This window comes from Dawidia cretensis, from assembly GCF_018598175.1.
Taxonomy (GTDB): Bacteria; Bacteroidota; Bacteroidia; order Cytophagales; family Cyclobacteriaceae; genus Ohtaekwangia; species Ohtaekwangia cretensis.
Genome location: NZ_JAHESE010000015.1, coordinates 57,672 through 139,004 on the forward strand (window position 1 = coordinate 57,672; position 81,333 = coordinate 139,004).

The window sequence follows — 81,333 nt, forward strand, 5'->3', positions numbered from 1 at the left end:
TATGTCCGTGCTCAAAGCACAAGACATCGCGGTATCAAAAGCCGTGAGCTTCTTTGAATGGAAGAACAGCATTAAACCAGTCACCAGCAATGCACCGTTGTCGTTTGAGGATTTAAATCAAGGTAGTGGCTACGTGCTGTATAGCAAGAAGTTCAATCAACCCATCCAGGGCACGTTGCGTGTGGAAGGCCTTCGTGACTATGCGCTGGTGTATGTCAACGGACGCAAGGTGGGAGAATTGAACCGCCAGGCCAATGTTTATACACTCGACATCGACATTCCATTCAACGGTCGGCTTGACCTGCTTGTTGAGAATATGGGCCGCGTGAACTATGGCGCCAGGATCACCGAAAGCACCAAAGGCATTGTGGCGCCCGTGCGCATCAACGACTACGAAATTACCGGCGACTGGAAAATGTATTCATTCCCCTTTCAGCATGTGCCGGTAACCAACAGCGTACCGGCGAAGCCCACGGCGGGGCTGCCGGCCATCTACCGCGGCACATTGGAGACGAACCAGCCGGGTGATGTTTTCCTCGACATGCAGGGTTGGGGCAAAGGCATTGTCTTTGTCAACGGCCATCATGCCGGTCGCTATTGGAAAGTCGGACCACAACAAACGCTATACATCCCGGGATGCTGGCTTCAGAAAGGCAAAAACGAATTTGTCATCTTTGAACAACAGCACGACACGGAACACAACGTACTAAAGACGGTCGAAGCACCGATCCTGGAATCAATCCCCGCGGAGTAACATCATCCACCCTGTCTTAACGTGAACATGAGAATACAATTGTTTTTAATAGCCTGTGTCGTTTTGTTGGCGCAGTGCACCCCACGCGAAAAGGCAGCCTTACCAGGCCCCGTCGCGATTATACCCGAACCGGCCCAACTGCAGACCGGCAATGGCTATTTTGAGATCAATGCACAAACGGTCATTCAACTGGCGGCCGACACCGGCAACGTTGCGGGTGTAGCACATTACCTGAGCGAGCTGTTGCATGGCGCTTCGTCGTTTGAGATTCCCATAAAGAAGGTCGACACCTTTACCACGGGCCACGCCATTCACTTGCGGCTGATACAAGGACAGCCGGCCGAAAGCTATAGTGTTACGGTAAGTCCGGATGTTATCAACCTGGAAGCGTCGGATGCCGCAGGGCTCTTTTATGCCGTACAAAGCTTACGGCAACTACTGCCTGCGGCCATTGAAACCAAAGACCACCAGACCAGCGCGTGGACCGTGCCGGCTGTTACACTGCATGACGCACCGCGCTATGCGTGGCGTGGCATGCACCTGGATGTGTCTCGTCACTTCTTCTCACCCGACTTTATCCGGACGTTCATCGACCGCATGGCGCTGTATAAGTTCAATACCCTGCACTGGCACCTGACCGATGACCAGGGCTGGCGCCTTGAGATTAAGCGCTACCCGCGGCTCACACAAGCCGGTGCGTGGCGTGCGTTGAACAATCAGGACTCTGTCTGCCTGGAGAAGGCCAAAGCCGATCCTACCTATGCGTTGCCCGAGGAGTTCTTCCGCACGTCGGAAGGCCAGCGGCAGTACGGCGGATTTTATACCCAGGAGGAAGTACGCGACATCATTGCCTACGCACAACAACGTATGATTACGATCGTTCCCGAGATTGATATGCCGGGGCACATGCTGGCTGCGATCCAGGCGGTACCTACCCTGACGTGCACAGACGAAAGCAGCTGGGGCAAACTATTTACAACACCTTTGTGCCCATGCGAAGAGACTACTTATAAGTTTATCGAAGAGGTGTTGAGCGAAGTAGCCGGTCTTTTCCCGGGGCCTTACCTGCACATTGGCGCCGACGAAGTAGACGAAGCCACATGGATCACCTCGGGCACCTGCGCCGGTATGATGAAACGCGAAGGCATGAAGACTGCCCGCGACCTGCACGGTTATTTTGTCAACCGCGCCCGCCAGATTGTGGAGAAGCTTGGTAAAAAAGCGATTGGATGGGACGAAGTGTTAGACAGCAACGCCGACACGGCATTGACCGTGATGTACTGGCGTGGCTGGGTAAAGGATGCGCCGGTGAAGGCTGTTACCAGAGGCCATGAGCTCATCATGAGTCCCACCTCGCACTGTTACTTCGATTACCAGCCCGACCAAACTTCGTTGAAACATACCTACTTCTTCAACCCCGTACCCGAAGGCCTGACACCCGGATCTGAGAAAAGGCTCAAGGGTGTTCAAGCCAACATCTGGACGGAATATATCCCGACGGAGGATCGCCTCGACTTCATGACTATGCCACGCATGGTAGCCCTGGCGGAAGTAGCCTGGAGCCAGCAAAAGGATTGGGACAGCTTCCAGGAGCGCATGGGCATACACTACGGACGCCTGGATGCCCTCGGCGTGCACTACCGCCTGCCCGACATTCCGGACCTGCCGCAGCACGTTGTCTTTACCGACACGGCACACATTGCGTTGACCATCCCGAATGGCATCACCGCATTGCGGTATACAACCAATGGAACACTGCCCGACAGCACCGCTACCCTATACCACAAAGCCTTTACACTCGACACCACAGCCACCTTGAAGATGGTTAGCTATGGCGCACACGGACGTGCCGGCAACGCGTATACCATCCGGTATGAAAAGCAAACTTACCTGGTAGGCGTTACGCCGGCGAATACAAAGCCCGGCCTGGCCTGTGCGTATTACCCCAGTCATCGCTCCTATCGCTCGGTGGAGAAGTTTGTGCCCACCGATCTGAAGGCAACCGTGCCAGTACCTTCTGTCCTCATACCCGACATAGCGACGGCGACAGATGGGTTTGGATTGGCCTTTACAGGATATCTCAACGTAGCCGAAAAAGGCATCTATACTTTCTATCTTTCTTCTGACGATGGCAGTGTATTGAAGATAGGCGATCGCCTGGTGGTGAACAACGATGGCGAACATGGCGACCGGGAGATCGGCGGCCAGGTAGCGCTTGATAAAGGCTGGCATCCCATTAACCTACGGTACTTCGACGGCGGCGGCGGTAAGAGCCTGACGCTGTTATACGAAGGTCCAGGCATCACAAAACAAGCCATACCGGCAACGGCATTAGCATCCGAAAAACCGTAACATCGGTCTTCATGAGCAACGTGTGAGAGCGAAGAAAAAGAAATACCCGTATCCGCTCTCACACTCGCTCTGTTCCCATCGGGCATAGTTTTTACCCTGCTGCTCATAAAACCACTTTATGAACAGCATCAACCAACAACAAGCCGAAGATAACTATCAAGACCTACGCGGCACAGAGGCAGTCGATAAGCTCAAAGAGTTAAGCGACAAGGCCAAGAATTGTTTCTTCTGTACGAATATTAAGTCCGGGGCGCCGTTCGCAACGCGGCCGATGGCGATTCAACAGATTGATGACGATGGCACATGTTGGTTCCTAAGTGCTACCGATAGCCACACAAACACCCACATTGCGAAAGACCCGGCCGTGCAGCTCTTGCTGAAAGGATCCGAGTTCTCGGACTTTCTAACACTCTACGGCCATGCCACCATCAGCCGGGATAAGAAAAAAATACACGAGCTTTGGAACCCCATATTTAAGACCTGGTTTACAGAAGGGGAAGACGATCCACGTATTTCTGTAATCCAGGTGAAGCCTGTGGATGCATACTATTGGGATACAAAACACGGCCAAATCGTAGGCTTTGCAAAACAGATTATCGGCGCGGTGACCGGCAAGACATTAGATGATTCAATCGAGGGTAAATTACGATTGTAGTCTATTAAGCCTGAACAATTCAGGACCATAAGTGTCCATTACTGAAGACTCGTGCCTACCCTGGCGCCAGTCTTCAGACGTATCCATGTACCGACAATATTCACCCATTTAAAATCTTGCTCTTCTCAGCATCAAACTCCGCCTGAGTAAGTACCCCCGCATCCAACAAATCCTTCAAATCCAGTAAAGCCTGCTTTTTATTTATAGCCGGAGCACCATTCGTAACGGTTGGTGTGGCCGCAGCCGGCGCTGATTGTTTAGGCGCACCGTATTGCAGCAACAACGCTGTAATCTCGTTATATCCCTTGATATTCGAATAGTCAATCGCCTTCTGCTCCTTCACATTTACCACCGTAGGATCCGCACCTTGTTCGAGCAGGTATTTAACAGCATCCTTCTTACCATTCGCCGTTGCGTAGTGTAATGCTGTATTACCAGATTCGTCTTGTATATTGATCGTAGCCCCGCGTTCCAGCAACAGCTTAATCATGCTCATGTGGCCGCTTTTCACGGCCAGGTGGAGCAGGCTTTCGCCGCCATATTCGTACGTCGTGTTGAGCGTGAAGCTGCTTTGTACCGACAGGTTGCTGGCGGTCTCAACCCAATCGAGATAGGTGTTCATCGACGCAGTCGCGCCGGTCATAGGACGGCTGTGATTTACATCCAGGCCGTGGTCCAGGAAGAGCGCTACAATTTCTTTTTGATTATTCGCGCATGCATACCAGATCGGTGATACACCATTCTTAGACGACACAAACAGATTGGCTCCTTTCGAGACCAACAAGTTTACCAGCATGCGGTTCGTTTCGTAACACGCCATCAGCAACGCGTTTTCGCCTGTGTGGTTGATGTGATCGACATTGGCGCCGTTGGTCAGCAACAGCTCCACCATCGGCATGTGTTTCGACCGGACGGCAAACAACAGCGGCGAGTCGCCTTGTTTATTGGTGGTATTGACGTTCGCGCCATGCTGGAGCAGTAACGTGACGATCTCCGTGTTGCGCCAGGAGGCGGCGATGAGCAAGGGTGTCTCGGCCTGATTGTTCTCAGCGTCGACGGCCACTCCCCTTTCCAGCAATTGTTTGACAACTTCGGTTTGACCAGTCTGTGCTGTCAGGTGTAGCAGGCTGTTGCCATTCAGGTCGTTGATGTCGGTGCGCGCGCCTTGTTCCAGTAAGTATACCGCTGTTTGTTTCTGTTTTTGCAGAGTGGCAAAGAACAGCGGTGTCTCACCCTGGTGATCTTCGTAGTCGAGGTCTGCGCCGGCGGCAATCAGCAGCTTGACGATATCCAGGTATCCGCGGTGAGCAGCGTAGTGTAACGCCGTACGGCCCTTTTCGTCAGTATATTTTATATCCACTTCGTTGTTGGCCAGTAAAAGCTCGGCAATCTTACGTTTGCCTTCTTCACAGGCAATGATAAAGGATTGAGACATGTATGAATGGGGTTTTTATTATTTCTTTTCAGCTGCTAAAAGTATTTCTACTGTCTTAGCTTTCAGATTGTCGTTAGCCGCCAGATCGATAGGTTTCTTGTCTTGCGTGTTGGTAATCGTCGGATCGGCACCGGCGTCAAGCAACATCTTGGCTTTTTTGTAAATCTCACGTGCCTTGCTCTGCTCATAGTTTGGATTGATGGCACATACCTTGTGTAGCAGTGTATTGCCTTCATTATCCTGGTGATTGACGTCCTTCCCCGTTTTCAGAAGTGCCATCTGCATTACTTCGGCGGACTTTTCAATGATCCAGTCCCACCCTGACTTGGGCGTGCTGTAGTACGGTGTAGCATGATCGAGGTCTGCACCGTCTGCCAGCAGTTGCTCCAGCAATGCCGTGTCATTTGCACCACCTTGCATCATGCGCAGGAATTCCGAAAGTGGCGTCTGGCCGTTCTTGTTAAGCAGGGAAAAGTCCGCGGGCGTGTTGGCCGACAGTTTTTCGTATACCACACGATCGAACTTATGCGCCAGCGCATAAAAGTACGCCGAATTGCCGTCTTTGTCCTGGTCATTCGGCTGCGCTCCGTGCTGCAGCAGGATGTCCACCAGGTGCCTTTTATCGCGCTCTACCGCGATGTGTAACGCTGTCTGCTTCACAACATTGGTTTCGTTTACATCCACGCCTTCCTGGATCAGCATTTCAACATAGGCGAGCTGTTTCGGCTCGGGCATGAGGTTTATACGTACAACCTGGCTAATCAGGTTGTCTTCGGCATTATTCTTAAAGTCCGTGCGACAACCGGCGTCGATCAGGGCCTTGACGACGGCCGGTTCCGCCTGTGATTCGAATGCATAGGCCAATAGTGTCTTGCCGTCCACTTCGTCGTTGATGTTTTGTGCGCTGGCCACAAATTCGCGCAGGAAAGTGAGTGATTCTTCGTCCTGTGGCAGGCGCTTGATCAGCGGCTGGAAGACACTATGGTCGAACCTCTCGAGCTCATATACATCCATAGCAATCTGGCCGTTCGCTGCCAGGGCTTTCAGTATGGCAAAGCCTTTCTTGGCAATCAGGGTTTCGTATAGTTGCGTGAGGTTGTGCGATTGCAGTCCGTCGGGAATGCGCTCGCCGTTACGGATGAGCTCTTCGGCAGTAGAAAAGTTTACGCTGCTGATTGCCTCCAGCAAAGGTGTCTTTGTGAGCATGAGATGGGGGTTTTATGTATTCCGGCAATATTGGCGCTAACAACGACAATGTCAAGCCTATTTACGGCCGATGGAGCATAATATCGACAACTAACGCCTGGTGTATGCGTTTTGGAATGCCGGCGGGAAACAGAATGTCTGTTTGCAACCGATTTGTGACAATCCTGCTCCTATTATTAACTATCAAAAAAGCCCGGGCACGTGCCTCGGGCTTTTCGGTATTAGGATTCAGGTAATACAATTAATGGTAGCCTACATACCAGTCGTAGTCTGCGCGCAGTGATTCCAGCTGGTCGATGACTGCTTGTGATAAGTGATTATCTTCGTCATAGCCATAAAGGAAGCTGCCATTGCGAATATTCTTGTTTACAGCATTGGTATAAATTGTGTTCACCAGGCTGACATAGTCCGTGTCGTAGCTAGATATGTTGATCGTCTTCAGGTTATGATCCTCCGGCAGCAAAATGGTGCCACTACCTACGGCGATCCAAAGGCCTTCCAGCTTCGTTTGTGATAGATCAATCTGATTCACGCCTGGGTTATACGTAGCGAACCGTTTCAAATTTATCAGCGCGCTAATGTCGAGGGATGTTACGGCATACGACGTCTGGAATCCGATGACCTTGTCCAGGTCACCCCGCACGGTAATCGGCTGCTCATTGCCACCCTCATACCAATGGCGTTGTAAAAACGTACCCGGCGCGCCGACAAATTTCTCCGTTATGCCATCACCCCATTCAACATAGAAGGTTGCCGCTTCCTCCAGGTCAAACATGATCTGATATCCACCGCCATTGAGGTAACTCGATCCACCAAAGAAAATGGAGTCGCTATTCTCCAACGCTACGGGATGTAACACGATTGTGAGAGGTTCATTCGCATGCTCCGCTATCGTCTGGGCGGAAATGTCTTGTATAAATGAGAGATACCCGGGTTTGTTGACGAACAGACGGAACCCGGATTCAAAGCCGGTGCCTGTCAGGTTAATGGCATTGACGCCTGGTGTTAATGTGTAATGATTAAACAGGGTATCCCATTCCCGTGTCACGATGGCTGCCGCGCTGGTCAGTTCCAATCCGCCACCTCCGTTTTCCATGAAGACGGTGAGTCGGAAGCTGGCAGTATCGCCCGGTACATCGATTGGGGTGATCTGGAACGACGCATACCCAAAATCTTCCGGTATGTGATTGCCAGCACCCACTACCTCGATTGGCACGTTCGTCGCAGCGTCGTAGGCGACAGAAAAGTCAAGCGGCAGTGGATGTGACACATACTCAGCCATCGGTGAGCCGGCCTTCGGCGTCAGAAATAACACCGCCGAAGAATCTTGTACAATCCAGAAGTCGGTCAGAGTATAGTCACCCGGTTCGAGACTTAGCGGGGCTGTGACATAGCCATTGCCCAGGGTCAGAATGCTGACCGGTTCACGCGTCAGCACCGGCGTGCCATCGGGTTTGGTCAGCGTAATCAGGACGGAGGAACCGTCGGGTATCACGCCCGCTATGCGTCCCGAGGCATCGCCGCCGCGCGCCAACCCCAGGGAAAAACTGACAGCCCGAGGGCCCTTGACGTGATCCGGCTCGTCATTACACGATTGATTGAGACATAGCAATGCCAGGAGCATTGCCAAAAGCAAACATTGTTTTTTCATAGACAGTAATATTTAAGAGTAAAAAAAAGATTAAAGCATAGCCATCAGGATTAGTTAAAACGTCCCGTTAAACACACTCACTAAATGATAGTATCAATCTCGCCCCGGTGTATATCGCCTTTAACGTAGCGCTGGTAGAAAATAAAAAGACTTTATACAACTCACACTAACTCGTCAACATTTATACTGAACGAAAGTTAAGCTATAATTGTATTCGATCGCACGAACCTCGTCAACAAAATTTTTATAGCACCCTCAAAAAGATGGTGTGGGGTTTTACCCACACAACTACCGTATAAAAAAAGGAAGCGGCACACGCTCAGGCTTCCGAAATTTACAATTCCAACCCTACCCTGTCACCCGCGGACGACCATGCTCACACTCAGAATCAAATGTCGTCAGCAATCACAAGGCATGCCATATTTCTTTTTACATTGTGCAAAAAAGTAAAAATATCGTCATGATGGAATCCGGCACGGACAACCACTTTAATGCTATACTGCAACATATTGAACGCCGGATCAGTCTTAATGAAGAAGAACAGCGCTGTATTCATTCCGCATTTAGTATTCGGAGCCTGCTTCCTCGTCAATATCTATTGGTTCAGGGTGAGGTATGCCGACACGAAAGTTATGTATGCCATGGCTTCTTGCGTTCCTTTCATGTCGATAGCCGTGGTGATGAGCATACGTTACATTTCGCCCAGGAAGACTGGTGGATATCAGACCTGAATAGTTTCATACGCCAGGTGCCCGCCAGCCGCAACATTATCGCGCTTGAAAAAACGGTGGTCCTCCAGATCGACATGGAAAAGCGGGAGGAGCTGTTGCTCCGTGTTCCTAAAATGGAACGCTTCTGGCGCATCCTCAACGAGCATGCGAGCATGGCGCAAGACCAACGGATATTGAACAATATCAGCCTGTCGGGAGTACAACGTTACCAGGCTTTATTAAAAAAGTATCCTGACATTGAACAACGCCTGCCGCAAAAACACATCGCTTCATTCTTAGGAATGACACCTGTCTTTCTCAGCCAAATAAGAAAAGAGCTCGCGAAAAAGTAACGGGAGGCAAGCACGACCTCCCACTATTGATTCACTACTTTTTCCAGTCCGCCGCATGGTCCGCGACGGCGATGGCCTCGATTTCGATAAGCGCATTCGGGGAGAACAAAGAAGACACTTCGAGAATGGTATCAGCAGGATATGGAGCTGTAAAGTATTTCTCTCTAAGCGTCACGATTTTTCCAAAGTTTGCCATGTCCCGCAATAGTATTGTTACTTTAACGACATTCTTCAAACTGGATCCACCGGCTATCAGCACCTTCTGCAAATTTTCAAAAGTTTTCTGTGCCTGTATATCGAAATCGCCAATACCAACCAATTGACCATTGTCATCGAGAGCCGTTTGTCCCGAAATAAACAGGAGATGCCCTACACGGTAGCCCTGGGCCAGGCGAAAAGGGGCATACGTATCCGGTGTTACTTTTATCTGTGAAATCTCCATTTTTCCAGCATGTTCTAATTCCATGGTTAGGTTATATGATTTTAATAGAACAAAGGTAGCGCGCGCCCTCCCGTTCAATAGTTCAATTATTTTAAGAAAGACGATTAAACTATTTTAATCCTTCGCCCCATGGCGTAGTATATTCACCAGAGAACGTGCTGGATTATCGAGTAGGTGTGCCATACTGTATTGCTTACGACAGGGTAAACCAGTAATTATTTAATTTAGCCTGAAAGTTAAGGCACGATGAGCAATACACAATTTTTCCAGCAGGTCCGCACGTACCACCCAATCACGGCAGCATCAGAGCAAGCCTGGGCCGGTTTGCTAAGGGAAAAACTGTACCGTAAGGGCGAGCTGCTGGTGACAGAAGGCCAGGTGCCACGTAAGTTTGCCTTTATCTGCCGCGGGCTGGCTTATCAGTCCTATTTCCCACCGGAAGGCGAAATGATCATTAAATACTTTTTTTCCGAAAACCGCTTCGCGGCATCTGTCACGGCGACGATGACCGGAAACCCGAGCAAATTCGCCATCACGGCCATAGAGGATACGTTGGTGCTGGAATATGATTTCAGCGCGTTTAGGCAACTCGTGGATACACACCAGGATATTGCCTTGTTTTACATCAACTACCTGGAAAAGCATTGGGTTGTTGAAAAAGAACCGCTGGAAATTGCGTTTCGCTCCGATACGGCCGCCACACGTTATCAGCAGTTTCTGCTGTCACACCGTCACATTCTTCCCCGCCTGAAAAAATACCATATTGCCTCCTACCTTGGAATTACGCCCACCCAACTGAGCCGCATCACCAGCGATAGATAATTTTCCCCTTTCTCAACATTTGTAATTTTTCCTTAAGGCTGGGGGTACGAATTTAGCGTCATCAAAGTCGGTATGATGCCGTGCGACCAATAGGTTGCTCTCCGGTTTATGTCTGCAATGACCGGCCATTGCGAATACTAAAAAGAAAAAAATGAGTTCAAAAAAAGTAGATGAGTTCCTGGCAAAATTAGATCATCCGTTAAAAAAAGAACTGGCAGTACTGCGGGACTCGATTATGAAAGTACACCCTGAAATTACCGAAGATGTGAAATGGGGTGGCCCGAGTTTTTATTACAAGGGCGACATTGCCACTTTCAGCCCCCGTGTCAAAGACACCGTAACGCTGGTCTTCCACCAGGCGGACGACCTGGCACCCGGCGCGGTGCTGGAACCGGCCCCAAAAGGTAAAGCCTATGCCAAGTTCAAAAGCATGGCCGAAGTAAAGGCAAAAAGCAAAGGCCTCCAGGACGTCATTAAGCAATGGATTAAACTGAAGGACAAATCATAGCGGCATCGGTACCATCTTTAACTAAGCCGTAGACTGGCGAGCCACCAGTACCGAGGGAATAATGATCTTCTCGCTGCGCACGTCCATCTTTTTTTCGAGGCTGCGAAAGAGCAGCGTAGCGGCCGCCTTGCCCATGTCGAACGCCGGCTGAGTAATGGTGGTCAACGACGGATTGAGCAAGCCTGCGATTTGCAGGTGTGAGAATCCCACCACGCGTACTTGTGTCGGTATAGAAAGATTCAATTCGTGGCATACGGTGTACGTTTGTGTAGCAACCTTTTCAACAGATCCCACAACGCCGTCGGGGCGGTGCTGCCCCTGCAGCAGCTTCCGGATCAGCGACAGGTTGTCAACCTCGGCATGCGTGCAGTACACCACGGGGTTGCGTCGCTCGTCCAGTCCGTTGTCGCGCAACGCCTGCAGGTAGCCTTCCTGCCGCAGACGGATGATGGCCAGATCGCCGGCCAGTGATAAAAATGCCAGGCGCTTACTGCCGCGGTCTATGAGGTGCTGTGTGGCTTTGCGCCCGGACTCAAAATCGTCGGTAACCACCTGGGCGGAATGGATCCCTTCACACACCCGGTCGAAGAATACCAGGGGCATATCGCGGCCACCGAGCTCGACCAGGTGATCGTACGTGGCCTCGTTGGCTACTACGGACATCAGCACACCGTCAACCCTGCCATTGCGAAACTCGTGAACAATGGATTGCTCACGGTCCACGTCTTCATGCGTGAGGTATACCATGACGTGATAACCCCGGGCCTGCGCTACTTCTTCGATACCATCTATCGCGCTGGAGAAAAAGCTATCGGCCACCTCGGGAAGCACCACCGCTATATTGCCGCTGCGGTGCCGCTTAAGGCTGCTCGCATACAAGTTGGGCACGTAGTTGAGCCGCGACGCATATTCAAAAACACGCGCCTTGGTTTCCGGGCTGATCTCATAGCTGTCGCGCAGTGCCTTCGACACCGTAGACACGGCCAGGTTGAGATCGGCGGCTATTTTTTTAATGGTTACGCCCATAGTACCCACAATATGGCGTTTTTCAGCTTTACCACGAAAACGGTTTCGTAAATAAGCCTGTTCAAATGGTTGATCCCGGCGGTATTATTTACCAAGTTGAATATGGTTACGCAATTCCATTAAACTTTGCAACACATGAAACCTCAAGCCGAAATCAATCCCCTCGCAAACCTGGATGAATGGGAAGATGACCTGCTTCGCCGATACCCGGATCCCGAAACCATCGCCAACGAAAAATCCGTAGAGGAGTACCGCAATTACGACAACCCCCAACGCGACACGGTGAAGGAATTCTACCGGCTCAACCATACGTATCAGACCTACGACTTCGTCAAGCAAAAGCAAGGGGACTACCTGGCGTTCAACAGAAAGGAAATGCCCATCTGGGACGCCTTTACCTTTCTCAACCAGTTGGTCGATGATTCAGACCCCGATACCGACCTGGACCAGCTCCAGCACCTGCTACAAACCTCGGAAGCCATCCGTCGCGACGGGCATCCCGATTGGTTTGTGCTTGTGGGCCTGGTGCACGACATGGGCAAAGTGCTTTGCCTCTTTGGCGAGCCCCAGTGGGCCGTCGTAGGCGATACCTTTCCGGTAGGCTGCGCACATTCCGACAAGATCGTGTTCCCCGAGTTCTTCTCGGCCAACCCCGATCACACCAACCCACAATACAACACCAAACACGGCATCTATAAGCCCAACTGCGGCCTGCGCAACGTGGACATGTCATGGGGCCACGATGAATATGTCTACCAGATGATGAAAGACTACATTCCCGAACCCGGCCTCTATATGCTGCGTTACCATTCTTTCTATGCACAGCATCGTGAACACGCCTATGAGCACCTGCTCGACGACCACGACCGGGAAATGTTCAAATGGGTGGACCTCTTTAACCCTTACGACCTGTATTCCAAAAACCCCAACCCGCCCGACTGGAAGGAGCTCAAACCGTACTATGAAGATCTCGTTGCCAAATATCTGCCGGCTACGTTGAAATTTTGAGTCCAACGTTTAAAGTTTGGCTCAAAGGTTAAAGCTAGGAATGGTAAATTTCAGCTCCAGGTGCTGATGACCTCTTGCTGGAATTTACCATCTTTATTTCTTTTATTTCAAGTTTTAAACTTTGAGCTTTTAGCGTTGAGCCTTGCGCCCCCTTACCCAACCCTATGAACCGGCTACACCCAGCGGACTATATTGTCTTTTTAATCTATTTTGTTCTCGTATCGGCCTACGGCTACTACGTATACAAACGTAAAACCCGCAACACTACAGGCGATTCCAAGGATTTTTTCCTGGCAGAAGGGTCGCTCACCTGGTGGGCCATCGGCGCATCGCTGATCGCTTCCAACATTTCGGCAGAGCATTTTATCGGCATGTCTGGCTCCGGATTTGCGCTCGGCCTCGCCATCTCCACGTACGAATGGATGGCTGCCGCCACGCTGATTATCGTGGCCGTGTTCTTCATTCCGATCTATCTTAAGAATAAGATCTATACCATGCCGCAGTTCCTGGCGCGGCGGTATAACGACACGGTCAGCACCATTATGGCAGTGTTCTGGATACTCGTGTACGTATTTGTGAACCTCACGTCCATTCTCTACCTGGGTGCCATTGCTATTACGTCCATCTCCACGATCGGTTTCAACTGGTGTATCGCCGGTCTTATCGTCTTCTCGGTTGTCGTTACACTCGGCGGCATGAAGGTGATCGGTTATACCGATGTCGTACAGGTAGCCGTGCTGCTCATCGGCGGCCTCGTGACCACCTACCTTGCACTGACGCTCCTGGCGGAAAAATCAGGCTATGCCGCCAACGTATTCACCGGACTCTCCCTGCTACGCGAAAAGGCAGCGACGCATTTTCACATGATCTTCGCCGAGGATCACCCCTATCACAAGGAGCTGCCCGGCTTGTCTGTGCTCATCGGCGGCATGTGGATCAACAACCTCGCCTATTGGGGATGCAATCAATATATCACCCAACGCGCACTCGGCGCCGACCTCAAAACAGCGCGCAACGGCATTCTCTTTGCCGCCTTCATCAAGCTCCTCATTCCGGTCATCGCCGTATTACCCGGCATCGCTATGTATGTGCTGCACCAGCAAGGATTGTTCCATGAGGACATGACCGACAAGCTTGGCGTCCTCAAACCCGACCATGCCTACCCAACGCTCATGAACCTGCTGCCACCAGGCCTCAAAGGTGTGGCGTTCGCCGCGCTTACGGCCGCAATAGTAGCGTCTCTCGCCGGCAAAGCCAACAGCATCGCTACCATCTTCTCGCTGGATATCTATAAAAAGTTTTTCAACAGGAACGCCAGCGAAAAGACGGTGGTCAGTACCGGCAGGTGGGCTGTGGTCCTGTCGCTGGTCATTGCCGGCATCGTCGCGCCGTCACTGCGCTCGCTCGACCAGGCGTATCAATTTATACAGGAATATGTAGGGTTCATCTCCCCCGGCGTGCTCGCCATCTTCCTGATGGGCTTGTTCTGGAGAAGAACCACGGTAGCCGCGGCGCTGACCGGCACGCTACTCACCATACCCGTATCTACAGTATTAAAATTCCTGCCACAGTGGACCAACGGCGCGTTCCCCGATTACCCCTTCCTCGATCGCATGACGATCACCTTCTGCTTCATCGTAGCGGTAATGATCGTCATCAGCCTTCTGAAACCGCAGCACGAAAACAAAAGCATACCGGTAGAGATCGATCGCCAAATGTTCAAAGTATCACCCGCGTTTATCGTGGGAGCTATTATTATTGTTGGGATTTTAACAGGGCTTTATTCTACATTCTGGTAACAGCGCCTCAACAATGCTGATCTTCCACCAGGCAGAAGCGTCGACAGCCCACTCGTTATTATTATTGATGTCGAGAATATAATTGTCAAAGGGACGTATTTTCCTTCCAGCAAGGTTGCGAAACTTTTTTCATCGATCTTTCAAAAGGCGACGCTCGGAATACCATATTAAAACATTATATTAGCTAGGAAGCCCAAGGTACTGTCGTGAATAGTGCATTAGGCTTTTCGTGTTTTTTGACCTTTTCGAACAATACAACCTGTAAGCTAGGCGACGGATGGTATTCAGAAATTTCCCTATCAAAAAAAAAATCCGTTGGGTCATTATGCTCACCAGCGCCGCGGTGCTCCTGTTCACATTTTTATCCTACCTCGTTTATGAAGTCGTTACTTTCCGCCAAACCTATGTGCGACAATTATATACCCTGGGCAGGATCATCTCAACCAATTGTACCGCCGCGCTGGCCTTTGACAATCCGGACGATGCCGGCGAGGTGCTAATGGCTTTGAAGGCAGAAAAGCACATCGTGGTTGCTGTGCTTTACGACAAGCAGGGCAATCTGTTCTCAAAATATCCCCAGGACTACCCGCTGCAGACCATCCCCAGGGACCAGGTCCAATTCCAGGAAGATCACCGGTTCGAAGAATCCCATTTGATCATATTCGAGCCTGTCGTTCAAAACAACAAAACCCTGGGCGTGCTCTATCTGAAATCAGATATGGACGCCATGTATGACCGGATCGGTCTGTATGCCTCTATTGCCGCAGCGGTGATCGCCATATCGTTTGTCGTGGCTTATTTTTTATCCAACAAGCTCCAGCAAAGCATCTCCGAGCCGGTACACGCCCTGACGCGCACGGCGAAGACCGTTTCGGAGAAAAAAGACTATTCAGTAAGGGCCACCAAAACAGGTAATGACGAGATTGGGTATCTGACCGACGCCTTCAATCAAATGCTGTCCGAGATTCAGACGCAAAACGCCCAGATCCAGCTATTCAATCAAAAGCTCGAGCTCACCATCGAGCGGAGAACACACGACCTGGAGATCGCCAACAAAGAGTTGGAGGCATTCTCTTACTCGGTCTCACACGATCTGCGCGCGCCACTTAGGTCCATCAACGGTTTCTCCGGTATCCTGATGGAAGACTACGGTCATCTCCTCGGTGAAGAAGGGATCAAGACGCTGAAATCCATTATGCGAAATGGCACCCGCATGGGTCAGCTGATCGACGACCTGCTTGCTTTCTCCAGGCTGGGCAAACAGCACGTGGCCAAGCTCAACCTCAATATGACGGCCCTGGCAAGGACCGTATATGACGACCTCAAAGAACAATATGGAAATAAAAGCGAGATCGTGATCAACCCCCTGCCTGAGATCAAAGGAGACCGCAGCATGCTGCGACAGGTCATGCAAAACCTTATCTCCAACGCGCTGAAGTACTCCATGAAAAGAGACAAACCCCTTGTCGAGATAGGAGCCTACAGAGAAAATGGCGAGAACGTCTATTATGTAAAAGACAACGGCGCCGGGTTCAATATGCAGTACTACGACAAGCTCTTCGGGGTCTTTCAGCGACTGCACAGCGCCACCGATTTTGAAGGTACAGGCGTGGGGCTGGCCCTTGTGCACCGCATCATTGCCAAACACGACGGAAGGATCTGGGCAGAGGGAAAGGAAAACGAAGGCGCAACCTTCTACTTCTCCCTGCCGGTAACTTAAAAACATACCCAATAACATATGCATGACTCCATTCATGATGTAGACATTCTCCTGGTCGAAGACAATCCCGACGATGCCGCGCTGGTGATTCGCGCATTAAAAAAATGCAACCTCGGCAACAAGCTTATCCATTTGTCCGACGGCGAGCAAGCCCTGAATTTCCTGTTCGGCAAAGGTGAGTTCTCGGAACGCGAGGTCGAAGAAGATAAACCGCGCGTAATCCTGCTTGATCTGAAGATGCCGAAAGTAGACGGACTTCAGGTGTTGAAGGCAGTCCGCGAAGACCCCAGGACCAGGGTCATACCCGTGGTCATCATGACCTCTTCCGCGGAGGAAAAAGATATTGTGAATACGTACAACTCCGGGGTAAACGCCTATGTCGTCAAACCAGTCGGCTTCGACAATTTTTCGAAAGCCGTGGCCGAGCTGGGTATGTTTTGGCTATTGGTCAACCAGTCCTCGAGATAAGACATGAAACGACAACCCCATACGCGCAGTGTCAAATGGGTCAGGACCGCCACGCCGATCCTGATGTGCATTTTCTGCATCAATGTCCATCCCGTTAAAAGCCAGGATCTGGAGGTGAAAAAGCTCAAGGCATTGAGCATGGAAGAGTTGATGGAAATAGAGGTGATCTCTGTTTCAAAACGCAAAGAAAAGATCCTCGAGGCCGCCTCTGCCGTTCAGGTGATCACCTACGAGGATATTCGCAATTCCGGCGTAACGAGTTTGCCCGAAGCGCTGACGTTAGCCACAAACCTGCAGGTAGCCCAGGTCAATGCCAGCCAGTGGGCCATCAGCGCGCGTGGTTTTAACAATGTGTTGGCCAACAAGCTACTGGTACTGATCGATGGCCGGGTGGTGTATACACCGATGTATGCCGGCGTGTTCTGGGATGTGCAAAACCTCGTGCTCGAGGACATCGAACGGATTGAAGTGATCAGCGGGCCCGGGGGTACGATGTGGGGTGCCAATGCCGTCAATGGTGTGATCAACATCATCACCAAAAACACCCGCGAAACCCAGGGCCTCTATGCAGAAGCAGCCGCAGGAACGGAGCTTCGCGGCCTGGGCAGCCTGCGCTATGGTGGAAAGTTTTCAGATAAACTGTCGTACCGTATATATGGCACAACATTCAGACGCGACAACACCATGTTCCGCGATAGCATAGAAGCCACCGACGACTGGCAGGTAGCGCAGACCGGGCTGCGGCTGGATTGGGAACCTACGGCCAATGACGCGGTAACTTTTCAGTCCAATTTCTATGACGATCGCCCCGATCCGGACGGCGATCATCCCGTGGTGGCCAGTGGATCCAATGCTCTCGCACGATGGAACCACTCCGTTTCAGAACGCTCGGATGTCCAATTGCAAATGTTCTATGACAAAACGTGGCGCGACTTCCGGAATGGTTTTGCCGAGAAACTCCATACATATGATATCGAAGGTGTATCACGGCTTGCCCTCGGAAAAAGACACATCCTGCTGTACGGACTTGGCTTCCGGATGATGGATTACAATGTGAGAAACCTGGAGCTATTCGCTTTTAAACCGGCACAAAAATCACTGTATCTTTATAACGCTTTTGTTCAGGACGAAATCTCCCTGGCCAAAGAAAAGCTCCGTCTTACCCTGGGATTGAAAGTAGAGCGAAATACCTATACCGGCTTCCAGTATCAGCCCAATGTGCGGCTCACCTGGATGGCATCACCAAGCCAAACCGTCTGGTTCGCGGTGTCCAGGGCCGTGAGAAATCCCGCACGCATAGACCGCGAGTTTTTTCTCTACCTCACTCCTGAGCTTCCCTTCATTGCCGGCAGCAATTTTCAATCCGAGAAGCTGATCGCCTATGAGCTGGGGTGGAAAGCAAAAACTCATTACAATCTTACCGTGTCCGTGTCGGCTTTTTACAACCGGTATGACGACATTCGCAGTGTCGAACCCGGGCCGCCACCGTTTGGCATTCCTGTTACGTTCGGCAATGGGGTGAAAGGCGATACGCATGGTGTCGAGTTATTTCTGACGTATCCTGTTACGTCGTCATGGAAACTTCGGTTCGGCTATACGTACCTGAACAAAGATCTCACGCTCAAACCCGGCAGCGCCGATATGAATAACGGTACGGCCGAAAGCAATGATCCCAACGACCAGGCATTGCTTCAATCCACCGTTCAATTGTTTAAAGGACTGCGGTTAGGCACCGTGCTGCGCTATGTCGGCAGGTTACCCGAGCCCTATGTATCCGAGTATGCCGACCTCGATGTGAGCATCGCCTTGAAAGTAACCCGCAGGATCGAACTAAACGTAACCGGGCAGAACCTCCTGCAAGATCATCATACGGAGTTCATCCCGGACAACCCCGCGCCGAAAGACATCGAGCGGGGTGTATATGGAAAATTGATATGCAGATTCTGAAAAAACTTTTTATCAGCCGGCCTACAAGCCCCGGCTCCGCAGCAATACTGTGCATGGCCATTGTGACCCTTATGGTCCTGCCCGGTATGCGTACCCCTTTTCAGGAGACATCAGAAAGCAAGGCCAACCAGGTAAAAGCAGTCTTTCTCTATAACTTCACACAATTCGTGGTATGGCCGCAGCGCATATTCAACAACGAAACCTCGCCTTTCGTCATCGGCGTGCTCGGAGAAAACACTTTTGGACCCTACCTGAATGAGGTCATTGAAAGCGAAGGAGTTGACGGGCATCCCATTGTTGTCAGGCACTACAAGAGCATCACGCCCGATATCGACGAATGCCAGATCCTGTTTATTGACAAATCCTTCCCAGCCGTCAAGCAAGCCATCGAAAGCCTCAAAGGCAAACCCGTGCTGACCGTGAGTGATAGCGAAAACTTCATGCGTCACGCCGGCATGCTACGATTCTACATCGAAGGCGGCAAGCTCAGGATCGAGATCAACCAGGAAGCCTCCCATAAATCCGGTCTCGAGGTCAGCTCCAAGCTACTGCGGATAGCCACGTTGTACAAAGAGTAATGTTCGTGTAACACGTCACTTCGCAGCCAGCCTGTCTTTATACTTTGCATAGAGTGCTTTTGCCACAGCAGCGGAATTGCCCACCGGCACGGCCGGATATTTTTGGGAAGTAGCATTGGCCTATTGTCGGTTGAGTATTCATGAAGCTTGCTTTCCTTGTCACCCCAGAGCGTTATCAGGTCCCTGGCGTTGAATTCATAGAGGTCCTGCTCGTGGTCGACGAAGATCGCCCAGGCCCTGAAGAGCTCGCGCGGATCGTAATCCAGCTTGGTCAGCACCGTGCCCCTCGCTCCGACAAAGTGGGGCGGACCACGATGATTGACTCCGGTGTGCCTTCGCTAAGCCCACCGTTATACACCGTCCGCTCCAGGATCTGCCCTGTGCACTGTTGTTGCCGAATTCTGTGTATTCCTATTTACCGAAATTTGTGCATTGCTAATTGCCAATTACACCACGGGATGTTGACATAATCTCTCAGCTAAATCCACCTTACAGTCTACCGAAAACAATTTCATTGGTTAGGCTACGTAATCCACTATTTAGGCTACTTTTTAAAAACGGCTGTTAATGATATTTGCTCCACCTAACAGGAATTACCAAATAAAATAGATGTCTACTGACGAAACACCTCCACACAAAAGGCGGACGTTCTTGAAAAATGTTGCCACGATCGCGGGGATCAGCATGATCGCACCACTTGCCAACTCAGCATCAACGTTTAATCATGAAAACGCCATTGAACAAAACCCAGAAAACAACAAACAAAAAAACGAATCAAACCCTATGAAGCATGTTAAAAAAGATGTTCCGTTCATTACCTACACACCGGTAGTCATTCCCGTTCCAGGCCGTCAGGTAGATCTCGAAATGAAAATATCTGCGCCTGCTACAGGCAACAATCTGCCGATCTTGGTTTTCTCACACGGTCATGGTCCCTCAACCTTCCTATCTTCACTGAAGGGCTATAATCCACTGATTGAGTTTTATGCCGCCCAAGGATTTGTTGTCATTCAGCCTACACACCAAAACTCAAAAACGTTGAATCTTAATCTGAATGGACCTGAAGGGCCATTGTTCTGGAAATCACGCGCACAGGATATGCACTTCATTGTCGATCATCTTGATCACATCGCCGCTGCGGTTCCCGGATTGAGCAGTCGCATCGACAAGACACGAATCGCAGCCATGGGACATTCAATGGGAGGTCATACATTGTGTATGCTCTCTGGCATGACAGTAACAGATCCATTAAGTGGTGAGAAAGTGCATCTACCTGAACCAAGATTCAAGGCTAGAGTAATATTAGCCGCTCCAGGTAAGGGGTCAGACCTGGCTGCATTCGCATCAGAACACTATCCTGTGCTTAAGAATAATGACCTTGCAACGATGACATTGCCAGCGTTGGTGGTTGCCGGTGATAAGGACAAGAATCCAAATTTCTCAGATCGTGATGATTGGCGCGCTGATCCATACACGTTCAGCAAAGGTCCTAAATGTATGTTTACCATCTTTGGCGCAGAGCACATGCTTGGTGGAATTTCGGGCTACGACGTAGCGGAAACTTCCGATGAAAATCCAGAACGTGTTGCCTTCGTTAGAGAATCCATTCTTGCGTATCTTCGTAGTACGCTCTATTCAAACGATTCGAGCTGGGAAGATCTGAAGAAAGAAGTAAACGGCGGAACGAAAGGGCGGATTGACTGCAAGTAATATAGTTTAATTGGGATGCAATGAGTAAAATGGAGATCATGACACACAAATTTGGTTCACTGTCCGACCTGCATGAGGTGTTAGGCCTGCCTGCACCATTGCATCCCTTGATAACCTTGATAAATAATGTTGATGCTCACGTTCCGCTTGAGAACTTGCCCAATCCGCATGTGCTTAATTTTTATAAAATCTCTTATAAAGTGAATTTTCGTGGGAGCTTTAAATACGGTCAACATTTCTATGATTTCAATGATGGAGGCATGTTCTTTGTTTCTCCAAACCAATTCGTAGGCGATCATGACAGGACAAAAGATCATTCTTGCTTCTCCTTGCTCATTCACTCCGATTTCCTGCTGCCTTATCCATTATCAAAAAAAATCAAGCTTTATGGGTTCTTCTCATATTCCGCTAATGAAGCGTTATACCTCTCGGCAAGCGAAAGGAATGTTATTATGTCAGTATATAAAATTATTGAGCATGAACTCAACAATAACAAAGACGACTTCAGTCAGGATGTAATTATTTCCCAAATCGAGTTGTTGCTCAATTATTCAAACCGGTTTTATAAACGCCAATTTACAACCCGGCAAGAGGTAGGTAATGACCTATTGCGAAAACTCGAAGAAATTCTTAATTCTTACTTTAATACCGAGCAGACAATTAAGTCAGGCGGCATTCCGACTGTAGCCTTCCTTGCCGAGCAACTCAAGCTTACGCCAAGCTATCTGAGTGATATGTTGCGTTCTTTAACAGGACTGAACGCACAACAACATATCCATCAAAAACTCATAGAAAGAGCCAAATATAAATTGTCAACTAGTCAGTTGACCGTAGCCGAAATTGCCTACCAGCTAGGCTTTGAACACCCGCAATCGTTCAGCAAGTTTTTCAAGCTTAAGACAAAACTTTCTCCCCTGAAATTCCGGCGAACTTCAAACTGAGATAATTTCGTCGCCGAGTTTTTCAACGTTGCCTATCGAGTGAACTGTGACCTCCAATCCCTGAAACTTGCCTGCCGTGCCCACTTGAAAGTCGGGTAGCCTTTCCAAACAACTCACCGATTTCACTCAAACAGGGTTGAGTTTAGATGAATTACCTGAACGTAGTAAAACAAAAAGCCTGCAATTCATTACGATTTGCAGGCCATTGAATAATTTGATAATGAAGATGCGGACCGGACGGGACTCGAACCCGCGACCTCCGCCGTGACAGGGCGGCATTCTAACCAGCTGAACTACCGGTCCGTTTCACCCTTTTCGAACGATATTCCGTCGAAAGGGAGTGCAAATATAGCGCGGACGTTATGTTCTCCAAATATTCAGAAAACATTTTTTTGCGATGCCCGACGCCGCTGCGGCTAGTTGAATTTGAAATAGAACTCGCCAACGATGTTCGAGCTGTCCCAGGTGTTCTGTTTGTTGGCCGAAAGTTTCAGTACGTTGGCCCGTACCTCTTTGAATACCTGCTCGATGGTCAGCCCCGGCTTGCGCATGGCTTTGAGTAACTCCTGCGTGTAGAGACCGTTACGACCTCCGCCGTCGGCTGCTACGGAGCCGGGGGCAGTGGCATAGGCAATGAAAGAGCCGCGCGCCCGGCGCATCTCCCCTAGCCCGCCCGATAGGGATCGGTTCACGGCCGGGAACGGGTTGTTCCGACAGGCGTCGAGTATGACGATGTTCATGCGAGCGTTCGAGCGCTCCATGTTGCCCAGGACCATGCGCTGTGTCGGAAAGCAATACCGGGCAATGTCATCTTCAAACTCCACACTGGCATCGACGGGCACCAGATAATTTTCCTCTTCGTGGCGCACGCCGTGGCCGGCGAAGTAAAACAAGGCAACGGTATTGTCTTTGTCCCCCGCATCAATCTTGTCTTTGAATCGAAGCAACGCCGCCCGAATCTGGCCATAGGTGGCGTTGGTTAGCAAGGTTACATCGAAGTTGGATGCCTGGAGCTCCTTCGCCATGTCACTGGCGTCGTTCACTGGATTCTTTAACACCCCCACAGTCTTGGGATATGCACTGTTGCCAATGACAAGCGCATACCGCCTCTCGTTCCTGTACTCATCCGCCAGGCTGGGCTGTGCAGGTACAACGGGTTGCGTGGTGGCTGCCACGGGCGTTGTCTCCGGTTCCTTTTTCGCGGGGGCAGTGTCCTTGCGTATAGCCGGTGTGTTTGCCTCCGTGCGATGCTGCGGCTGTTTGCTTGTGGGCTTGGTATTCTTGGTTATGGCTGTTGTAGCATTGTTGGTCGTGGTAGCCGTATTGGCTTCTGGTGTATTGCTGCTGCCACGCGAGGCCACTCCTTGCTTCTCCAGCTTGTCGAGCTCGCGCCGAATGTCGGTATTGCCCGGTGCCACCAGGCTGCCTTCTTTCAGGTCTACATACGCCTTGGGCAACTGCCCGGCGCGCACATACAGCTGGCTGCGCTCATAGAGCAGCTTAGCTTTGGCATCCGGCTGCTCGCCGAGCAAACGCAACGCGGCGCTATACGCGTCTATAGCGTCTGATGTGGCGCCCAGCTTGTCATGGGCCTTGGCTTTAAACCAATAGATGTTGCCTTTGTTGGCGTGGTCGCGCAGGATGGTCTCTTCAAAGTCGGGGATGGCGTGCGCGAAGTCGTTCGTTTTGTAATAAGCCAATGCGCGAAGGTAAAACACCTCCGGGTCGAGGGCTTTGTCGCGGGTGTTCTTGGTGAGGTACAACGAAAAGCTTTCGATGGCTGCGGAGTACTTGCCCGCCGCGTATTGGTCGTAGCCTTTCTCATAGTACTTAAACTGTGCGCTGACGCCGAGAGGCAACAGGCATATGAACCATACAACACGAAAAAAGTATTTAGACATGCTCATGACACTGTACGTTCTTCGAAGTCAGGCGTGGGTGCTAGAAATTAAACGAAACGCCGAACTGAAGGTTTACCGACGGGAAGCCTTCTTTCGTGATCGGGTACTTTTGCATTTTTTCCATAAAGCCGTTAAAGTCGTTGCCGAAGTATTGATCATCACTATACGATTCGGTGCTGACAAACGAGACGGGGAACGTGTAGCCGATCGACACTTGTACAAACCCGGTAAACTTGCGTGCAGGAAAGAACTCCAGCCCGGGTCCTATAAAGATCCCGCCGGTGACCTGGTCCTGTTCCTTCAGCTCATCCGAGACCGTGTAATCGTCGAAGGGCTCGTCGAGGGGCTCGCCGGCCACTCGGTCGAAGGTTCCATCATCCTGCCATTGCGTTTCATCTTCCAGGTCTCCGTAGTTGAACAGAAGGTTCATCGTGCCGGTAACTTCGGTTCGTGTGACGTACGAAATAAACGGTTTGGCAAAGACATACGCCGACACCACCGAATTATCGCGCACGGGTATTAGGTTGAGCTTTATGTTCATAGACAGTGATACCAGGCTCAAATCTCCACCTTCCAGCTCGTAATAGATCCCTTCATAGAATGGACCATTGCCATTATTGAATGGCCCGCCGATAAAGGCATTGTTTATACCGGTCTCGCCCGGATCATAGTCAAACTGCAGAAACGACAACGACGGCCCGATAGATAACACACGATTCAACCGTTTCTGATAGCCGATTTCAAAGTTCGCCCCGGCTTTATAGTCGCCGATGTTCTTGCCGAGCGTCCACGATGGACCGATATCAATAAAGATGCCCTTACTGCGTCCGATGCGTTCTTTCTTGGTAATGACGCCTTCGTCCTGCGCCGCTGCCTGAAATACGACACCTGCAATAAAAATAAGGGAGACTGCCAGACGTATAGATGTTTTCATATAGAGGGGAATACAGCACTGGAAATATAATATATCCCGGGTGACGACCGAGCCGTCCCCCATGTTCATGGAGCCGGGTAATGTTATTGCGGGATCTTGAAGTAGAACTCTCCGATGATGTTCGAGCTATCCCAGGTGAATTGCCGGTCGCCCGACAGGCGCAGCACGTTCATCCGCACTTCCTTGAATACCTGCTCGATGGTGAGGCCCTGTTTGCGTATTGCTTTCAGTAGCTCCTGCGTGTAGAGCCCGTTGCGGCCACCACCGTCGGCGGCGACGGAGCCGGGGGCTGTGGCGTAGGCAATGAATGACCCGCGGGCACGTTTCATCTCGCCCAGACCACCGCCGATGGACCGGGTCGTGGCCGGGAAGGGGTTGTTGCGGCAAGCATCGAGAATCACAATGTTCATGCGTGAATTGGTCTGCTCCATGTTGGCCAGCACCATTTTTTGCACCGGAAAACACATGCGCACGATGTCGTCATCAAACTCCACGTTGGCGTCGATCGGCACCAGGTAATTTTCGTCCTGGAACTGCACGCCGTGGCCCGCGTAATAAAATAGCCCCACCGTTTGGTCTTTTGGACCGTTCGCCAGGTTCTGCTGAAACTTGCGCATCGCCTCCCGCATCTGCACATAGGTGGCATTGGTCAGCAGCTGCACTTCGAAATTGGATTTGCGAAGCTCGGTTGTTACATCCGTCGCATCGTTCACCGGGTTTTTCAACGTACCTATGGTTTTGGGATATGTGCCGTTGCCGATCACCAGGGCATAACGTTTTTCATCCTTGTACGCCGCCGCCAGCGAAGCCACCAGGCTGGCGCTGGACGATGTTTCCTCAGCCGGCTGCGATGCAGGCTCTACCGGGGGCGTTGTAACAACTTGGGTATTTGCCACTTGAGTGGTGGCCGGTTGCTTCCTGGCAGGTGTCTGGGTAGACGCGTTTGTATTCTTTTTGACGATTACCTGAGTCGTCTTTTTCTCGGTCATGTTGCCGGCAGGCTCGTTGCGAACCACGGCGGTTTGCGATGGGTCGAGCTCTTTGGCGGTGGCCAGGTCTTTGTTCGCAGCCTCGCGGTTGCCGTGACGGCTGTAGTACTGTGCGCGGTCGGCCAGAATCTGGGCGGTAAGCTTTCTGTTGCGCTCGGCGCTGGTGAGGGCCTCCTGATATTCGGCTTCGGCAGGTTTGCCCTGCTTGTCGTAACAACGGGCTTTAAACCAATGGACCTGCCCTTTGTTGTAGTGATTCAGTTCCAGACACTTATCCAGGTCGGCCAGGGCCTTGTCGGGTTCGTTGGTGAAATAATAGGATTGACCACGGTAGAAATACAAGTCTTCGTCGTAGCGCTTGTTCCGTTCGGGGTTCGCAATAGCGCCGGAGAAGAGGTCGATTACGCCGGCATAGTTGGCGGACCTGAATTTTGCGATACCTTCGTCGTATGTGGCAGCATCTTGCGCAAACGCCAGGGGCCACAGCAATAGCCAGGCGGCGAGAACCGATAGGGACTTTTTCATAGGGAGGGCGAAATATCCTTAAAGGTACGTATACGGGAAAAATTATGGAACCGTTTTACCCTAGAACAATCTTGAAAACAAAAAATGTTAATTTTAGGGCCTCTGCCGCATGAGAAGACCACTGTTTTATTTGATTCTGATTGCCTTGCTCCTTCCCGCCTGCAGCAAAAAAGGCACAACCATCACCACTGTGAAACCGAAATACCACCACCGCTGGTACGATCGTAAGAAAGACCGCCATACACCGCGCATAAAGAAATTGCGGGTGCGAAACTGACGTCATCGCCCGCTTATCCCAATCCCTTGACGACAAGGTCGATGTTCTTCCGGAAATAGTTCTTCGGAGGATTCAGTTGATTTACATGCGCCGTCACCACGCCGCCGACAAATACGGCGTTGATCAGGTTGGTAATATCACGGGTCGAGATCGTCTTGGTAATCTCCTTACGGAAGATCGCTTCCAGTATGCACTTCTCGAGCATCTGATCGATCGACATGATCTCGATATTGATTATACCATCAATCGATGGATGAAACATGCGCTTCTCTTCCGGCTTGATAGGAAATGGTTTGGGCGAACGATTTAAGTCGGCCAGATAACCGGCCAGGCTTAACAACAACCCGGGGTGCTCTTCGAACTCGTCGCTGAGACGATCGAATAAATAGTATATTCCTTGCAGGCCTTCGCGGGGCTTGAGTGCAAATTCGACTGAACGTGCCAGGCACCACGCGCGAAAATAGTATAGCAGGATATCTTCCTTCTGTGGGAAGTACTTGAACAATGTGACCTTGGAGATCTTTACTTTGTCACAGATGTCGTCGACATATAAATCTTCGAACGACTTTCTCCCAATTAACTTGAGGGTAGTTTCCAGCACTTGCACTTTCAGGCGCGCGGCCTTTTCTTTTCTCAGGCTCATGGTTTTGGTCTTGTCACTTTCTAAACAGCGTGGGAAGTAATACTTTTAACCTGACTTAACCAATGTCCGCATGCCGAAACGCCTTTATCTGCTTTTACTTGCCATAAGTACAGTTGCCTGTCAGCAACACAGCGTACGAGAGCGCGTTACCGGCGTCCTGGCGGACTCGGCCATGGTCGTGTCGGCGCACCCGTTAGCGTCGCAGATCGGTGTCGCCATCCTGCGGCGTGGGGGCAACGCGGTCGATGCTGCGGTAGCAACACAACTGGCCCTGGCCGTAGTATATCCCAACGCAGGCAATATTGGCGGCGGTGGCTTTATGGTATTACGCCAGGCAAACGGCAACCTCGCCACCCTGGACTACCGCGAAAAAGCGCCCCTCGCCGCGACACGCGATATGTACCTGGACAGCGTCGGCAATGCGGTCGACACCCTGAGTTCCGAAGGCCATTTATCGAGCGGTGTACCGGGATCGGTTGCCGGCCTCGTAGAAGCACATGCTAAATACGGACGTCTGCCGTGGAAGGACCTCGTACAGCCCGCCATCGACCTGGCGCTAAACGGCTTTGTCATGACGAAGCGCGAGGCCCGGGGGCTGAACGCCTTGCAAGAGCAGCTCATCCTGCTGAATTCAGTGCCTCCCTCCTTCCTGATACGCGAGGCTTGGCAAGCCGGCGATACTATCCGCTGGGAAGACCTGGGCCACACCCTGGAGCGCATACGCGATCACGGGCAGGCTGGCTTCTACGAAGGCAAAACAGCCGATGACATCGTCGCCGAAATGAAACGCGGTCACGGACTCATTACCCACGACGACCTGAAGGCTTACAAAGCCATCTGGCGCGACCCGATCATCGGCCAGTATAAAGGCTACAAGGTCATCTCGATGGCGCCGCCTTCCAGTGGCGGCATTGCGTTGCTTCAACTACTGCGCTCGGTAGAGTCTTACCCCATCGGCGACTGGGGCTGGAACTCGGCCAAAGCCATTCACCTCATGACAGAAGCGGAGCGCCGCGTATATGCCGACCGCGCAGCCTACCTGGGCGACCCCGATTTCTACCGCGTGCCCGTACGCGCATTGACGAGCGCACTCTATACCGACGAGCGCATGAAGACCTTTGACCCGCGCAAAGCCACCCCGAGTAACACGATCAAAGAAGGTGCTCTGGCAATGCACGAGTCATCGCAGACGACGCACCTGTCGATCGTAGATCCCGAAGGCAACGCCGTAGCGGTTACGACAACGCTCAACGACTCCTACGGATCGAAAGTGATCGTAGCCGGCTCGGGCTTTTTCCTGAACGACGAGATGGACGACTTCAGCGCCAAGCCCGGTTCACCCAACATGTATGGCGTGGTTGGCGGCGAAGCCAACAAGATCGAACCCGGCAAACGCATGTTGAGCTCGATGACACCCACCATCATTGAAAAGAACGGCCGGCTGGTGATGGTCGTCGGCACGCCCGGAGGCTCAATGATCATCACCGCCGTGTTCCAAACGATCGTGAATGTATTGGATCATCACATGACCATGCAGGAAGCCGTCGCCGCCAAACGTGTGCATCACCAGTGGCTGCCCGACACTATCGCGTTTGAATGCGGGGCCTTCTCGCGCGACGACAGCCTGACACTGACGGAAATGGGCCATGCTTTTGAAGGCTACCGCGCGTTCTGCCGCGTCGACGCCATTTTGGTGCGGCCAGACAGCACACTGGAAGGCGGCGCCGACCCGCGCGGCGACGATGCCGCGGTGGGCTTCTAACACACCGTTATTTCAGGGGGCGGTATGGGTTTTCGGATGGGTGCAGCAAGCCTGCCACCGACGGCCCGTGCATTTCATCGGCGCCCGTGTTACCTTTACTGGATTAACTTCTGAAGAACGTTGAAAAACCGCGTACCAGGTATCTTTAAAAACAGGGCCTTCCAGCATGTCGTATTCTGGCTCGTACATCTTGTCTTTTATGGCACACTGTACGGCAGCTTCGAAGACAAGTATCGCCAGACGTTCTCGGAAGAGCTCATGTATCTGCCCGGCAAGCTCGTCTTCACATACTTTACGCTCTACTTCCTCCTGCCCCGCTTCCTGCTGACCGGCCGCTACGGCATGTTCATCCTGTGGTTCGTGACATCCTCCTTACTGGTCGGGCTATGGCAGCGCTATATCGCGTACGAACTACATTATCCCATGTACTACCCCCAGGGGCTGAACGATCCCTTTGTCCATTTCGGGAAGATCATTAAGATGGTCGTCGGCATCTACCCGATTACATTCACTGCGGTCACCATCAAGCTGCTGAAGCATTGGTACACCAACCAAAAGGCACAGCAGATATTGAAAGAGGAAAAGCTGCAAGCCGAGTTGAAGTTCCTGAAGACACAGATCCATCCGCACTTCCTGTTCAATACGCTCAACAATCTCTATGCGCTCACGCTGAAGAAATCGGAACGCGCCCCCGACATGGTACTCAAGCTTTCCGAGCTAATCGACTATATGCTTTACGAATGCTCGGGCGATGCCGTCTCATTGGAGAAAGAGATTAAGTTTATTCAAAACTATATCGACATCGAAAAGATGCGCTACGGCGACAAGCTCGACGTGGACTTGCAGGTGACGGGCGACATCCAGGAGCGTGCCATTGCACCGCTGATCATACTACCGTTTGTAGAGAACTGCTTCAAGCACGGCGCAAGCGAATCGCTGGTACAGTCGTGGGTAAAGATCCGCATTGACGTGCAGCCCGCAACGATCATTGTAAAGGTCGAGAACAGCAAGGCCGAAAACGGTCATGGCCGTAAGGAAGGCATCGGCATACAAAACGTAACCCGACGCCTGGACTTGTTGTTCCCCGACCGCTATACCTTGAAGATTGCCAACGAGGCGGCTACATTCCTGGTGGTGCTAACGGTACACGACACGGCGTCTCTTCGGGAGAAAATAAATTTTGCGGCTTAGCTATACCTGTTATGAAATGCATCATCGTTGACGACGAACCCCTGGCGATCGAGATCCTTGAATCGTACGCCGCCAAGCTCGACAACTTAGAGATTGCCGGCACCTTTCGCAACGCCCTGGCTGCGTTCACCTTTTTACAGGAGAACACGGTCGATGTCATCTTCCTGGACATCCAAATGCCCCGCCTGTCGGGCATTGACTTCCTGAAGACCTTAAAGAATCCACCGAAGGTCATCTTCACAACCGCATTTCGCGAATATGCCCTGGAAGGATTTGACCTGGAAGTAACCGACTATTTATTGAAGCCGATCTCGTTTGAGCGTTTTCTAAAGGCCGTAGGCAAGGTGCAGTCACCGCAGGTGACATCGCCACCTCCCCCCGCCGAACCACGCGACAGCTATGTCTATTTTAAAGTGGACAAGAAGATGATCAAGACGCGCATTGCCGATATACTCTATATCGAGAGTATCAAAGACTATGTAAAGGTGCGCACACCCGACAAGGAGATCATTACCCAGCAAAAGATCAGTTACCTGGAAGAAAGCCTGCCCCGCGAAACATTCCTGCGTATACACCGGTCGTTTATCATCAACGTCGATCGCGTCGACGCGTACTCGGCTACCGAGATCGAGATAGGCAAACACAGTCTTCCGATCGGGCGGAACTACAAACAGGACGTTTTAGACGCCCTGTCGAAGAATGTATTCTAACGATCAGGACGCTTGTTGCTGCGTCGTAATCAACGGCACGATCTCTTGCTTATTGGGAAGCCTGATCTCGAAGGTTGTTCCCTCACCAAAATTCGATCGTACCTGGATCGCGCCGCCGAGCTTGTCGATAGCCTCCTTTACGATGTAAAGCCCGAGCCCCGCCCCTTCACTTTTGGCGGTGGCGCGGAAGAACATGTCGAATATTTTGGTAATCAGCTCGGGAGAAATACCGATGCCGTTGTCTTCAAAATGAATAAAGGCATCGGTGCGCGTAACCCGCACGTTTATGCGGATAAACTGCCGCTCTTTGGTTGCCGCGCGGTATTTAATGGAGTTTGATATCAGGTTGTTAAAAATCACAATCAGCCGGTGCGCGTCCGAAAACAGTGGCACGTCTTCTTCTACCTGGATCTCTTTGTCCATGCCTTCTGAGCCCGACAGGTAACGCATACGGTCGAAGGTCTCTTCAATCAGGCCGCGCAGGTTGACACGTTCGATGCATACCTCGCTGCGGGCATTGCGCGAATAATCCAGGATCTCTTTGAGCGTCTCGTCCAGCTTGTAAATGCTGTGCTCGATACGGTTGAAGTATTCGTGAAAGAGCTTTTGATGGTTGTCGTCGTCCATCTTGGCCAACTGTACGAGGCCCAATACCGACATCAATGGCGCGCGCAGGTTGTGCGACACGCTGTAGACAAAGCTATCGAGCTCCTTGTTAATCTTGGTCAGCTCTTCATTCTGCTTACGCAGGGCTGTTTCGGCCTGGCGACGACGGGTCTCCACCTGCCGTTGGCGCATGGAGTTGGCGATAGCCGACGACAGGCGCGCGAGATTTGACTTGAGCACATAGTCGTCAGCCCCCTGCTTCAAACAGCTCACGGCAAACTCTTCCGACACGGTGCCGGTCACGAGTATAAACGGTACGTTGTAGCCGTGCTCCTTACAGATCTTGAGCGCTTCGATGGAGTTGAACTGAGGCAATGAATGATCGGACAGGATCACATCAGGCAAAAATGCCTGCAAGGCCTGTACAAACTCGTCGCGCGAATCGACTTGTATGGACGTAAAGTGCACACCGTCGCGCGAAAGCGCGTGCTCGATCAATCCCACGTCGTCCTGGAGGTCTTCTAGCATTAAAATCTTCAGTTCCCTTTTAAAAGCGGATTTCATACAGCGGTTTTTTAAATCTCTATATTTGGTGCCTGGTTGAGAATCATCCAGAAAAAACCAATCTCGGAAACAGCGTGTACGAATTTGTCGAATTCGACAGGCTTCACGATGTAGGCGTTGATTCCCAATTTATAGGTTTCCAGTATATCACGTTCTTCTTTGGAAGATGTCAGCATGACCACGGGTATGATCCGTTTGGCTTGGTCTGCTTTGATCTTTCGCAATACCTCGAGGCCGTCTACCTTGGGCATCTTGAGGTCGAGCAGAATAAGCTTCGGCATGTTGCTTTGCTTTTCTGAGAACAGAAAATTCAAAGCCTCTTGGCCATCCTGCAAATGGAGCAGGTTGTTGGCCAGGTGGTGTTTACGCAGCGCACGAATGGTGAGCTCCGCGTCGTCGGCGTTGTCTTCTACAAGCAGTATTTCTACAGCGGTTGATTCCATATACGTTATCGGTCATTTGGGTTTACCGTACGCGGCAGAGCGAAAAAGAAAGTAGCCCCTTGATCCGGTACCGCTTCGGCCCAGGCCCTCCCGCCATGACGGGCTACAATGCGATATACCAATGCCAACCCCACGCCTGTCCCCTCAAATTCATCATCCCTGTGCAGCCGTTGGAATACACCGAATAGCTTGTGTACATACTGCATATCAAATCCTACGCCATTATCACGGACTGAATATACGATCTCTGTGCCTGTCTCAAAAGCATTAATCCATACTTGGGGAAATTCTTTCTTACTGCTGTATTTAACAGCATTAGAAATCAGGTTCGTCCACACCTGCCGGATGAGGCCTATATCCGCCACCACCGGCGGCAGTGTGTGTACGTGAACTCGCAGCGTTTCGTGCGTTTTTCGATCGATGTTGTCGGCCAGTAAAGCATTGACAAGATCAGCCATATTTACCTTTCCAGGGTGCAGTGTGCTTCGGCCCACATGCGAAAAGTCGAGCAGATCGTCAATGAGTCGCCCCATTTTCTGCGCATTTTTCATGACCGTATTGGCTATACGCCGGCCGTTGGCGTCAAGCTTTTCGCCATATTCGTCCTGTAAAATCTGTGAATAACCGTGAATCGACCGCAATGGTGCACGTAGATCGTGTGACACCGAATACGTGAATGCTTCCAGCTCGCGGTGCAGGTGCCCGGCATTTTCTTCGGCACGGGTTCGTCCGGCCAGGTGCACCTGGAGTGTCCCGAACACTGCCGCCAATATGAGGACCGTGGTACCCAGGAGGGAAATAAATGCCACATCGGTGTGCCATATGCGCCGGCTCATTTCAGCTTCGTGCTGATGGAGCTGTTGTGTCTGTTGATATTGCATAGAAGCTACTACTTGCCGGATGCTATCCATAGTGACCTTATCCCCGGTCTCCCTATCCGCCGCCCGTACCAGGGTGCGCTCGAGGTGATACAGCACATCATCCAGGTGTGACACCTTCCGGCTCGCCGAAAGCAGCGCGCGGTTGTTGATGTGGGCATAAACACCAAGGCTTATCAGAATCGATACCGTAATGATAAATCCGCCAATCACTTTTTTTTCGACATAAAGCTTCATCCTGGTCGCTAAACAATCCAAGTCCAAATACCACACTGTCAGTCGTTCTCAGTGCACAGGACGAACACGTCTGTGCTTCCGAAACCTCTTGGCCGCCGTCTGCGAATGTACGCGTATTGAAACAGGATAGACCACCCGGATGGGCTCCTGAGATCCCGGAACGGACCTCTTCACTATATTACTGGCATAATATGCGCGATGATATACCTGTCCTACGAATCGTTATAACGCTGTGCGTCATTCGATACAATAGCTGCAACACAGTAAGTTATACTTCTTTAACAACGGAGGTATCTATGGTTTTATTCGCCTAACGGTATACCTAATCAAGTTAAATTTTGAGAAAAAAGCAAACGGAGCGTTTACATTTTTTTAATAGTGAATTCCACACGTCTGTTCAACTGCCGTGTTTCCTCCGAATCATTGCTCGCAATGGGCATGGCGCCGCCATATCCTTTTCCGGTAATGCGGTTTTTACTAATACCATGCTCTATTAAATAATCACGCACTTTGTCGACACGGGCCTGCGAAAGCTTCACGTTTTGTGCGGGTATCCCGCGATTATCGGTGTGTCCGGCCAATTCGATCTTAACGCTTGGGTTAGCGTTCAGAAAGCCTACTATAATGTCAAGTTCCGACGACGAGCCCGACAACAGATTGGTTCGGCCTTGCTCAAACAACACACTACGCAACGCTACGGTCGCTCCTACTTCCAGCGGCTGCAGTTTAAAGTTCATCTCCAACGCCGACATTTCGTACGTGCGAATGTTCAGCTTTTCCAGTGTGCTGATGTATCCGACGGCTTCAATGCGCACTTGATATTCCTGCGCGGCGTCTACCTGCACCGTATAACCTGCAGCTTCAGATGCTTTTGCTTCTTTTGTAGCCGTACTGACCGTAAAGGTAATGTTTGCCGGGATCGACTCGCCTGTTTTGGAATTCGTTACACGGCCGTAAACGCGCACATGGTTGTCATCGATCCCCCCGACCAGTGTCGGGACCGTCGCAGTGTCGATCTTCACGATGACAGGCTGCTGCAGTGGTTCGTTGCGTCCCTGGAATTTAATGTCACCATAACCATCGCTGTTTTTGGTGCTGGTGAACAGCGCCAGATCCTGTACGGCATATGGACGATAGAAAAGGTCGCGGCCTTCGGTGTTGATGTCGCCGAGATTTTCGGGCTCGGTCCAGTTCGTCCAGGTGTCGTCCAGGCGTGTGGCCTTGTAGATATCGAAGCTGCCGCGGCCTTTACGACCGTTGGCTGAGAAGTACAAGGTGCGGCCGTCGCTGCTCAACGCGGGGCATAGCTCTTGAAACTGCGTGTTAATAACGGAACCGAGGTTGCGCGGCTCCGTCCAGTTACCGGACATGTCTTTGCGGGTCACGTACAGGTCTTCCACGCCACGGGTGCCATAGGTCTCCGCGGAAAAGACAAACACGTCGCCGGCAGGCATCATCGTGCCGTACAGGGCACCGGCTTTATTCTGAAAATACGGAATCGTAATGTTGACAGGCTCCCCCCAGCCGGCCCCTGTGCGCTGCGCCCGGGCAATGCCCTGGGTGCGCGGTGAGGCACCGCCAGCAGCATAATGGCTCAACAGGTACACGCTGTTGCCGTCTTCCGCGAATCCGGCTACACCGTTAAAGGCGCGGTTGTTCAGCAGCGGACCCGCGTGTATAGGTTCTGACCAGGCGTGGTCTTTCAAAACAGCGTACCAGATATCACCGGGGTCTTTCAGGCCGCCGGTGTTGTTGGGGTGGTTGGCAATGGTAAAATAGAGGGTCTTCCCATCCGGACCGAGTACCGGATTCAATTCGTCGTAGGGCGAATTGAGAAATTCAAGTGTTCCGCTTTCCAACGGCTGCGCTGTGGAAAGAACTGCGATGCTAAGGAGGGTAAAAAATACAAAGACTCTCATGCCGAACAAACTAACTAATTTCAAAGATATAAATTTCGCGGCTCACTTGCTCACCCAGCGATTGCCTTTGATAGTAAATCGCCAGGGGAGCCTGGCATCTTCGCCGGCATAGTCGATCCCGATACGGGGACTGACCTCGATCCGGGCCGGCGTGATCCTTTCGCCACTATCCTCCAACCAAACTTCGTGCTCAAGCAACGATTTTCCATTTAACTTTCTATCAATGCCCATGGCTCTGGTTAATTTGCCGGGGCCGGAGGTCAGGTGAAAAAGATTCTTCAGCGCCCCCCGGCGAATTTGCATCTCGGGCAAGCCGACGGTAGGCTCTAAAGCCCGCACCAAAACCGCCTCGGCTGTGCCTGCTTGGTTGGTGGTCACATTAAAGAGATGGTGCATGCCATAGCACAAATAGACATACGCACTTCCACCGGTTTCAAACATAATGGCATTGCGGGCAGTCTTTCTCCCCTCATATGCATGGCAACCTCGCTCTTTCCACGAATAGGCCTCGGTCTCGACAATCATCCCGGCGGTGGGAATACCGTTCTGTTGGGTGTACAATACTTTCCCCAGCAGCTCGCGCGCAATCTTGACGACGTTGTCGCGCTCATAAAACTCTTGTGTCAATCGCATACGGCTGTCGGCCCTTTGCAGGGCACGTTCAACATTTAACAGGTTATTTAACAAATATTGAAAGATAACCATTCAAAACCTTGTTTAACTTGCGCGCTTTAAAACCACCAAAATATTTAACCACCATGAAAAGAACGATTTGGATCGCACTGCTTTTTGCCGCCGGCCTGTCGGCCAGCGCGCAAGTAAAGACGCCGGCCCCCAGCACGGCAGGATCCGTATCCACCACCGTCGGCCTGACGGATGTTAAAGTAAGCTACTCCCGTCCCAGCATCAAAGGCCGCAAGATTTTCAGCACCGACGCTGCGGCCCTTGTTCCCTATGGAAAGATTTGGCGCACAGGCGCTAACCAGGGTACCGTCATATCGTTCTCCGACGATGTGAAGGTAGAAGGTGTATCCGTACCGAAAGGCGACTACCTGCTGCTGACCTGGCCCGGCGAAACCGAGTGGACCGTATCCCTGTATAAAGACGTAGCCATGGGCGGCAACACCGGTGCCTATGATAAGTCAAAAGATGCCGCGAACTTCAAAGTGAAAGCTTCAACGCTCGCCGAAAAAATCGAAACACTGACCATCAACATCGGCGACATCGCCGCCGACAACAAGAGCGCCAAGGTTCAGGTAGCCTGGGAAAACACCTCGGTGAAATTCACCGTTGCCGTGGACTACGACGCACAAGTGATGAAGTCGATCGAGCAGAACACCAAGGTGAGCCCGAATAACTACTTCCAGGCCGCCGTATATTATCTGGAAACTGGTCGCGACCTGAACCAAGCCCTGACCTGGATCAACGAAGCCTCCAAATCAAACCCTGACGCCTTCTGGATCCTGCACCAAAAAGCAAAAATCCAAAAAGCATTAGGTGACAAGAAAGGTGCTACAGAAACTGCAAATGCTTCCATGGCCAAAGCGAAGACCGCTGGCAACCGTGACTATCAAATGATGAACGAAGACTTGATCAAGTCGATGAAATAATCGCTTCGCGCGAACTGGCAACAGCTTTTTTTCAAATGAGCACCCCGTCCTCTATTACCAGTAGACGGGGTGTTTTTTTATCCTCGCTCTCACTCCCACGCTCACTCCGTTTTTCGACCTCTTATCCGGATTTCTGCCACCTGCCTCAAACATTTTCCTAACTTGTTTTCATAACCCCTTACATCCAGATGAAAACCTTTATCGCTTTCCTGCTGCTTCTCCCATTTGGGCTGTGGGCGCAAACACCGGTAGATTCACGTCAACAGCCCCTGGTCATTACACACGTCAATGTAATTCCCATGGATGCGGAACGGGTACTGGCCGACCAGACCGTCGTCATCGAACAAGGCAAAATCAAAGCGATGGGTACGAAGGTGAGCTATGGCAAGAACGCCCTGGTGATTGACGGAAAGGGAAAGTATTTGATTCCCGGCCTCGCGGAGATGCATGCGCACGTGCCGCCGGTCGACGACCTTGAACCCGCCAAAGAAGTGATCACACTCTTCGCCGCGAACGGCATTACCACCATCCGTGGCATGCTGGGCCACCCGCGCCACCTCGCGCTACGCGGCATGCTGCAGCGCCACGAGATCATCGGCCCCGACCTTTACACCTCCGGCCCTTCGTTCAACGGCATGAGCATTACCTCTCCTGCGGCGGGCGCCGACCTCGTGCGCAAGCAAAAATCGGCGGGCTATGATTTTCTAAAGCTCCATCCCGGCCTGACACGCGAAAAGTTTGATACCATCGCCTTCACCGCAAAGCAGGTAGGCATCCCGTTTATCGGCCACGTATCGTCGGGAGTCGGCATCTGGCATGCCATCAAGTCGGGCTACTCTTCTATCGATCACCTCGATGGTTTTGTCGAAGGATTGGTGCCCGGTATCGAGCGTATGAGCGACCAGCAGATCGGTCTCTTTGGTGTTTTCGTAGCCGACCAGGCCGATACCAACAAGATTCCTGCCTTGATCCAGGGATTGAAAACCGGCAACACCTGGGTCGTTCCGACACAAGCACTGGCCGAGCGTTGGATCGCCCCCGGCATGACACCCGAAGCCTTCCGCGCCGAAGCGCCCTCCCGCTACATGAAAAAAGAAACGGTCACCCAGTGGTGCGAAGCCAAAACAAACCTGGCCTCAAACCCGCTCTATAATCCCGAGGCGGTGTTACGCTACGTCAAGCTGCGCCGCCGGCTCATCCTGGCGTGTCAGCAGCAAGGTGTTGGGTTGTTGTTGGGATCCGACGCGCCCCAGGTGTTTAATGTGCCAGGCTTCTCCGCCCACCAGGAGCTGGAGTATCTCGTGCGTTCAGGTCTTACCCCGTACCAGGCCCTGCGGACGGGTACCGTTAACGTTGCTACCTACCTGCATCACGCCGATGCCGGCGTAGTAAAGACCGGTAATGTAGCAGACCTGGTACTATTAAATGGCAACCCGCTAACCGACATCACACAGACGCGGAAGATCGATGGTGTGATGATGCACGGCTACTGGCTGTCGCGTGCCTACCTGGATCAAGAGCTCAAGAAATTGGAGAAGTAAGAACCACTATGAACTATCGCCCGCTCTCTAAAACATCGCTTCGCATCAGCGAGATCAGCTTCGGCTGCATGTCGCTCGGCGACGATCACGCTGCTAACAAAGCGTTGCTACACCAGGCCTTCGATCGCGGCATCAACTATTTTGATACCGCCGATCTGTACCAGGGGGGCTTTAATGAAGAAACAGTCGGTCGTGCATTCGCCGGCATGCGCGACAAGGTCATTATAGCGACAAAGGTGGGTAATCAACTACGGGCCGATGGCAGTGGCTGGGATTGGAATCCGCGCAAAGAATATATTTTGCAAGCCGTCGAGGCGAGCTTACGGCGACTACAAACCGATCATATCGATCTATACCAGTTGCACGGTGGTACAATCGATGATCCCATCGACGAAACAATCGAAGCATTTGAATTGTTACAAAAACAAGGAAAGATCCGGCATTATGGCATCTCGTCCATTCGGCCGAACGTGATTCGTGAATATTGCCGCCGATCGCATATAGTGAGTGTAATGATGCAATACAGTGTACTGGATCGCCGTCCCGAGGAATCGTGTTTGGAGTTACTGCAGAGGCATCAGATCGGTGTGCTGGTGCGGGGCGGTCTGGCGAGTGGATTATTGATCAACAAACCGGCGAAGACTTACCTGGCGCACAGCGCGGAGGCAGTGGAAAAAGCATCGGCCGCAGTACAACGAGCGGTAACCGGCGATGCATCGAAAACTTCTGTGGCGTTGGGCTATGTGCTTCACCACCCTGCGGTAACCAGTGCGGTCGTAGGCATTCGCACGGATGCACAGTTAACCGATATCGTCGAAGCCGCACGTCATACTACCGTAAGCGAGTCGTCGTGGCAAGAATTACAGCAGTCCGTTCCGCAGTTGGTCTACGACCAGCACCGATAGTATAAATGTTCTATGATCCCGTTTTTTCTATCTGTATATTCCTGCTATGGCACGCACCCGAAACCTACTCCTGATCCTGACCGGTATACTTGTTACCACCGGCGTTTATAGTCAAACTTTTAACGCCCGTATTCAAGGCACACAAAAACCACCCTTGCATGGCCGCCACTGGATGGCCGTTACCGGTAAGCCGCTCGCCGCAACAGCCGGTGCCATGGTCTTTCAGCGTGGCGGCAATGCCGTGGATGCTGCGTGCGCCATGCTGGCGGCAACCTGCACCATGTGGGACGTGCTGAGCTGGGGCGGTGAAACACAAGCGCTGATATACAATCCCAAGACGGACAAGGTCATTGCCCTCAATGCCCTCGGTGTTGCTCCTACCGGCGCCACACCGGCCTTCTATAAAGGCAAAGGCATGGACTTTCCGCCGGAGTACGGTCCGTTGGCGGCCGTTACGCCCGGCACGCCCGGTGGGCTTTGCACCATGCTTGCCGAGTGGGGCACGCTTAGTTTGCGCGATGTATTGGCTCCGGCCATGCAGATGGCCGAAGGATATCCCATCGAAGCCCAGGCGGCCAACAGCATCGAGCGCAATAAAGAGACGATCAAACAGTGGCCGTATTCCAGAGCCGTTTTTTTACCGCACGCCGGTCAGGAACGCGAAGCTCCCGCTGCCGGTGAAATATTCAAACAAGACGACTTACTCCAAACGTTGCGTAAATTGGTTGAAGCAGAGCAACAGGCCCTGAAGAAAGGTAAGAGCCGCAAAGAAGCTATCTACGCCGCCTACGATCGTTTCTACAAAGGCGACATTGCCGCCGAGTTTGCCCGCGGCAGCCAGGAACAAGGCGGCCTTATCACCCAGTCAGATCTGGCCAACTGGAAGGTAAAGATCGAAGAGCCTGTATCCGTACGCTATAAAGGCATCGACGTCTACAAGCTCTCTTCCTGGACCCAGGGCCCGGCCATGTTGCAGACCCTGAACATCCTCGAAAATTTCGACCTGAAAGCCATGGGCTACAACTCCGCCCGCTACATGCACACGCTCTACCAGGCGATGAACCTCGCCTTCGCCGATCGCGACTTCTACTATGGCGATCCGGCGGTTGCTCCAGACGAACCGTTGAAAGGCCTACTCTCGAAAGAATATGCCAAAATGCGCGCCAAAGAAATCAACCCTGACCGCAATCACGCCACGGCTGGTCCGGGCGACCCCTACCCCTTCGAACAAAAAATCAATCCCTACCAGACACTCCTGCGCCAATGGAACCAGGCCAGCAGCACACCGGTACCATCACCGTTAGACGAGACTTACCTGGCCGACTTCCACCGAGGCACTACCTCCATCGAAGCGTCCGACGAATCCGGCTGGGTTGTATCCGTCACTCCCAGTGGCGGCTGGATCCCCGCCTGCATCGCCGGCAAAACGGGCGTCGGCATGAGCCAACGCATGCAGTCCTTTGTATTAGACGAACGCCAAAACCCCTTCAACGTATTAGAACCCGGCAAGCGCCCACGCGTAACACTCACGCCCGGCCTGGCCATGAAAGACGGCAAACCGTTCCTGTCGTTTGCTGTACAAGGCGGCGACAGCCAGGACCAGGACCTGCTGCAGTGTTTTTTGAACGTAGTGGAGTTTGGCATGACAATTCAAGAAGCCGTAGAAGCACCGAACATTGTGAGCTATCAGATGCGGTCTTCGTTTGGTAACCATGATCGTAAGCCAGGTGCTATTACTGTAAACACCCAGACGCCGGACTATGTCTTGAGAGAACTCAAGAAGATGGGGTATAGTATCGGCGTGGACGAACGTACCGCTGGGCCGATCAATGCTATCTATTTCGATCGCGAGCATGGCACGTTCTGGGGCGGATCGGGAAATCATGGTGAGGACTATGGAATTGGCTGGTAGCTGATTTGGTTCGGTGTCCGCGGGATGGCATCCTGATGCCAATTTAATCCGGGCTCCCGCCTCCCTGGATTCAGGCCTAACCCAGGCATGTCTTACTCCTATATAGCGTAGATCATCCGTGGTTCAACCGTGGAACATCTATGGAGGAACCCTGTGGCAGACTCGAAGGACCCCCGACGAAGAATGCCTTTTTTTCGTCCCGGCTCCGATTCTCCACGCAACTCCTTCCCCCCTCCTTGGAACCCTAAATTCTATTTTTTCAAACCAACGAAAATTATTTCAAAACAGCTCGTCAAAACTGATCCAACAGGTGATCAACACGTGATCACCTACTGTACAGCTGGCGCAAAGTTTGAGCACAGTCTTAGGCTGTCGCGTTTATTCCAACCGCACACTCTCGATCACCAGCTCGTGCGCGCTGTCCAACGCGGCACCCGTTAAGCCCGGTCCGATAGAGATCTGCAATGTTTCAACTTGGTCCAAGGCGAAACCAGACACAGCCGAAGGCACGAAGTAATATGGTAAGAACGATGGATACGGTCGTGGCAATGTTACAACCGATACGGGCTTTACGTCCGCGAGCGCCAAGCTATAGTCGCTGGTGCGGACGTCCACGGTCACTGTGCCTCCATAGGCCGAGCCGTCACGCATGATCAGCGCCAGTTGTACTGGCAGTGGTGTCCCGTCCTTCGTGCGACCATGGAAGACGATACGTGTAGCCTTCGCTATGTCGCCATGTCTCCCCGCTACCTGGCGGCCAAAGAAATACCGCATAGAGTAGTCGTGTACCTGTTTACCCTGGCGGTTCTCGGGATCCAACTCAAACAGCTTCTTCACCGGCACCGCCAATTCAACACGTCCCGGTTCCGCCAGCGGCATCAAGCTGGTACCGGGTGTCCAATTACGCGAAAGCTTCGCTTCGTCTGCAGCTGCGAACAGGTATACTGCACTCTTTGCAGGTAATACGGGTACGGTATAGGGGTTGCCATAGAAATCCCAATCGTTCGCACCGCTCGGAATCCCGCCGGGATACGTTGTTGCTTTACCTCCTGCGCGTACAGTTATATAGTATCGAAGGGTGCCCGATTGCAGGAATGAGGGCGAAATCGTCGCGCGATATGTAAAGCCGCTACCGGCGTCCATCTGGATCACTTCGGGCTTCCAATGCTTTCCGTATACATAAAGCTCAACAGCGTCCGGTACTGTTGCGGTAATAATGTTTGCCTCTACGGTGTAAGCATCGCCTTCCGTGGCTGCTGTGAGCGGCTTGTGTAGCACGTACGTTTCCGTTACGCTTGAGCCCGGCGCGAAAAACTCCCGCAGGCCGATGTTGTTGTGAAGACGAACGTTCAAATCCCCGACCGTGGCGCCCTTTCGCGTTAGCAAATACGTTCCCGGCGTAACGGTAAACGAAGTTCCATCCGCGGTGGCCGAGAAAGCATTGCCCGCATTCATACCCTGCACGGCATATCCATCTTTCAAATCTGGTAGTTGGATATTGATCAACCGCGCACGCGACTGCACAACCGCCATCTTTTTAGAAGGGCTGGCCTTGCTAAACGGATCGTCCACCCACACCGCATCGGGCATAACTTCCAATCGCCATATGCCGGGTGTTACGCGATCGATGAAATAAGCACCCGTACCGCTGTACTGCACCACGGGCGAGTTGCCCCAGCCGGCGATCTCTTCCAGCTTCTCAGCAGCAGGAGGCACTGTGCGGGTGTTGTTCGTATAAAAGAACTTCTGCGCCGTCACCATTTGCGCGAGGTCCTGTTCATAGCTTACGCTAAAGTCCTCAAAGGTTGCATTAGCTGGATAGCGGCCATAGCTTTTGTACAGCGGCACCGTTCGGAATACTTCACCGGCAATCTTGAGGCTAAGGGCTTTCTGCGGTGCATACACCAGGTTCATATAGTGTGTGCCGTATTCGGTGTTGACGTCGGCCATGTAGGTCGGGTCGTAGGCAAACTGCGTGGCGATCTGCATGCCCGCCGTGCGGAAGCTGCGTGCCATCGCAGGATATATATACGACCGGCCTACGTCGGCGGCATCGAACTCGTATACCAGCTTGGCGATCTTCTTAAAGCCGGGATTTGCCGCAAAGGGTACGACGTAATTATCCACGTTGGGCAGCAGGTTGCCGCCCAGCTCATGATTGGAACCCAGTCCCGTGGGATACCATTGGAATGTTCCGCCCTGAATACCGGCATTGAAATACGCGTCGGCCAGATGAATGCTATGGCTGATGTTATAAAACACGGGCTTCTTGCTCCCGGTCTTTTTCATGGCCGTTACCATGCGTTTGATGAACGCAGTCACCTTGGCCGCCGGCTCTCCGTGGTGCGGCTCGTTCGATACCTCGAAGGCAATAATATCCGGATCGTTCTTATATGCCAAACCGGTATGTGGGTTGACGTGATTCAGGAACTGGTACAGGTAATTTTCCTGCGCGCGAATGGCGCCTTCGTTGGTCAGGCAATCGCCCTTGCCATACTTCGACGAGAAGCCGGGCGTTTTTTCATCGGGTGCGGGCCATCCGTTCTGCCAGTAGGCAATGGGGGTGATCATGAACTTCATACCGCGATCTTTCATCTTCTTGAGCATGTAGTCGAAGAGCTCCAGGTGTACGTTGTTTAACAGGTTTCCAACGCTATCGCTGATCTCGCAATCCCACACGTGTACGCGGTACAAATCAAAGCCCAGGCGGGCAAAGTGGTATACATCATCGTCGATGGCTTTCTTCAAATCAACACCTTGTTGTTTCGCTGTGCGGTAGGCAAACGCAAACGGCGCAGTGTAGTTCACACCAAAGGCACGTACCTCTTCGTTGGTTTTTCCCCACCGCATAATGCCGTCCTTGTCCACATACACATCGGTTCCTTTTTGCGCCCAGCTGGTGGCGCTGATAATACACGTTACGATCAACAATAATACTCTTGCCTTCATGCTTCTATATTTTTCCGTTCTCGATTTTATTTTGTGGCAGTCGCCTGTATTGTTGCCACTGCCGGCCGAAGCCCGTCACTGGTGGCATCCAATCGAATCGCACCCGCCGTCTTACCAGACTGTATAATCACCTGGCATTTACCATTAAACAACGATCGCTGCCAGGCACCGGGGGCACATTGATCTGCTTCGTGGCTACTGGGATCACCGTTACCCACACCGATGATCCGGGCGTCACCTTGCACACGAAAGCGCACAAGGTTGCCTGCATCCGGCACTTCCCTTCCGCGCTTATCTTTCACGGTCACGTTTATCACCGCAGCGTCACGTCCATCCGCTAATACAATTGTCCGCTCGGTCGAAAGCTCAATCACATCTGGTGCGTCCGTTGTCTGCACCTGTGTACGGATCGTACGCCCATGCTTTGTACCCACGGCTGATAATGTACCGGCACGGTATGGCACACTCCATTGCAAGTGCCGGTTACGCGGCATAGCCTTTTTACCCAGACTCTTGCCATTGAGGAATAGCTCGACCTGGTCGGCGTTGGAGTTCACCCACACGTCGATGTTCTTGCCTTCCTGCCCTTTCCAGTTCCAATGCGGCGAGATGTGGAGCACGTCTTTATCAGTCCACCACGATTGATAGTAGTAATAAATATTCTTGGGAAACCCGCACACATCCATGATACCGAAATGTGAGCTGATATTCGGCCATTGAAACGGTGTCGGCTCGCCACGATAGTCAAACCCCGTCCAGACGAAGCCGCCCATAAACCAGTCGTTCTCCGCGGCCAACGGCCACCACGCTTCAGCCGTGGAAGCCCACCAGGGTGCTGTAATATCCTGATCGGGCACATAGCCCTTGACCGAGTCCACCGCATAGATGCCCCGCGTCGTCACGGTACTTCCCATTTCAGTGCCTACGATCGGCTGCTCCGGATGATCCTGATGATAGGCCACAACATGCTTTTCGCGATAATTGAATCCACGAATGGGAATGACTTCATTTACACCCGGAAACACATTGCCGAGATCGGCCGCGTACGTGCTGGTACGCGTTGGATCGAGCTGGTGCTGCAAGGCCAGCATCGACAATGCGATGCGTTTGCCAAAGCTGTTGGTTTGCGCATAGCCTTCTTCGTTACCAATAGACCATAGAAATACGGACGGATGATTCCGGTCGCGTTCGATCAGGCGGCGGAATTGATCCTGGTACTCGGCCGAGCTGCTTAACAACCGGGCTTCGTCCAGCACCAACATGCCCAACGAGTCGCAGGCATCGAGCAGCTCCGGCGTCGGTGCGTGGTGGCTTGTACGATATGCATTGACGCCAAGCTCCTGCAAGCGTCGAATGCGGTAATAGTGCAGGTAGTCCGGCTGTGCCGATCCAACGCCCGCATGATCCTGGTGGCAGTTTACACCTTGAATCTTTATTCGTTTACCGTTCAGCGATAACCCGGTAGCCGCTTCGATCGTCACCGTACGAACGCCTAAACGCCGACGAACCTGATCGACTATATGACCGTCCTGCTTAACAACACTCACTACCTTATACAGGTACGGATCTTCCAACGACCATAACCGCGCATCTTTGATCGTCAGTTCCTGTTGCACGACCGCTGTGCTCCGGCCTGCCAATGCAACCGGCTTTTCAGCAGCCTGTACCAATACCTTACCGTTGCGATCGGTGATATAGGTCAGGACACTGCCCTGCCCGGCGGCCAATCCATCATTCATCACGGAAGTCTGCACAGCAATCGTGGCATCACGCCCCGCGACCGTGCTCTGAAAAAATACACCGTTCGACGCGACGTGCAGGTTCTCATACTGATTCAGCCACACATGGCGGTAGATTCCTGCCCCCTCATAGAACCATCCTTCATACTGCGAAGCGTCCACGCGCACGACCAGCACATTCTCCTGCCTGAACTGGATATAGTCGGTAATATCATATTCAAACCCCACATAACCACTTTCATTGCGACCCAGGTAAAAGCCATTCAACCACACCTGGCAATCGCGAAAGACACCGTCAAATTGAATGGAGACCCGCTTGCCTGAATCCGCTGGCATGATAACAAACGTCTTACGATACCAGCCGATGCTATTCTGCGGATACAACCCTCCCACCGGCTTGTACCCATGCCCCATGACATCGGCATTGTCCGAATTTTCAAACGGCAGAGCGATAGCCCAATCGTGCGGCAGGGTTATACCCGTCCACGCCTGATCGTCAAACTTCGGGCCAACGGCCGTGCCGCCGGCTTTGCCCGCCTTCGAAAACAGGTTAGCGATGGTGAAATTAAAATCCTTCGTAGCATCGGCTGCGTGGCCCAGGTGGAACTTCCACCCTTCATCCAGCAATAGATGCTTTCGAGGTGTTTGAGCAGACAGCGTGGCCGTAGTGAGCACGGCTGCCAGTATCAATAAGGCAGTTCGTTTCAAAAGCATATCCCGTTAAAAAGTAGAGAGACTATTCTTCCATGTAGTGGATCGCCGGGATCGCATTACCCGAAAAGTCGAAGAGCGCGCAGTTCTCCCACGACGATCCCGCGCCCCAGGTATCCTTCATGTTGGAGCTGATATAGGCCGGTTCCCAGTAGATCATACCAAGGCCGCCACCATCGTGCACTTCCTGCGCCATATCGCGCAGCAGTTTTTCGAGTCCCTGACGGGTGTACGAATAGCCAGGCAATATGGGATCGCTTCCAAACAGGTTTGTGTAGCTATCCTGCGCTTCCATCGTCCACGGATAAGCCGTTTCCAGGATCATCACGTCCTTGTTATACGCGCTCTTAAACCCGGCAATGGTCTCGGAAAGCTTGTCGGGCGCAACGGTTGTATGCCAGAGCGGATAGTATGAAAATCCGACAATGTCAAAATCGGTTACACTGCCGGTAGTGGTCAGGTTATCAAAGAACCATTTGACGTTCTTTGGATCGGCAATGTGTAGAATCACTTTGGTCTTGATCGTCGACTCGTCGGCTACATCGCGCACGGCGTCGATGGCACGATTGATCACCGCACCGGTCTCTGCCCATTTCCCCTCGCAGACGTTGCACGTCGGAAAACCCTCGGGCGCATCCGTAAACAGCAGGCCACAGTTTGTCTCGTTACCAATCTGTACCAGCTCGGGCATAAGTCCCTTGCCGTTCAGGTAACGCAGCGTCTCGAACGTATAATTGTAAATGGAATCTTTCAGTACGTCGGGCTCCGTAATGTTGGCCCATGCCGCAGGAACGTCCTGAGCGGCAGGATCAGCCCACGTGTCGGAATAATGGAAGTCAAGCAGTACTTCCATGCCTTCCTCCCTCGCACGACGGATAGACACCTCTACGTCCTTCAAATCACTATACATTTTCTTACCGTCGGCACCGTATACCTCCTTCGTCCAGGAAGGGTTGTGCCACAGCCGCAGCCGCACCAGGTTTGTACCGTGATTCTTAAAGATCACATACGGCGACTGTTGCTGGCCATCGTCTTTATAGACGCCACCGTGCTCTTCGATCTGATTGACGTAGGAAAGATCTGCACCGTAATATGCCAGCTTTTGTTCTGTCTGGGCTGTGGCCCCGTCGTCGTCCTGACAGGCCACCAGCGCTACCGAGGTCAGCACAATGGCCACGTATATTCGTATATAATGAAAGCTCATGGTTTTGTTGTAAAACATCCTCACCCCGCCAGGCAACGAAACCGAAGGCGTATGCCGGTTCCGTGCCTGTGGGGTTCGGGACGTTATTCTTGAGGAATCAGCAGAAACTGCCTGGTAAGGTCGTTGAAGAGGATGGTATAGCTGCCCGCGACAATTTCAATTTTGTCGTCGTTACCTGCGGGCACAGCCGTGCCGTAGAGCTTGTCGCCTACACCGACGGTACCCCACTGGGCCGTCCAGCCATCCGTTGCCAGTTTAATGGCGACATCGGCATCAAACGTATAGTCAAGCGTCCACACGTGCGGATTCGCCGCGGTATTGGCCATGGGGATCAATGCCCAGCCACTAAAGTCACCGGTGATATTAACACCTGTGTAGTCCGGCGCGCTCGCCTCATCATAACTTTCCAGGGTATATTTCATTTTCAGAATGTCCAGCGAAAAGGTATAATAACCGGCACTGCCGACCATGAAGGCGCCCGGGTCGGGATCTGCATCTGTTGCGCGGAAGAACACGTCCGAGCCATTCACGCCCCACATCGGCGCCCAGAGGCCCTGGTACGCCAGGATCTTGAGCTGGCCGGCATTTAAGTGCCCGGTGAACGTATAGGTGAAGTTGTCTGCCTCGCTGCGGAACATCGGGCTGGCCACGTTGGCATCCCATCCAAATTCGGCGGCGTCACCTACCTGGAATATGGTTAAATACGGAGGCTCGGCAATATAGGGCGTCACCTTCAGCTCGACTGTATTGGAATAGCGCGAGTCGACAGACGTCGACACATCCGAACGAATGCGCACGACCACGTCTGCCACCTCTTCGCCCGGCAGCTCTTCCGCCAGCATCATGTCGTTCAGTTGTGTCACTGTCAACGCCACCTCCGGCGTTGCCCCCAGGATTACCATACGGGGCGACTCAAAGTTATCGCTCTTCTTATCAAGCTCCAATGTGTAGGTTACCGCCGCAGAAAAACCATATTCCGTATCGGTACGCTCAAACACTACCGCCGTTTCGGCAGCCGTTTCCATCGTCAGCACAATCTCAGCCTTCGAGGCCGTGAGTTGCGAATCTTCACCCGGCGACAGCACCGTATTGGTGCCGTCTTCATCACAGGCGGCCAGGACCAGCAGGCATACGCCTATCGTATAGCTTAGTAATTTCTTCATAGTTGTCTGTTTTAAAAACATCCGCGACATGATTAATAGCCGTTTACCTTCGGATCAAGATTCGGATTGGCAATCAGATCCGACTGCGGAATCGGATATAGTTTGCGGTAAGACTCTACCCCGCGGCCATTCTCTACTCCACCTTTCCAGGGCCACAGATAGGTGTCCTCGGTAAAGCGACCAAAGCGGATCAGGTCCGTACGCCGCACGGCTTCGCTCGCCAGCTCGCGTCCACGTTCGTCGATGAGAAAATCCAGTGTAAGCTGTCCGTCGGTAATGTTACCGCTGGTATTGTTGTAAGCACGCTCGCGCAAGTCGTTTACATACCCCAACGCCTCGCCGCGGCTTCCACCCTGTCCATTGCGCAGGACGGCCTCGGCATACAGGAGGTATATGTCTGCCAACCGGAACATCGGGAAGTCGGTATCCACAAAGATGACGTGTGATCCGGGCTGGCCCGTAGAGGTGATGTTTTTAAATTTGATGATCGGATAACCGTCTGTCTCCGAAGCAACACTTCCGATCTCCAGCGTGTAACCCTCGGTAAAGAACATCTCACGCTCATCGATACCGCTGCCAATCGGCGGAAACAAGTCCACTATGTTTTTCGTAGCGCGCGGACCAGACCAGCCTGCGTCGATACCGTATTCCACATTTTTACCTCTCGGAATGGGGCCTTTCAAAATATAGTTCATGCCGCCATAGCTTTGAATACGCAGGCCGTCAGACGCCACAGGAAAAATAACTTCGGTAGACTGATCATTATCGGCCAGGAAGTTGTGCTCAAAATTTTCTTCCAGCGTGTAGCCGGCATCGATCACCTTCCTGGCATAGGTAATGGCGTCTGTATAGCGCCCCTGACCGGTGTACACTTCGGCATTCATGTACAATCGGGTCAGCAACGCCCAGGCTGCAGCCTGATCGGCACGGGCGTATTCATTCTGACGGGCGGGTACCAACTCTGATTCGATGGCCGTCAGCTCACTTTCGAGGTAGGCAAACAGGTCTGCACGTGAGATCTGTTTCGGAAAGAAAGAGCCTACTTCGTCAGTTTCGGTGACGAACGGCACGCTGCCGTACAGGTCGATCGCATGCCAGTAGCTCAATGCACGCAGAAAGCGCACCTCTGCCCGGTAATGTTTGGCTTCTTCGAAATCCGCACCGGTAATGCCGCGCTCACTCAGTTTGCCATCGGTCGTTTCGCGAATAAACTCGTTGCAGATCGCTACCTGATAGAATATACGGTAGTACAGCGCTTCTATAAACTGGTTGGTGCTCGTCCAATCCATGGAATGCAGGTTCGGCAGGCCTGCATCGGTCCAGCTGATCACGGCCTCATCCGTAGACAGTTCCTGTAATTGCCAGTATTGGCGCAGGTACGACGAGAACCCTTCGTTTCCACCTTTGATGTCCGGATTGCCTTCGGGACCTTGTGAACCTGTCAATGCCAGGCCGGAATATGCCTTGGCCAGGATGGACTTATAGTTGGCAAAGTCTTTATAGATATTGGCCGATGTATCTTCGTATTTAGGAACCTGGTCCAGGTCGTCGGTACAGCCGAGCACGCCCAACGCCAGCGTGGCGGTGAAGGCTATATTTTTGATGAATGTTGTCTTCATGTGTTTCGCTCCGTTAAGATTAAAAATCAAGTGTCAGACCGAGTGTAAATACGCGCGGACGCGGATAGAACGAGTTGGTCAGACCGGTAGAAGTCTCCGGATCGAGACCGCTGTAGTTCGTGATCACAAACACGTTCTGACAGGTAGCCGACACGTTCACGTCGAGCTTCTCTTTGACCACCTTTCCCACGTGGTAGCTCAGGTTGATGTTATCCATGCGCAGAAACGATGCGTTCTCGACGAAATGATCCGAGTATTGACGATTGGCGTCGTTCGGCCCCACGAACCGGGTATCATATACCGCTGCGGATATATTGACCAGGTAACCGCTTTGCGACACGTTGGAGAAATATGCATTGGCGGCACTATTGTTATACACGTAGTTCCTGAAGGAAGCCCGCGCCACCATGGACAGGGTAAAGCGATCGTACGAAAGCCGGGTATTGAAGCCCAGAAACACATTCGGCGCGGGGTTGTGATAGCGGTATTTGTCGTCGGCCGTGATCTCGCCATCGCCAGTCAAATCCTCGTACACACCCTCCAGCGGAGCACCCTGTTCATTGTATACCTGCTTGTATACATAAAACGAGTATGGCGCATACCCTACCGTGTGGATCTGGATGCGGTTGCCCACGCCCCCACCGATGTCTCCTACTTCAATACCCGCTGAGCTTTCATTGGCGGTTTTACTGAGGCGCAATACTTCGTTTTTGTTATAGGTAGCATTGACGCCGATATCCCAGGCAAACTTGCCGCGCTCCACGGCCTTCACATTCACCGATGCTTCCACGCCGCGGTTTTCCACTTCGCCTACGTTGGTAAACAGGCGGTTTGTCAGGTTCGAGCCAGCCGGCAGCGGAATCTCGGCCAATAGATCTTTTGTCTTCTTTTGATAATAATCTACACTACCATAGACCTTCCCGGCCAGGAACTCGTAGTCAATCCCTACATTGTACGATTGCGTCTCTTCCCACTTGATGTTAAAATCATATCCTTGCGCGCGCAGCGTGCGGATGTAGGTATCGCCAAACAGGTAGCTGGCCTCTGCGTTGCTACGTACATAGCGCGCCAGGTACGGATAGTATCCTTGCGATGTCGCACCCAGGTCCTGTTGACCCGTTACGCCATAGCCTGCCCGAAGCTTTAGATCGGTAAGGCCTTTCACATCCTGCATAAAAGGTTCGTCCATGATACGCCACGCCAGGGCCACCGAGGGGAAAGTACCCCAGCGGCTGTCGGGACTAAACCGCGACGATCCATCGCGACGCAGCGTTGCCGTCAACAGGTAACGGTCTTTAAAGCTATAGTTCAAACGACCAAAGAAAGATACCAATACATTTTTCAGCTCTACCGGCTCGACACGGTTTAGCGTGTCTCCCTCGTTCTGAATGCTGAGGGTATAGCTGGCAGGGTTCTTAGTGGTGAAGCTTTGATATGAATAACCTGCGGTAACATCCACCTTACTGTGTAGGCCGGGCAGCTCTTTTACATAATTCAGGTAAAAATCCAGCAGGTTGTTCTGCTTCTTTTGTGTATAGACATTGTGCGTGCCGCCCTGGAGCATCACCGAAGCCATCGTCGCCGGTAATGTGGTCGTACCATCGCTTTCCGAAATGTCATAGCCCATGTTGAGATTGGCGCGTAGCGCGGGCAGGAAGTGCAGCTTGTAATCCAGCTGCAGATTGCCAATGCTCCGTTTAACATCGGCTCGACCGTCTTGCTGGCTCAGGATACTTACGGGGTTGCGTGGAGCAAGACCAGTAGGATTACCGTTTCCCTGGATCCATTCGAAGTAGCCATCGTAAGCCGGGTAGTCGGCACGGATGGGTTGCGTCGGGTCGAAGGATGCTGCTGTACCGATTGCTGCCTCGTCGGCGAACTGGCTTTCGGTCATTAAGCCTTTCAGGCTCATGTTCACTTTCAGGTGATCGTCCAGGAACGTAGGATTGAGGTTCAACGCAGCCGACGTTCTTTCGAGCTTCGACGACAACAGGATCCCTTCCTGGCTCAACCGGCCAACCGATAGCCGGTAGGGTATTTTTTTAAAGGCGCCGCTCAGGCTCAGATTATTGTCATAAGTATAGGCATCACGGAAGATGGCATCCTGCCAGTCGGTATTGGCGGTACCGAGACGGGTTTTGTCGCCAGCGTTCGCATATTGGCCTACTACCGCACGAAACTCGTCAGCGCTTAACACGTCGAGTGTTTTTACTACTTTAGAGACCGACCCCTGCGAGCTGAAGTGCACCTGCATCTTGTCGCCCGCCTTACCTTTCTTGGTCGTGATAATGATGACACCGTTGGATGCACGCGATCCGTAGATTGCGGTAGCGGATGCATCTTTTAGAATGTTAAAGCTCTCGATGTCGTCGGGGTTGATAAGCGACAGTGGGTTGGGTGAACCGGCCGTGCGGTCGTTGTCCAGGGGTACACCGTCGATCACAATGAGTGGGTCGTTGCTCGCATTGAGCGATGACCCACCGCGGATGCGGATCTGGCTGCCGGAGCCGGGAGCGCCACCGTTGGAGGTAATTTGTACGCCCGCGACCTTGCCCATGATGAGTTGGTCGGCCGTTACATTCTGTCCTTTGTTAAACTCTTTGTTTGTTACGGCCACCATGGCGCCGGTCACATCTTTCTTGGTCTGCGTACCATAACCGACCACGACCACCTCACCCAGCGTGAGAATATCCGGGATCATCCGCATATCCACCGTGGTCTGGCCGTTGATGGCCACTTCTTCTGAAAGGTACCCGATAAACGAAAAGACAATCACGCCTCCTGTCGCCTGATCCGCCGGCACTGTCAACGAGTATATGCCTTCAGCATCCGTTGCGGTGCCGACGGCGGTTCCTTTAATAAGGACATTTACACCCGGCAGTTCCGCCCCGTTCTCATCTGTCACCTTTCCCTTCACGATCTGCTGTGCCAGCAGGCTGCAGCACCCCGTTATCAGGAATGAAAAAATGAAGAGTAATTTTTTGCTCATACGAACTGGTTATGTTTATTCAACCGTTTGCAAGTTATTATGCAACCCGTTGCGGAGACTGCCACAAATCCTACAGGAAGCAACAAAATCCAACCATTTTAGAGAATAATCCTACCTTTCGAAGTACTTTTCGACAAGGTTTCCCAAAGGACCGAAAACGGTTTCCGGAAATCGATTCCTGACGTGCTAAAAAGCGTCTCTATTTTACCTGTGCAAGCTGGTGCCGTATGGCGAGACATGTGTTGCGATCATTCCTGAACCTATTCCCACGGCGTAATGACTGCCGGCGGGTGGCAATGATCACCTGCTGCCTGTGGGCGGGCACGCTTCACGTCGCTGCGCAAGATTCGCCGTTGTTCTCGACGTTGTCCATGCACGACGGCCTGCCGTCCAACATCATCAGCGCCGTCGCCCAGGATACGCGCAACTTCATCTGGGTGGGCACCGCCAACGGCCTGTGCCGCTACGACGGCCACCGGTTCCTTACCTTTAAGCAAACGGAGTCAGAACATTCCCTCACCACCAACGAGATCAGCTCGCTCGTGGCCATCGGCGACTACCTCTGGATCGGCACATGGAAGGGCCTCTGCCGCATCCACACCGGCACGTTTGAAGTAACACGCATCCCCCTTGGCGAAGACCGCATTGTGCGCACGCTCGCCCCCGGCCGCCGGGGTATACTCTGGGTCGGAACGGCTACCGGTTTGATTCGCTATGATACATACACCGGCACGCACAGCGTACTGACGGCCGAGGCCAATCACCTGAGCCATAACACGGTCCGCGCCATTTATGAGGACACTGCCGGCACTGTATGGGTGGGTACGTACGATGGTTTAAATAAACTGCCGTCCGGGCAAAGTACGTTCACGCGCTTCGATCTGAAAAAGCCCTATAAGCCGGCGCTCAGGAATAACCTGATCTGCGGCGATATCCGTCCGTATTCATCCACTTCCGACTCGCTGCTTTGGGTGGGCACCGAAACGGGCCTCTGCCTGTTTAATACGTATACCGGCCGCTACCAACAGTATACCGAGCGCAACACCCGCTTCAGCAACGAGGTGATCAAATGTATATACCCCGATGCCCACGGCAACCTGTGGCTGGGCACGGACTTTGGATTGAATGTATTCGACCCGAAGACCAGCGAGGCCCACGCCTATTTTCACAACCCACGCCTGCCCTATTCCATTGCCAACAACGTTATCTGGCAGATCTTTGAAGACAATGCCGGCATCACCTGGTTTGTAACGTCTAACGGCTTGAGCCGCATGAACGGCTTCCAACCGTTTTACCGCTACCAGGAAGTATCCTACCCGCTGGCAGACCAGACGGTGGGCAACCAGGTAAAGGCCGTATTGGTAACGCGCAACAATGTGCTGTGGCTGGCCACGCTGCACGGTGTAATTCGCATCGACCCCGAGAAAAACACGCGGCGTGTATTTGAAGCCGGCTCGCCGGAGAACAACCGCATTCAGCTCAACAATACGTACGCCCTGGAAGAAGATGACTATGGCCGCATCTGGATCGGCACCGCGGGGGGTATCAATGTATGGGATGAGGCGCAGCAAAAGATGTATGCCATACCCGCCAATGCTACAAATGGTCTCACGTCGAATTACATCGCCCGCTTCACAAAGGGTACGGACGGCTCGTTTTGGGTTAGCGCGTGGGAAGGCGGTTTGTTTAAAGTCGTCGGCAATTTCCGCGAGCTGCAAGCGCTGCGGTTCGAGCGCGCCGGAGAATTTGGTTCACCCAAAACCGTCAGCGGCGCCAACGCCATCTGGACAACACCGTACACGGGGCTGCTGCGCATCGACCTGCAAACACACAAAAGCACGTCCGTGCCCTCCTTCAACCGGGTGGCCGGACGCCAGGACATCAACTGTTTTTATTTCTCGCGCAACGGCCGCCTTTGGGCCGGTACGACCAATGCACTGATCGAGTACAATCCGCAGACCGATTCGGCAATACGCCATCCGTTGGTCATGGGCAAAGACATTCTTCCCGCCAGCATTACCGAAGACGCCACCGGTAACATCTGGTGCGCCGCCGGCAACCTCTTGCTCAAGCTCTCCGCGCAAAACGCGCAGGTCGAGCTATTACCCCTGGATGATGAGATTCCCCTCAAGAGCTTTTTCGAAGGCTGCGTCACCCACACGCCGGCCGGCGAGATCATCTTTGGCGGTGACAACGGCTACGTCACCGTATCGCCCCAGGTAAAACCCAACAGCTTTGCACCACAGGTATACATCACCTCGCTGGAAGTGAACCACCACCCTCTCCTGCCCGGCCAGACCCTCGACGGCGAAACCTTGCTCACACAGGATATTGCCGTAACCCCTTCGCTGGAATTGGAGTACGCCCATCGTTCGATCGCTTTTGAGTTCTCGGCATTGCATTATTGGAAACCCGCGGCCAGTGTCTATGCCTACAGGCTGGACGGCTTTGACAACGATTGGAATTATGTATCGGGTGAAAAGAACTTTGCCGTCTATTCCAATCTGACGCCCGGCACGTATACCTTCCAGGTAAAAGGCACCAACAACTACGGCCTCTGGAGTCCGCATGTTGCCACGGTGCAGATACGCGTACATCCGCCCCTGTTGCTCAGCCCGCTCTTCCTGGTATTTTATGCGGTCCTGATCGTCGCGCTGATCCTCCTCGCCCTGCGCACGTATACCTCGCGCTTAAACCTGCGCAATGAGCTGCGTATTACCCGGCTGGAAAAAGAACACGCCGAAGAGATCGTACAAACCAAGCAGCAGTTCTTCACGAATATCTCGCACGAGCTGCGCACACCCATCAGCCTCATTCTACCGCCCTTGCAACAGTTGCTCAAACGCGGTGATTTGCCCGGCGAAGGTCAGTTGCTGATCGGACTGGCCGAGAAGAATGCCCAACGCCTGCTGCGGCTGGTAAACCAGATCTTAGACTTCCGCAAGCTGGAAGACGAAGCCCTCAGCCTGCGCATGACAGCGTTTGACCTCGTACCGTTCTGCCGTGAGCTGTGTGCGCTGTTCTCGGACAAAGCCGGCCGTCACGACATCCGCTTTAGTTTTGCATCGTCGACAGAAAGCTGTCGCATCTGGGCTGACCAGGAGAAAGTAGAAACCATTCTATTCAACTTGCTCTCCAACGCATTCAAGTTTACACCGCGTGGCGGTAGCATTACCGCGACGTTGACATTAGCCACGGAGCTGCCCGGCTACCGCGATGGCGCGGTGCAGCTTGTTGTAGCCGACACGGGCATCGGCATCGCCACCGAAGAGCTGCCGCGCATCTTTGATCGCTTCTACCAGACCGACGCCGCGCAGAAGATGGAGATTGGCTCGGGCATCGGCCTGACGCTCGTGGCCGAGTACGCACGTCTCCACCAGGGCGATATCCAGGTGACCAGCATACCCGGCCAGGGTGCCACCTTTACACTCACACTGCCGTTGGGCAGTGGGCACTTGCCCATCGACTCACCGGCACAGCAAGAGATCGACCTGGTCGCTGTGAAAGCAGACCATGCCGGCGCAGAAGAGAATACATACCATTTAGGACTTGCATCAGACAAACCCCTGATCCTGATCATCGAAGACAACGCCGACATTATTACCTTCATACAGGCCAGCCTGCACGACAAGTATAATTTCATCACGGCATCCAACGGCGAAGAAGGACTGGACAAAACTACCAGCTTCCTGCCCGAGCTGATCATCAGCGACATCATGATGCCGGTCATGGATGGCCTTACCATGTGCCGTCAGATTAAGAGCAACCCCAAGACCAGTCACATTGCTGTCATCATGCTGACGGCGCGTACGCTTACATCTCAGCAGGTAGAAGGACTTCGCACGGGGGCTGATAGTTACCTTACGAAACCCTTTGACATTGATCTGCTGGAAGCGCACATGGATCACTTGTTACAGCGAAAACAGGAATTGGCCGATTACTTCCGGCACGAATTGATATTACAGCCTGAAGAAGGCTCGGGTGAGAATGTGGATGATAAGTTCATCAAGAAGGTCATGAGCATTATCGAAGCGAACATTGCGAATCCCGAATTCAGTGTGGAGATGCTGAGTGATGAAGTGGGAATGAGCTCGACGCATTTATACCGGAAGCTGAAGTCCACCACCAGGCTATCGCCAAACGATATTATTCGGAAGTATCGGATTAAGAAGGCCTCGTTGCTGTTGGCGAATAAGGAAGGTAATATCTCGGAGATTATGTACGCGGTGGGTTTTTCAAACCTATCGTATTTCTCAAAATGTTTTAAAGGGGAGTTCGGAATTACCCCGAAAGAATATCAACAGAAAGCCGGGACGCGAAGACCCTGAGGCCTCTATAAAACACCACCGGCCTGTCATCTATCAGACAACAGGCCGGCAGCCACACTATATACTTTACTTAACTTTAGACTAAGTTGCCCAGGTCTTACCATTACCCGCTTCTGACACCGGGATACAACCCTTATACGCGCCAGGAACAGCCACATACTGCAGTATCTCCGAAGCACCCACTTTCGAAGTGAAGAATCCCAGCAACGTGAGTTCCTTCGTCTTCATCAAAAAGTCGCGGTATGCCGGTGCATTCTCGGTAGTATCGTTTAACACAGCGCTGTGGATTTTATTCACGAACGCAGTTTGTTTCTCGGGGTCCAGGTCGATGAAGGCGTCGCCGTGCTCTTTTTGAGCTTCTTCGTCAAAAGCTTTCAGGCTGGCCAGGTACTTGTCCTGATCTTCTTTGGTGTATACCTCCTTCAGCATCTGGTCGATGAATCCCGGTACGCCGATTTCTTTGGCGCCGGGGGTATCGGTCTTCGGGATGATGATCTCGGCCACCTGTGTTACCAGGATGCCTTGCTGGTCGTTAAAGAACGACGGTTTCCAGTCGATTGTCGGTTTGGCGGCACAGCCTTTCAGCAGGCCTGCCAGTGCCGGCGCGGATATAACGCCCCCCATGATCCAGGCAGTGCGTCGTAATGCTTCTCTGCGATCCATATCGTAATGATTACAGGTTTTGTTTCTTCAATTCGTTTACTGCGAAATCTACTGCGCGGGCCGTCAGTGCCATGTAGGTCAGCGACGGGTTCTGGCAGGCAGACGAGGCCATGGCCGAGCCGTCTGTTACGAACACGTTCTTGCAGGCGTGTACCTGGTTGAATTTGTTCAGTACCGATGTCTTGGGGTCTTTGCCCATACGGGCAGTACCCATTTCGTGAATGCCCAGGCCGACACCGATCTTGTTGTCGAACGTGTGTACATTCTTATAGCCGGCAGCCTCGAGCATTTCGGCAGCATCGGCGGCCATGTCCTTACGCATTTTGTATTCGTTGTCGTGCAGGTCGGCATCGAATGTGAGTGTAGGCAGGCCGTATTTGTCTTTCTTGTCTTTGTTGATGTATACCTTGTTGTCGTGGTACGGCAGGATCTCGCCAAAGCCACCCATACCGATGGTCCATCCACCCGGCTTGGCAGCCGCTTCTTTCAGGCCCGCGCCGAGGCTGAGCTCAGACACCAGGCTTGACCATCCCTGACGGCTGGCACCACCCTGGTAGCCAAAGCCGCGCAGGTAGTCGCGCTTGTCGCCGCCGATGTTCCGGTAACGCGGGATATAGAAGCCGTTGGCTCTGCGGCCAAAGTAATATTTGTCTTCATAGCCTTCTACAGACGCACCGGCACCCACGCTCAGGTGGTGGTCCATAATGTTGTGACCCAGCTCGCCGCTGTCGTTTCCAAAGCCGTTGGGGAAACGGTTGGAGATCGAGTTCTGCATAATGAAGGTTGAACCGAAAGTAGACGCACACAGGAAGATCACTTTTGCAAAGAATTCCGTCTGCTCTCCGCTCTCCGCGTCAAGTACTTTCACGCCGGTGGCTTTTTTCTTCTGTTCGTCGTAGACCAGCTCATATACAATGGAATTCGGACGCAGCGTCATGTTGCCCGTCTTCTCGGCGGCCGGCAACGTAGAGGACACACTGCTGAAATAGCCACCATACGGGCAACCGCGGCTACACAGGTTCCTGTACTGACAGGTGCCCCGTTGCGGGCTGTGCGGCACGGGCGCGGTAGCGTGCGCTACACGGCCAATGGTCAGCGCCCGATCAAATTTCGTTTTAACTTTATCTTTTAAGTCGATCTCGACGCAGTTCAGCTCCATGGCCGGCAGGAACTGGCCGTCAGGGAGTTGTGCGAGACCATCGACACTGCCGCTGACACCGATGTATTTTTCAACATAGTCGTACCAGGGAGCCAGGTCGTTGTAACGGACCGGCCAGTCAACGCCGATCCCGTCTTTTGCGTTGGCTTCGAAGTCCATCGGGCTCCAACGGTAGCTTTGGCGGCCCCACATGATGGAGCGGCCACCTACGTGGTAACCACGCATCCAGTCAAAGCGGCGTACTTCGGTGTAAGGGTTTTCAAGGTCGTTTACAAACCAATGCTTGGTGGCTTGCTGAACGGTGTATCCGGTGCGGGCCTGTACGCCCTGTTGTTTCAAATCTTCCTGTGTGGGTCTGCCCGCGTTGGGGAAATCCCACGGGTCTTTCGTCGCTGTCGGGTAATCGGGGTGCTTCACCATCCGGCCACGCTCCAGCACGAGCGTCTTTAGTCCTTTTTCGGTGAGCTCTTTAGCTGCCCATCCACCGCTGATACCTGTCCCCACGACAATAGCATCATAGGTGTTCTTCTTCTCCGCGTCTGTGTTTAGGTTCATGTTCGAAATAAAGTTTGCTTAAAGTTATATCATTCGATTGAACTAAGCTGAATTTTATTCCAACGGTAGAATATTATTACGCGTGTTTAGAATGTTTTTAAATAATGCACAGGTTCGCGGATTCGTTTACATAAGCTCGGCTAATTCCAGCCAGCGCAGCGTTTTTTCGTCAATAGACTTTGTGATTACCTGAATCCGCGCCGACCACTCCTGCAACTGTTTGTGATCAATGGCACCCGAATTCATTTTGCCGGCGATCTCGTTTTTCTCTTGTTCAAGCTTGTCGATCTCGGCTTGTAGTTTCTCGTATTCCTGCTTCTCCTTAAACGAAGCTTTCTTTTTCTCTTTGGTGTCGGGCGTCTTGACGGGTTCAGGCGTTGCAGCCTTCTTCGGCTCGGGTGCAGCACCAAGCGCTTCCTGCTCTTCTACCCAGTCGCGGTAGTCGGAATAGTTGCCGTTAAAGAGCCGTATTACTCCGTTGCCTTCAAACACAAACAGCTGGTTTACAAGATGGTCCATGAAATAGCGATCGTGTGATACCAGCAACAGGCATCCCGAGAACTTGTCCAGGAAGTCTTCCAACACATTTAGTGTGTCAATATCAAAGTCGTTGGTAGGTTCGTCGAGGATGAGGAAGTTGGGATTGGTCACCAACAACTTGAGCAGCTGCAGACGCTTCCGCTCACCACCGCTCAGCTTGTTGATATAGTTGTATTGTTTGTCGGGGGGAAACAGAAAGGAATCCAGAAACTTGGAAGCCGATACCTGCGAACCGTCCGACAGTGTAATGAACTCGGCAATCTCTTTCACCTCTTCAATCAGTCGGTTTTCGAGATTCAGCGTAATGGACTCCTGGGTGAAGTATCCATACTTCGTCGTGACACCCGGATTGATCTCACCGCTATCGGGCTTCAGTTTGCCCGTGAGCATGTCGAGAAAGGTCGACTTGCCGATGCCGTTCTTGCCGACGATGCCGATGCGGTCGTTCTTTTTAAATACAAAGGAGAAGTCGGTCACGATGGGCAGCGATCCGAAATTCTTGTTGATATGTTCTACTTCCAGGATCTTGCCGCCTTGACGGGACGAATTGATGTCCAGCTCCATCTTGTCTTTGCGCAGGTCCTGTGAAGCCTTTTCCTGCAGGTCATAAAATGCCTCAACGCGATACTTCGCTTTGGTACCGCGCGCTTTCGGTTGACGGCGCATCCAGTCGAGTTCTTTCTTGAGCAGGTTGCGCGCCTTGGAGACTTCCGCCTTTAAGATCTCTTCACGCTGTTCTTTCTTTTCCAGAAAGTATGCGTAGTTGCCTTTATAACGGAACAGCTGCCCCCGGTCGATCTCGATGATCTCGTTCGCCACGTTGTCGAGGAAGTAGCGGTCGTGGGTCACCATGATCAGGGTGATGTTGGCACCCGCCAGGTAGTTCTCCAGCCACTCAATGGCCGATAGGTCCAGGTGGTTGGTGGGTTCATCCATGATGATGAGGTCGGGCTCTTGCAACAGCAACTGCGCCAGGAAGATACGTTTCTTCTGACCACCCGAGAGCTCGCTGAATTTCTTATCGAAGTCGGGCACGCCCAGTTTCTCGATCACCTCGTGCACCTTGGCTTCATAGTCCCAGGCTTTCAGCTCTTCCATCCGCTCCAGCACAGCCTGCATTTTTTCCGGCGAGGTATCAGGATGGTGAATACAGTCTTCATATTCTTTTACGACTTTGGCGATCTCGTTGTCGTCGTTAAACAGCACATCTTTCACGGTCAGGCCATTGGCCACGACGGGTTGCTGCGTAAGATACCCCAACCGTTTGCCCTGCCGAACACTGACTTTTCCGGCATCGGGCGCAAGCTCGCCTGTAAGAATCTTTAACAAGGTTGATTTTCCGACACCATTATTGCCAACCAGGGCCAATTTCTCGCCCTGTGAAATGCCCAATGTAATGTCTTTGAAAAGCCAGCGATCGGAGAACGTCTTGCCGACGCTTTCAGCGGATAAGTAATTCAAGATCTGAAAAATTAAGGATCAAAAGTACGCAAATCCCGGCAGCGTATCCGGGTGGGCGAGTAATTAATGTTTTCGACAACCGCCCTGCACGTGTAATATTTCCAGGACGATTCAAAAAAATACACTCTTCCGAACCGCTATCCTTGCATCGTAACAACGCCTGAATTACTGTGCTGCGCATGCGCAATCCATATCTACCTGTTGCCTGGCTGACGGCCTCGACCATAACGCTTGGGTCGTGCACGTTCGACGACGCATCGCGATTCAACAATCAGTTTATCGTGGACGGAAAATCGTATGCGCTGGTATCGGGCATTGCGATCGCGCAGCCGGATCCGCCGGCGGAAGAGAGTACGGTACAAGTGTGGTCGGTGACCCTGGACTCGCCCGGCAAGGCGCGTAAAATACACAGCGTGTCGTTCGACCTGTATACCGACGCGGCCGAAATGCTTCCGGAAGGAACCTACACGTTTGACGCCGAACACGTGCAAACCGGGCAGACCTTTTACCACGCGGATGCGACAGTGAATTATGACCGGGAACGACAAGAAGGCGGCCAGGTGTACAAAGAGCTTGACGGTGGCACCGTGACCATCCGCCTGCTGGACGAAGCCCGTCGCGACTACGCCATCTCGTTTGATCTGTCGCTGAACCAGCGGCGGGTGAAAGGATACTACCGCGGCGTGGTAGAAGTAGCGCGCTGATCAGTCCGACAAAAAGTTAAACAATTATTTTTAATTGTGCTATGCAGAAGAGCTCCGGCCAAACCACCGGGGCTTTTTCATTTTTATACACACACAGCACAACCCCGGCCTCACCCGGTCAAATATCCGCTCATACGAAAAATCATCCAGCGATCACAGCAATCTGCGACCTTGTCATCTTCAACCCAAGCATTCATGACAATTTTTCGCACGCTCTTAGTTGTGCTGGCACTCATGGTCAGTGCCAGTCTTCACGCTCAAAAAGCTTCTACCCCATTTTCTGTAATTGCCTATTACTCTGCCGGCCCGGAAAAGGTCGATAGCATTCCGGCCAAAAAGCTCACCCACATCATTTACAGCTTTTGCCACTTAAAGGGCAACCGGCTCAACGTCGACAACGCCCGCGACTCGGCGACGATCCGCGCGCTGGTGGGGTTAAAGAAACAGAACCCTGACCTCAAGATCATTCTTTCGCTTGGCGGATGGGAAGGCTGCCCCACCTGCTCCGATATATTTTCCACGGACGCCGGTCGCACCGAGTTTGCACAGTCTGTACATCAGCTGAGCCAATACTTTCACGCCGACGGCCTCGACCTCGACTGGGAATATCCTTCTATCCAGGGCCCTCCCGGCCATGCGTATGCCGCCTCCGATAAGGAAAACTTTACCGAGCTCCTGCGCGTGCTGCGCAAGACCACGGGGCCCGCGTATGAATTGAGCTTTGCCGCCGGCGGTTTTCAAAAATACCTGGACGAGTCGGTGGATTGGAAAGCCGTCATGGCGATCGCCAATCGTGTCAACCTCATGACCTACGACCTCGTGCACGGTTACTCTACGCGCACGGGCCATCACACACCACTATACTCACATCCCGATCAACATGAATCGACCGACAATGCCGTGCAGTATCTTATCAAGCTCGGTATACCCCGGAACAAACTGGTGATCGGCGCCGCGTTCTACGGCCGCATGTGGGAGAATGTCGCCGATGTTAACAACGGGCTGTTTCAATCGGGCAAGTTCAAGTCCTTTATCGACCATCGCCGGTTTGCAAGCGAGCTAACGCCTGCAAAAGGTTTTCAACAGTATTGGGATGCTACCGCAAAAGCACCTTATCTCTACAACGCCAAAGACAAGCGCTTTGTCACGTTTGACGACAAACAGTCGATGAAGCTCAAGACCGAATACGCCATCGATCAAAAGCTTGATGGTATCATGTTCTGGGAATGGACGTGTGATGCACCGAAAGACGGACTGCTCGATGTTATCGACAGCGTGAAACGCGCGCGCTTTTCCGAGAAAGCAAAAAAATAATACATAGAAATAATACGCGGTGGCATGATCTGTTACGGACAGATCATGCCGCTGTTGCGGAATGATTTTTTACCGTCTGTAGGTCTTACTAAAACCCCTTTATTATGTTAACCTTAAAAGACGCGAAAGCCTTTAGCGGCTTTTCTGTAAAAGACCTCCCACAAGCCAGGAAGTTTTATCAGCAGACGCTGGGACTGAATGTATCCGAAGAGGATGGCATGCTGCTCTTACACCTGGCCGACCGGAGCGATGTGCTCCTTTATCCCAAAGACAATCATCAGCCGGCTACCTATACAGTGCTCAATTTCCCGGTAGACGATGTTGAAAAGACCGTGGATGCGCTCACCCAAAGCGGCGTGCAGTTTGAACGTTACGACGACCCGTCGTATAAGACCGATGCCAAAGGCATATCGCGCGATAACGGAGGCCCGGTCATTGCCTGGTTCAAAGATCCTTCCGGCAATATTCTTTCAGTCCTCGAAAAAATGTGAGGTGCGCAAAGACAAACGTGCTCCGTGGTTGTTACCACAGAGCACGTTTGTTATACGTGCTACGCTAGCCGGGCGTATTATGAAACGACCTCCAGCTCCTTCGCTGCCAGGAAGCGTTCCGCCTCCAGTGCCGCCATACAGCCGGTGCCCGCTGCCGTGATGGCCTGGCGGTAGTTCTTATCCTGTACGTCGCCACAGGCAAATACACCCTCGACGTTTGTTTTAGCCGTTCCGGGAACGGTGACAATATATCCCTGATCGTCCAGTGTGATATAGTCTTTAAAGATGTCAGCGTTAGGTTTGTGGCCGATGGCCACAAAGAAACCTTCGATGGGAATCTCTCTTACTTCACCTGTGGCAGTGTTCTTAATCCGCACGCCGGTTACTACGGCGTCACCCAGTACTTCATCCGTTTCTGAATTATAGTATACGTGGATGTTCGGCGTTTTCAACACGCGGTCTTGCATGATCTTCGACGCGCGCATGCGGTCTTTGCGTACGATCATGTGCACCTGTGTCGCCAGCTTGGAAAGATAAAGTGCTTCTTCGCATGCCGTGTCGCCGGCGCCTACGATGGCTACCTCACGACCGCGGTAAAAGAATCCGTCGCATACGGCGCAGGCCGATACACCACCGCCGTTCAGGCGTTTCTCGGAGGGAATACCCAGCCACTTGGCCGTAGCCCCTGTAGAAATAATCACGCTCTCGGCCAGCAGCTCGGTTTGCTCATCGATGGTGACTTTAAACGGATAGCCCGAAAAGTCGACACTGGTGGCCATACCCATACGAATGTCCGTACCAAAACGCTCGGCCTGCTTCTTCAGGTCTTCCATCATATGCGGACCCATAATACCCTGGGGATACCCCGGGAAGTTCTCGACATCGTTTGTCGTCATCAGCTGACCGCCAGGTTCCATACCCTGGTACATTACGGGCTTCAGGTTGGCGCGGGCGGCATAGATGGCAGCCGTATACCCGGCGGGGCCTGAGCCAATGATCAGCGTCTTAATCGTTTCCATACTGTCTTATTGTAATATTTCGTTAGGTTATATACAAAGAAAAATTAGTCACATAAATTGGGCGTTACCGGCTTGGAGAACATATTCACAAACATGTCGCGTGCTTCTTCCCATACGGTCACGTCGATGCAATAATTCACCTTCGGGCCTTCAATTTCGCCCTTGATAATGCCGATCTGCTTCAACTCTTTTAAGTGCTGATTGATGGTCGACTGCGACAACGGCAACTCTATTACCAGGTCGCTGCAGATACACGTCTGGTTATTCAGCAGGTATTCCATGATCGCTACGCGGGCCGGATGGTCAAAAGCCTTTGCCAACAGGGCCATGCGATTCTGGCGTTTTTCGAAGAGTTCTGATTTTGTAATGCCCATACTGCTCTTATAACGTAATATTACGGTAAATAGATTCACCAGGCAAAACAGAATAAAAATCTGTGAGCAAAAAATATAAATAGCTGAATATCAAACAAAAAGAAAACATCAACTTTCGTAGCTTTGGCCCCACCCTATTATAAAAGACCTTAAAAAATTATGCTATACCACCGTGTATTTGTTGTGGCCATCGGCTTACTCCTGACTTTTCCGACCTTTAGCCAGCGAACCGAATCCGTTGCCACGGCCCCCGCCGCCAAACACTCCGCCATCGACGTACGCGACTCTCTTGCGCAGACACTCCTTACCGAGGCTTTCGGCACGCTTCAACCCGGCATCATGACACTGCTGGCCGACAGTGGCGCCAGCAAGAACCGGCAGAAGACGGGGCGCTGGAATCACTATCACTGTCAACCGTGCAGCACATGTCCCGCCACGCCGTTGCGTTATGACTCGCTTGTCCAATGGAGCACGCATGATCCTGGTAGCGTGCTCTTGCTAAAAGAAACAGGCTTATATCAAGAGGGTAAGCGCGAAGGCGTTTGGCACCAATATGAATCCTACCGGATAAGCCCACCGTTCGGCTGGTCGCTGGTCCGGGAGGTTATGTACAGGGACGACAAACAAAACGGATGGCAAATAACGTACGGCTATGTACCGCCCGACTCCGTGTTGGGGCTTCTCACGCCCCGGCAGTATATATCCGGCAAACGATACCTGGAAAACGACATCGCGCGTGGGCCGATGTTTGAGTTCAACGAATCCGGCGACACGGTGGTCCTGGGACAACTGGTCAATGGCCATGAGCAGGGCATGTTCCACTATCGGTATGACACGATGGCGACCGGCCGCTTTGATCGGGTCTATGAGAATGGGCGGCAAATAGAAACAATCTATTATCACCGGAACGGCAACGTCGCCTCGCGCGGCCTGTTTATCGATCATAATCCGCATGGTATTTTCCGGTCCTATAACGAAGGTGGCATGCTCGTGCTGGAACAGACTTACAAGGCAGGTATACTCGATGGCCCCTCCCACTACTTTTATGAAGATGGAAAACGGATGATGTCCGAGACCTTTGTGAATGGTGAGTCCAACGGTCGGCGTGTACGCTACCATCGCAACGGTCAAATTTCCGACGAGGTCGCCATGCACGACAATAAACCCTGGACGGCGTTGTCTTGCTTTGATCCACAGGGCAAGGAAAAGAGAAAGGGCACACTTAAGAACGGCACCGGTTCCCTGAAACTCTATAACGATGCCGGGCAGCTGGTCGCCATCGAATTTTATCAGGAGGGCGACCTGCTCGAAACCCAGCAGCGTTAAGGAGTGACGACTACTCGGTGGCTGGCAGGAACGCCTTCTTGCGCAACAATACGGCACTGAGCAACGTCAGTACAACCCCTACGGGCAGAATCTCCATAACGGTCATGCCAAATCGTATAAACGGATTCTGATACATCACCATCATGTCGTTCATCTCCCGGCTGTACTGTTCCAGTTCGGCTGCGGTGGCACCCTCCTCGCGTTTCTCACGCAGATAATAATCCGCCATTCCATCCATAAAACCGGAGGCCACGGTATGGTAACAGACCTCCCAAACCAACGCATACACGCACGATGCTACCACGGTGATAAGGGCTCCCACGGCCAGAGCTTTTCCAAAGGTAATGGTGCCACCCAGGTGTTGGTCCCGGTACGACTTTATGCCAAAGAATACCATAGACAGGGCAACGACCATTGTCGTATAGCCCACCAGTGTACCCGAGTCGAAGCTCAGCATTCCATCCCGCACGAGCGGTGTCGAGATAAAAAGCATACCCCCGGCAATGGCTCCGGCGATGACGCCGTTAATCAGTACGATCTTTTTCATAGATTTTGTTTTTCCGCGAAAACACGACAGAAAGCCGGTTTTTTTCTTCACCCGAAAGGATGATCCTGAGTAAAATTACGGAAATCACCCGAAAATACGAGGCTCGCAGCCGGCCTACGGAATGAGTCCAAGCGTTTTACCCCGCTCGATCGCCTGGGTGCGACGCCGTACGTCCAGTTTCACAAACAGGTTGGCAGCATGGGTCTTGACGGTATTCAGAGATACAAACAACGCATCGGCAATCTCCTGGTTGGACAGGCCGCGTGCCATAAGCTCCAGCACTTCGAGCTCCCGTTTGCTCAGGCTATTCGTTTCAAAGGCCTTGGCGTTGCGTTGGAATATCGCCGACGGCGGCCCCGCCGTTGCCTTACGTTGGCGGGTCAGGCGTATACCGGCCCAGACACCCAACGTCGTGCACAGCACCGCAATAACAGCCAGGTAAAATTCCAGCGATAGCACATGGACGAATAGCTGGTATTCCAGCAACTTGAGCAACAGAATAAACACAGCGGCCGCCAGGCTATACCACAGGATGGTCTTTTTCATATCTGTAAATCACGCAAAATTTAACCATCCCGGACGGCATAAAAAAGGCCTGCCCCGACGCATCGGAACAGGCCTTTATCAAGAGCATACCAGCCGTCGGCTTACAGATCCTTGTTGGCAACCAGAATATCCACCAGTGCGCTTTCAGCATTACCCAGCGCCGCCACCTTTACACTTTGCGCTTTTCCTTTCGCGTTTACGTACAGCTTCGGGAAGCTATTGAGCGTAGCCGTGGCGATGGTAATGTTGTAAAACTTCTTATCGCCTACGTGGAACGGCTCCACCAGTTCTTTGGAGAAGGTATAGATCCATTCCTCGCTCATGGAGTTGGCCTTCTGTTCTTTTTTAATGGTGATCAGTTTGGTACCGTCCTGGTATACATTTGTTACACCGTCTTCGTACTTATAGCTTAGCGGCATGTTCAGGTCGCGCTTGACCGGGTAGAGAGTCTTGATCACTTCTTTTTCTTTGGCCTGGTATTCGTCGGCGTTTTTTATTTCAGCTTCACCGTTGTACAGTGCAATATACTCGTCCACTACCGCTTCGTCGAGGGCGTTGCCTGCGATCAGGTCCTTTTTGAATTCACTGTCGCGCCGGGAGGAGCTGAAGCTGCGGTTCTGCAAAACAAAGTCGATTACATGGTTCTTGGAAATGAGCGATACGTTGGGCAGCAGCTTGATCAAAGACTTGCCCGACGGTTTAAACACTACTTTGTAGCCGTGCATCAGCGAGAACTGCGGGTTTTCCGAGTTATAGTCCCATCCTTTGATCGAGATGAGCGTGTCGCCACTGAGCGACAGCACGGCGCAATCGGTTTTAGACATACCAACCTTGCCGGCGAACTTGGCGTACGGAGCTTTGTCTCTTACAATGACATCTTTTTTCACGTCGATGTCATGATACTCCTTCGCCTCTTGTGCGAAGACTTGTGCCGACGCCAGGGTTATGGCGGCGACGAAATACAATGTGTTCTTTTTCATGTTTTGCCGTGGGCTTTTACGGCCGTAAAAGTACGATTATACGTGCGGCCTGCGTCGACTAAACCGTGCGCAACATAACCGATGTACTATATCGCGTATTTTCCGCATGGACAGTACGAGAATACTATTCCGATTTATACAACTACCACTATAATTCCGTCGTTAAATTTCTATACCTTCGCAGGTAACCTGCTATGAAACGATTTCTTTTTGTACTCCTGACGCTCAGCGGCACAAGCTCGTACGTGTTTGGCCAATATACCAACCTGGTGTTCGAAGGCGCCGGCATCCGCGGCGTAGCGTATGCCGGTGTGATCCAGGAATTGGAGCACCGTAACCTGCTCGTAAACGTGCAACGTGTAGGCGGCACGTCGGCGGGTGCGATTGCGGCGATGACCTTATCGTTGGGCTATACGGGCAAAGAGATCGAAGACATTATCTACAACCTCAAACTACAACGCTTTAACGACGGCAAATTCTTCTTTATAGGCGGCATGTCCCGCCTCAGTCACCGGTACGGCTGGTACCGGGGCAAAGCATTCACCCGATGGCTGGAAGAAATCATCGCGGCTAAAACCGGCGACGCCAACATCACTTTCGGGCAGCTGCACGACCGTCGTTTCCGCGACCTGTATGTAACCGGCACAAGCCTCAATCATCAAAAGCTGCTGGTGTTCTCGCACGAGCATTATCCCGATATGAAGGTCAAGGATGCCGTGCGCATCAGCATGTCCATTCCGTTGTACTTTGAAGCAGTATGTATCGATTCTGTGGGACGTGTTGTCGACCACCGACAGGCTACTACGCGCGACGACATTATGGTAGACGGCGGCTTCATGGGCAACTACCCCATCTTCCTGTTTGATTCTATACCTGTCCCGGGCACACGCATCGCCGCGTCCCACACGCTTGGCTTCCGCATCGACACCCCCGAACAAATTCGATACGACACCAGCCGCAACGGACTGGCCCCTATAGATATCGACCGGTTTAATCAATACCTGGGCGCCTTCTATAGTTACGTGCTGGAGAACCTAAATCGCTCGGGACTGACAGACGCTGACTGGAAACGTACGGTGTCCATCAGCAGCGGCACCATCGGCCCCAAGATCCGGAAGCTTTCCGTCAATGAAAAAGACACGCTGATGAGCAACGGCCGGGTAGCCTTGCAGCACTACCTCGACTCGCTGCCGTAATCCGGCGGAAGGTTGCCAACAATTCGACGATTTTTTGCAGATTCAAGAGCCGCCAATAAATAAACTGGTTAACAACCAGTTAGCAACGCACGTCCAAAACAGATCGGCATCCTTAACCTGCGCACTGTCAGCCGATCACATCGTATTTTCTGAAGTTTCGCGACCGGCGTAAAGTCATCGACGGGGGGCTTTGAGATAACAATTTTGCATGTATTTTAGCGACCCGATTTTTCCAGATGCCGGCAAGCCTTGTTGCCCGGGACTGGAAAGATCCTTACAGTTAAACAAAATCAATCTATGGCCAAGGAAATTGCAGCAAAAGAAAACCCAGTGGTAGACGCATTAAAAAAACTCAAAGAAGAGGAAGCAGAATTGGTTGCCAAACTGAAGCCTTTACAAGAGGCAATCGGTGCGCTGGAAAAGATCATCGACAAATCTGTTAAGAAGATTAAACCCGCAAAAGATAACGGAGGCGATGCTTCGTCTGTCGAGGAAGTTGTAGCCGAATCTGTAGAAGAGGTACAATAGTCCGCCCGTATCAAGGCATTAAAAAAGTTGCAGGGACATAGTCTCTGCAACTTTTTTTATTTCGTATTTTCTCCTTTAAAAGTTGGTATCCGCTTTCTTCAGATCCAGCTCTTTAATCCAGATATTTCTATAGAGCACGTCGTGGCCTTCTGCCTGAAGCTTCAATCCTCCCGGCACGTCCGTTATTCCTTTGCCTCCATCATTTCCTCCGTCGATCCCCGAGTTGGGTCCGCCCCATACCTGGGTAATGGCGTGATTGGTGTGGATCTTCTTGCCATTGAAGTAGATGGTCACCAGCGGTTGCTCGGTGCGCTTGCCGTTGACGAAACGGGCCGCGCGGAAAGTAATGTCATAGGCGTTCCATTTGCCGGTGCCGTTATACGCGCTATAAGGGGCTGCCGCTTCGTTGATTATCGCGGCCAGGCCGTGGGTAGTGGAGTCGCCGTCGAGCACCTGGATCTCGTAGCGGTTTTGAAGATATACGCCGCTGTTGCCGCCGGGCTTCTCGATCAGAAACTCGATGTGCAGGCGGAAGTCGCGGTATTCTTTTTTGGTCACGATATCCGCGGCGCCGTATTTACCACCGGCGCTGGCAGGGTCGTTGGTGTTCACGACAGTACCCTGGTCCACAGGATCTTTCACGACCTGCCACTTGATGGGCAGTGTAGCAGCGAGGCGGGGGCCTTTCCAATAGGTCCACTTGGCGTCGAGCATGGCGCGTGAGCCGTCGAAAAGCACTTCGGCCTTTTCAACAGGCTTGGTACCTACACCTACCTGTGCGTGGGCCACGGTAGCGGTCAGCACGATCAGAAATAACAGCGTAAAGATTCTGGTTGTTTTCATAACATACGTTTTAGATGCATTCAAGTAAACGAAAATGCGCTCCATCTCCAATGCCTATTCCACATTCGGTATTTGTATTTTCTCTCAATTATCCACTACTTTCCACAGGCCTGATCTCAGGCTAACCTTAACCATGATCACCATGAACGATGTATTCTCCGCATCCGTCACAATCCATGCTACTCCCGCTGTTGTTTGGGACGCGCTCACCCTTCCCGCGCACATGGCGCAGTGGATGGGTGAGCCGGAAATGGAGATTCGTGTTGTCACGGATTGGCAGGTAGCGTCACCGATCGCCATGCAGGGTATTCATCATGTGCCTTTTGAGAACAACGGTGTTGTGCTTCGGTATGAACAGGAAAAACTGCTATGCTATACGCATCGCAGCTCGCTGTCGCGGTTGGCAGATTTGCCGAAGAATTATTCCATCCTTACATTTTCTTTAGCGCCTGACAACGGACATACGCAGCTTTGGCTGGAGATCCGGAATTTTCCGACGGAGAGTATTCAGCAGCATTTGGAGTTCTATTGGCGAACTACGTTGACAATGCTGAAGGAGTGGATTGAAAAACGTTAGGGAACAGGGCGGCGATCGGTAAATACCAGGACCAGCGTAACAACGCCGATGGCAAAAAAGCTTATGACCAACGGGAACACGCCGTGTATCATGAAGTGGCTGATAAGGGCGCCGAGGGAAGAGCCCACAAAGAAGAATAACGTACCATAGACAGACGCCGCCATGCCGGCCATCTCTCCCATGGGCTCCAACGCCAACGCGCTGCTGTTGGGTTCTACGGCAAGGTTGATGGCCAACATAATCGCCAGGGCGACAAAGAATACCAGCATATCCGGCGGATCGCCGGCCACCACCGTGACGATCAACAGCAACGAGCCGACGATAGTATAGACGACAAGCAGTCCCTTTACCGTACGCCGGGCGCCATAGCGTGACGAGAGACGTGAGTTTGTAAAGGCACAAAGCGACATCAGCAATCCGATGCCGGCAAAGATCCAGGCAAACAATTCGGGCTTGCCGTAGATCTCTGCGATGATACGCTCTGAGCTCGCAACATACGAGCTGAGCGCAGCAAAGAGGATGGTCGTCGTGGTCATGTACCGAAGAAAGACGCGGTTGCCGATCACCGCCCAGACGTTTTTACGAATTGTTGCCCACGCCAGGGGTGTCCGACGTTCGGGAGGCAAAGACTCGTGTAGCCGGAATGACCACAGAAACACCACCACGGCAAACAACGGCGGCGTCAGGAACACCATTTGCCACGACGCGACCGACATAATGGCTATGCCTAAGAACGGGGCGAAGATCGGCGTAAACAAAAAGATTGTTAAGATCAGCGACATGGTGTGCGCCATCCGGTCGCCTACAAAACGGTCGCGGACGCCCGCAATGGTCGTCATAAAGACTGCCGATGCTCCCATACCTGCCAGAAACCGCGCCACGTACATCAGCGTCAGCGTTGGCGCAAAGGCCGCTGCCAGGCCGCCGGCGATGTATAGCGGGAAGCCAATGCGCAGGATGGCCAGCCGGCCAAAACGGTCTGACAATACGCCGAATATAATCTGGGCAACCTGGCCCATAAAAAAGAAGACAATGATCTGTGCCGTGGCCGTGGATTCCGGGGCCAGGCCGAAATGTTCGCGCAGCTCGCCAAAGGCCGGTAACATAATATCAATCCCCAGGGCTGTCAGCATCATGGTGCATGCTGACAAGGCGATAAACTCCGCTGTTTTCATTCATTAAATTATTGTACGTTCCCTTGGCACACAATATTTTTCTCCACAGGATAATCGTCGACTACCACGCCAAAGGGGGTAATTGTCACGGGGTAAGGAATGTTGTCAGTAATATCGGTCTGATCGAATACGCTACCGTCAACGTCTTCCATCAAAATCGGGCTGTCATCTGTCTGCTCGATTGCGCACCCGATGGTCAGATCGGCTTTTTGTAGCTGCACGAAGTTCGCTCCCTTCTGACCAACGGTGGGGTCATTGCCCATCGGCTGTATCAGATAGGCGATGTGTGATTCCCCCGTACTCATGACACCTTTGAAACTCCCACCAAAGAACCTGGCAATGTATTTTTGATCGGTTATTTCCAGGTCGGAATTTAGCCGAAGTATGGCGTTGTCATAATTTGTATCCAGTGCCAATAAATACTCTTCGCCATCGGCCGTCAGATCACAGAAATCTCTATTTATAGATTTGAAAGCAAGCATCTGTCCATTCCAATCCAGACTCAATAAAAACGTCCTGTAATCGTGTTGATATTTCAGGACGACAACGATGCGTGAAGCTCCGGGTAAAACTTTTGATACATACATTCCTGCACCTGCAGTTGCACTTGTTTCTCCCAAACCCTCGCGCCATCGTCGCGAGTTTTCCGTATGATAACCTTGAACCCGTTCGTAAAAACATGAGCAACCTGCTGACCAAAGGCGGCTGAACGTGTCGAAAATCCAAACATATCGGGTCGGTGCGACCATTTTACGGTTCGCTGAACATCGGAATGAATTACGACAGGATAACCAATACTATAGCCCGATAATATCACGGATGCATCCGAAAGCACAGTAAGGTACGGCATGACCATAACCTCCTGGAGATCATAATCATATGCGTCTGCCCCAAGAACATCGCCGGAAGCGGATATCCGGATCACCACCGGATGACTGTAGTGAGCAAACTGATTTTCTCCGGACCTCGCCAGGATGAGAAACTCTGAATCAGATGATTTTGCGACGTCATAGCCGAAAAGCGTCTCCTCCTCCGTGGCATGGATGATTTTCGACCATTTGACCGCGCCGGTGGGTCCCACCATGAATACACCCAATTTGTAATTTGTCAAATCGTCATTGCCGAGACGGACATTTGTTACGACCACATGATCACTGCCAAACGACACCACACCGGGTGTTCTCGAATCCAAATCATGCGTTGTTCCATAAGCGATTTGAAACAGGCCGGCAGCGTCAACAGAGTCGTCGTCATTGTCGGAGCAGGAAACAGCCAGAGATAATAATAGAAAAAGAATGAGAATTCGTTCTAATCGCATGCTAATAGGATCGTGAGGAAATATGCACACCTGGGGCGTCCAGGAAGCAAATATACGTATCAATTAAATTATAATAGCGTTATTTATTTGTAGTTTGGTCGACAAGCTAAACCATGCGTACCATCCGACTAACAACGCTCCTCCTACTCTGCCATTTCATTACTGTTGCCCAACTTGCAGATGACCGTTTTGTCAGTTACGCCAACGCACCCGGCGCGATTTCATTATACTGGAAAGACGCCAAAGGCCAGCCACTCAAAAGCCTGCAAGGCTTAAAGCAATACATAGAGAAGCGGGGAAAAACACTGGCTTTTGGTATGAACGCCGGCATGTACCGGCCAGATAACTCGCCCCAGGGCCTATTCATCGACAACGGCACGATCCGACAGCCCCTGGACACCCTTTCCGGAGGGGGTAACTTCTACATGAAACCCAACGGCGTATTCTACATTACCACACACCACCACGCGGGCATACGCACAACACCGCGCTTCACGTCACACGACACGATTACGTTTGCCACCCAGTCAGGGCCCATGTTGCTGATTGATGGCGCCGTACATCCGGCCTTTAAGAAAGGCTCGGCGAATCTCAACATCCGAAACGGCGTAGGAATACTTCCTGACGGACAGGTACTCTTCGCCATGTCGAAAGAACCCGTTAACTTCTATGACTTCGCGCAGTTCTTTCTTAGTAAGGGTTGTAGCAATGCCTTGTACCTCGACGGCTTTGTGTCACGCACCTATCTACCCGCGCAGGACTGGAAACAGTTAGACGGCAACTTTGGTGTGATGATTGGCGTAACCGAATAGACTTACCGTTCGACGTATTGAGCCAGGTTCGCCAGTGTTGATTGAATGCCCTGTTGATGGTCCTCGGCCTTGATGCCCAGGGGTACATTCTCACAGACTACGTTGACATTCGTCCCGTGGCGCTCCCGCACCAAAGTAGTCGTAATTTTCATTTCACCGGCAAAGGCAGGATCGTCCGATTCAAACTCCACTAACTCGACAATACGCTGATGTGGAATCAGTTCCGCGAAATGCCCATGAAAAACATCGGCATGCTCCGAAGTCTTGCCGGTTACAGAGTGATCCGATTCGTCATAGCCGAACGACATCCGGAAGGTTCCGCCCGGCCGTGGATTAAACTCATAAATCTCAGCGTGCATGCCCTGTGGCGGACGCCAGGCTGCAATTGCCTTCGCATCCAGGTATGCCGCATAAATTACCTCGGGCGTTGCGTGAATGACGCGGGCAGCAGAATCGGTTCGTTTGGAAGTTGTTGTATTCATAACACGGAATTGTTATGAGGAAATCCGACAATAATGATGCCTGACGCTATCACCACCAGGTCGCCCTATACCAAAATGCCCCATAATCCAAATTGGTTATGGGGCATTTTTTCAAGAGAGGAATTTTGAGACAGCTCCTGCTGCGCTATATACTACATTAAAATAACTGCCCCAGCCGGAAGGTATAATTGATGTTGATCGAATAATCGGCGAAAGCCGCATCGCCCTGGACCGACACCTTTTCAGACTCATTTGTAATCACAGAATTTTCCAGGTTCTGCCGGGCGATGTCGGCAGCGCTCTTGATGCGGTTCCTGATAAAATTGTAGGGCACAAACAAGGCGATGCTGTGTTTACCCGCGCGATACGAAACGCCCGACTCAACGGCTACCACATAACCCGGACGCCGGTATGCCACCTGACCGCCAAACGCATCGTAGGCCGGAATACCCTCCCAGCGACCCGCCAGCGACAGGGTAACATTTCTCGTCTTACCGACAGAGGCCATAAAGCCCGCACGGGCAAAATACTGATCGGGTGAAGCATATTCGTTATAGCCATGGAGCGTGCCCAATGTATTGCCGTTAGCATCTTTCACCACCGTCGGGGCCGACTTGAACGAACCATTTGTTTCACGTGGGTTGAACAGATAATATCCATTCGCAAAGCCGTAAATTCTTCCATACAGATGGCGGAATCCCTGCACCTCGACCGAAATACCAACGCCGCCGTCACCAGGCTGTAAGGCCTGGTCCATGACAACACACTGCGTGGTACCGTCTGCCTGTGGCGCATCATCCTTTACCGAGTGGCTGCCGGTGTTCAGCTTCACGCCCAGTCCTATGGACAGGTTTCCTTTGTCGGCGTGCATGGGATCCAGCACCCAATAGCTGGCGCTCAGCCGGATATCACCCAGACCTTTTGCGTAAACACTATACCGCGAAGTATCGCCCGCAGTTGTTCTCAATACCTGGGAGCGTTCGTTATGCACATAGGGAATCGCCAGGTTCAACTGGATGCGGTCGGAAAGACCATACGATACATTGATATCGACGGCATGCGAGTAAATATTGACAGCGTTGCCGCGTTCTTTGCCGTCGGCTCCATGGCCGCCACCGGTAGTCTGCCGTTCCTTTTGTTCCTCCGTGCCGACAAAGTGGCGCCACGAATGAAAGTAACGATAATTCAACCCAACCTGAAACTCATTCCTGGGCAGCGTATACCCATTCGACGACAGTGGATTAAGTCCCCCCATCTGGCGAACAGCCACACAACCTTGTGCCCGGGCGTCCATACAAGCAAGCGACGCCAATACGATCAATATCGAAATGTAAAATTTGTAGTTCATAGAAAAGCTATTAATTGTGAATGAATAAAATAGCCAGCATGATTCATGCAGGTCATAGCGACCTACAGGCACGCTGGAATAAAACAGATCACGATAGCTTTTCCGGGGGTGGAGAAATGACCGGGTATTCGACATCCGGCAACGCCAGGCAAACCCGGCATGGTGGATGCTCTACATATAGGCTCGTCATGGTATCAGAAATGACGAGACCGGCGGTGGGTTGAAAGTCTTTAAAGAATTTAGCAATGACTTGCAGGGCTCGTCCACTGGGCAGGTTGTTGACGATCTTCGAATAGTCGGTCATCGCCAGGACAAGCTTGCTTTGCCGGACGTTTCGCAAACACACCAATTGCACCAGGTCTCCGTCCACCTTTTGCCGCACAACCGTATACTGTTCACCCTGGTATTCAAAGGACCTGGGTGAAGACGGTTTATATTCGCCCGCGTGCACGGGATACGGAAGGGAAAAGGACAATGACAGGATCAGTTCGTCGGCGGCTGTATAATGACCGGCATTCGCCCGCTGGGCCAGCACTTTTTCTGCCTGATAAAAGGACACCAGGAAAACAGCATAGTAACCCCCTGCATGAAACAGGAATATTAGCAAGAAGAATATCGCTAATGATCTTTTCAGGGTCAAGGTTGATTAAGGCATATACTAGTTACAGAGAATTATCCAGAAAAACAACGGGGCACACGACTAACGCCTGTTTGCTTCAGACCGCTGATATGCCGTTAAAGATAATGCTAGCCCAGGAACGCCCGGGCTAGCATTTCTACATCAATTATTGACCTTCACGCGTTGGGTCTCCATACCCGCCGGCGTTCTTAATTTTACTACATAATAGCCTTGCAACGCATGAACATCCACCGTGGCCTCGTGAGCACCTGCATCCTGAACCCCGAGGTCAACGGTACGAACCTTCTGGCCTAACACGTTGATCAGCTCCAGCGACACTGTACCCTTACCAGCAAGTTTATATTGTACATGCAAAGTAGACTTTGCCGGATTGGGATATACCACGAGCGATGTCGATTGCTCGTCTTGCGCGTCGGCGATTGCACGCTCCGGTGCACCCGTCCGGGCAGCAGGCGCCCCGCCTACTATATACGGTGCACCGGCACTCCCCGATGCGGGCACATAGCCAACCGTTGTCCAGCTGGCGTTTATCGAACCGACAGCCACCCGTATGGTCGCCGCCAGCGTACCCAGCGATGCGCGCGGGACGGAGGCTTCTAATACCGTTGTATTCTTCACCGCGGTGACGGCGCCCAGCGAGCTCCACGTCCAGCCGGTGCCCGTGCCGGTATATTGATACAGCGTTCCGTTTTCAACCATGAAGTTAAACCCGGTAGAAGACCAGCTGCTGCCGGTATATTCATTGGTTCCCGAAGTATTGTTATCGGTATCGATGAAAAGCTGATAGTTTGCGCCGATCGAAGTGCCCTGTGCCAGAATGTAGACGTTGTTTGCGCTATTCGCCGCTTTCAGGCTTGTCAGCCCTCCGGTGCCATTGGTGGCAATAGTGGGAACTGAACTCCACTCGCCGGCATTGCCGTCTACCACAATCGTTGTGGCTCCACCACCGGAAGTAGTAGTGGTGGCGCTGGCCTGGTTGGAGTTCGGCGAAGTGCCTACGGCGTTCGTTGCCTTCACGATATAATAGTACGTGGTGCTTGCCGACAGTCCGGTATTGCTATAGGTCGTCGCGGTTAGCCCGCTGGTCACCTGTGTATACGGCCCGCCGTTCACCGTCGCGCGGTGTACACTGTAGCTCGTCGCGCCAGCCGACGCGGTCCACGACAAATTGATCTGCGAAGCCGACGCCGCACTGGCTGTCAGATTAGTTGGTGCTGCCGGAACGCTTGCCGTGGCACTGACTGTCAGCGTTGCGTTCAACTTGTTAAAGCCGGTGGCAGACTCCCATGTGCCGGTGTTGGCAAACTGGACGCTGTATTCCGGTCGGGTGGCAACGGCCCCGTTATTACTCATATCGCTGAGGTGTAGCAACAGCTCATACGTGCCCGCGGGAACATTGGACGGCAGCGTCAGCGTCTTGTTCAAAGCAACGTTCTGGCCTGACAGCCAGAAGCGGGTATCGGCATTGGTACCCGTTATGTCGACTTTGTAGACCGTCGACGTACTCGTATTGCGAAGCACGAGCTTGAGTGTTCTCGCATTAAAGGGAGCCGCAAACCCAACGTTCTTTGCATTCAACGCAAAGCTGATCGTACCGCCTACCGTGGCCGACGTCGAATAGGTACCATTGAGCATCACAAATCGGTATCCAAACCGGCGCTTGATCTCGGCCATACAGCCGCCATCCTGCCAGTCACTATTCACTTCATTGTTGTAATCCGAATTCAGATACGAGTAGTTAAGCAAGTCCAGGTCTGCAACCGCCTGCCCGCTGCAGTCGTTTTGCGGGCTGAACGCATCGCTGCACGTCTCTCCGCCGACGGCGCCATACTTGCTGTCGTTGGCGGCATAGGCTTTCAGGATGGTAGTCTGATCGGATGCCGAAGTGGCCGATGTGCCATAGTCCCAATAAGTGCCCTGATCATCCGTCGCAGAAAGAAAACAATCGTTGTGAAACCCGATCCGCGAAATGTTGGTACCGTTGTACGCTTGCCCCGCGGTGATGGCGGCGGATGTCACCGGTGCATTGATACCATATATAAATTTCTGTTTGATCTGCGGATACCGCACCTGCACCGTTCTGTTCGCCGGAACAGCATCGAGCAATGCCGTGATCACATCCAGCCGGTCCTGCCAGTTTTGATCGGTCAGCTTACCTTGCACCGAAGCATCGCCAAAGTAGTCGGTATAATACTGCTCACCCCACACGCCGATAAAACCACTCTGCACGGCCAGGATGACGTCGCTGTTGTTTTGAAAATACGGTTTCAACTGGGCAATGTGCCCCAGCACCACAGACTTCGGCGCATCGCCGTACGGCGGACAGATCCAGCTTCCGCAGGACCCCGACGGCGCCGTGATGGTATACGAGAACCGGCTCATCAACCGCACCCCCGCCGTT

General features: G+C 52.2%; 68 protein-coding genes and 1 tRNA gene (1 of these 69 cut by a window edge). 31 read left to right on the forward strand and 38 right to left on the reverse strand.

Annotated features, from left to right (window positions below; all coding sequences use genetic code 11):
* The 3 genes from KK062_RS15505 to KK062_RS15515 form a co-directional block, all read left to right on the forward strand.
* Positions 1-754, forward strand: the 3' end of a protein-coding gene (locus tag KK062_RS15505; protein WP_254085231.1) for a glycoside hydrolase family 35 protein. It extends 1,106 nt beyond the left edge of the window; the window shows 754 of its 1,860 coding nt (coding positions 1,107-1,860); its start codon lies beyond the left edge, outside the window; the stop codon is at positions 752-754.
* A 27-nt stretch (positions 755-781) separates the two neighbouring features.
* On the forward strand, positions 782-3,106 hold the full coding sequence (locus KK062_RS15510; protein ID WP_254085232.1) for a family 20 glycosylhydrolase: 2,325 nt from the start codon (positions 782-784) through the stop codon (positions 3,104-3,106).
* Positions 3,107-3,224: 118 nt separating this feature from the next.
* Positions 3,225-3,761: a pyridoxamine 5'-phosphate oxidase family protein gene (locus tag KK062_RS15515; RefSeq protein WP_254085233.1), complete on the forward strand. Its 537-nt coding sequence runs from the start codon at positions 3,225-3,227 to the stop codon at positions 3,759-3,761.
* Positions 3,762-3,861: 100 nt separating this feature from the next.
* Here the strand turns inward: KK062_RS15515 and KK062_RS15520 are convergent, their stop codons facing one another.
* The 3 genes from KK062_RS15520 to KK062_RS15530 form a co-directional block, all read right to left on the reverse strand.
* Positions 3,862-5,196 (reverse strand): ankyrin repeat domain-containing protein, encoded by a 1,335-nt coding sequence (locus KK062_RS15520; RefSeq protein WP_254085234.1) that lies wholly within the window; start codon positions 5,194-5,196, stop codon positions 3,862-3,864.
* 18 nt (positions 5,197-5,214) lie between these two features.
* Positions 5,215-6,402, reverse strand: coding sequence for an ankyrin repeat domain-containing protein (locus tag KK062_RS15525; protein WP_254085235.1), 1,188 nt, complete (start codon positions 6,400-6,402; stop codon positions 5,215-5,217).
* Positions 6,403-6,643: 241 nt separating this feature from the next.
* Complete coding sequence (locus KK062_RS15530; RefSeq protein ID WP_254085236.1) at positions 6,644-8,053, reverse strand: hypothetical protein; 1,410 nt, start codon at positions 8,051-8,053, stop codon at positions 6,644-6,646.
* Between the two features lie 460 nt (positions 8,054-8,513).
* On the opposite strand from KK062_RS15530, the gene KK062_RS15535 reads away from it, so the two are divergent.
* Positions 8,514-9,116 carry a Crp/Fnr family transcriptional regulator gene (locus KK062_RS15535; protein WP_254085237.1) on the forward strand — a complete coding sequence of 201 codons (603 nt, stop codon included), beginning with the start codon at positions 8,514-8,516 and terminating at the stop codon, positions 9,114-9,116.
* A gap of 34 nt (positions 9,117-9,150) precedes the next feature.
* Here KK062_RS15535 and KK062_RS15540 read toward each other — a convergent pair whose 3' ends face one another.
* Entirely contained in the window at positions 9,151-9,582 is a 432-nt protein-coding gene (locus KK062_RS15540; protein ID WP_254085238.1) for a RidA family protein, read from the reverse strand.
* A gap of 222 nt (positions 9,583-9,804) precedes the next feature.
* Between KK062_RS15540 and KK062_RS15545 the strand changes: the two genes are divergently transcribed.
* Together KK062_RS15545 and KK062_RS15550 are read left to right on the forward strand one after the other, a co-directional pair.
* Positions 9,805-10,380 carry a Crp/Fnr family transcriptional regulator gene (locus tag KK062_RS15545; protein WP_254085239.1) on the forward strand — a complete coding sequence of 192 codons (576 nt, stop codon included), beginning with the start codon at positions 9,805-9,807 and terminating at the stop codon, positions 10,378-10,380.
* A 151-nt stretch (positions 10,381-10,531) separates the two neighbouring features.
* On the forward strand, positions 10,532-10,888 hold the full coding sequence (locus KK062_RS15550; RefSeq protein WP_254085240.1) for a DUF1801 domain-containing protein: 357 nt from the start codon (positions 10,532-10,534) through the stop codon (positions 10,886-10,888).
* A 21-nt stretch (positions 10,889-10,909) separates the two neighbouring features.
* On the opposite strand, the gene KK062_RS15555 is transcribed toward KK062_RS15550, so the two are convergent.
* Positions 10,910-11,914: a LacI family DNA-binding transcriptional regulator gene (locus KK062_RS15555; protein WP_254085241.1), complete on the reverse strand. Its 1,005-nt coding sequence runs from the start codon at positions 11,912-11,914 to the stop codon at positions 10,910-10,912.
* A gap of 135 nt (positions 11,915-12,049) precedes the next feature.
* Here KK062_RS15555 and KK062_RS15560 point away from each other — a divergent pair, with 135 nt between their 5' ends.
* From KK062_RS15560 to KK062_RS15585, 6 genes are all read left to right on the forward strand, one after another.
* On the forward strand, positions 12,050-12,922 hold the full coding sequence (locus KK062_RS15560) for an inositol oxygenase family protein (protein WP_254085242.1): 873 nt from the start codon (positions 12,050-12,052) through the stop codon (positions 12,920-12,922).
* Between the two features lie 164 nt (positions 12,923-13,086).
* Positions 13,087-14,721: a sodium/sugar symporter gene (locus KK062_RS15565; RefSeq protein ID WP_254085243.1), complete on the forward strand. Its 1,635-nt coding sequence runs from the start codon at positions 13,087-13,089 to the stop codon at positions 14,719-14,721.
* Positions 14,722-14,998: 277 nt separating this feature from the next.
* Positions 14,999-16,441 carry a sensor histidine kinase, YfiR-like protein-associated gene (locus KK062_RS15570; protein ID WP_498366325.1) on the forward strand — a complete coding sequence of 481 codons (1,443 nt, stop codon included), beginning with the start codon at positions 14,999-15,001 and terminating at the stop codon, positions 16,439-16,441.
* A gap of 18 nt (positions 16,442-16,459) precedes the next feature.
* Positions 16,460-16,909 (forward strand): response regulator, encoded by a 450-nt coding sequence (locus KK062_RS15575; protein ID WP_254085245.1) that lies wholly within the window; start codon positions 16,460-16,462, stop codon positions 16,907-16,909.
* A 3-nt stretch (positions 16,910-16,912) separates the two neighbouring features.
* Positions 16,913-18,856 carry a TOL_0244 family TonB-dependent receptor gene (locus tag KK062_RS15580; RefSeq protein ID WP_254085246.1) on the forward strand — a complete coding sequence of 648 codons (1,944 nt, stop codon included), beginning with the start codon at positions 16,913-16,915 and terminating at the stop codon, positions 18,854-18,856.
* Positions 18,844-19,434 carry a TOL_0243 family YfiR-like periplasmic protein gene (locus KK062_RS15585; RefSeq protein ID WP_254085247.1) on the forward strand — a complete coding sequence of 197 codons (591 nt, stop codon included), beginning with the start codon at positions 18,844-18,846 and terminating at the stop codon, positions 19,432-19,434. The genes KK062_RS15580 and KK062_RS15585 overlap by 13 nt, the downstream gene beginning before the upstream one ends.
* Here the strand turns inward: KK062_RS15585 and KK062_RS15590 are convergent.
* Complete coding sequence (locus tag KK062_RS15590; protein WP_254085248.1) at positions 19,323-19,712, reverse strand: alpha-N-acetylglucosaminidase C-terminal domain-containing protein; 390 nt, start codon at positions 19,710-19,712, stop codon at positions 19,323-19,325. The genes KK062_RS15585 and KK062_RS15590 overlap by 112 nt on opposite strands.
* A gap of 331 nt (positions 19,713-20,043) precedes the next feature.
* Here KK062_RS15590 and KK062_RS15595 point away from each other — a divergent pair, with 331 nt between their 5' ends.
* Both KK062_RS15595 and KK062_RS15600 read left to right on the forward strand, forming a co-directional pair.
* Positions 20,044-21,144, forward strand: a complete 1,101-nt coding sequence (locus KK062_RS15595; RefSeq protein ID WP_254085249.1) for an alpha/beta hydrolase family protein — start codon at positions 20,044-20,046, stop codon at positions 21,142-21,144.
* Positions 21,145-21,182: 38 nt separating this feature from the next.
* A complete protein-coding gene (locus tag KK062_RS15600; RefSeq protein ID WP_254085250.1) occupies positions 21,183-22,085 on the forward strand; it encodes a helix-turn-helix domain-containing protein in 903 nt (300 codons plus the stop codon).
* 229 nt (positions 22,086-22,314) lie between these two features.
* Here the strand turns inward: KK062_RS15600 and KK062_RS15605 are convergent.
* The 4 genes from KK062_RS15605 to KK062_RS15620 form a co-directional block, all read right to left on the reverse strand.
* Positions 22,315-22,388: transfer RNA gene (locus KK062_RS15605), tRNA-Asp, on the reverse strand.
* Positions 22,389-22,501: 113 nt separating this feature from the next.
* Positions 22,502-23,992 (reverse strand): caspase family protein, encoded by a 1,491-nt coding sequence (locus KK062_RS15610; protein WP_254085251.1) that lies wholly within the window; start codon positions 23,990-23,992, stop codon positions 22,502-22,504.
* Positions 23,993-24,026: 34 nt separating this feature from the next.
* A complete protein-coding gene (locus KK062_RS15615) occupies positions 24,027-24,920 on the reverse strand; it encodes a hypothetical protein (protein ID WP_254085252.1) in 894 nt (297 codons plus the stop codon).
* A gap of 83 nt (positions 24,921-25,003) precedes the next feature.
* Positions 25,004-26,434 carry a caspase family protein gene (locus tag KK062_RS15620; RefSeq protein WP_254085253.1) on the reverse strand — a complete coding sequence of 477 codons (1,431 nt, stop codon included), beginning with the start codon at positions 26,432-26,434 and terminating at the stop codon, positions 25,004-25,006.
* A 109-nt stretch (positions 26,435-26,543) separates the two neighbouring features.
* Between KK062_RS15620 and KK062_RS15625 the strand changes: the two genes are divergently transcribed.
* Positions 26,544-26,711 carry a hypothetical protein gene (locus tag KK062_RS15625; RefSeq protein WP_254085254.1) on the forward strand — a complete coding sequence of 56 codons (168 nt, stop codon included), beginning with the start codon at positions 26,544-26,546 and terminating at the stop codon, positions 26,709-26,711.
* A 13-nt stretch (positions 26,712-26,724) separates the two neighbouring features.
* Here KK062_RS15625 and KK062_RS15630 read toward each other — a convergent pair whose 3' ends face one another.
* Positions 26,725-27,354, reverse strand: a complete 630-nt coding sequence (locus KK062_RS15630; protein WP_254085255.1) for a TetR/AcrR family transcriptional regulator — start codon at positions 27,352-27,354, stop codon at positions 26,725-26,727.
* Positions 27,355-27,424: 70 nt separating this feature from the next.
* Here KK062_RS15630 and ggt point away from each other — a divergent pair, with 70 nt between their 5' ends.
* From ggt to KK062_RS15645, 3 genes are all read left to right on the forward strand, one after another.
* The gene (ggt, locus tag KK062_RS15635) at positions 27,425-29,116 is read left to right on the forward strand and encodes a gamma-glutamyltransferase (protein ID WP_254085256.1); all 1,692 of its coding nucleotides are present in this window, start codon (positions 27,425-27,427) and stop codon (positions 29,114-29,116) included.
* Positions 29,117-29,236: 120 nt separating this feature from the next.
* A complete protein-coding gene (locus KK062_RS15640; RefSeq protein ID WP_254085257.1) occupies positions 29,237-30,307 on the forward strand; it encodes a sensor histidine kinase in 1,071 nt (356 codons plus the stop codon).
* 11 nt (positions 30,308-30,318) lie between these two features.
* On the forward strand, positions 30,319-31,017 hold the full coding sequence (locus KK062_RS15645; protein WP_254085258.1) for a LytR/AlgR family response regulator transcription factor: 699 nt from the start codon (positions 30,319-30,321) through the stop codon (positions 31,015-31,017).
* A 3-nt stretch (positions 31,018-31,020) separates the two neighbouring features.
* Here KK062_RS15645 and KK062_RS15650 read toward each other — a convergent pair whose 3' ends face one another.
* The 5 genes from KK062_RS15650 to KK062_RS15670 all read right to left on the reverse strand — a co-directional run bounded on the left by KK062_RS15650 (position 31,021) and on the right by KK062_RS15670 (position 36,369).
* Positions 31,021-32,187: an ATP-binding response regulator gene (locus tag KK062_RS15650; protein WP_254085259.1), complete on the reverse strand. Its 1,167-nt coding sequence runs from the start codon at positions 32,185-32,187 to the stop codon at positions 31,021-31,023.
* Between the two features lie 11 nt (positions 32,188-32,198).
* Complete coding sequence (locus tag KK062_RS15655; protein WP_254085260.1) at positions 32,199-32,630, reverse strand: response regulator; 432 nt, start codon at positions 32,628-32,630, stop codon at positions 32,199-32,201.
* A 5-nt stretch (positions 32,631-32,635) separates the two neighbouring features.
* Positions 32,636-33,745 (reverse strand): sensor histidine kinase, encoded by a 1,110-nt coding sequence (locus KK062_RS15660; protein WP_254085261.1) that lies wholly within the window; start codon positions 33,743-33,745, stop codon positions 32,636-32,638.
* A gap of 362 nt (positions 33,746-34,107) precedes the next feature.
* Complete coding sequence (locus KK062_RS15665) at positions 34,108-35,664, reverse strand: OmpA family protein (protein ID WP_254085262.1); 1,557 nt, start codon at positions 35,662-35,664, stop codon at positions 34,108-34,110.
* 42 nt (positions 35,665-35,706) lie between these two features.
* Positions 35,707-36,369, reverse strand: coding sequence for a DNA-3-methyladenine glycosylase (locus KK062_RS15670; RefSeq protein WP_254085263.1), 663 nt, complete (start codon positions 36,367-36,369; stop codon positions 35,707-35,709).
* Positions 36,370-36,422: 53 nt separating this feature from the next.
* On the opposite strand from KK062_RS15670, the gene KK062_RS15675 reads away from it, so the two are divergent.
* The 4 genes from KK062_RS15675 to KK062_RS15690 all read left to right on the forward strand — a co-directional run bounded on the left by KK062_RS15675 (position 36,423) and on the right by KK062_RS15690 (position 41,632).
* Positions 36,423-37,274 (forward strand): DUF2911 domain-containing protein, encoded by an 852-nt coding sequence (locus KK062_RS15675; RefSeq protein WP_254085264.1) that lies wholly within the window; start codon positions 36,423-36,425, stop codon positions 37,272-37,274.
* A gap of 188 nt (positions 37,275-37,462) precedes the next feature.
* Positions 37,463-38,815, forward strand: a complete 1,353-nt coding sequence (locus KK062_RS15680) for an amidohydrolase family protein (protein ID WP_254085265.1) — start codon at positions 37,463-37,465, stop codon at positions 38,813-38,815.
* Positions 38,816-38,823: 8 nt separating this feature from the next.
* On the forward strand, positions 38,824-39,720 hold the full coding sequence (locus KK062_RS15685; RefSeq protein WP_254085266.1) for an aldo/keto reductase: 897 nt from the start codon (positions 38,824-38,826) through the stop codon (positions 39,718-39,720).
* 46 nt (positions 39,721-39,766) lie between these two features.
* A complete protein-coding gene (locus tag KK062_RS15690; RefSeq protein ID WP_254085267.1) occupies positions 39,767-41,632 on the forward strand; it encodes a gamma-glutamyltransferase family protein in 1,866 nt (621 codons plus the stop codon).
* 378 nt (positions 41,633-42,010) lie between these two features.
* Here the strand turns inward: KK062_RS15690 and KK062_RS15695 are convergent, their stop codons facing one another.
* The 6 genes from KK062_RS15695 to KK062_RS15720 all read right to left on the reverse strand — a co-directional run bounded on the left by KK062_RS15695 (position 42,011) and on the right by KK062_RS15720 (position 54,006).
* Complete coding sequence (locus KK062_RS15695; RefSeq protein WP_254085268.1) at positions 42,011-44,581, reverse strand: cellulase family glycosylhydrolase; 2,571 nt, start codon at positions 44,579-44,581, stop codon at positions 42,011-42,013.
* Between the two features lie 26 nt (positions 44,582-44,607).
* Entirely contained in the window at positions 44,608-47,034 is a 2,427-nt protein-coding gene (gene galA, locus KK062_RS15700; protein ID WP_254085269.1) for a beta-galactosidase GalA, read from the reverse strand.
* Positions 47,035-47,056: 22 nt separating this feature from the next.
* Positions 47,057-48,235: a glycoside hydrolase family 53 protein gene (locus KK062_RS15705; RefSeq protein WP_254085270.1), complete on the reverse strand. Its 1,179-nt coding sequence runs from the start codon at positions 48,233-48,235 to the stop codon at positions 47,057-47,059.
* An 83-nt stretch (positions 48,236-48,318) separates the two neighbouring features.
* On the reverse strand, positions 48,319-49,398 hold the full coding sequence (locus KK062_RS15710; RefSeq protein ID WP_254085271.1) for a SusE domain-containing protein: 1,080 nt from the start codon (positions 49,396-49,398) through the stop codon (positions 48,319-48,321).
* Positions 49,399-49,430: 32 nt separating this feature from the next.
* On the reverse strand, positions 49,431-51,017 hold the full coding sequence (locus tag KK062_RS15715) for a RagB/SusD family nutrient uptake outer membrane protein (RefSeq protein WP_254085272.1): 1,587 nt from the start codon (positions 51,015-51,017) through the stop codon (positions 49,431-49,433).
* Positions 51,018-51,036: 19 nt separating this feature from the next.
* Positions 51,037-54,006, reverse strand: coding sequence for a SusC/RagA family TonB-linked outer membrane protein (locus tag KK062_RS15720; RefSeq protein ID WP_254085273.1), 2,970 nt, complete (start codon positions 54,004-54,006; stop codon positions 51,037-51,039).
* Positions 54,007-54,233: 227 nt separating this feature from the next.
* Here KK062_RS15720 and KK062_RS15725 point away from each other — a divergent pair, with 227 nt between their 5' ends.
* Entirely contained in the window at positions 54,234-58,334 is a 4,101-nt protein-coding gene (locus KK062_RS15725; protein ID WP_254085274.1) for a hybrid sensor histidine kinase/response regulator transcription factor, read from the forward strand.
* Between the two features lie 81 nt (positions 58,335-58,415).
* On the opposite strand, the gene KK062_RS15730 is transcribed toward KK062_RS15725, so the two are convergent.
* The 3 genes from KK062_RS15730 to KK062_RS15740 all read right to left on the reverse strand — a co-directional run bounded on the left by KK062_RS15730 (position 58,416) and on the right by KK062_RS15740 (position 62,712).
* Positions 58,416-58,997: a gluconate 2-dehydrogenase subunit 3 family protein gene (locus tag KK062_RS15730; protein ID WP_254085275.1), complete on the reverse strand. Its 582-nt coding sequence runs from the start codon at positions 58,995-58,997 to the stop codon at positions 58,416-58,418.
* A 10-nt stretch (positions 58,998-59,007) separates the two neighbouring features.
* Positions 59,008-60,711: a GMC oxidoreductase gene (locus KK062_RS15735; RefSeq protein ID WP_254085276.1), complete on the reverse strand. Its 1,704-nt coding sequence runs from the start codon at positions 60,709-60,711 to the stop codon at positions 59,008-59,010.
* 126 nt (positions 60,712-60,837) lie between these two features.
* Positions 60,838-62,712 carry an ABC-F family ATP-binding cassette domain-containing protein gene (locus KK062_RS15740; protein ID WP_254085277.1) on the reverse strand — a complete coding sequence of 625 codons (1,875 nt, stop codon included), beginning with the start codon at positions 62,710-62,712 and terminating at the stop codon, positions 60,838-60,840.
* Positions 62,713-62,891: 179 nt separating this feature from the next.
* Here KK062_RS15740 and KK062_RS15745 point away from each other — a divergent pair, with 179 nt between their 5' ends.
* The 3 genes from KK062_RS15745 to KK062_RS15755 all read left to right on the forward strand — a co-directional run bounded on the left by KK062_RS15745 (position 62,892) and on the right by KK062_RS15755 (position 65,221).
* Positions 62,892-63,416 carry a hypothetical protein gene (locus tag KK062_RS15745; RefSeq protein WP_254085278.1) on the forward strand — a complete coding sequence of 175 codons (525 nt, stop codon included), beginning with the start codon at positions 62,892-62,894 and terminating at the stop codon, positions 63,414-63,416.
* 195 nt (positions 63,417-63,611) lie between these two features.
* On the forward strand, positions 63,612-64,730 hold the full coding sequence (locus KK062_RS15750) for a glycoside hydrolase family 18 protein (RefSeq protein WP_254085279.1): 1,119 nt from the start codon (positions 63,612-63,614) through the stop codon (positions 64,728-64,730).
* 104 nt (positions 64,731-64,834) lie between these two features.
* On the forward strand, positions 64,835-65,221 hold the full coding sequence (locus KK062_RS15755; RefSeq protein WP_254085280.1) for a VOC family protein: 387 nt from the start codon (positions 64,835-64,837) through the stop codon (positions 65,219-65,221).
* A gap of 77 nt (positions 65,222-65,298) precedes the next feature.
* Here the strand turns inward: KK062_RS15755 and trxB are convergent, their stop codons facing one another.
* Together trxB and KK062_RS15765 are read right to left on the reverse strand one after the other, a co-directional pair.
* Entirely contained in the window at positions 65,299-66,240 is a 942-nt protein-coding gene (trxB, locus tag KK062_RS15760; RefSeq protein WP_254085281.1) for a thioredoxin-disulfide reductase, read from the reverse strand.
* A 44-nt stretch (positions 66,241-66,284) separates the two neighbouring features.
* Positions 66,285-66,614 (reverse strand): ArsR/SmtB family transcription factor, encoded by a 330-nt coding sequence (locus tag KK062_RS15765; RefSeq protein ID WP_254085282.1) that lies wholly within the window; start codon positions 66,612-66,614, stop codon positions 66,285-66,287.
* A gap of 159 nt (positions 66,615-66,773) precedes the next feature.
* Between KK062_RS15765 and KK062_RS15770 the strand changes: the two genes are divergently transcribed.
* Entirely contained in the window at positions 66,774-67,940 is a 1,167-nt protein-coding gene (locus tag KK062_RS15770; RefSeq protein ID WP_254085283.1) for a toxin-antitoxin system YwqK family antitoxin, read from the forward strand.
* 10 nt (positions 67,941-67,950) lie between these two features.
* On the opposite strand, the gene KK062_RS15775 is transcribed toward KK062_RS15770, so the two are convergent.
* The 3 genes from KK062_RS15775 to KK062_RS15785 form a co-directional block, all read right to left on the reverse strand.
* Positions 67,951-68,487 (reverse strand): DUF4199 domain-containing protein, encoded by a 537-nt coding sequence (locus KK062_RS15775; RefSeq protein WP_254085284.1) that lies wholly within the window; start codon positions 68,485-68,487, stop codon positions 67,951-67,953.
* A 114-nt stretch (positions 68,488-68,601) separates the two neighbouring features.
* Positions 68,602-69,033: a helix-turn-helix transcriptional regulator gene (locus KK062_RS15780; RefSeq protein WP_254085285.1), complete on the reverse strand. Its 432-nt coding sequence runs from the start codon at positions 69,031-69,033 to the stop codon at positions 68,602-68,604.
* 101 nt (positions 69,034-69,134) lie between these two features.
* Positions 69,135-70,013: a hypothetical protein gene (locus tag KK062_RS15785; protein WP_254085286.1), complete on the reverse strand. Its 879-nt coding sequence runs from the start codon at positions 70,011-70,013 to the stop codon at positions 69,135-69,137.
* Between the two features lie 194 nt (positions 70,014-70,207).
* Here KK062_RS15785 and KK062_RS15790 point away from each other — a divergent pair, with 194 nt between their 5' ends.
* On the forward strand, positions 70,208-71,209 hold the full coding sequence (locus tag KK062_RS15790) for a patatin-like phospholipase family protein (protein ID WP_254085287.1): 1,002 nt from the start codon (positions 70,208-70,210) through the stop codon (positions 71,207-71,209).
* 297 nt (positions 71,210-71,506) lie between these two features.
* A complete protein-coding gene (locus tag KK062_RS15795) occupies positions 71,507-71,737 on the forward strand; it encodes a hypothetical protein (RefSeq protein WP_254085288.1) in 231 nt (76 codons plus the stop codon).
* A gap of 75 nt (positions 71,738-71,812) precedes the next feature.
* On the opposite strand, the gene KK062_RS15800 is transcribed toward KK062_RS15795, so the two are convergent.
* The gene (locus KK062_RS15800) at positions 71,813-72,580 is read right to left on the reverse strand and encodes a 3-keto-disaccharide hydrolase (protein WP_254085289.1); all 768 of its coding nucleotides are present in this window, start codon (positions 72,578-72,580) and stop codon (positions 71,813-71,815) included.
* A 142-nt stretch (positions 72,581-72,722) separates the two neighbouring features.
* Between KK062_RS15800 and KK062_RS15805 the strand changes: the two genes are divergently transcribed.
* Positions 72,723-73,157, forward strand: coding sequence for an SRPBCC family protein (locus KK062_RS15805; RefSeq protein ID WP_254085290.1), 435 nt, complete (start codon positions 72,723-72,725; stop codon positions 73,155-73,157).
* Here the strand turns inward: KK062_RS15805 and KK062_RS15810 are convergent.
* Genes KK062_RS15810 through KK062_RS15820 form a run of 3 tightly spaced genes read right to left on the reverse strand, consistent with a single transcriptional unit; the run spans position 73,154 to position 75,650 of the window.
* On the reverse strand, positions 73,154-74,332 hold the full coding sequence (locus KK062_RS15810) for an MFS transporter (protein WP_254085291.1): 1,179 nt from the start codon (positions 74,330-74,332) through the stop codon (positions 73,154-73,156). The two genes, KK062_RS15805 and KK062_RS15810, sit on opposite strands and share 4 nt — an antisense overlap.
* 8 nt (positions 74,333-74,340) lie before the next feature.
* Entirely contained in the window at positions 74,341-74,919 is a 579-nt protein-coding gene (locus KK062_RS15815; RefSeq protein WP_254085292.1) for a hypothetical protein, read from the reverse strand.
* Positions 74,868-75,650 (reverse strand): hypothetical protein, encoded by a 783-nt coding sequence (locus tag KK062_RS15820; protein ID WP_254085293.1) that lies wholly within the window; start codon positions 75,648-75,650, stop codon positions 74,868-74,870. Before KK062_RS15820 ends, KK062_RS15815 begins: the two co-directional genes overlap by 52 nt.
* Before the next feature lie 113 nt (positions 75,651-75,763).
* Between KK062_RS15820 and KK062_RS15825 the strand changes: the two genes are divergently transcribed.
* Positions 75,764-76,462, forward strand: a complete 699-nt coding sequence (locus KK062_RS15825; RefSeq protein ID WP_254085294.1) for a phosphodiester glycosidase family protein — start codon at positions 75,764-75,766, stop codon at positions 76,460-76,462.
* Positions 76,463-76,464: 2 nt separating this feature from the next.
* Here the strand turns inward: KK062_RS15825 and KK062_RS15830 are convergent, their stop codons facing one another.
* From KK062_RS15830 to KK062_RS15845, 4 genes are all read right to left on the reverse strand, one after another.
* Positions 76,465-76,944, reverse strand: coding sequence for an SRPBCC domain-containing protein (locus KK062_RS15830; RefSeq protein WP_254085295.1), 480 nt, complete (start codon positions 76,942-76,944; stop codon positions 76,465-76,467).
* A gap of 157 nt (positions 76,945-77,101) precedes the next feature.
* Positions 77,102-78,292 (reverse strand): hypothetical protein, encoded by a 1,191-nt coding sequence (locus KK062_RS15835; RefSeq protein WP_254085296.1) that lies wholly within the window; start codon positions 78,290-78,292, stop codon positions 77,102-77,104.
* Between the two features lie 88 nt (positions 78,293-78,380).
* On the reverse strand, positions 78,381-78,899 hold the full coding sequence (locus KK062_RS15840) for a hypothetical protein (protein ID WP_254085297.1): 519 nt from the start codon (positions 78,897-78,899) through the stop codon (positions 78,381-78,383).
* A 174-nt stretch (positions 78,900-79,073) separates the two neighbouring features.
* The coding region (locus tag KK062_RS15845; protein WP_254085298.1) for a DUF4832 domain-containing protein at positions 79,074-81,333 on the reverse strand (2,260 nt) is incomplete at its 5' end.

What these genes read in the sequence shown, in the direction of transcription:
- KK062_RS15615 (WP_254085252.1), bottom strand. Translation starts at nt 24,920, where the DNA reads ATGAAAACATCTATACGTCTGGCAGTCTCCCTTATTTTTATTGCAGGT.
- KK062_RS15825 (WP_254085294.1), top strand. Translation starts at nt 75,764, where the DNA reads ATGCGTACCATCCGACTAACAACGCTCCTCCTACTCTGCCATTTCATT.
- KK062_RS15545 (WP_254085239.1), top strand. Translation starts at nt 9,805, where the DNA reads ATGAGCAATACACAATTTTTCCAGCAGGTCCGCACGTACCACCCAATC.
- KK062_RS15710 (WP_254085271.1), bottom strand. Translation starts at nt 49,398, where the DNA reads ATGAAGAAATTACTAAGCTATACGATAGGCGTATGCCTGCTGGTCCTG.
- KK062_RS15625 (WP_254085254.1), top strand. Translation starts at nt 26,544, where the DNA reads ATGAGAAGACCACTGTTTTATTTGATTCTGATTGCCTTGCTCCTTCCC.
- KK062_RS15695 (WP_254085268.1), bottom strand. Translation starts at nt 44,581, where the DNA reads ATGAAGGCAAGAGTATTATTGTTGATCGTAACGTGTATTATCAGCGCC.
- KK062_RS15790 (WP_254085287.1), top strand. Translation starts at nt 70,208, where the DNA reads ATGAAACGATTTCTTTTTGTACTCCTGACGCTCAGCGGCACAAGCTCG.
- KK062_RS15765 (WP_254085282.1), bottom strand. Translation starts at nt 66,614, where the DNA reads ATGGGCATTACAAAATCAGAACTCTTCGAAAAACGCCAGAATCGCATG.
- KK062_RS15775 (WP_254085284.1), bottom strand. Translation starts at nt 68,487, where the DNA reads ATGAAAAAGATCGTACTGATTAACGGCGTCATCGCCGGAGCCATTGCC.
- KK062_RS15735 (WP_254085276.1), bottom strand. Translation starts at nt 60,711, where the DNA reads ATGAACCTAAACACAGACGCGGAGAAGAAGAACACCTATGATGCTATT.
- KK062_RS15750 (WP_254085279.1), top strand. Translation starts at nt 63,612, where the DNA reads ATGACAATTTTTCGCACGCTCTTAGTTGTGCTGGCACTCATGGTCAGT.
- KK062_RS15715 (WP_254085272.1), bottom strand. Translation starts at nt 51,017, where the DNA reads ATGAAGACAACATTCATCAAAAATATAGCCTTCACCGCCACGCTGGCG.
- KK062_RS15560 (WP_254085242.1), top strand. Translation starts at nt 12,050, where the DNA reads ATGAAACCTCAAGCCGAAATCAATCCCCTCGCAAACCTGGATGAATGG.
- KK062_RS15520 (WP_254085234.1), bottom strand. Translation starts at nt 5,196, where the DNA reads ATGTCTCAATCCTTTATCATTGCCTGTGAAGAAGGCAAACGTAAGATT.
- KK062_RS15610 (WP_254085251.1), bottom strand. Translation starts at nt 23,992, where the DNA reads ATGAGCATGTCTAAATACTTTTTTCGTGTTGTATGGTTCATATGCCTG.
- KK062_RS15730 (WP_254085275.1), bottom strand. Translation starts at nt 58,997, where the DNA reads ATGGATCGCAGAGAAGCATTACGACGCACTGCCTGGATCATGGGGGGC.
- trxB (WP_254085281.1), bottom strand. Translation starts at nt 66,240, where the DNA reads ATGGAAACGATTAAGACGCTGATCATTGGCTCAGGCCCCGCCGGGTAT.
- KK062_RS15575 (WP_254085245.1), top strand. Translation starts at nt 16,460, where the DNA reads ATGCATGACTCCATTCATGATGTAGACATTCTCCTGGTCGAAGACAAT.
- KK062_RS15830 (WP_254085295.1), bottom strand. Translation starts at nt 76,944, where the DNA reads ATGAATACAACAACTTCCAAACGAACCGATTCTGCTGCCCGCGTCATT.
- KK062_RS15815 (WP_254085292.1), bottom strand. Translation starts at nt 74,919, where the DNA reads ATGTATGTATCAAAAGTTTTACCCGGAGCTTCACGCATCGTTGTCGTC.
- KK062_RS15670 (WP_254085263.1), bottom strand. Translation starts at nt 36,369, where the DNA reads ATGGTTATCTTTCAATATTTGTTAAATAACCTGTTAAATGTTGAACGT.
- galA (WP_254085269.1), bottom strand. Translation starts at nt 47,034, where the DNA reads ATGCTTTTGAAACGAACTGCCTTATTGATACTGGCAGCCGTGCTCACT.
- KK062_RS15600 (WP_254085250.1), top strand. Translation starts at nt 21,183, where the DNA reads ATGACACACAAATTTGGTTCACTGTCCGACCTGCATGAGGTGTTAGGC.
- KK062_RS15805 (WP_254085290.1), top strand. Translation starts at nt 72,723, where the DNA reads ATGAACGATGTATTCTCCGCATCCGTCACAATCCATGCTACTCCCGCT.
- KK062_RS15690 (WP_254085267.1), top strand. Translation starts at nt 39,767, where the DNA reads ATGGCACGCACCCGAAACCTACTCCTGATCCTGACCGGTATACTTGTT.
- KK062_RS15665 (WP_254085262.1), bottom strand. Translation starts at nt 35,664, where the DNA reads ATGAGAGTCTTTGTATTTTTTACCCTCCTTAGCATCGCAGTTCTTTCC.
- KK062_RS15795 (WP_254085288.1), top strand. Translation starts at nt 71,507, where the DNA reads ATGGCCAAGGAAATTGCAGCAAAAGAAAACCCAGTGGTAGACGCATTA.
- KK062_RS15620 (WP_254085253.1), bottom strand. Translation starts at nt 26,434, where the DNA reads ATGAAAAAGTCCCTATCGGTTCTCGCCGCCTGGCTATTGCTGTGGCCC.
- KK062_RS15510 (WP_254085232.1), top strand. Translation starts at nt 782, where the DNA reads ATGAGAATACAATTGTTTTTAATAGCCTGTGTCGTTTTGTTGGCGCAG.
- KK062_RS15780 (WP_254085285.1), bottom strand. Translation starts at nt 69,033, where the DNA reads ATGAAAAAGACCATCCTGTGGTATAGCCTGGCGGCCGCTGTGTTTATT.
- KK062_RS15745 (WP_254085278.1), top strand. Translation starts at nt 62,892, where the DNA reads ATGCGCAATCCATATCTACCTGTTGCCTGGCTGACGGCCTCGACCATA.
- KK062_RS15655 (WP_254085260.1), bottom strand. Translation starts at nt 32,630, where the DNA reads ATGGAATCAACCGCTGTAGAAATACTGCTTGTAGAAGACAACGCCGAC.
- KK062_RS15645 (WP_254085258.1), top strand. Translation starts at nt 30,319, where the DNA reads ATGAAATGCATCATCGTTGACGACGAACCCCTGGCGATCGAGATCCTT.
- KK062_RS15810 (WP_254085291.1), bottom strand. Translation starts at nt 74,332, where the DNA reads ATGAAAACAGCGGAGTTTATCGCCTTGTCAGCATGCACCATGATGCTG.
- KK062_RS15820 (WP_254085293.1), bottom strand. Translation starts at nt 75,650, where the DNA reads ATGCGATTAGAACGAATTCTCATTCTTTTTCTATTATTATCTCTGGCT.
- KK062_RS15550 (WP_254085240.1), top strand. Translation starts at nt 10,532, where the DNA reads ATGAGTTCAAAAAAAGTAGATGAGTTCCTGGCAAAATTAGATCATCCG.
- KK062_RS15555 (WP_254085241.1), bottom strand. Translation starts at nt 11,914, where the DNA reads ATGGGCGTAACCATTAAAAAAATAGCCGCCGATCTCAACCTGGCCGTG.
- KK062_RS15680 (WP_254085265.1), top strand. Translation starts at nt 37,463, where the DNA reads ATGAAAACCTTTATCGCTTTCCTGCTGCTTCTCCCATTTGGGCTGTGG.
- KK062_RS15725 (WP_254085274.1), top strand. Translation starts at nt 54,234, where the DNA reads ATGGCGAGACATGTGTTGCGATCATTCCTGAACCTATTCCCACGGCGT.
- KK062_RS15685 (WP_254085266.1), top strand. Translation starts at nt 38,824, where the DNA reads ATGAACTATCGCCCGCTCTCTAAAACATCGCTTCGCATCAGCGAGATC.
- KK062_RS15585 (WP_254085247.1), top strand. Translation starts at nt 18,844, where the DNA reads ATGCAGATTCTGAAAAAACTTTTTATCAGCCGGCCTACAAGCCCCGGC.
- KK062_RS15580 (WP_254085246.1), top strand. Translation starts at nt 16,913, where the DNA reads ATGAAACGACAACCCCATACGCGCAGTGTCAAATGGGTCAGGACCGCC.
- KK062_RS15770 (WP_254085283.1), top strand. Translation starts at nt 66,774, where the DNA reads ATGCTATACCACCGTGTATTTGTTGTGGCCATCGGCTTACTCCTGACT.
- KK062_RS15530 (WP_254085236.1), bottom strand. Translation starts at nt 8,053, where the DNA reads ATGAAAAAACAATGTTTGCTTTTGGCAATGCTCCTGGCATTGCTATGT.
- KK062_RS15755 (WP_254085280.1), top strand. Translation starts at nt 64,835, where the DNA reads ATGTTAACCTTAAAAGACGCGAAAGCCTTTAGCGGCTTTTCTGTAAAA.
- KK062_RS15515 (WP_254085233.1), top strand. Translation starts at nt 3,225, where the DNA reads ATGAACAGCATCAACCAACAACAAGCCGAAGATAACTATCAAGACCTA.
- KK062_RS15720 (WP_254085273.1), bottom strand. Translation starts at nt 54,006, where the DNA reads ATGAGCAAAAAATTACTCTTCATTTTTTCATTCCTGATAACGGGGTGC.
- KK062_RS15535 (WP_254085237.1), top strand. Translation starts at nt 8,514, where the DNA reads ATGATGGAATCCGGCACGGACAACCACTTTAATGCTATACTGCAACAT.
- KK062_RS15595 (WP_254085249.1), top strand. Translation starts at nt 20,044, where the DNA reads ATGTCTACTGACGAAACACCTCCACACAAAAGGCGGACGTTCTTGAAA.
- KK062_RS15650 (WP_254085259.1), bottom strand. Translation starts at nt 32,187, where the DNA reads ATGAAATCCGCTTTTAAAAGGGAACTGAAGATTTTAATGCTAGAAGAC.
- KK062_RS15540 (WP_254085238.1), bottom strand. Translation starts at nt 9,582, where the DNA reads ATGGAATTAGAACATGCTGGAAAAATGGAGATTTCACAGATAAAAGTA.
- KK062_RS15565 (WP_254085243.1), top strand. Translation starts at nt 13,087, where the DNA reads ATGAACCGGCTACACCCAGCGGACTATATTGTCTTTTTAATCTATTTT.
- KK062_RS15800 (WP_254085289.1), bottom strand. Translation starts at nt 72,580, where the DNA reads ATGAAAACAACCAGAATCTTTACGCTGTTATTTCTGATCGTGCTGACC.
- KK062_RS15630 (WP_254085255.1), bottom strand. Translation starts at nt 27,354, where the DNA reads ATGAGCCTGAGAAAAGAAAAGGCCGCGCGCCTGAAAGTGCAAGTGCTG.
- KK062_RS15660 (WP_254085261.1), bottom strand. Translation starts at nt 33,745, where the DNA reads ATGAAGCTTTATGTCGAAAAAAAAGTGATTGGCGGATTTATCATTACG.
- KK062_RS15675 (WP_254085264.1), top strand. Translation starts at nt 36,423, where the DNA reads ATGAAAAGAACGATTTGGATCGCACTGCTTTTTGCCGCCGGCCTGTCG.
- KK062_RS15835 (WP_254085296.1), bottom strand. Translation starts at nt 78,292, where the DNA reads ATGAACTACAAATTTTACATTTCGATATTGATCGTATTGGCGTCGCTT.
- ggt (WP_254085256.1), top strand. Translation starts at nt 27,425, where the DNA reads ATGCCGAAACGCCTTTATCTGCTTTTACTTGCCATAAGTACAGTTGCC.
- KK062_RS15705 (WP_254085270.1), bottom strand. Translation starts at nt 48,235, where the DNA reads ATGAGCTTTCATTATATACGAATATACGTGGCCATTGTGCTGACCTCG.
- KK062_RS15525 (WP_254085235.1), bottom strand. Translation starts at nt 6,402, where the DNA reads ATGCTCACAAAGACACCTTTGCTGGAGGCAATCAGCAGCGTAAACTTT.
- KK062_RS15570 (WP_498366325.1), top strand. Translation starts at nt 14,999, where the DNA reads ATGGTATTCAGAAATTTCCCTATCAAAAAAAAAATCCGTTGGGTCATT.
- KK062_RS15785 (WP_254085286.1), bottom strand. Translation starts at nt 70,013, where the DNA reads ATGAAAAAGAACACATTGTATTTCGTCGCCGCCATAACCCTGGCGTCG.